This is a genomic window from Gelidibacter mesophilus DSM 14095 (assembly GCF_000423005.1).
Lineage (GTDB): Bacteria > Bacteroidota > Bacteroidia > Flavobacteriales > Flavobacteriaceae > Gelidibacter > Gelidibacter mesophilus.
Window position 1 is genome coordinate 346,029 of the sequence record NZ_AUHD01000005.1, and the last position, 91,494, is coordinate 437,522.

At 37.2% G+C, this 91,494-nt stretch carries 77 protein-coding genes and 1 riboswitch (1 of these 78 cut by a window edge); of the genes, 30 read left to right on the forward strand and 47 right to left on the reverse strand.

Going from position 1 to position 91,494, the window contains the following annotated elements; translation table 11 throughout:
• Positions 1-1,612, reverse strand: partial view of an alpha-2-macroglobulin family protein gene (locus G525_RS0106770; protein ID WP_027125480.1) — the beginning only. It extends 4,430 nt beyond the left edge of the window; only the first 1,612 of its 6,042 coding nucleotides appear in the window; its start codon is at positions 1,610-1,612; its stop codon lies off the left edge, out of view.
• Between the two features lie 357 nt (positions 1,613-1,969).
• Here G525_RS0106770 and G525_RS0106775 point away from each other — a divergent pair, with 357 nt between their 5' ends.
• A complete protein-coding gene (locus G525_RS0106775; RefSeq protein ID WP_035479241.1) occupies positions 1,970-2,923 on the forward strand; it encodes a tetratricopeptide repeat protein in 954 nt (317 codons plus the stop codon).
• A gap of 274 nt (positions 2,924-3,197) precedes the next feature.
• Positions 3,198-4,553: a UDP-N-acetylmuramate--L-alanine ligase gene (locus G525_RS0106780; protein WP_027125482.1), complete on the forward strand. Its 1,356-nt coding sequence runs from the start codon at positions 3,198-3,200 to the stop codon at positions 4,551-4,553.
• A 107-nt stretch (positions 4,554-4,660) separates the two neighbouring features.
• On the opposite strand, the gene G525_RS0106785 is transcribed toward G525_RS0106780, so the two are convergent.
• Positions 4,661-5,089: an FKBP-type peptidyl-prolyl cis-trans isomerase gene (locus tag G525_RS0106785; protein ID WP_027125483.1), complete on the reverse strand. Its 429-nt coding sequence runs from the start codon at positions 5,087-5,089 to the stop codon at positions 4,661-4,663.
• A gap of 243 nt (positions 5,090-5,332) precedes the next feature.
• On the opposite strand from G525_RS0106785, the gene G525_RS0106790 reads away from it, so the two are divergent.
• Positions 5,333-6,196 (forward strand): formate/nitrite transporter family protein, encoded by an 864-nt coding sequence (locus G525_RS0106790; RefSeq protein WP_027125484.1) that lies wholly within the window; start codon positions 5,333-5,335, stop codon positions 6,194-6,196.
• Between the two features lie 35 nt (positions 6,197-6,231).
• Here G525_RS0106790 and G525_RS0106795 read toward each other — a convergent pair whose 3' ends face one another.
• From G525_RS0106795 to G525_RS0106825, 7 genes are all read right to left on the reverse strand, one after another.
• Complete coding sequence (locus G525_RS0106795; RefSeq protein ID WP_027125485.1) at positions 6,232-6,747, reverse strand: DUF3124 domain-containing protein; 516 nt, start codon at positions 6,745-6,747, stop codon at positions 6,232-6,234.
• Between the two features lie 198 nt (positions 6,748-6,945).
• Positions 6,946-9,030: a S9 family peptidase gene (locus tag G525_RS20490; RefSeq protein ID WP_084647724.1), complete on the reverse strand. Its 2,085-nt coding sequence runs from the start codon at positions 9,028-9,030 to the stop codon at positions 6,946-6,948.
• Positions 9,031-9,084: 54 nt separating this feature from the next.
• On the reverse strand, positions 9,085-10,989 hold the full coding sequence (locus G525_RS0106805; RefSeq protein WP_027125486.1) for a S9 family peptidase: 1,905 nt from the start codon (positions 10,987-10,989) through the stop codon (positions 9,085-9,087).
• Positions 10,990-11,504: 515 nt separating this feature from the next.
• The gene (locus G525_RS0106810) at positions 11,505-11,927 is read right to left on the reverse strand and encodes a hypothetical protein (RefSeq protein WP_027125487.1); all 423 of its coding nucleotides are present in this window, start codon (positions 11,925-11,927) and stop codon (positions 11,505-11,507) included.
• A 32-nt stretch (positions 11,928-11,959) separates the two neighbouring features.
• Entirely contained in the window at positions 11,960-12,706 is a 747-nt protein-coding gene (locus tag G525_RS0106815; RefSeq protein ID WP_245577744.1) for a hypothetical protein, read from the reverse strand.
• An 87-nt stretch (positions 12,707-12,793) separates the two neighbouring features.
• Positions 12,794-13,117: a type II toxin-antitoxin system PemK/MazF family toxin gene (locus G525_RS0106820; protein WP_027125489.1), complete on the reverse strand. Its 324-nt coding sequence runs from the start codon at positions 13,115-13,117 to the stop codon at positions 12,794-12,796.
• Entirely contained in the window at positions 13,108-13,353 is a 246-nt protein-coding gene (locus G525_RS0106825; protein WP_027125490.1) for an AbrB/MazE/SpoVT family DNA-binding domain-containing protein, read from the reverse strand. The genes G525_RS0106820 and G525_RS0106825 overlap by 10 nt, the downstream gene beginning before the upstream one ends.
• A 288-nt stretch (positions 13,354-13,641) precedes the next feature.
• Between G525_RS0106825 and G525_RS0106830 the strand changes: the two genes are divergently transcribed.
• Positions 13,642-14,883: a class I SAM-dependent rRNA methyltransferase gene (locus G525_RS0106830; protein WP_342662740.1), complete on the forward strand. Its 1,242-nt coding sequence runs from the start codon at positions 13,642-13,644 to the stop codon at positions 14,881-14,883.
• 84 nt (positions 14,884-14,967) lie between these two features.
• On the opposite strand, the gene G525_RS0106835 is transcribed toward G525_RS0106830, so the two are convergent.
• A complete protein-coding gene (locus tag G525_RS0106835; RefSeq protein WP_027125492.1) occupies positions 14,968-15,561 on the reverse strand; it encodes a hypothetical protein in 594 nt (197 codons plus the stop codon).
• 133 nt (positions 15,562-15,694) lie between these two features.
• Between G525_RS0106835 and G525_RS0106840 the strand changes: the two genes are divergently transcribed.
• Positions 15,695-17,980: a beta-N-acetylhexosaminidase gene (locus tag G525_RS0106840; RefSeq protein ID WP_084647721.1), complete on the forward strand. Its 2,286-nt coding sequence runs from the start codon at positions 15,695-15,697 to the stop codon at positions 17,978-17,980.
• 106 nt (positions 17,981-18,086) lie between these two features.
• Here the strand turns inward: G525_RS0106840 and G525_RS0106845 are convergent, their stop codons facing one another.
• The 6 genes from G525_RS0106845 to G525_RS0106875 all read right to left on the reverse strand — a co-directional run bounded on the left by G525_RS0106845 (position 18,087) and on the right by G525_RS0106875 (position 25,705).
• Positions 18,087-18,710, reverse strand: coding sequence for a hypothetical protein (locus G525_RS0106845; RefSeq protein ID WP_051209839.1), 624 nt, complete (start codon positions 18,708-18,710; stop codon positions 18,087-18,089).
• Positions 18,711-18,910: 200 nt separating this feature from the next.
• Positions 18,911-19,402, reverse strand: coding sequence for a YdcF family protein (locus tag G525_RS0106850; protein ID WP_035479182.1), 492 nt, complete (start codon positions 19,400-19,402; stop codon positions 18,911-18,913).
• 144 nt (positions 19,403-19,546) lie between these two features.
• Positions 19,547-21,649 (reverse strand): beta-N-acetylhexosaminidase, encoded by a 2,103-nt coding sequence (locus G525_RS20495; protein ID WP_051209840.1) that lies wholly within the window; start codon positions 21,647-21,649, stop codon positions 19,547-19,549.
• A gap of 424 nt (positions 21,650-22,073) precedes the next feature.
• Positions 22,074-23,189, reverse strand: coding sequence for a glycosyltransferase family 4 protein (locus tag G525_RS0106865; protein WP_027125496.1), 1,116 nt, complete (start codon positions 23,187-23,189; stop codon positions 22,074-22,076).
• Between the two features lie 328 nt (positions 23,190-23,517).
• Positions 23,518-24,750 (reverse strand): M48 family metallopeptidase, encoded by a 1,233-nt coding sequence (locus G525_RS0106870; protein WP_027125497.1) that lies wholly within the window; start codon positions 24,748-24,750, stop codon positions 23,518-23,520.
• 157 nt (positions 24,751-24,907) lie between these two features.
• Positions 24,908-25,705: a TrmH family RNA methyltransferase gene (locus tag G525_RS0106875; RefSeq protein ID WP_027125498.1), complete on the reverse strand. Its 798-nt coding sequence runs from the start codon at positions 25,703-25,705 to the stop codon at positions 24,908-24,910.
• 348 nt (positions 25,706-26,053) lie between these two features.
• On the opposite strand from G525_RS0106875, the gene G525_RS0106880 reads away from it, so the two are divergent.
• Positions 26,054-26,854, forward strand: a complete 801-nt coding sequence (locus G525_RS0106880) for a DUF6503 family protein (RefSeq protein WP_027125499.1) — start codon at positions 26,054-26,056, stop codon at positions 26,852-26,854.
• A 186-nt stretch (positions 26,855-27,040) separates the two neighbouring features.
• On the opposite strand, the gene G525_RS0106885 is transcribed toward G525_RS0106880, so the two are convergent.
• The 3 genes from G525_RS0106885 to G525_RS0106895 all read right to left on the reverse strand — a co-directional run bounded on the left by G525_RS0106885 (position 27,041) and on the right by G525_RS0106895 (position 32,559).
• Complete coding sequence (locus G525_RS0106885) at positions 27,041-28,342, reverse strand: amidohydrolase family protein (RefSeq protein WP_027125500.1); 1,302 nt, start codon at positions 28,340-28,342, stop codon at positions 27,041-27,043.
• A 101-nt stretch (positions 28,343-28,443) separates the two neighbouring features.
• Positions 28,444-31,410 carry an amidohydrolase family protein gene (locus tag G525_RS0106890; protein ID WP_027125501.1) on the reverse strand — a complete coding sequence of 989 codons (2,967 nt, stop codon included), beginning with the start codon at positions 31,408-31,410 and terminating at the stop codon, positions 28,444-28,446.
• Positions 31,411-31,491: 81 nt separating this feature from the next.
• Positions 31,492-32,559 (reverse strand): DUF3810 domain-containing protein, encoded by a 1,068-nt coding sequence (locus G525_RS0106895; protein WP_027125502.1) that lies wholly within the window; start codon positions 32,557-32,559, stop codon positions 31,492-31,494.
• A gap of 164 nt (positions 32,560-32,723) precedes the next feature.
• Between G525_RS0106895 and G525_RS0106900 the strand changes: the two genes are divergently transcribed.
• Entirely contained in the window at positions 32,724-34,184 is a 1,461-nt protein-coding gene (locus G525_RS0106900; protein ID WP_027125503.1) for an aminoacyl-histidine dipeptidase, read from the forward strand.
• Positions 34,185-34,339: 155 nt separating this feature from the next.
• Here the strand turns inward: G525_RS0106900 and G525_RS0106905 are convergent, their stop codons facing one another.
• The 3 genes from G525_RS0106905 to G525_RS0106915 are packed head-to-tail and all read right to left on the reverse strand — an operon-like array spanning position 34,340 to position 37,069.
• The gene (locus tag G525_RS0106905; RefSeq protein WP_027125504.1) at positions 34,340-35,503 is read right to left on the reverse strand and encodes a peptidylprolyl isomerase; all 1,164 of its coding nucleotides are present in this window, start codon (positions 35,501-35,503) and stop codon (positions 34,340-34,342) included.
• A 4-nt stretch (positions 35,504-35,507) separates the two neighbouring features.
• Complete coding sequence (gldI, locus tag G525_RS0106910) at positions 35,508-36,056, reverse strand: gliding motility-associated peptidyl-prolyl isomerase GldI (protein WP_027125505.1); 549 nt, start codon at positions 36,054-36,056, stop codon at positions 35,508-35,510.
• On the reverse strand, positions 36,053-37,069 hold the full coding sequence (locus tag G525_RS0106915; RefSeq protein WP_027125506.1) for a DHH family phosphoesterase: 1,017 nt from the start codon (positions 37,067-37,069) through the stop codon (positions 36,053-36,055). Before G525_RS0106915 ends, gldI begins: the two co-directional genes overlap by 4 nt.
• Positions 37,070-37,241: 172 nt before the next feature.
• Here G525_RS0106915 and G525_RS0106920 point away from each other — a divergent pair, with 172 nt between their 5' ends.
• The gene (locus G525_RS0106920) at positions 37,242-37,661 is read left to right on the forward strand and encodes a nucleoside-diphosphate kinase (protein WP_027125507.1); all 420 of its coding nucleotides are present in this window, start codon (positions 37,242-37,244) and stop codon (positions 37,659-37,661) included.
• A gap of 133 nt (positions 37,662-37,794) precedes the next feature.
• Here G525_RS0106920 and G525_RS0106925 read toward each other — a convergent pair whose 3' ends face one another.
• The 6 genes from G525_RS0106925 to recF form a co-directional block, all read right to left on the reverse strand.
• On the reverse strand, positions 37,795-37,986 hold the full coding sequence (locus G525_RS0106925; protein WP_027125508.1) for a cold-shock protein: 192 nt from the start codon (positions 37,984-37,986) through the stop codon (positions 37,795-37,797).
• Between the two features lie 472 nt (positions 37,987-38,458).
• A complete protein-coding gene (locus G525_RS0106930) occupies positions 38,459-38,812 on the reverse strand; it encodes a hypothetical protein (protein WP_027125509.1) in 354 nt (117 codons plus the stop codon).
• Positions 38,813-38,814: 2 nt separating this feature from the next.
• Positions 38,815-41,229 (reverse strand): penicillin acylase family protein, encoded by a 2,415-nt coding sequence (locus G525_RS0106935; protein WP_027125510.1) that lies wholly within the window; start codon positions 41,227-41,229, stop codon positions 38,815-38,817.
• 102 nt (positions 41,230-41,331) lie between these two features.
• Positions 41,332-41,628, reverse strand: coding sequence for a DciA family protein (locus tag G525_RS0106940; RefSeq protein WP_027125511.1), 297 nt, complete (start codon positions 41,626-41,628; stop codon positions 41,332-41,334).
• Between the two features lie 85 nt (positions 41,629-41,713).
• Positions 41,714-42,133, reverse strand: coding sequence for a lipocalin family protein (locus G525_RS0106945; protein WP_027125512.1), 420 nt, complete (start codon positions 42,131-42,133; stop codon positions 41,714-41,716).
• Between the two features lie 122 nt (positions 42,134-42,255).
• The gene (gene recF, locus G525_RS0106955) at positions 42,256-43,335 is read right to left on the reverse strand and encodes a DNA replication/repair protein RecF (protein WP_027125513.1); all 1,080 of its coding nucleotides are present in this window, start codon (positions 43,333-43,335) and stop codon (positions 42,256-42,258) included.
• A 133-nt stretch (positions 43,336-43,468) separates the two neighbouring features.
• Here recF and G525_RS0106960 point away from each other — a divergent pair, with 133 nt between their 5' ends.
• The 7 genes from G525_RS0106960 (at position 43,469) to G525_RS0106995 (ending at position 50,038) form a co-directional block, all read left to right on the forward strand.
• The gene (locus G525_RS0106960; RefSeq protein ID WP_027125514.1) at positions 43,469-44,236 is read left to right on the forward strand and encodes a tetratricopeptide repeat protein; all 768 of its coding nucleotides are present in this window, start codon (positions 43,469-43,471) and stop codon (positions 44,234-44,236) included.
• 6 nt (positions 44,237-44,242) lie between these two features.
• Positions 44,243-44,725, forward strand: coding sequence for a 6,7-dimethyl-8-ribityllumazine synthase (gene ribH, locus G525_RS0106965; RefSeq protein WP_027125515.1), 483 nt, complete (start codon positions 44,243-44,245; stop codon positions 44,723-44,725).
• Between the two features lie 507 nt (positions 44,726-45,232).
• Entirely contained in the window at positions 45,233-45,514 is a 282-nt protein-coding gene (locus tag G525_RS0106975; RefSeq protein ID WP_027125517.1) for a hypothetical protein, read from the forward strand.
• A complete protein-coding gene (mutL, locus tag G525_RS0106980; protein WP_027125518.1) occupies positions 45,514-47,364 on the forward strand; it encodes a DNA mismatch repair endonuclease MutL in 1,851 nt (616 codons plus the stop codon). The genes G525_RS0106975 and mutL overlap by 1 nt, the downstream gene beginning before the upstream one ends.
• A 28-nt stretch (positions 47,365-47,392) precedes the next feature.
• Positions 47,393-48,142: a rhomboid family intramembrane serine protease gene (locus G525_RS0106985; protein WP_027125519.1), complete on the forward strand. Its 750-nt coding sequence runs from the start codon at positions 47,393-47,395 to the stop codon at positions 48,140-48,142.
• Positions 48,139-49,011: a rhomboid family intramembrane serine protease gene (locus G525_RS0106990; RefSeq protein ID WP_027125520.1), complete on the forward strand. Its 873-nt coding sequence runs from the start codon at positions 48,139-48,141 to the stop codon at positions 49,009-49,011. Before G525_RS0106985 ends, G525_RS0106990 begins: the two co-directional genes overlap by 4 nt.
• Positions 49,012-49,015: 4 nt before the next feature.
• On the forward strand, positions 49,016-50,038 hold the full coding sequence (locus tag G525_RS0106995) for an endonuclease/exonuclease/phosphatase family protein (protein ID WP_027125521.1): 1,023 nt from the start codon (positions 49,016-49,018) through the stop codon (positions 50,036-50,038).
• Positions 50,039-50,174: 136 nt separating this feature from the next.
• Here G525_RS0106995 and G525_RS0107000 read toward each other — a convergent pair whose 3' ends face one another.
• The 8 genes from G525_RS0107000 to G525_RS0107040 form a co-directional block, all read right to left on the reverse strand.
• Positions 50,175-50,489 carry a DUF6122 family protein gene (locus tag G525_RS0107000; RefSeq protein WP_027125522.1) on the reverse strand — a complete coding sequence of 105 codons (315 nt, stop codon included), beginning with the start codon at positions 50,487-50,489 and terminating at the stop codon, positions 50,175-50,177.
• Complete coding sequence (locus G525_RS0107005; RefSeq protein WP_027125523.1) at positions 50,489-51,109, reverse strand: WbqC family protein; 621 nt, start codon at positions 51,107-51,109, stop codon at positions 50,489-50,491. Before G525_RS0107005 ends, G525_RS0107000 begins: the two co-directional genes overlap by 1 nt.
• Positions 51,110-51,118: 9 nt before the next feature.
• Positions 51,119-52,666, reverse strand: coding sequence for a signal peptidase I (gene lepB, locus G525_RS0107010; protein WP_027125524.1), 1,548 nt, complete (start codon positions 52,664-52,666; stop codon positions 51,119-51,121).
• 110 nt (positions 52,667-52,776) lie between these two features.
• On the reverse strand, positions 52,777-53,478 hold the full coding sequence (gene dapB / locus G525_RS0107015; protein WP_027125525.1) for a 4-hydroxy-tetrahydrodipicolinate reductase: 702 nt from the start codon (positions 53,476-53,478) through the stop codon (positions 52,777-52,779).
• A 137-nt stretch (positions 53,479-53,615) separates the two neighbouring features.
• The gene (locus G525_RS0107020) at positions 53,616-54,227 is read right to left on the reverse strand and encodes a DUF5683 domain-containing protein (RefSeq protein ID WP_027125526.1); all 612 of its coding nucleotides are present in this window, start codon (positions 54,225-54,227) and stop codon (positions 53,616-53,618) included.
• Positions 54,217-55,116, reverse strand: coding sequence for a ParB/RepB/Spo0J family partition protein (locus G525_RS0107025; RefSeq protein WP_027125527.1), 900 nt, complete (start codon positions 55,114-55,116; stop codon positions 54,217-54,219). The genes G525_RS0107020 and G525_RS0107025 overlap by 11 nt, the downstream gene beginning before the upstream one ends.
• Positions 55,116-55,880, reverse strand: a complete 765-nt coding sequence (locus G525_RS0107030) for a ParA family protein (protein WP_027125528.1) — start codon at positions 55,878-55,880, stop codon at positions 55,116-55,118. The genes G525_RS0107025 and G525_RS0107030 overlap by 1 nt, the downstream gene beginning before the upstream one ends.
• Positions 55,881-56,102: 222 nt before the next feature.
• Positions 56,103-56,984 carry an SDR family oxidoreductase gene (locus G525_RS0107040; RefSeq protein ID WP_027125529.1) on the reverse strand — a complete coding sequence of 294 codons (882 nt, stop codon included), beginning with the start codon at positions 56,982-56,984 and terminating at the stop codon, positions 56,103-56,105.
• 219 nt (positions 56,985-57,203) lie between these two features.
• Between G525_RS0107040 and G525_RS0107045 the strand changes: the two genes are divergently transcribed.
• The 3 genes from G525_RS0107045 (at position 57,204) to yidC (ending at position 63,853) form a co-directional block, all read left to right on the forward strand.
• The gene (locus tag G525_RS0107045) at positions 57,204-59,972 is read left to right on the forward strand and encodes a M16 family metallopeptidase (RefSeq protein ID WP_027125530.1); all 2,769 of its coding nucleotides are present in this window, start codon (positions 57,204-57,206) and stop codon (positions 59,970-59,972) included.
• A 238-nt stretch (positions 59,973-60,210) separates the two neighbouring features.
• Positions 60,211-61,851, forward strand: a complete 1,641-nt coding sequence (locus tag G525_RS0107050) for a CTP synthase (protein WP_027125531.1) — start codon at positions 60,211-60,213, stop codon at positions 61,849-61,851.
• Positions 61,852-61,957: 106 nt separating this feature from the next.
• Entirely contained in the window at positions 61,958-63,853 is a 1,896-nt protein-coding gene (gene yidC / locus G525_RS0107055) for a membrane protein insertase YidC (RefSeq protein WP_027125532.1), read from the forward strand.
• A gap of 96 nt (positions 63,854-63,949) precedes the next feature.
• On the opposite strand, the gene G525_RS0107060 is transcribed toward yidC, so the two are convergent.
• A complete protein-coding gene (locus tag G525_RS0107060) occupies positions 63,950-64,933 on the reverse strand; it encodes a fasciclin domain-containing protein (RefSeq protein WP_027125533.1) in 984 nt (327 codons plus the stop codon).
• A gap of 67 nt (positions 64,934-65,000) precedes the next feature.
• Between G525_RS0107060 and G525_RS0107065 the strand changes: the two genes are divergently transcribed.
• The 7 genes from G525_RS0107065 (at position 65,001) to G525_RS20500 (ending at position 72,577) form a co-directional block, all read left to right on the forward strand.
• Entirely contained in the window at positions 65,001-65,711 is a 711-nt protein-coding gene (locus tag G525_RS0107065) for a toxin-antitoxin system YwqK family antitoxin (RefSeq protein ID WP_027125534.1), read from the forward strand.
• A gap of 157 nt (positions 65,712-65,868) precedes the next feature.
• Complete coding sequence (gene mnmA / locus G525_RS0107070; protein WP_027125535.1) at positions 65,869-67,056, forward strand: tRNA 2-thiouridine(34) synthase MnmA; 1,188 nt, start codon at positions 65,869-65,871, stop codon at positions 67,054-67,056.
• 32 nt (positions 67,057-67,088) lie between these two features.
• Complete coding sequence (locus tag G525_RS0107075) at positions 67,089-68,702, forward strand: S8 family serine peptidase (protein WP_027125536.1); 1,614 nt, start codon at positions 67,089-67,091, stop codon at positions 68,700-68,702.
• Positions 68,703-69,647 (forward strand): NAD(P)H-dependent flavin oxidoreductase, encoded by a 945-nt coding sequence (locus G525_RS0107080; RefSeq protein WP_027125537.1) that lies wholly within the window; start codon positions 68,703-68,705, stop codon positions 69,645-69,647.
• Between the two features lie 428 nt (positions 69,648-70,075).
• Entirely contained in the window at positions 70,076-71,470 is a 1,395-nt protein-coding gene (locus G525_RS0107090) for an MATE family efflux transporter (RefSeq protein ID WP_027125538.1), read from the forward strand.
• Between the two features lie 274 nt (positions 71,471-71,744).
• On the forward strand, positions 71,745-71,972 hold the full coding sequence (locus G525_RS0107095) for a hypothetical protein (protein WP_027125539.1): 228 nt from the start codon (positions 71,745-71,747) through the stop codon (positions 71,970-71,972).
• Positions 71,972-72,577, forward strand: a complete 606-nt coding sequence (locus tag G525_RS20500; RefSeq protein WP_051209841.1) for a phosphatase PAP2 family protein — start codon at positions 71,972-71,974, stop codon at positions 72,575-72,577. The genes G525_RS0107095 and G525_RS20500 overlap by 1 nt, the downstream gene beginning before the upstream one ends.
• On the opposite strand, the gene G525_RS0107105 is transcribed toward G525_RS20500, so the two are convergent.
• The 6 genes from G525_RS0107105 to G525_RS0107130 form a co-directional block, all read right to left on the reverse strand.
• Positions 72,557-73,438 carry a diacylglycerol/lipid kinase family protein gene (locus G525_RS0107105; RefSeq protein WP_027125540.1) on the reverse strand — a complete coding sequence of 294 codons (882 nt, stop codon included), beginning with the start codon at positions 73,436-73,438 and terminating at the stop codon, positions 72,557-72,559. The two genes, G525_RS20500 and G525_RS0107105, sit on opposite strands and share 21 nt — an antisense overlap.
• 288 nt (positions 73,439-73,726) lie before the next feature.
• Complete coding sequence (locus G525_RS0107110; protein ID WP_027125541.1) at positions 73,727-75,088, reverse strand: acyl-CoA dehydrogenase family protein; 1,362 nt, start codon at positions 75,086-75,088, stop codon at positions 73,727-73,729.
• A 471-nt stretch (positions 75,089-75,559) separates the two neighbouring features.
• On the reverse strand, positions 75,560-76,612 hold the full coding sequence (locus G525_RS0107115; protein WP_027125542.1) for a YncE family protein: 1,053 nt from the start codon (positions 76,610-76,612) through the stop codon (positions 75,560-75,562).
• A gap of 5 nt (positions 76,613-76,617) precedes the next feature.
• On the reverse strand, positions 76,618-78,444 hold the full coding sequence (locus G525_RS0107120) for a TonB-dependent receptor plug domain-containing protein (RefSeq protein ID WP_027125543.1): 1,827 nt from the start codon (positions 78,442-78,444) through the stop codon (positions 76,618-76,620).
• A 33-nt stretch (positions 78,445-78,477) separates the two neighbouring features.
• Positions 78,478-78,702: riboswitch (cobalamin riboswitch) on the reverse strand.
• 236 nt (positions 78,703-78,938) lie between these two features.
• The gene (gene meaB, locus G525_RS0107125) at positions 78,939-80,015 is read right to left on the reverse strand and encodes a methylmalonyl Co-A mutase-associated GTPase MeaB (RefSeq protein ID WP_027125544.1); all 1,077 of its coding nucleotides are present in this window, start codon (positions 80,013-80,015) and stop codon (positions 78,939-78,941) included.
• A gap of 17 nt (positions 80,016-80,032) precedes the next feature.
• Positions 80,033-80,608, reverse strand: a complete 576-nt coding sequence (locus G525_RS0107130) for a DUF2911 domain-containing protein (RefSeq protein ID WP_027125545.1) — start codon at positions 80,606-80,608, stop codon at positions 80,033-80,035.
• A gap of 310 nt (positions 80,609-80,918) precedes the next feature.
• On the opposite strand from G525_RS0107130, the gene G525_RS0107135 reads away from it, so the two are divergent.
• Positions 80,919-81,842 (forward strand): mechanosensitive ion channel family protein, encoded by a 924-nt coding sequence (locus G525_RS0107135; RefSeq protein WP_027125546.1) that lies wholly within the window; start codon positions 80,919-80,921, stop codon positions 81,840-81,842.
• Between the two features lie 23 nt (positions 81,843-81,865).
• On the opposite strand, the gene G525_RS0107140 is transcribed toward G525_RS0107135, so the two are convergent.
• Complete coding sequence (locus G525_RS0107140; protein ID WP_084647722.1) at positions 81,866-82,738, reverse strand: carboxypeptidase-like regulatory domain-containing protein; 873 nt, start codon at positions 82,736-82,738, stop codon at positions 81,866-81,868.
• Between the two features lie 342 nt (positions 82,739-83,080).
• On the reverse strand, positions 83,081-83,872 hold the full coding sequence (locus tag G525_RS20505) for a bile acid:sodium symporter family protein (RefSeq protein WP_245577745.1): 792 nt from the start codon (positions 83,870-83,872) through the stop codon (positions 83,081-83,083).
• A 467-nt stretch (positions 83,873-84,339) separates the two neighbouring features.
• Between G525_RS20505 and G525_RS0107150 the strand changes: the two genes are divergently transcribed.
• The 4 genes from G525_RS0107150 to G525_RS0107165 all read left to right on the forward strand — a co-directional run bounded on the left by G525_RS0107150 (position 84,340) and on the right by G525_RS0107165 (position 88,347).
• The gene (locus tag G525_RS0107150; RefSeq protein WP_027125548.1) at positions 84,340-85,485 is read left to right on the forward strand and encodes a BamA/TamA family outer membrane protein; all 1,146 of its coding nucleotides are present in this window, start codon (positions 84,340-84,342) and stop codon (positions 85,483-85,485) included.
• Between the two features lie 179 nt (positions 85,486-85,664).
• Positions 85,665-86,402, forward strand: coding sequence for a DUF2490 domain-containing protein (locus tag G525_RS0107155; protein ID WP_169514432.1), 738 nt, complete (start codon positions 85,665-85,667; stop codon positions 86,400-86,402).
• Positions 86,403-86,495: 93 nt separating this feature from the next.
• Positions 86,496-87,704 (forward strand): OprO/OprP family phosphate-selective porin, encoded by a 1,209-nt coding sequence (locus G525_RS0107160; protein WP_027125550.1) that lies wholly within the window; start codon positions 86,496-86,498, stop codon positions 87,702-87,704.
• Positions 87,705-87,771: 67 nt separating this feature from the next.
• Positions 87,772-88,347 (forward strand): hypothetical protein, encoded by a 576-nt coding sequence (locus G525_RS0107165; protein ID WP_027125551.1) that lies wholly within the window; start codon positions 87,772-87,774, stop codon positions 88,345-88,347.
• A 329-nt stretch (positions 88,348-88,676) separates the two neighbouring features.
• Here G525_RS0107165 and G525_RS0107175 read toward each other — a convergent pair whose 3' ends face one another.
• On the reverse strand, positions 88,677-90,251 hold the full coding sequence (locus tag G525_RS0107175) for a serine hydrolase (RefSeq protein ID WP_027125552.1): 1,575 nt from the start codon (positions 90,249-90,251) through the stop codon (positions 88,677-88,679).
• A gap of 798 nt (positions 90,252-91,049) precedes the next feature.
• Positions 91,050-91,494: integrase core domain-containing protein (locus tag G525_RS20510; RefSeq protein WP_035479184.1), on the reverse strand; the 445-nt coding region annotated here is incomplete at its 5' end.

The window sequence follows — 91,494 nt, forward strand, 5'->3', positions numbered from 1 at the left end:
CTTGTTTATCGGTTTGAAAATTCACGGTTTTATAGCTGTTATTATAATTCTCTTGGTATCTCACATTCACTTTAGCTCCAACTATCGGGGCACCATTCGTCCTATCAATCAATTGAAAGAGTTCTCTATTGGTGTCGGATTTAGTCACCAAAGCCATATTGGTCACTTGAACGGATTTAAAACTGAAAAACTCACTGTTTGAGAAATCTGTCGAAGCTACAATAAGATATTGTCCGTTATTTAGTTTTGGAGCAACAATTTCGGTGCTGTGGATTTGATAATCCTTTTCGTCCTTAAGTTGACTTTGCCATTCTTCTGAGACTTTTAAATTTTTTATAAACGCGAATCGCTCTTCTCGTCTGTAAATTTTATCAAAATTCTCCATCTCGAAAAGGGACAGTTTATAGGCTCTAAATTTTAAGGCGTTCAAGTTAGAATAGCGCACTAATAATAAGCTGTTGGTTTGAATTGGGATACTATTTTCTGCAGTCAATTGAACTGTAGGTGATAGAATGCTCTTCTTTAATATGATACATTTTTCTGCGCCTTTACTATTAGGGAAGCGTTTTGTGACGACATCACAAATGGCAATGGCATCTTTGAGCTTCCAGCGGACATCAGGATTAGTTTTGGTATCAAAAGTTTGACCTTGTTGATGGAATAGCGATCCGATTTCGAAATCGTATAATGCCGAAACTTCATGGTTTTTATGGGCTTCAGAAGCTTGCTTGAGACTTTTCAAATAAACCGATTCCTTATCGTTAAAAGTTGCATTGTTTTTAACAAAATGCAGACGCTGAATATCAACATCCGCTAATGCGTAAGGCTCTTTGTCCTTAAGATGGAAAGCGATGAGGTTCTTGTAAATCTTTAAAGCTTTTAATTGTAAAGACGTTGAATCTTGATGGCTAATGTCCAATCTTGAATAGGTCTTGGCATCCATCAGGAATTCAGGGTTATCAATCAAAAATTTATAAGAAGGTTGGGTAATGCTATTTTCATTTGTTTGATAGAACTCTAAGGCATTCTGGTTTAGAAAATCAAAAAGAGTGGGTCTGTATAGTTTTGAATCCTTGGTTTTTGTTAACAATTCGTCATAATTTAACAATGCTGTTTCTTGAAGGATGACATCGTTTTTTAGCGAGTTTTGATAATGATGATCAATTTCTTCAAACAAGGTCTGAAGGTCCCAAGTTCTCAAATCTTCTGCATCGACCTTGCTTTCGGTATGTGATCTATTATAGAATATGTACCTGTTTTGTTGAAAATATTGCCAATATAAATTGGCGAGTATATTTTCTAAAACATTCTTTGTTGGAGCTTCGCTGTTTGCTATCTGGGATTTAAAATCCTTGATGACTTTTAATTGTGCATCTTCCTCTAAAATAAGTGCATATTTACTTTTGTAAAGTAAGCTTTTGATATGTTGTGAGGTGTTTTTATCAGTCACTGCCATTTTGGAAATCTGCTCAACAATTTCCAATGCCGATTTTGGCAAAGCATCAGCTTCAAGTTTTTCAACCTGTTTCCACAGTTTTTCGTAATTATTGGATTGACCTTGCGTAAAATTCGCAAAAAATAAGATCATAGAGACTATTATAAAGTGTTTCATCATTTTGAATAAATTTAAATCCTTAAATAGAATTTTCACGAAAGCTACTGTGTTAGCGTCTTATATAAAAGACGAAATGTGTCAGACCTACGTTTGATTGAGTGAAGTTAACGAATTATGAAGTTAACTTTATTACTTTTTATTCTTTTACAAAAACAATACCATACCACTTTATTAATGTACAAGAAAAGAATCAAGACCGCTTCGCTTTGAAAATCAAGAATTAAGACAAGGAGTCTGACGGGTGGAGAATTTTGATTTTTACTAATGTCGATTAGGGTTTATAATTTAAATGCGTTAAATAAGATGAGATAACAATGCATGAGATTGTTTATTTTTGAATTCAGAAACTTCATTATGAGATTTTTTATCTATTTTTTCTTTTTCTATATAGTTGCCATAGGGCAGACTGATTTTCAAAAAACCGAACAGCTTTTCGCTAATAATCAGTTTTCGAAAGCACAGGGACTTATGGAAATCTATGTCAAAAACTATCCAAACGACGCCAAAGGGATTGAGCTTTTGGGAGATGCCTATGGACATCAGAAAAAATGGGATGATGCTATTGAAAATTATAAGAAACTAGTGGATCTCAGTCCCAAAACTGCCAACTATCATTATAAATATGGTGGCGCTTTGGGGATGAAGGCCTTGTCGGTTAATAAAATGAAAGCACTTGGGATAATTGGTGATGTAAAGCAGGCATTTATAACTGCAGCTGAGCTTGACCCTAAACATATTGACACCCGATGGGCATTGGTGGAATTGTATATGCAATTGCCTGGAATAATTGGTGGTAGCATGAGTAAATCACTGAAATATGCCGATGAGTTGCAGAACCTATCAAAAGTGGATGGCTATTTGGCGAAAGGATATATTTATGAATATGATAAGTCGCCAGAGATAGCAGAAAAGTACTATAAGCTTGCCGTTATTGAAGGCGGATCGTTAACTTGTTATGAGAAGCTGACCAATTTATATGTCGCTCAAAAGCAACCTGATAAAGCGATAGCCAATATGGAAGCTGCTCAGATCATGCACGGTAATAATGACTTAAATTATCAAATAGGGAAGTTGACCGCGGACTATAATACGCAATTGGACAAAGGCGAAAAATCTCTCCGAATATATATCACTAATTATTCAGCGGAAGATGATGTGCCAAAAGCATGGGCAAACTACCGATTGGCGCAGATTTACAAACAGCAACAAAATAAGAATGATGCTTTAAAGCACATTGATCTCGCTCTTGCTGAATTGCCAAAAAATGAAGATTTCAAGACCGAGAAATCGGCTATTTTAAAACTTTAGTTGAGCCACGAATACACGAATAATATTCTAGAGTTCCTGAAAAAGTTTTAAAACAGATGCCCTAGAGCCGACTAAAGCCATCGTGAAAGGGGATGGACAAACATTCGTGAATTCGTGGCAACGTAAATTTCTCAAAAGAAACCTCTGCGCAACTCCATGGTCCTCCGCGCAACTCTGCGAAACAATGTGAAGCACCTATCCACCTTCAAAACCCACATAAATCATTCGCAATTCGCATCAAAAAAACTATCTTTGAATTCTTCAAAATTAAACTATGAACGTACATTTTATAGCTATTGGTGGCAGTGCTATGCACAATCTTGCCATAGCTTTACACAATAAAGGTTATCAGGTAACAGGAAGTGATGATGAAATTTATGAGCCATCAAGGACAAGATTAAAGCAGAAAGGTTTACTCCCGGAAAGTGTTGGCTGGTTTCCTGAAAAAATTAATGCAACAATTGATGCCATCGTTTTGGGAATGCATGCCAAGGCCGATAATCCTGAACTTTTAAGAGCGCAGGAATTGGGTTTGAAAATTTATAGCTACCCAGAATTTCTATATGAACAATCCAAACACAAAACCCGTGTAGTTATTGGTGGGAGTCACGGAAAAACGACCATCACCTCCATGATTTTACATGTGATGCAATATCATGACAGAGATGTGGATTATATGGTAGGCGCCCAGTTGGAAGGTTTTGATGTGATGGTTAAATTGACGGATGATAATGATTTTATTGTTTTGGAAGGAGATGAATATCTAAGTTCGCCAATTGACAGACGACCAAAATTCCATTTGTATCAATCTAATATAGCATTGTTGAGCGGGATTGCTTGGGATCATATTAATGTGTTTCCGACATTTGAAGGCTATGTGGAGCAATTCAAGATTTTTGTGGATAGTATTGTCAAAGGCGGAAGTATCACTTATAATGAAGAAGATTTAGAAGTGAAACGGGTTGTGGAAGCTTCAGAAAATACCATCCGAAAACTACCTTACCATACGCCAGAATATTCTGTGGTAAATGGCGAAACACTTTTGGAAACTCCCGAAGGACCCTTGCCAATTGAAGTTTTTGGAAAGCATAATTTAAATAATCTTGCAGGTGCCAAATGGATTTGTCAACACATGGGTGTGGATGAAGACGATTTCTATGAGGCCATCGCCAGTTTTAAAGGCGCCAGTAAGCGTTTGGAGAAAATAGGAGAGGGAATGAACAGCATTGCCTATAAGGACTTTGCGCATTCGCCAAGTAAAGTTGAAGCCACTACCAATGCGGTTAAAGAGCAGTTTCCTGATAGAACTGTTGTTGCTTGTTTGGAGCTGCACACTTACAGCAGTCTAAATGCCGATTTCTTAAAGGAATATAAAGGTACTTTAGATGCTGCAGATGTTGCTGTTGTATTTTATTCGCCACATGCGGTAGAAATTAAAAAACTGAAAGAAGTAAGCCAAGAACAAATTGCCACTGCCTTTGAACGTGACGATTTGATTATTTATACAAATCCTGACGATCTTAAGAACTTTCTGTTTTCGCAAAATTTTGATAATAAAGTGCTGCTCTTGATGAGTTCTGGTACTTATGGCGGATTGGATTTTGAGGAAGTGAAGAATTTAATGGTTTAATTTTATAGTCTTACAGATAAAAAAACTAGTATTCAAATTTGTAATAATGCATAAAAAAAAAGCCATTCACGCTGCGTAAATGGCTTTTTAATACTGTGTGCTTTGTTTTATTTGATCTCAACCAATTCTAGTTCAAAAACTAAATCTTGACCAGCTAATGGATGGTTGCCATCCACTATAATATGATCATCTTTTACTTCAACAACTCTAAACTGGTGCTCTGTTCCATCAGGACCTTTAGATGCTAATCCCATCCCAACTTCTGGTTGGATTTCTTGTGGCAATTGGTCTTTTGTTACTTGATGAAATAGTTCTTTTTGAATATCGCCATAAGCTTCTTCCTTGGCAATTTCAACTGTTTTTTTATCGTTCACTTGCATATCAAGAAGGGCGTTTTCAAAACCCGGAATCAATTTTCCTTCACCAATAGTCACTTCTAATGGCTCACGTTCCAATGAACTGTCAAAGACCTGTCCGTTGGTTAATTTTCCTGTGTAATGTACTTTTACCGTATTATTCTTCTTTACTTGACTCATAAATTCTATTTAATGTTATTATCAAATACAAAATTATGATTTATATAGTGAATGCCAAGGTTTTGACGTTTTAATAGGTGTTTATTAAGAAAAGCTTAACGTAAAGTACTATTTTGTAAGATTTGGACATAATCTTGGAGTGTAAAAAATTGACTTTCAAGACCATTGTATACCTAAGTTTACGACCTCAAGAATTCAAATTAATTGTAATTTTGCTGTCTTAAGCGCAAACTGCGACTTGCTATGAAAGAAGAAAATAAAGATCAACAAGAACATCAAAAGGATTTAGAAGAGATTTCAAATAACCTGGAACAATCTAAGGGATATACTGAAATACTAAGCAGGGTTATTCATGAAGGGGAGGCGATTTTTAAAATCAAGAAAAAGGCCATCTTTTTCAGTGCCAGTATTGCGGGACTTGAAATAGGCTTCAGTTACGTTATGATTTGCGCATTGTTTTTTCTTTTGCAGGGGTCCGTTGATGATATTGTCATCTTTAGAATGTTCGGTTTGGTGTATCCATTAGGATTTATACTTGTTGTTTTAGGTAAATCCGCCCTATTTACTGAGCAAACTTCTGTCTTAGCGTTACCCGTACTTAACGGACAACGTTCCATTTGGGAAATGTTACAAATTTGGGGCATCGTTATTTTAGGAAACGTGGTAGGAGGTATCGTATTTGTTTTGAGCATTAACACTTTAGCATCAGAACTCGGTATTTTCAATCCAGAGGTCATGATCGCCATCGGTAGTCACGTCCTTGGACATGACTACTGGCTGATTCTATTAAGTGCAATTTTGGCGGGTTGGCTGATGGGACTGTTAACTTGGCTCATGAATAGTACCACGGAAATATTAACACGGATTGTTATAATTACCATGATTACCGGCACCATTGGATTTCTTGGATTCCACCATAGTATCGTGGGAAGTATAGAAGTATTTGGTGCGTTTTTGCACTCTAGTGACATAGCATTGACCGATTATCTTCTTTTTTTATTGATAGCCTTAATCGGTAATGGCATTGGGGGTGCCATTGTTGTAGGACTCTTTAAATATCGCGTTTTTGAATACAACTATAGCGCAGAACCAGAGGTTGATAGGTAATCAAATCGGATATAGAAGATTCACTGAGAAGCTACTTAAAAAATGGCAACGCCTTCCGTAGTAAATGAAAACGATTTGTTGCCCAAACCACCAATCATGACTGCTTGAAAAAGCGGATTGAGTTTTTCATTGCCATACCATTCAATTACGAAATTAGCGCCCGAACCACCCGTTTTATCTTCTTCATCCACAACATATTCTAAAGTTTCAAAAGTGTTGAGAAAAATGGGGGATTCTATATATTTTCTGACCAATTTTCCTTCAGTATTATAATAATCAATCCGGCTTATATATAGGGTATCGGTTTCGCTGGTATTATGAATGCTCAAAGTTGAGGTGAGCAAGGTCCTTTCGTTGCGTGTCCGTTGGTAAATATCAGAATAAACGGGCACGTACACTTTCTTTCTAGTATAGTTGCTATCCGTTTTTGTCGTTGGTCGTTCTATGGTATGATCTGTAGATATCAAATCCCTTTGTTCTTTTTGAGTTTTTTGATCGCATGCCATAATTAGGCTTAAAAATAGAAGAATAAGAGGTGTTGAATATTTCATGAGCAATATAGATTAAACAGATTTACGAAACTGTAGCATAGCAAATATAATGAAGAAATGTGTTTTTTAAGTCATCACTCATGAGTTATCCGTCCGCATTTCTTGGGTATCAGTCTTCAGCTTTCAGACCACGCGCTTCAATTATTGCCCTTCCAACTTCCCACTTCATGCAGCAACCTTCCCACTTCAAACTTCTCTCTATTCCAAAACTAAATGTTGAATAAAAAACTCCATCATTCTGCTCGTGTTCACAGCAGTATGCCCTTGATCAGGACCTACTTGTACCTCAAAACTTTTTTCTGCTTTTTGTAAAGCTTGAATCAACTGCAATGAATTTGCCGGGTGCACGTTATTGTCGTTTGTACCATAAAAGATCATTAATTCGCCTTTTAAATCGTTGGCATAGTTCATTAAACTTGAGGCTTCGTAACCTTCCAGATTGTTTTCCAATAGGTTCATATAACGCTCCGTATAGATATTGTCATAGTTTCTCCAGTCGGTTACGGCTGAATTTGCTACCGCAGCATGATAAACCTCAGGGAATCTCAATAAACTCATAGCCGCTGTTGTTCCTCCGTAAGAAGTGCCATAAACACCAACTTTGGTTTTATCAAAATAAGGACGGTCGTACAATGATTTTATGCCTTCGGCAAAATCGTCCATTTCTACAATTCCCAAATTCCCATATAATTTATCAAGCATTCTTTTTCCGCGTCCACCAACATTTCTACCATCCACACTAACCACTAAGAACCCGTATTCAGTCAAACGATTTGGAAGCTGAAAATTTTCGGAAAAAGCGTTGACTCCTGGGCCACCATAATTGTTCAATAATAATGGATATTTTTTTGAGGGATCAAACTGCGATGGAAAATGAATCACGCCGTGCAATTTGGTGACGCCATCAGCCGAAGTGAATTCAAAAGCTTCAACAGTTTTATAGCCCAGCTCATTGAATTTAGACAAATCGGTTTTTAAAAGTTCTGCAACCACTTTTCCTTTGTCGTCGACAAGATTCATGAAAGGAGGTATGTTATGAGTTTGTGCAATATCTATAAAATGTTTACCGGTAGGCGATAAATTGACAGCATGGTTGTAAGCTGGATCTGTTAATCGGACATCGTTTGAACCGTCAAATTTAACCCGATGCAATTGCATTTTCATATGATTGTCACCACTGGCCGCCATATAGTAGACAAGTTTTTTGGCTTCATCAACTTCAACAATGCGTTGGACTTCAAAATCATGATTGGTTAGTGTATTGACTAATTTTCCGCTGAAATTATATAAGTAATAGTTTTTAAAACCACTCCGCTCAGAAGCCCAAATAAAATGCTGTTTGTCTTTTAGCTTATAGAATTCTGGTGAATTTTCAGTAAAACTATGGAGCCATTCCTCTCTAACGACAACTCTGGTTTCTCCCGTCAAAGGATTGGCTGCTTTTAACTCCATGATATCCTGCTTCCGATTGGTGCTATGAAAAAGCAATTCTTTCCCGTCAGGGGTCCATTCTATATCATATAAATACGTGCCGATGGCGCCATCATTAAAAGGTTTGCCATCACGTGTGTCAAGAGTGACCGTTTTTTTTGTTTCTAAATCATACACCATTAAATCGACTGGTAAGTTTTTAGCGCCCACTTTAGGATAGGCTTCTATTTCAACCGAGTCTTGTATTTTTGTTTGATGATAAAGCACATAATACTTTTTGGCATCTTTTTCTTCAAAGCGATAAAAAGCAACTTTCTTACTGTCAGGAGACCACCACATGGCGGTGTTTTGACCCAGCTCTTCGCCGTAAACCCATGTTGCGATGCCGTATTTTACCTGATTTTCCTCATTGCCGTCATTGGTAATTGCTATCACGTTAGAATCATCAGGATTGCTGATGTACATGTTTCTATCTTTTGTAAAGGCTTTTAAACTGTTGTCAGGAGACATCGCCGATGCGTATTGTCTTCCACGCGCAGGTCTGTTTCCTCTGTTATAAGGAATTCTTGGCGCCGGTTTATAATCTTCAGATTTGATGACCTTTTTTTGTTTGACATCAAAAGTATGCGCAGTGTCATTGTCCACATAAGTGACTGTTTTTCCGTCGGCGCTCCATTCAATATGTGACGATAGTCGCGGCACAGCGCTAAAATATTGCGATGCCATTTTTTGATACTGATCGTATCCTGGCATATTTTTTATTTTATCTTGAGCGCTGCTCGAAATTACGCTCATTAAAAATAATGCTGCGAAAAATAATGGCGTGCTTGTCTTTGAAGATCTAAAATTCATTCGAATCATGTTAATTTGAATATATAGTAATACTATTTAAAATGGATAAAAGGCTTAAAGCGTTTCTTTGAGCCACTTAAAAAACTCACTTTGCCATACCAAAGCATTTTGAGGTTTTAAGACCCAGTGATTTTCTTCAGGGAAATAAACCAATTTGCTTTTAATACCTCTCAACTGTGCCGCTTGAAAAGCACTCAACCCTTGCTCAATAGGGACACGGTAATCCTTTCCGCCTTGGATGATTAAAATCGGCGTATCCCATTGTGAAACTTTGTAGATAGGATTAAACTCGTTATAGGCTTTCAGTGTGGTGTTGTTTTTTTCCCAATAGGCGCCACCAAAATCATGGTTGACGAAAAATAATTCCTCGGTAGTACCGTACATGCTTCGGGTATCAAAAACGCCATCGTGGGAAATAAAGGTTTTAAAGCGTTTTTCGTGAATCCCTGCTAAATAAAATACAGAATAGCCGCCATAACTAGCGCCAATGGCACCCAAGCGATCATTATCTACATACGGTTCTTTGGCAAGGTCGTCAATGGCTGATAGGTAATCGTCCATCACTTGTCCACCCCAATCTTTACTGATGGCTTCGTTCCATTCCACCCCGTGACCTGGCATGCCGCGACGGTTTGGTGCGACCACGATATAACCTTGCGAAGCCATTAGTTGGAAATTCCAACGGTAGGAATAAAATTGGGAGAGTGCCGATTGCGGCCCTCCTTGTGCGTATAATAAAGTTGGATATTTTTTGGAAGCATCAAAATTAGGGGGTAAAATAACCCAGACCAACATTTGTTTGCCGTCGGTGGTAGTGACATAGCGTTTTTCAACTTTTGGCAAATCGATACTGCTATATAAGTCCTTGTTGATATTGGTCAGTTGCTTTAAGCTTTTGTCCTTTATATTAAAACTGAAAATTTCGGCAGCATGGTTCATATCGGTTCGGGTCACCAAGAGCGTGTTATCTTTTTGGGCAATGATGCTGGTAATATCAAACTGGCCTTCTGACAATTGTTCCACAACTGGTGCGATACTTTTTCTGCCCGGATAATTTACTTTAAACAGCTGAATGGTTCCGTCAACCGGCGCTGTAAAATAAATCTCGTTGCCGTCCTTACTCCATAAAAAACTATTGACTGTACCATCCCATCTTTCGGTTAAATTCTGTTTAACGCCATTGTTCAATACTACAATATCATTTTTATCGGCTTCATAACCATCGGTTTTCATTTGTAACCAAGCTAAAGCGCCTTCAGAAGAAAAAGCAGGATTGGTATCATAGCCTTTGTTTTCTTTGGTGATGTTTTCGGTGGATTTAGAATCGAGATTGTATTTATAAATATCTGTATTTGTACTGGTAGCGTAGGCTTTGCCTTTTAGTTTTTTGCTAACGTAATAGATGTTTTTACTGTCTGGCGACCAGATATAATCTTCATCACCTCCAAATGGTCGTTGTGGTGTGTGAAAAGGTTCGTTGGGCATAATGTCCGTACCGTCAGCATCGTCGGTTTCCGCTTTTTTAAAGAATAAGTGGTTGTAACTGCCATCTTGCCACGTGTCCCAATGGCGGATGTCTAAATCAGAAAAAATATAGACATCAGATTTATCAAGATCTTTATAGAGGTCTGTTCCTTTTATAGCTTCAATAGGAACTTCCTTATGAAACAATTTGTAGTTTCCATCAGGTGACAAGTTTTTGTCTTTAGCCGTGGCATCTTCCTTTTTAATCTCCACTAAATCTCCGCCTGTAATCGGCATTTTATAGTATTTGGAGTCATAATTGTTCTCTTTGATATTGGGCGTTTTGACTTCAATAAAAATGGTGGAAACATCTTTGTCCAGCCCCATAACACTTAGGCGTTCTACTTTCCATAAGAGTTCAGGAGGCATTTTTTGTTGTGCGATCATTAAACTACTACTCAACATTAAACATATAATTAGGAGTGCATTTTTCATAAGGGTTCTTATTTATAATTGGAATCTTTTTATTGGATTTAAGTTCTGATTTTTTCATGACTAATTTGTAAGAAAAAATGTTATGTAATGACGCTGTTTTCCATTTTCTATTAAAGACTATAAATCTATTAAATTACTTTTGGTTAGGCACAGAAATTGCCCTAATTAAAAGCATTTAACAGTCTCGTGAAATGAATTAAAGTCGATTGTATTGGCTTTTCAAATAGGATTAGAAATTATATAAAGATAAAGTTTCTATACTGATCAGCTCACAACGTATTTAACAAAGACTAATGTGGGACACTCAATTTCCATCAGAAGATGTTATTTATTTTATCGGATGCTGGTCAAAAGCGTACTTAAATATGGAAACCACTAAACAGGCCAGCTTTAAAATGGTCCCAGTCCGAGAATATCGTATGAGCAATTAAAAAGACTACGATACATATAAAAAGTCGCAAATAAAATTTTTTCGATCGGATACTATTCGTGTTGTAGGTCATGTATTTTCGTTGTTAATAGTCATAACTAATTTTATCGTCAGTGTTGGTGATGTTCAAAATAACCTTATTCCCTTTGATTTTTAAGTTAGAAATGTCGAAGGAGGATTCTTTGGAAATAATGGCGAAACATTCTTCATTATTTTTCAGAGACAGTCTTAAATTTCTTTGAGGTGGATTGGATTCCATTAGTTCTCCGGAATCGATTAATTTAACTTCCCAGCTTTTCCCATCACATCCACTAGAGCTATAGTTAATGATGAGACAATCATTTACAATTTCTAAACTATTAATGGATAAAGCCGCTGAAGGAGCGTTTATGTACTCCTCTGGACTTATTATGGTTTTAAAGTCACAATTAATCGGATGGTCATCATTGTCATAGGAGCATCCCAAAGTTATAATCGCTATAAAAATTATGCTGAAGATACTTTTCATATTATAGTGTTTTAGTAAACATCCCTATTTTGTTATACTTTTTTTGCAATAGAACTTTCTAATTTTTGGTTCAATTGAGCTATATATACTTTATGTTCAATTAAAGTTTTTAAATCTGTCTCAAATGTTTTGGTCTTGTTCAAATTTGGAAACGCAATTTTATTTTTAGCAATTGAATTAGAAATAAAAATATTGAAATAATTATAAAGCAGAATCATTTTTTGGAAATAATCGGTTTTCACGATTTTTAAACCAATCCTTTCCGCTGTCCTTTGGTTGATAATGTAGCTTGTTCCACAAATTCTTAAATCACTATTTTTCGTATCCTCGTATGTTTCTATCATGCTCAATAATCCTTCCAAATATTGCTGTATGATGAAATCAGTACTTTGTTTTCCAGTCATTTTTTTATTAATTACGAAAACATAATCGAACAGAGTTCCACCGTGTATAGTTATAATGTCATTTTTTGGCTTTTCGGTTATAAAAAGAGGCGAATAATAAATTAGTCTTCCGCTTTTTTTCATCGAAGGTGTGTCGATAAATGATGCGATTAAGGAAAGAACGATTGGAAAAGTGAAAATTGCAATTAGATAAATTCCAGTTTTCCAAGACAGAAAAATTGATAAAAGTTTAATTGCCAATGCAGAAAGAACGATGACACTTTGGATTTTATTTTGCTCACTTTTTGACTTATTATAAAATCGATGTTTCAAGATGTTATTTTGTGTTGTTTTTGCAATTAATGTGCTAAATAGTATAAGATTAAATTGTTCCAACGTTGAACTGCTTGTTGAAGATCTGCATTGTTTTTTCAGTTAAAATGTTGCCATAAGGAGTTTTCGCTATTGACAAAAAAATTCCATTTAATCTACATAGGTTTCTCTTATTATATCTTTACATTTTTGTATGTCAGATGTCGACAGTTGGTCAAACGTTTTTAATACTCGAGATTTGTCAATTGTACGAATTTGGTCAATTGCAATCATTCCCTTTTTTCCGTTGTGCTTTACCTTAATTCTGGTCGGATAATGATTCATGTTCTTTGTCATTGGTGCAACTACAATGGTCCTTAAAAATTTGTTAATCTCGTTGGGTGAAATAATAACACAAGGCCTTGTTTTTTTAATTTCGCTTCCAATAGTTGGGTCAAGATTTACAAGTACAATTGAATACTGTTCTAATTCCATTCCTCAAAATTTTCTTCCTCGAAAACATCATTGAATAATAAACGGTCATCATTATTATCTCGCATTTCTTCAAATTCTTTTTCCCAATTTTTTCTCGGAGTACTAATTGGCTTGAGGATTATATGTCCTTTTTCTAAAATCATTTCGACTTTGTCATGTATGTTATACTTTTCTAAAACAGTTTTACTTAAACGTAAACCTTTTGAATTTCCGATTTTTATAATAGCTATTTCCATAATTTTACTTTTGTAATTACAAAGTTATCACAAATAGTGTAATCCGCAAATTTTTCAGTATTAAACGCCATTAGTATATAAAACCATCAATATAACGCTTGTTTTCATTATTTCTATAATGCCTTTGGTTATAGGTCACAATAAAGATGCATGAATATACTCGTGTTTTATTAGCTGTTTAAAGAATCTCAAAGGTGGCAGTAAAACATTGTTTTTATATTAATCATTTTTTGTCTTTAAAAAATAATAACAGAGGTCTCCGATGAAATCCTGCTTAAAAGGCTAAATTTGTATACTTTTTCCATGCCTATGTTCCACTACGACCTTCCCGATATCAAAGTCCAACGCTTAGCCGTTAAATTAAATCCAGCAGCTGAAAAGTTGGTGATGCAAATTGCGCATCCGTGGGTGTTCTCCAAAAATATTGAGAAAATAAATAAACCCGGAAATGCGGGTGATATTGCCATTTTATTCCGTCAAAAATCAAATGACGTTTATGGCGTTGGCCTGTATGATCCGGACTCGCCAATCCAAATTAAAATGCTTCATTATTACAGTGGGAAAAACATTGATAGCGCATTTTTCTCAGAAAAAATAAACGAGGCCTACGCATCACGAGAACCGCTTTTAAAAACGAATACCAATAGTTATCGGTTGTTGTTTGGTGAAAATGACGGCTTCCCAGGATTTATTGCCGATGTTTACGCAAATGTGTTGGTGGTTAAATTATATTCCGCCATTTGGTTCCCTTATCTAAAAGATATTTTGGAATTATTGATTGCCGTTTCAGGATGTGAAACAGTAGTTTTACGCCTCAGCCGAAACCTTCAGGCAAATAATCATTTTGATTTGCAGGACGGCATGGTGTTATATGGAGAATTGGAAAATGAAGAAGTGGAATTTGTAGAACACGGCGTTCTGTTTACCGCCAATGTTATCAAAGGCCATAAAACCGGTTATTTTTTAGACCATCGCGAAAACCGAAAACGCGTAGGCGTTTTAGCTAAGGGTAAAACAGTTTTGGATGTGTTTTCCTATGCAGGCGGATTTTCAGTACACGCCTTAGCCGGTGGTGCGAACGAAGTGACCAGCGTTGACATTAGCAAACAAGCATTAGAACTGGCCACATCAAATGCTGCTTTAAATGGATATGTAGACAACCATGTGACCCTTGCTGGCGATGCGTTCTTGATTCTTGAACAATTGGTGGAAGAAGGAAAAACCTATGATGTGGTAGTCATCGATCCGCCATCTTTTGCGAAAAGTCAAAAGGAGGTGGCCACCGCAAAACATAAATACGGGCAATTGGCACGGTTAGGTGCGCAATTGGTCTCCGCTAAAGGGATCTTAGTTTTGGCATCCTGCTCATCACGTGTGGTGGCTGACGATTTCTTCGAGATCAATGAAGCGGCCCTTCGATCTTCTGGACGGAAATTTACAACCCAAGATAAAACCTACCACGACAGTGATCATCCTATTTCTTTTAAGGAAGGTGCCTATTTAAAATGTGGCTATTATAAATTCAAGTGATGATCGGAAACTAGGGTTTCAGCTTATTATAGAAAATGCTTTTGCTTAATTATCTCGCGTTTAAAAAGAATATTCTTTAGTAAGTTATTGCTTCTCCGCTGGTGGTGTGATCATAATATGCGAACGATGGGTATCAGCCTCCATCAACCATGGCATTCCTGGCAAGGCCGGTTGAGTAGGCAATCCGGTTTCGGCAGCACTCATGTAAGGCTTGTATAATACATATCTGATTTTACTATTTTTTAATTCACCAGTTTCAAAATCGAGATCTTCCTGTGTTGCAGTCACCACATAAACCGCAGCCGGCTCTTTTGGCATTACCAATGTTCCTGCGTCGATTTCAATTTTGCGCGCCTCTCGTTTCTCCATTTCAGTTTTTCCTTCAGCAAGCAACTCACGACCTCTCGCCATATAGACTTCCAATTTATCGCTATAGCAAGAAACACTTATTCTATCTTTATCCGGATTATCCGCTAAGCAGACCATGCCGTTGTTACCCTCACGTAAGGTGATGAGTTCTCCTTTTTGGTTGTAGCCTAAAATTTTTGCACCGTCTTGAAATGTTTCAGGGCAGGCATAAAGTGCGGTCTTAATTTGACTTTCTGCTGATGGTACCTTGGATTGACCTATGGCAGACGAAAAACAAACTAGAACTGAAAGAAGAAATAAATTTTTCATAATTGATTTTTTTATATGGACTGCATAAGTTACGAAACTTATGGCAAACAGTACAGTGAAATTCCAGTTCTCTTGAGAAATTTAATTATCTTGACCCTATTAAATAACCTCTGCCACTTTTAGTTTTAAAACCATGAGATTTTTCAAATCCCTATTTTTTTGTATGTTTTTTATTGTGTTTTCCTGTAAAAAGGAAACTGTTGAAAAAACCGGTATTATTCCACAGCCAAATTTTATAAACTATCAAGAAGGCACGTTTTCAATTACAGAAAACACCACTATCGTTGTAAAGGACTCAAAAGAAGGTCAGCTGATTGCTGCTGGACTGAACTCGTTTTTAGATACGAATTTTAATTTGAACCTAAAAGTGTCATCAGAATCTCAAGCAAATGCCATCCAATTAATGGTGAACGACGACAAAACTGATAAAGAAGCCTATCAACTGGAAGTTTCTAAAACCGGTATTTTAATCCAAGGAAACTCCTACCAAGGTGTCTTTTATGGTATACAAACCTTGAAACAATTACTGACTCCAAAAACGATCATAAAAAAGCCTGTCCTTAATTTTGTCAACATTAAAGATGGGCCTGAGTTTGGTTATAGAGGCATGATGCTGGATGTGTCGCGTCATTTTATGGAAAAGGATTCGGTTAAAAAAGTCATTGATATTTTGGCTATGCACAAAATGAACAAGCTCCATTGGCATTTGGTGGATGGTATTGGATGGCGAATTCAAATTGACAAATATCCAGAATTGACCAAAAAAGGGGCTTGGAGAAAGGTCAAGGAATATAAAAAACCATGGGAAGACTTTGAAGCTACTTATAAAGATAGTGAAGGTGACGTGTACGGCGGTTTTTACACCAAAGACGATATTAAAGAAATTGTGGCCTATGCTGCCGAGCGCTATATTGATGTGATTCCAGAGATTGAAATGCCAGGACATTCAGAAGCCGCTTTACAGTGTTATCCTGAATTCATTTGTGAGGATACCGAAAACACAGGGGTTTACTGCGCAGGTAATGATGGCTCCTTTGAGTTTTTACAGAATATTATTGATGAAGTGGTAGAATTATTTCCGTACGAATATCTGCATATTGGTGGTGATGAAGTAGGGAAGGAGGCCTGGTTGAATTGTAAAAGATGTCAAAAAAGGATGCGCGATGAAAATTTAAAAAGTGGCGAAGAACTGCAAAGCTATTTTGTAAAGCGGATGGAGGAATTTGTGGATTCTAAAGACAGAAAGCTCATTGGTTGGGATGAAATATTGGAAGGCGGCATCCCGGAAAGAGCGGCCGTAATGTCCTGGAGAGGCTTTGAAGGTGGTATTGAAGCGGCCAACGCAGGTCATGATGTGGTTATGTCGCCAGGTTCACCCTTGTATTTTGACTATAATCAAGGGACAAGTGAATTTGAGCCACCATCGTGGGGTGGTTATAATAACTTGCTTAAGGTGTATAATTTCAATCCGATTCCTGAAGATATTGCAGCGGATAAGAGGCATCATATTTTAGGTGGACAGGCCAATCTATGGACGGAACAAATTAAATCATTATCCCATGTTCAATGTATGATGCTGCCAAGGCTCTCTGCGCTTTCTGAAGCACTTTGGACGGGTCCAGACCAGAAGAATGAACAAGACTTTATTAAAAAGATGGATCTTCATTTTGATAGATTAAACGCATTGGGTTATAATTTTGCATGGAGTGCGCTTGCTCCCGATTATAAAGCCACTTATGATAATGCCAACAAAGAATTTGTGCTTGAGTTAAATAATGAACTGGGCATCTATGATATCAGATACACATTAGATGGTTCTGTACCATCAATGACTTCGGAAAACTATTCAAAACCCATCCGTTTTACCGATCCAATTGATTTACATGCACAAACATTTAGAAAGGGTGAAGCTATTGGGTTTCCGTTAAAAAAGTTGTTCTCTACAAGTTTTACAGAGAACACTAAGGTGACCTACACTAATTCTTATGATGCCAGTTATAGCGGCGGTGGGGATCGGGCTTTATTGGACAATAAGTATGCAACACCACGTGGTGATGATCCCAATTGGCAGGGACTTCCTCAAAAGGATTTTGAGGTTATTATTGATTTGGGAAAACCTAATGCCTTGTCATATATTGGGTTAAACTTTTTTCAGCATCTGGCTTCTACGTCCGTGATGTTACCGACTGAAGTCACTATTGCCATTTCAAAAGATGGCAAGGAGTATCAAACGGTTTACAGCCAAGCCTTGGAAACCATTCAGAAGAGGGATCCAATTATTAAAAGGATAGAAACTGATTTTGAGAAACAGAATATCTCATATATTAAAATCACGGCGAAAAATAGAGGCACACTACCAGAATGGCATATCCGAAGTGGAGATGCTTGGCTGTTTGTTGATGAGGTTTCGGTAAAATAGAAGTCCGTTAGTATTCGTATAGTATCACACGGTTATGAAGGAGAGTTTTTTCTCTAAAAAATATTTAGTTATGGTTGGTTTTAAAACAGCGACTATGATGAGGATTTTATTCCTTCAATTTTATTTTCTCTTTATTCTCAAACCTAAATTCGTCCAATTCTTTTAATTGACTGGTTATTTTTTCTTTCCATTCCGCTAATTTTTCTTCATTTCTTCCAGAATCTGTTTCTGTTATTAAGGCCATTCGCGTTTCCGTAAGTTCTGCCATGATTTCATTATTGATTTTATTAACGATATCAAAGCCTTTTGTGAGTTGGCCTATATCTTTTAGGACTCTTTTTCTGAACTTTCGAGCTTGAATTTCGGCGAGGTCAAATTGCATTTGTTGAAAGTCAATTTGGTTTTGGATATCCTCAACTTTTGTCGTGTCCATATATGAGGCATTTCCCAAAAAGATATTCCCAACTTTTTGATTCATATTCTTCTTCATAAAGTCCAATCCGCCAATGGCGTGGGTAATCATAAACTGACTATAGGCAACTTCATTATTGGCATCGCTCACTTTAATCTTGAAATCGTCTAAAGTAAGTTTGTTGTCTGAACTCCATCGCTTTTGCCCGTCCTGTAACTCTTGTCCAAAACTGAGATGGATACAAATAACGCCTAAGATAATTCCTGAAAATACGCTTCTAAAAGAAGACCCACGGACGTTTGGGGAATGTGCGCGCATAAAAAAGTGATTGTGGATTTGAGTGACTAATTTAGAGATTAAAATTAGATGGACAACATGTCCTATAAAACTTTAATTTGGCCATACTCAGCACTGTGATAACAATGAGGATGGTATGATTTGTGGCGTTGTGAATGTTCACTGCGAATTTTGAAGAGACATCTAAAGTGGCGAAAATTTCATCTATTTACCCATCGGCATCAATAATAAAGCCCATTTTGAAGAATAGCGTTAATTGCTTTTTCTTCGTGTTGTACAAGAGCATTATAGGCTACTTTATCCAAATTGCTTTCCACTCCAATAAAATCCATCGTATAATTTTCCAATATTTCGTTGAAAATTAGCTTCACTCTATTGAGATGGTAATCGGAAGTGATTATTGTTAGCTTAATATTTTCTAATTTAGATAGGATCGCTTTAGCTTTTACAGCGTCTTCAACGGTGTTTGATGACAAAGCAAAATCTAGAAAATTTTCTTCTATAATTCCTTTTCCAGTGAGATAATGTTTTGCAAAAGAGGCGTGCGCATGTTCTGAGGTGTTAAAATGTGATCCCCATCCACCCGTGCAGAGTATGAGGTTTCCCTCCTCATAACGATTAATACAAGAATCCAATCTGCTTATTGAGATCTCACTTAATTCTCCTGAAGGTGAATTAGGACTACCCAAAACTATCAAAATGTGTTTTTTCATGATTATGGAATTGGTTAGCTCAAAGTTAAATACGGTTTGTCATACTTGATAGAGACAAAAGGTTAACTAACTACAAAATTAAAACCCCTAAAAAGTTCATGAAAAATTTCAGGTCCTTAAATTCTAAGGTGTTGGCAAGTGACCTTATTCTTTTTTATTTAATAGTTCTCTTACTTCTTGAGGATTCATAAAGGATAATTTTAAATTTCTAATTTCCCCTGAAAATCCATTTTTAGAATCTCCTATTTTCTCTAGTGGGAATGTCAATGTTTGTTGATAATTGAATCCGTTTGGCAAACCTTCTGTTTTTTTGTACGCCGTTAAATGTTCTTTTTCTTCACCATCAACATAAAGCGTCACACTTTTATAATCGCCTACTAAACGAAGGGTTTGCCAGCTGTCGTTTTGAGGTATAAAATTAAATATATAGGTATAGCCGTCACGTGAAAATCCTAGTTTTCCGGAGCCTTTTGTATTTAAGGTCATAGTTCCATAGTTGCTTTGGAAAAGAATCGCATCCTTTTTATTGTCACTTTTGGGCTTAATATCAAAGGACACATCATAATTGTAGCCTAAGTTTGTTCCCCCTAAAATCAGCTCTTTCTTACCATTAAATCGAATGGCTGTTGTGCCTACTTTTGAGGCTATTTTGTTTAATTCATCGTCAGTATAACTTCCACTTAAGTTTATTTTAGGCCCGTCAGAAGAAGTATCGGCCAATAGCTGGTAGGCTTCGAATGTTTTACTAGGAGCTACTTTCCAGTTTTTGGTGCCTAGTGCTTTTACAGCAGGCATGGTGCGATAGTGAACATCCAATTGAGAAATTCCATTTCCAGAGACATCATTCCAGACTGCAAAAGTGGAGCCTAAAAGTCCTTGTTGAAAGTCAGGCAATGTGAGGACAGTATTCACTTTTTCTGGTCTGTAATTGGAGTAAATCCACTGAATATCTAAGAAATCTCTATAGTATCCTGCCGTAGGAACAATATACAACCACGTGTCTGGTGTAGAAATTATTTCGAAACCATCATCAAGCATTTTCTCGGCATTGACCCAATCCTTGCTCCATGCGTTCATTATCGCATTCCCAACTGGTTTTACTTCAGTTAATGGATCGTCTTTCAGCCACTCTAACCCACCCCAAAGACGAGGGGTCTTACCTGAATCGGCAATGTAATTTAGGTAGTGATTGGTGAACTCACGAAATCGCTTTGCTTGGTGATTATCCACATCTCTACCTTTGCCTTCTTTAATATACTCATCGGTGCCAATGTGTACATCCGGTCCGATAAAAACGGGATTATCCCCTTTAATGTATTCATCAAAAAGTCTATCAAAGAAATCATATATAACAGGAAGCTTTTCATCATTAAGTATATCTAAATGATCATCAGCATATGGTGCCGAGGCTTTCAACTCTGGATTATAGCGTGTAAACGCCAACGCGTGTGCAGGAATATCTATTTCAGGGATCACATTGACTCCGTATTGCATGCCTAAACGTTGCAAGTTGCGAAATTGTTCTTTTGTATAATGCCCATCTTCTGCGGCCAAACCAGGGTAGATGTCACTTTCCAATCGAAAGGCAGCATAGGTTTTTGACCAGTCATTGTCAGAATATGATTTAAAGGCATTGTCATTGAGATGCACGTGAAATTCATTCATTTTATAGTAGGAGAGAATCTTTACATAATCTCTTAAATAATCGATAGTAAAAAATTTTCTTCCAACATCTAACATAAATCCACGATTTGGATAATCAGGATAATCTGTTATTAATCCAGAAGGGATTGCGTTTTTATGGTTTTCAGTAAGTTGTAAAAGCGTACGCGTGGCCCAAAACACACCGTTTCTAGAAGCGCCTTCAATAGTGACTCCTGTGCTGGGATTTAAATCTAGGGTATAAGCCTCCTCGTTTTTAAGAGTCGTAGTGCTGTAAGTTAAGAGAATTTCATTATTTGAAGCTGCTTTTATTGCTGAGGTGGATGCTATGTTTGCCTTGATTTGAAACATGCTGTTCAATTCCTCTTTTAGCTGATTGGCAATTTGCATCAGGCTGTCATTTTTGCTGGTATTTACCTTTATTTCTATTGATGTAGGTAAAGCATAGTTTCTGTTGCTAGCGACAAAGGACTGTACTTCTGGGATGACTTTTAGTGTGGTTACCTGTGAAAACAGTTGAAGTGTAGAAGCAAATAAAATGAGTACACATATGTTGATTTTCAGAATGTCATTAAGTCTTTTCATGTTAAGGAATGGTGATTGTAAAATAAGTAATTCGTTTTCAGGTTTATAAACACTGTCATAAGCAAAAAAATCAAATGTTAGACAAGGTGCTTATTGAGTTTATAGATTATCTCCTAGAGATAATTTTGAATTTTGCATAAATCTATGGAAAAAAATCTTCTGGAGAAAAGAAATGGCTTAGACAATAGTATTCTGAATGTGTTTCTAATGCGTGATGATAAAAAATGATTGCATTTGTCATAAAATGATGTTGATAACTCATCCAGTTCTGTAGATGTTAATAGCTTTGGAATAGGAAGTGAATAACTGGAAATCGGAAAAATTCTCTTTTAGCTAAGTATTAAAAGTCTCCAACAGAGCTGTACGGGAATTTCGTAGAGTGCTCAGACAAAAAAAGAAGTTAATATTTAAGGTCCTTAGCCTATTATTGCGTTTTTTGATAGAGCGCCATCATTTTATCAATCATTGCATCTTCAGTAAAATTGTGCATTGCATGTTGATAGGCATTTTCACCTAAGCGCTCCAATGATTGAGGAGTGTTTGAAATTTTTTCTATTATTTTAGCTAATTCTAAATGGTTTTCAGATTCAAAAACGTAACCATTGTTCCCGTCAATAATTTGATCGTGAGCACCTTCAGTATTTGATCGAATGACTGGTTTTTTCATCATCATCGCTTCTAAAGGAACTAAAGGAAAACCTTCTCTTCTAGACGGAAGAATTAATGTATCAATCATCCTGTAGATGTCTTTTGGATCTCTAAACGGAATTAAGGAAACAATGTCATTTAGTTGATATTCATTGATCATTTCTTTCACCCAATCAATTTCGCCATCGCCAAGTATTATTAAATGAACATTAAATTGTGTACAGGTACTGAAGGCTTTAAGCAAGACATCAACACCTTTTCTATAACTTAGAGATCCCACAAAGCCAAAAATTATTTTATCGCTTGGGATGGAAAACTCTTTTTTTAAACTTATAATCTTTGTTTGGTTAATTTCATTCTCGCGCTTTTCAACCCCATTAAAAATGAGCTCGACTTGACTTTCTTCATAGTTATAGGAAGAGATTAAGAACGTTTTCAATTCTCTACTGATTGCAATGGCATAATCCGCTTTTCTGTTTAGAAAATGCTTGGGGATTCCCATAATATGATGGGTTATGATAAATTTTTTCCCCGTGAAGAATCGATGAATGGCGGCTAAATATGTTGTGACTGCATAATGTGAATGAATTACATCAGGCTTAAGTTTATAAAATTGATATAAAGCAAAAGGGGTCGCATAAATATATGAGCACAGTTGTTTGATCTTAGATATGAAATTTACTTTTGTGTACAAAGGAAATGGTAGTTCCACAAATCGGATGCCGTCTAACCTAGCTTTTTCAAACAAATTGATTGCACTCGGATCATCGGCATGGCCTCTAGATAGAATATAGACTTCCTCACCGCGTTCAATGAGGTTTTTAGCTACTGAATACATGTGAGTTGTAGAACCTTCTGCTGGTAGATATCGCGCTAAGAAAATAATTTTCATGACCCCTAATTTAAATTTAATAACAACCTTTATTTAAACGAATTTAAGTGAGACTGAACCCAAATAATACACGATTTTATGACTTTCATAAACCTATTAAGAATGTTATTAAACGGTATATGTTGTCAAATAAAAACTTATAACATGTTAATTTTTGATTATTAACATGTTCCAAAAATACTAGGGGATTATTTTTTGAAAAGAATTGATATTGTAAATTCTATCAAATAGAGCCGCTAATTTACGCAGTATTTGTGACATATTAATATTAAAATTGAATATCTTCTTCGATTTGTCATTTATGGAATGCTGCTCAAATCAATGTAACTTACATTCTCAAATTCCTAACCCGTTCTAAAAGTGTCGGGTGTGAATAATGAACCCATACATATGCAGGATGTGGTGTTAAGTTACTCAAGCTGTTTTTGGAGAGTTTTTTTAGAGAACTGACTAAAGGTTCGCTCTTGTAAGTCTTTTTGGCATAATTATCTGCCTGATATTCAAACTTGCGCGAAAAGTGGTTCATCACAAATCCGGTCACTTCAGAAATAGGCGAGTAGAGCAGTCCAAAAGCAATCAATCCGACATGGAAACTTGGGATTTGTACGCCAAGCGCATTGGACAATAACGGATTTGAGATAAAAATGGAGAGGATAAATAAAGTTACTCCCGTCAGTAATAATGAGGTGATGAGATTGAAAATAATGTGCTTCTTCTTATAATGTCCAACCTCGTGTGCCAGAACGGCTACAATTTCTTCGTCATCCAAATCGTTGACCAAAGTGTCATAAAGCGTGACGCGTTTTTCACTTCCAAATCCTGAGAAATAAGCGTTGGCTTTGGTACTTCGTTTGGAGCCGTCAATCACGAAAATCTTATCGAGATTAAACCCTACTGAAGTGGCATAGGCGGAGATTTTATTCCGTAGCTCACCAGTTTCCAAAGGGGTCTGCTTGTTAAAGATTGGGACGATAAGTCGCGCATAAAACATATTGGTAAAAATACTGAATGCCGCAACGAGTGCCCAAGCATATAACCAAAAGTGAGTTCCGGTCACGTCGTAAAACCAAATAATCAAAGCTAAAAGTCCGCCGCCAATAATTGCCATCATAAGCAGACCCTTTAACTTGTCCAAAATAAAAGTGGCTTTTGTAGTCTTATTGAATCCAAACTTTTCCTCAATGACGAAGGTTTGATAATAGGTAAAAGGCGTATTGATAATATCACTCCCCAACATAATAATTCCAAAGAAGATTAAAGCAATGATGATGTTATTATTACTATAACTTCGCGCGATATTATCAACAAACTCAAAACCATCCAAGCCTAAAAATGCCAAGGTCAATACCAACGAAAAAGTTGAGGTAATCAATCCAAATTTATAGTTTGTGGTTTTATAGTCCTGCGATTTGTGATACTCCGCCTGATCATAAACATCGGTCAATTCCTCAGGAATGGGGTCGCTATAGAGTTTAGCATTTAGGGCATCCAAAATTTTATCGACTATAAAATCGATGATAATGATGGCGATGATGATGTAGAATAGGGTGGTAGCGTTCATGGGTTAAATTCCAATATTTAAAATTCCCTGTCTGCCGACAGGTAGGTAAATTCCAAGGTGATCTTTAATTGGGATTTGTATTTTGTTTTTTTTGTCTAATTGTAATATTGCTTATTATCATGAGATTGCCACGTTCGTGCCTTACTCGCAATGACATTCAGGAAAAGTTTCGTTGTCTCTTGGCCTCAAAAATAAGGATTCCTGCGGCAACGGATACATTCATACTGTCAATTTCACCTTGCATGGGGATGATGATGTTTTGGGTGGATTGTTGCAACCATTCGGCACTCAAACCGGTTGCTTCAGTACCCATCACAATGGCAGTTGCTTTTGTGAAATCTTGTGTGGTATAGAGTTCAGAAGATTGTAAGGCAGCACAATAAATAGAGATTTTCTTTTCTTTTAAAAACGAAATGATTTCAGATGTTGAACCCGTAGCAATCTGATTGGTGAAAATACAGCCCACACTACTGCGGATGATATTTGGATTGTACAAATCGGTTTTTGGGTTGGCAATAATTACAGCATCTACATTCGCAGCATCTGCCGTTCTCAAAATCGCGCCTATATTTCCTGGTTTTTCTGGAGCCTCTGCGACGAGAATTAATGGGTTTTCTGACTTAAAAGCGATGTTGCTTAAGTCATGTGCTTTTGTTTTGGCCACGGCTATCACACCTTCCGTAGTGTCTCTGTGTGCCAGTTTTTGATAGACTTCTTTGGAAATCTGTATGGTAGTTGTCTGTTGTGAGATTAGGTTGTTGAGCTGTGCTTCAGAAAATAACTCAGGATAATACAAAATGGTTTCAATACGATACTTGCCTTTGATGGACAAACCAATTTCGCGTGCGCCTTCAATTAAAAATAATCCCGATTTATTGCGATCTCTAGACTTTTCCTTGAGCTGATAAAGCGCTTTGATATAGGGGTTCTGAACGCTTGTTATTTCCTTATTCACAGATGTGTAGTGTTTTGCTGGCGCAAATTTACTGAATATGAGAGAACAATTGCAGGATTCGAAGGAAATTGAATGTAGAATTTATTGGCACAAGGATTTTGGTTTTTAGAGATTAATTTCATGAATACACACTAATTCTGAATTCTCCGTTCATGATTAATTTGTACGATTGCGAAAAGCAATTTAATCATAAATTGTGCTATCTATTTTTACCTAATATTATATTCCTTAATTTGTGGACGATTTAAAATGAGCAAATTTTTTTAAAGACAAATTATATATCTAAATATTAAGATTTCTTGCTTCCTGTTCACAGACTGGAATGTAAAGGAAAAAATCACAATTCTTATGAAAAAAATAGTTTACCTGTGCGTACTCACTTCACTCATGATTTCATGTAAAGACAAAACTTCGGAAACTAAAGTTGATACAGAACCTTCTACAGAGAAGGTAATAGATGTGACCACTAGTGCTTATCCTGAAAATATCACCAAGGTTTTTGCTGCCCATGGCGGACTTGATGCCTGGAATGAAATGGCTACTTTAGAGTTTTCGGTTGAAAAGCCTGGCGGTTATGAAATTACAACCACCGATTTAAAAGACCGTTATGCTTTGATAGAAATGCCAAAACATACGATTGGATTTGATGGCGAAGTTTTGTGGATGAAAAATAGGGACAAAAGTAACTATGACGGCAATCCTAAGTTTTACTATAACTTGATGTTTTATTTTTATGCCATGCCGTTTGTATTGGCCGATGATGGAATTATGTATGCTGAAGCAGAGCCTTTGGTTTTCGAAGGTAAAACCTATCCAGGAATCCAAATTTCATATAAAAACGGTGTGGGTGCCTCTTCAGATGATGAATATGTGTTATATTATGATGCAGATTCTTATAAGATGGCTTGGCTAGCCTATACGGTCACTTTTGGTAATGAGAAAAGCACGAAATTTAGTTATATCAACTATAACAATTGGCAAGAGGTGGAAGGAATCACATTGCCGGAAACTATGGTTTGGTATAATGTTGAAAACAACCAGCCTACGACAGTGAAAAGTGAAATCAAATTTGTTAGCCCAATGATGACCACGGTAAAAATGGACTCAAGAGTCTATGGCAGACCTGAAGGTGGGGAGATCATTCAATAAATTTTTAGAACAAAGACTTGATTGTCTATGTTTTAGACATTTCCATAAAATTTACTGTATACTGCTGTTCTTCATTTTTGAATTATAAAAAATCTGTCACGCTCTTTACGTCGAGAATGACAGATTTTTTAAAATATAGAAATATATTTTTCAATCGAAAGCGCTAACTTCAAGCTTCCAACTCCCTTATTTCTTCTCAGCCTTATATTTGTCGTCATAACGATGGTATAATTCCGTCTGATGTGTTTCTAAACTGATCAAACGACCATCAATAAAAGCATGGGTCAATTGATTGGTTCGCATATCCAAAGCATCCCCATTACTAATAAATAAAGTGGCGCTTTTTCCTTCTTCCAGAGTACCATAATCATTATCAATGCCTAAAATTTTAGCCGTGTTAGAAGTGATCAACTTTAAGGCTTCTTCTTTATCTAAGCCGTGAGCAACAGCTGTTCCTGCGTAAAAAGGAAGATTTCTGGAACTCATACGTTCCATGGATCCATTGGCATTTAACGCTACCATCACCCCTTTGTTGACCAATAATGTTGCTAGTTTATAGGGTAAATCATAATCATCATCTTCTTGCGATGGAAGTGAATGAATCCGTTGGACAATAACAGGAATATTGTTTTGCTTTAATAAATCGGCTACTTTATAAGATTCACTGCCACCAACAATAACCAAATGCTGCACCTTATTATTTTTAGCAAAATGAATGGCATCTGTGATGCCCTTTTCATCATCAACATTGACGTATAATTTGTTAGAGCCATCAAATAAACCTTGGGTGGCCGCATAAGGTAAGTTTATAGTAGGTTGATCTCCGGCAGCGTAGGATTTTGACTCATTAAAAAAGGAAACGATTTCATCCACTTGTTCACTGTACTTATCATTGCTCTTTAAGCCTCTATCTTCACCAAGCCACCATCGACCGCGTGTGAAGCTGCTTGGCCAATTCAGGTAAATGCCGTCATTTACTTTAACAGTAGCATCTTCCCAGTTCCAAGCATCAAATTGCACAACTGATGACGTTCCTGAAATACGACCGCCTTGTGGTGCAATCTGACCCAGCAATACGCCATTTGGACGCATCGATTCCACTACTTTAGATTCGGCATTATAAGCAATAATACTTCTGATATGTGGATTCATCTCTCCAATTTCACTTTCGTCAACAGTAGCTTTTACCGCATCAATTTCTGTCAGACCTAAAGTTGATGAAGGCACAATAAAACCAGGATACACATGCTTGCCATTGGCTTTTATGACTTCCATGCCTGAAAGATCTGTTTGACCTGACGTTGATACGGTTGTCAATTTGCCATCTTTAAAAATGATAAGGCTGTTTTCAATGACCTGGCCATTGCCCAAATGTGCAGTAGCACCCGTAATGGCAATTGGTTGCGACTGCTTGGCTGCCGGTGTTTGCTGTGCAAAACATAAGGAAGTGCACAGTGTGATAATTAATATATATGTGATGTTTTTCATGTTATTATGATTTTGTGCCACGAATGCACGAATTTTTTATTTTTTACCTTTAACCTCTGCCTGCCCGTCCGAAACATTAGCGAAGGCGGGAAGTCTGAACCCTACTCAGAGTCACAATGCAGCATCTCCTTTTCCTTTTTCTTTATTGGCTGAGTCTTCAAGCCTTTATTTTTGGCTTGCAACATGTCATTGATTAGGGCGCTTCTTTCCTGTTTAATTTGTGTTCTGATCATCTCATCACGCTTTAAATCGAAATAGGTTGCGCCTTCAATAATGGTTTTTTCAGCTTTTGCGTAAATGGAAAGCGGATGGTCTGACCAAAGAACCACATCGGCATCCTTACCAACTTTAATACTGCCAACACGGTCATCAATATGTAAAAGTTTCGCAGGGTTTAAAGTGACAAACTTCCAAGCTTCCTCTTCGCTAACGCCTCCATATTTCACGGTTTTTGCCGCTTCTTGGTTCAAGCGACGGCTCATTTCGGCATCATCACTATTGATGGCCACGGTAATGCCTACATCGTGCATAATGGCTGCGTTATAAGGGATGGCATCATTTACCTCGTATTTGTACGACCACCAATCAGCAAATGTAGAGCCACCTACACCGTGCTCTAACATTTTATCGGCAACTTTATAACCTTCTAAAATATGGGTAAACGTATTGATCCTGAAGTCGAATTGATCTGCAACCTTTATCAACATATTGATTTCACTCTGTACATAAGAATGGCAACTGATAAAACGTTCGCCGTTGAGGATTTCGACAAGGGTTTCCATTTCTACATCCTGTCGGTAAGGTTTGCCGGATTTTTTTAAGGCTTCATATTCTTTTGCACGGGTGAAATAATCGATAAATACTTGTTCAACACCCATTCTGGTTTGTGGAAATCTGCCACCGCTCCAGTTGGATTGTTTTACGTTTTCACCTAAAGCGAATTTTATATACTTCGGACTGTTGGTAATAATCAAATCTTTAGCGGCATGTCCCCATTTTGGTTTGATGATGGCTGAACGCCCACCAATTGGATTTGCCGACCCGTGCAGAATTTGAATGGACGTGACACCACCAGCTAAATTTCTGTATAAATTGATATCCGTATCATCAACCACATCTTCAATAGTGACTTCAGCAGAAGAATTCTGACCGCCTTCATTGACTGAGGCCGCAGCAATATGCGAATGCTCATCAATCACGCCAGACGTTAAATGCTTACCAGTGGCATCAATAACTTGAGCGCTACCATCAGATAAATTCTTTCCAATTTTAGCAATCTTCCCATTTTTGATAAGGACATCAGTGTTCTCTAAATTGCCATCTTTCTCGTTGGTCCAAACTGTAGCATTGGTGAACAATAAGGTTTCAGCTTTTGGTAAAGTTTTAAAACCATAGCCGTTGTTTGGGAAAGTGATGGGAGATACTGAAGCAACAGTGTCTTTTTTATCATCATCAGCATCGTCTTTTTTGGAATCCGTGTCTTTTTTGGCTTCCGTTTGTTTCGCGAAAAAACCCAGCTCTGTACCAGTTGGCATGATGGCTTTGCCAGTAAGGTTTTTATTGGCATCTACATTGGCTATAACTCTTATAAACTCTTGTTTTGTGCTATCTTGAGTAGTAAAGGCAATGTTTATCCAATCGTCAGCGTAGGCTACTTTTGAGCCACGTTTTTTATTGTTGGCAGTGATTTCAGATTTCAGCTTGCTCAATTCCCCGGAAAGGGTCATGTCATAAGACTCACCAGCTAGAGAAAATTCGTATGTACCAGTAATATCGATAATACTTCTGTTTTCAATGGTGTTTTTATAACCTTGAACCCAATTCTCATAAAGTGTGGTCTTCTTATCGAAAATATCTCCAGAAGTGATCAAGAAGTTAGCGTAAGTACCATTTCTCAAAGAGCCTATTTTATCTGATTTTCCTAAGAGTTGGGCAGGAATAGTGGTCAAGGCTTCTAAGGCCTTTTCTTTTGAGAGCCCAGCTTCAATAGCCTTCATTACGTTTGATTTGAAATCTTTGGCCGATTTTAAATCGTGCGTTGTGAATGCAAACGTGATGTTGTTTTCCGCCAATAGTTTTGGATTGGTCGGTTTTTGATTCCATGCGCGCATATCGTGGATGGATAGGGTAGATGCTAAAAATGCATTTTCAACGTCATAAGCATCAGGGAAATTGATCGGAATGATCATTGACGCATTCATAGCTTTAATTTCTTCAATGCGCTCATACTCATCGCCACCACCTAAAATAATATATTGGATATTGAAAAGATCACCAACTTTATCAGCTCGCAAGTCATTAGCTCGGCTGCCTGCTTCAAAGATTTGAACCATGGATTTGTTAGCGTTCAAAGCTTCAATGGAGAGGTCTTTGGTTTTCGAATTTCCTTTTGCATACCAATTGGCATCATAATACAATTGTCGCAATAAGGCCATGCTTCCCATAATTGAAGAAGGGTAAGACTGATTGGATTTTACACTTTTACTAAAAGAAAGATATTGTGCCGATTTAGCATCAATAATTCGCATGGCATTATCATCGTTGGAGTTTAAAGCAACTAAGGTTCCAGTTCCCCTAACGATACCGTCTTGAATATGGGTATTGACCACACCAAAACCAGCTTTGATTAGATCTTCAGCTTTTTTGGAGTCGTAATTAAACTGGTCAATGGCGTTATTTTCTGGCATAACGTGGTCATTCCAATAAAATCCGGAGCGTGACGCATCATATTGCGAACTTCTGCCACCAGACGGACGTTTTGGTTTTTCAATCCCAAAATCAGAATACATGTCAATAAAAGAAGGGTAGATGCTTTTTCCTGAAGCGTCTATTTGGGTCGCGTTTTTCGGAATATTTACTGAAGTTCCTGATGCCACCACTTTACCATCTTTAATGAGCAAAGTCCCTTTCTCAATAATTTGAGTGGGCGTCACATAAATTTTGGCATTTGTAATGGCAGTGTAATTGGTGTTTTTGGTTGCAACACCATCATTTTTTGGAAAATAGTCCTGTGCAAGTATCGAAAAACTGCACATAAACGTCATGATGGTTAAAACTGTTTTAATCATACGGTTGAGATTAGTTAAGAAATGTTTTTAAAGATAAAGATTATAGAGAATTCAGAACTTTATTAAGATTACTTTAACATTTTACAAGGGTCGGTCTTCAAAATAGTTGACCAGAAGCGCTACGACATAGCTGTAACTGTCAATACCACTTTTTTGGTTGTTGGCCACTAAAAATCCACTATAGGTCTTTTTAAAAATGGTTTCTGAAATGTTTTCGTACGATTGCCAGAACAACCGCATTTCCTCATAATTTTTCAAAACCCCAATATTGACTTTTACTATAAGCTTCTCATACTTTAAAGGATCTCTCAAATAGACATCATTTAAGCAATTTCTCAAGGCGAAAGAATACCCGGAGTAGTTAAAGTAGATATTCTCATGTTTCATGGCAGCCATGGCGCCGATAAAATTAGCTTCGTTTTCGGCAGCATAGCCCAACTGATGTGCTATTTCATGGCTTGTGGTCGTGGGGTATTTATAGGAAGGAATGAGTCCGTCAATTTGTGCCTCGTTGGTAAACGGATTCAGATAGCCACTAAATCCCATATAAGTCAGTGGTAAACTATATATCGAACGTTTTAAACTACTCGGCCAATAGGCAAGATTTGGATATTCTCTGGCAAGTTGTTCATAACCCTTTGGTGCCAATTTAATAAGTTCACGTTTGGTATACGGCATGACCACCATTGTGGTGTCATTATTTTCTATCATACCATGAATAACATTCGTTTTTAGGATGAGAGCTTCGGTAAACTCGACCAGTTCTTCGGTGGAATAATCGTTTTCGATTTCTAATGATTGATGCAACGGCAACCTATAGTAATTGAAGGCCCAAAGGATGTGAAAAGCAAAATATCCCAAGGAAACCGCCGAGAGAACATCCAGAACATAATTTTTGGTGTCTCGTCTCAGGCGTTTTCTATTTTTGAAAAGCCATCGGATGATATAGAGACCTGCTAGGGTATAGAGCACATCGCCTACTGAGAACGGAACCCAACCAAATGCAAAATGCATGGCTTTGGAGGTCCATTTATAAATGCCGTTGCTGTAATAGTTTTCGACAAATTCAGGAAAATTTGCCAATAGCTTTATGAGCAAAATTTGTAAGATCAAAGAAAGGGCAATAATAAGTTTGGTATGTTTGCGCATGCCTCAAAAATAGAAAATAGTTTTATATAACATACATGAATCCGTACCTTTGTAAAACAACATAAATATGTCTTATGACATACGCATAATCAAAATTTGGCCACAAATTCGAATGAAAATTTGCCGATGGCATAGGAGCATTAAAAAATGATAAACATCTATATATGAATTCAGAAATAAGACAATTAGAGCCTAAAGTGCTTTGGAATAAATTTGCCGATTTAAATGCCGTCCCACGACCTTCAAAAAAGGAAGAACGTGTGATTGCCTTTATGAAAGATTTCGGAAAGAATCTAGGCTTGGAAACCATTGAAGACAAGGTAGGCAACGTAATTATTAAAAAACCGGCAACGGCGGGAATGGAAGACCGTCAAATGGTGGTGATGCAATCGCATTTAGATATGGTTCACCAAAAGAATAACGCTACCAATTTTGATTTTGATACCCAGGGCATCGAGATGTACGTCGACGGCGATTGGGTTAAAGCAAAAGGCACAACGCTTGGCGCCGATAATGGGTTGGGGGTTGCTACAATTATGGCCATTTTAGAAAGTTCTGACATTCCGCATCCTGCTATTGAAGCGTTGTTTACAATTGATGAGGAAACCGGAATGACGGGCGCCAAAGGCTTGGAAGGTGGATTGTTGCAAGGCGATATTCTTTTGAACCTCGATACCGAAGAAGATGATGAAATTGGCGTTGGCTGTGCAGGAGGTATTGATGTAACCGCAACAAGAACCTATAAGGAAGAAGAAACACCTGAGTTTAAAACGGGTTATAAAATCACCATAAAAGGTTTACAAGGCGGGCATTCAGGGATGGATATCCATAAAGGATTTGGGAATGCCAATAAGTTGATGAACCGTTTGCTTTTTGATGGTTTTGAAAACTTCGGACTCCGAATTTCTGAAATTGATGGTGGAAGTCTGCGCAATGCCATTCCTAGAGAGAGCAATGCGATTGTAGCAGTTGACACGATGAATGAAGCTGCCTTTAATACCGAAATCGAAGAAATTATCAACGATATCAAAACGGAATATAAAACTTTAGAGCCTAATTTGACGGTGGAGATCACCAAAATAGAAACTCCGAAAATGATCATGGATTTGGGTGTGCAGGAAGGTTTGACGAGAGCTCTTTATGCCGCTTGTAATGGGGTTTATAGAATGAGTCCTGACATTCCTGATTTGGTTGAAACCTCAAATAATATTGCAAGAGTTGTAGTTAAGGAAGGTGAAATTAAAATTTCTTGTTTGACGCGTTCCTCTGTAGAAACTTCAAAATGGGATTTGGCCAATATGTTGCGTGCAACTTTTGAGCTTACAGGCTGTGAAGTAGAATTTGATGGTGATTACCCTGGATGGAAACCGAATATGGATTCCAAGATTTTAAAGGTGTTATCAAAACTATATACTGAAATGAATGGTAAAGAGGCGCATGTAGCGGCCTGTCATGCAGGATTGGAATGTGGTATTTTAGGACAAAATTATCCAGAAATGGACATGATCAGTTTTGGACCAAATATTAAAGGCGCCCATTCTCCTGACGAACGTGCCCAAATATCATCGGCACAGAAATACTGGAAATTTGTATTGGAGATTTTGAAGAATATTCCTAAAAAATAGAATTTTAAAATACTAAATACCAAATCTAGATCGAATGTTTTAGGACATATAATAAAATTGAGGTTAAAAAAAAGCAGCTATGAAAATTATCAAAGCTGCTTTTAGTTTTCCAAATGGATTGGATTTTTAAATGTTTAGTATGGAATTTTTAAATTTTATTCTTCAATCCCCACCATTTCAATAATAAAAATCAAATCTGTACTTGGTGGAATCACACGGTTACCGCGTTCTCCGTACGCCAAGTGAAATGGTAAATAGAAGAATGATTTGTCGCCTACTTGCATTTGATTGACCGCCTCTTTAAAACCAGGAATCATTTGTGCATCAGGACTGATTGGCATTGGCATTGGGTTGTACATCTGTCTTTGGTCCTTTTGCTCATTATACATGCCATAATGCTCTTCAACGGTTTTTACATTACTATCAAATAAACGTCCATCAGTAAAATAACCTTCATAGTATAATTTTACAGTTTGTCCTGTTTTAGGTTTGACCCCAGAACCTTTAGTAATGTTATACATTTTTAAACCAGAAGCCAATGTTTTTGATTTGCCTTCGTAGGTTTCAAGAGCTGGTTTCATATCTGCAGCAGCGGCCGCACTTTTCTCAGCTCTAATTTTTTGTGCTTCTTCCTCTTTTGCCAAACGCTCTTTTTCTTCCTGTTCCGCTTTTGCGAAATGATCCTTGAATATTTTTGGAGCATCAAAATTTTTGGCATCTTTACCTTTTCTGATGATGTTTACTTCTTGCATGATTACATCCTCAACCGGTTTGTCACCAGGCTTTGTGGTTTCGACACCTGCTAAAGTGTGCAGCACATCTTCTCCCATCACCAAATAACCAAAAACGTTATACCCACCATCTAGGTTAGGTGTAGGTCCTTCAGTAATGAAAAACTGGCTACCATTGGTATTTGGACCAGAATTGGCCATAGATAGAGTCCCTACTTTATCATGTAACAGATCTTCAGAAATTTCATTGTTAAATTTATATCCAGGGCTACCGCTTCCTGTTCCTGTAGGATCACCACCTTGAATCATGAACTCATCAATAATTCTGTGAAATATCAATCCGTTGTAATATTTTTTACCAATATATGCACTGTCCACAAGCGTGTTTGTGCCTTCAGCAAGTGATATGAAATTTGCCACTGTTATAGGTGCTTTTTGGTATTCCAAGCGGATAACCATAGTTCCTTTATTAGTGATGATTTCTGTGTACAACCCATCCTCTAAGTCTGGGTATTTGTCTTTACAGGCCGTAGCCGTAATAAGTGACATTAATAATAAGAGGCCAAAAGCCTTTTTAATCAATCGCATAGTTTTAATCGTTTTGGTTTTGAATTATTGAATTTACGGTCACTTTACAGATGACTGGCGTATTGGTGCCAATTTTATTTTTGTCACCATAGTAACCATAAGCTTTTTGGGATGGAAATAAAAAGGTGACCGTTTCACCTGGTTTCATAAGTTTTAGACCTTCCCGGAGCCCTGTAAATATTTCTTCTTGATCCATGGCATAATCGCGTGGATGGATGTCGTCATCTGAATAAATATCATTGCCATTAAAGTCTTTCACATCGTAATCAAAGTTGACAATATCTCCAAAAGAAGGTTTAATGGTATCCTTTTCTACTTTAATGTTATAATAGTACCAAAAACCACTTTCTGAAGCGATATAGGTTTTTGAGGTGTCTTTTTTAATGATGTTTTTTATCTGATTGGACTCCTCGGTATTCAGTTTTTTATTGCGTTCTGCTGATATTTTTATGAAGGAACCCGATTTTTGGGAAATTGGTCTTCTCGCTTCAGGAGATTTGCAGCTGCTGAGGCCAATAGTTAGGAGTAGGATGATAAGAGTGGCTCTTGTCATGAATTTAGGGTGTTTTTATAGCGTGGCAATATACTAATAAATTTTTCAACTGTATCAATTAAATTGAGGTCGCTTTTACCACCTGCTGCGTTGGTATGCCCACCACCGCCAAAGTTTTCTCGTGAGAATTCGTTGACGGAAAACGCGCCTTTACTGCGTAAAGAAATCTTAATAATACCCTCTTGCTTGTGCTCAATGAAGATGGCTGCAAAAATAATGTTTTTGATAGAAAGTCCGTAATTCACGAAACCTTCGGTATCTCCTTTTCTAAAGTTGGCGGCATTTAGTTCCTCTTGGGTGAGCGTAATATAGGCTGTTTTATATTCTGGAAGAATTCTGAGATTTTTAAGTGCGACGCCTAGTAATTGCAAACGTTCGTAACTATTAGTATCGTATATCGCATTGTAAATTTCGGAATGATCTGCCCCTTTATTAATCAATTCAGCGGCTACTAAATGCGTTTTGCTTGTAGATGATGGAAAGCGAAAAGAGCCTGTATCTGTTAAAATTCCAGCATAGAGACATGTGGCCATATCCCCATCAATATTTTCAGTATCTCCTAACATGTCTATAAAATGATAGACCATTTCACAGGTAGAGCTCATAAATACATCACTAAACATGTATTTAGCATAGGCATCCGGTTGCTGATGATGGTCAATCATGATTTTGAGCGCTTTTGAATTGGCTAAAGAAGTTGCCATATCACCCGCACGGTGGAACGCATTAAAATCTAAAGTAAAAATAATATGACTCTGTTCTATAAGACTTTCAGCATTGCTCATGTCCGATTCATAAATAATGACCTTGTCATTACCTGGCAACCATTTCAAAAAATCAGGATAGTCATTTGGCGCGATTACGGTGGCCTTATGGTGGTTCTTTATAAGATAGTGGCAAAGTCCTAAGGTAGAACCCATAGCATCGCCATCAGGATTTTTGTGGGGAATGATGACGACGTTTTTTGGCGCGATTAATAGCGCCTTAATTTCTTGAATATCTTGTTCAGTCATAGCTGGCGAAGATACAATTTTTTAAGATTCATGTTATGGTTTTTAGTGATAAATGCCGTACTTTTGCACGAAATTTAGAAGGGCTTTAGGAAAAAAGGATCACAATTAGAGTGTAGATTTGAGAGTCCAAAAAGATAAAACAATAAAAATCAGAATTAATTAAATTACAAATATGGCAACGAATAGAACGTTTACAATGCTTAAGCCAGATGCAGTCGAAAAAGGACACATTGGTGCAATCTTAGAAAAAATCAGTGCTTCCGGCTTTAGAATCGTAGCATTAAAATTAACGCATATGACTACTGCAGATGCAAAGGAGTTTTATGCTGTACACAGCGAAAGACCTTTTTATGGCGAGTTGGTAGAATATATGACCCGTGGACCAATTGTGGCTGCGGTTTTAGAAAAGGAAAATGCGGTTGAAGATTTCAGAACCCTTATAGGTGCTACAAATCCTGCGGATGCTGCTGAAGGTACTATTCGTAAATTATACGCGGCTTCTATTGGTGAAAATGCAGTTCACGGAAGTGACAGTGATGAGAATGCTGCCATTGAAAGCGCCTTTCATTTTGCTGGAAGAGAGATGTTTTAAAGGTTTTAAACCTATTTTAGTATAAAAGGCTTGGAACAAAATGTGTTCCAAGCCTTTTTTTTAGGAACTACTTAAGAACAAAAAGCCCCACAACAGGTGTTGCAGGGCTTTATCATTTAAAAAAGCTTATATATTAGATAACTTTTACGTTAACTGCGTTTAATCCTTTTTTTCCTTCTGTAAGATCGAATTCAACTTCATCGCCTTCACGAATTTCGTCGATTAATCCTGAAATGTGAACAAAATGTTCTTTGTTGTTTCCTTCTTCTACGATAAAACCGAAGCCTTTAGCATCGTTGAAAAATTTTACTGTTCCTTTACTCATTGTAATAAAATATTAAATTAATTATATAATTATTCAAAGATAGCGCCAAAATGAATACAAAATACGTTTTAGGGCATATTTTTTTTTGAATGATGTAATTGACGTATTCATTTAGTGAAATCTAGTCCTGAAAAACATCTAAACCTCATGTGTTTAGTGTTTTGTGAAATCAATATGACCGATTTTTCCACAATTATAATTTCACTCAATTTGGTAAGCTAATTTTGTAAATGACCTTTAATCAATTGCTTAAAATCTTAAGTTTTACTGTATAAACAAGTCATTATTCTTAGGTAAACTGCCTTTTCGTTTACGATTATAGTATCAAAATCGCCTTTATACTCTCCTTTTTGCCTTCTTGCTCTCGAAAAGTGATTAAGATTTTGACTATTAACTGCTAACTATGGAGTTAGAAGCAGGATTAAAAAACATTGTTCATATCCAGGAGTTTTTGCAAACGCTTAAAAATACACTAATGCTTAACCAGTACACTGCACTGTTTTCCTAATAACGCACCAACCCCAGCGGCAATGCCTCCAATGAATCCCGTGACAATCAATAACAAAATTGAACTGCCTCCCAAGGGCAATAATATTGCTATTTTTTTCGCAAGAATAAAATCGTTGGTATTGCTCAGCACGAATGAATAACTTATCCAAAATAAAAAAACAGCTATAAATGGAATAAAAAATACAGCAGTACGATTTAAACTAAAAAATAAGGCCGACAAAAACCCAGCTACCATAACATGCCACCAAGGTAAAAGCTGTGATAGGATAATGGCGAGCACTAGGGTGGTTATAAAATTGATGAGATTCTTTTTCATTGTTATGGCGTTAAAGTTTGGCTTGCTATAATCTCTTTTTTATCCTGTTGATCTTGCATAAATAGTAAATTCATATATTTTCCTGCAGCCCAATCATCAATAAAATTGTCATAATATTTGCTGCCTGGATTCCCTGATTGTCCACCTGGATATATACCATAGCCGGTTGGCGGGGTTGTCATTTCTACAACCATCCGCCATGATGGTCCGTGGTTTTTTGATGCGGCATTAACAGTATTGTAATCGCCACCGATGGGCACGTCAAATCTTGAAAATGCAGGCAAGGCTTGGAGTAAATGGCCAATAAAAGTGGCTTTGTATGCGCTCCAATTATAATCGCCATGTTTTGCCTTCCATTCTGTCAATTCTTTCGCCGTTTCTTTAAAGGTCATCAAGAACAAATCCTTGGCGGTTTCTTTTTTAGGCGTGTCTATAATATCCATGAGTTCATCTTTTGGGTTGTTTTTGAACATATAAATGGTCTGATAGACAAATGGTTTTTCCATGGCCACACTTTCGGCGTCATACTCATCCCAAACTATGGTATATAGTTTTGTCCACCAACTTTCCCAAATGCTTGGTGCAATTTGATCGATTTCGCTATAGAAATCCCACATCTTAATAGTTTTGAGGATCTCTTTTTCTTCGTTGGATAATGAGGAAGTATCCATATTTGCGAATATATAAGGAAGCAATTCCGACGCTTTTAAATTATAGTTGTTGTTCTGCAGGTTCTTGAAATCCTGAATGTCAAATTTGTCCTTCGCTCTAAAAAAATCGTTGATCACGCGGTTCCTATAGGTTTCATAACCATCATTAAAAACATAAAACGGGTAGGAGGTATCAACAGGATGCTGATTTGCGGAACTTACAAACCCGCGCTCAGGGTTTTTGCTATGGGCGTTAAATTCTTGTGGAATAAAACTTTGCCAATCGTGTTTGGGATTGCTGCCATCCAATAAAAACTTGCCCTGTCCTTTCCATTTGTTTGGAAATTGACCTTGAATCCATAGGGCAATATCACCTTCAGTAGAAGCAAATACGAAGTTTTGGGCTGGTGCTGTATAACTTTTCAGAGCATCTAAATAATCCTCATAATTTTTTCCTTCGTTAAACTTTAAAAACGTCCGCTGGTTATTACCGCCAATATGTCCAACCCACTGCATGGCGAAGCCAGCTTTCGCATTATTGCCTTTAAAATTATGATCATAAGTTACGGGGCCATGGTGTGTGTAAATGATGGTGTCATACAGCGTTGCCCCATTCCTGATCTTGATCTCCTCAATGCGCTGTGTGGTTTTTTTCCATTGGCCATCATGTTTGTATTCTTTTCTTGAATTGTCCTTAAACTCAATTTTATACCAATCAATAACATCGCGGGTGGCATTGGTTTCACCCCAAGAGATATGATTGTTATAGCCAGAAATGATGCCTAAGGCGCCAGGAAGTGTTGCGCCATAACTATTGTGTTCCGGAGTTGCCAATTGCATGACAAACCAAATGGAAGGAAGATTTAAGCTCAAATGCGGGTCATTGGCCAAAATAGGATGACCAGAATATGATTTTTCACCTGAAACGGCCCAGTTGTTACTTCCATTTTGAGGATGGGGTTTGTTTATGGTCTCTGAAATGGAAAAGGAATCTATAGGAATTTTCTGCTCAGGAGCTTCAGGCATGGTTATATCTATGAAACTCCAGTCGGTTTCCTTGGAAATTACAGGGTCATTGACATCAAAAAAATCTGGGTATAACAAGTCAAAGCGGTCTTTTCCATACTTAGCCAGGGCATTGGTGCGTTCCATATCTGATTCTCTTCCTGCAAGCATTTTAGTCATATACATCAGCAAAAGGGCTGTTTTTTTTGTGGTCCATGCTTCAGGTGCGTAATCCAATAATTTATATTCTACTGGATACTCTTTGGGCTGCAATTGATGGATATAGCTATTCACACCGTCTCGGTAGGCTTCAATATAGCTTAAGGTTTCTGGGTCCTCTTGCATTTTTAGGAGGGCATTTTCTGCACCAAATAACATCCCGCGTCGACGTTCCTGACGGTCATAATCCAAGGCTTGCTCTCCGAGAATTTCTGATAAACGGCCACCAGCTGCAAAGGTTTGAAACTCCAATTGCCACAAACGATGTTTGGCCGTTAAATAGCCTTGTGCGCGATAAAGATCGGTGTTGTTTTTGGCGAATACATGAGGGATTAAAGCATTGTCATAATGTACGCTCACCTTATTTTTTAGACCATTAATTTGCATCGTCGTGCTGAGGTTCTCATCGTTTTCATTTTGCCAAAATCCTTGATTGGGACTTAAAAACTTGCCGATTGGTGGAATGCTGCCAAATTTACTGTTGAGCCCAAAAAATACGACTAATGTCAGCAAAAGAGTTAATAGGAGCTTGAAATATTTCATAGAAACAACTGTGTTAAGAACTTGAAAATAAGAAATAATGCAGAAAGATAATTATAATGAAGAGAAAGCACTGGTTTTTATAAAATGTGCGATATAGTTTTTTTAACGAAGCACTAATTTTTTAATAACCTCCTTACCAAGAGATTCATTCAGCATTGTTATAATTTTCTCCTTGCCGTAACTGAGTTCTTCTCTTAATACGCTCGAACTTAACTGTACATAAAGGGTATCACGTTCCAATTGAATGGCGGTGGTATAATTATTCACGCCGTTACCCATCATTTGAGCCCAAGCATCCCTCACATTTACTTTGTCCAAACCTGGTTGGAGTCTGTTGTTATCCACAAATTCTTTTAAGAGGTCACTAATAGAAAGATTGTCTTTGTTGCGTTTGGCCATTTTGTTGTAATCGTTATTCGCTTGCTAAATTGGAGAAAAAGAGTGCGTTATTTTTGAATTTGAATTGCGTTGAGACAATAAAGAATTATTTTTCCACAACGATGGGTTCAAAACGCTTATAAAGATACTTTATCTTTTGGTCATTAATAATTAAAAGTTGGTCTTCAGTCGCATTTAAAACCGTTTCTTTCCAATTAGCAAAAGGGGTGTCGTAATAAATATGGAGACTATCGTTTTCAATTTTTAATATTAGACTTTCAACATCCTTAGATGTGGTATATGTACCGTCAAATCTTGGTTTCATCTTTTTTCTGAAGCCCGTCAAGCTATCCGTAATACTGAAATAATCAACAGTATCGTTATAATTGTAATCGCGTTTAGTGACATCAGGAAGGGTGACTTCATCAATTTCCCAGTAGCCATTTAAATGTGGGATAAATAAATTGGGGTCGTTGGAACAACTAAAAAGTAGTAAGGTCAAAACTAAGATTGTATATTTTTTCATAGAGATGTCGATTATTTAAATTACAAAATTAATGTACCAAATTCTAAAATTACCGGATGCAATTGGAATTTGCGTGTCTGTCGGTAGACAGGGAATTTTAAATGTTCAAATTTTTGATTTCATTACAGCTTAAATATCTTATAGGATTGATGTACCTGTTTAATAATGTTTTCGGTACGATCAGCATGAGTGTCACTGATAAAAAGTTGTCCAAAATTTTCATTGTTGACCAATTCAATAATTTGCGCCACACGATGTTCATCTAATTTATCGAAAATGTCGTCCAAAAGCAAAATAGGCGAGACGCCACTTCGCTGTTTTATAAAATCAAATTGTGCCAATTTTAAGGCAATCAAAAATGATTTCTGTTGGCCTTGACTTCCAAATTTTTTAATGGGAAACTCGTCTATTTCAAAATTCAAATCGTCTTTGTGAATTCCCACAGAGGTATATTGTAGCGCCTTGTCTTTATTGATATTATTTTTTAAAAGCGAATTCAGGTCGTCATCAAATAAATCACTCTTATAACTTAAATTAACAGGTTCCTGGTTATTGCTTATCGCATTATAACGCGTTTTGAAAATTGGAACAAAAGTTTCTAAAAATGCTTTTCTAATGGTGAAAATTTCCGATCCATAGGTGTGCAATTGTGCGTTGTAAACTTCCAGAGTTTGTGCGTTAAACGTATTGTTCAGTGCAAAATATTTTAATAAAGCATTGCGCTGCTGCAATACTTTGTTGTAATTAATAAGTAGATTGAGATAGTTTTTATCGCTTTGCGAGATGACACTGTCAATAAATTTTCGTCTGGTGTCACTGCCTTCAATAATCAAATCCCTATCCGCCGGAGAAATAATAACCAAGGGAATAAAACCAATATGGTCACTAAATTTCTCGTAAGCTTTAGAGTTTCGCTTGATCATCTTTTTTTGCGATTTTTTCAACGAAACCACAATCTTTTCTTCACGCTGCTCTTTTTCAAAAACACCTTCCACTACAAAAAACTCCTCACCATGTCTAATGTTCTGGGAGGCTATAGGATTGAAATAGCTTTTACCAAAAGAAAGATGATAAATAGCATCCAGGACATTGGTTTTTCCGATGCCATTGGCGCCTACAAAACAATTGATCTTTTGATCAAATATAAAGTCTTGACTTTCAAAATTCTTATAATTTAATAAGGAAAGGGTGTTTAAAATCATGTAAAAAATCCGCTTTTAAATATGATTGTATTACTACAATGCGAAAGGAAGTGCAAATTATTGAAAAATAACAACTATTACCTTTTAAATACCAATAAAAATTATAATTTTGCGGCGCATAAATTATGACGATATGGCAACTTATAAAAAAAGAGGATACAAACCAAAAACGAAAGCTGAGCAGGAAGAGGTTTTAGAAGAAAACTCCACAACGGCTGAAGTATTTAATACCTTAGATGAGTCGGCTTCTAAAACTGAAGAATGGGCAGTAAAAAACCAAAATGTTATTATTGGTGCTATTGCGGTTGTTGCAGTTGTAGTTTTAGGATATTTGGGATACAATAAGTTTGTTGCAGAGCCCAAAGCTAGTGAAGCGATGAATGAGATGTTTAAGGCACAGCAATATTTTGAACAAGCGCTTAATGGAGCGACGGCTAAAGATTCTTTATATACTTTGTCTCTTAATGGAGGTGAAGGTAAGTACGGAATGTTAGACATTATTGAAGAATATAGTGGTACACCAGCGGCTAATTTGGCCAATTATTATGCTGGAATGGCCTATTATAATTTGAATGATTACCAAAATACTGTTAAGTATTTGGGTGATTTTTCAAGTAAGGATGAAATTTTGGGTCCCATTTCTAAAGGAAGAATAGGGGATGCTTTTGTGCAGTTGAATCAACCGGAAGATGCTTTGAGCTATTATGAAAAAGCTGCGAGTATGAATGAAAATGATTATACAACACCAATGTATTTATTCAAAGCGGGCAATGTTGCTTTAAATTTAGGTAAAACTAAAACAGCTCTTGACCATTTTAATACTATAAAAGAAACCTATCCAAGTTCTAGTGAAGCTTCAAATATTGATGTGTTCATTGGAAAAGCGCAAGCAAGTTTATAAGGAAAAATGGCGACAAAAAATCAGAATTTATCAGAATATGATAAGCACACAATCCCAAATGCGAAAGACTTTCGATTTGGGATTGTCGTTTCAGAATGGAACAGCAATATTACAGACAACCTTTACAAAGGCGCTCTTGACACCTTGATTGAACACGGTGCATTGCCGGATAATATTATTAGCTGGCATGTGCCAGGTAGCTACGAATTGATCTATGGCAGCAAAAAAATGCAAGATCATCAAGTGGATGCCGTTATTGCTATTGGTTGTGTGATTCAAGGTGAAACTAAACATTTTGATTTCGTTTGCGAAGCGGTTTCCCAAGGAATTAAAGATTTAAATGTCGTCAATGATACGCCTGTTATTTTCTGTGTATTGACTGATAATGTAATGCAACAATCTATTGATAGATCCGGTGGCAAACACGGAAATAAAGGTGTTGAAGCTGCTGTAGCTGCTATTAAGATGGCAGTTTTGCGTCAGGCTTAATTGATTGATAGTCTTCAATTGGTAGTTTTCTGTCTTCAGTTTGTGGGCTAATAAAAATATCGTTTAGTCGTAAGTTTTTGGATGTTTTTCGTTCTATGAAAATCTCCAACTATAGGCGCCATCAGTTTTTTTACATTTATCTTAGGCGTCATCATCTGTCATCCGTCATCCTCGCTTCAGGCGTTCCGCTCCCATTTCCCCACGTCTTTTGTTAACAATTTTTAGCAGTTAAACCATCGTTTTTCCTCGTATTTTGAGTACATTTGAAGTTCACAAAGGCAAACGTTCAACAGTGAATTTATTTAAACAGCGTCAACCTAAACGTTTCAGTTACACGCCAAGACACCTCAAAGAGCATCAGAAAGATAGCTCGAATGACTTTGATCCTAAATGGCGTCAAAAAGCACCTCGAAAGAGAACATTGCGGACATTACCTATCCTATTGATTATTTTGGGTATGGTAATTGTTATTTGGTATGTTTTAAGTAACTACGAAATTTAGAAATTATGGGCATCTTTAAAACACGTCAAAACAAAAAATTTAGCTATTCGCCTCGTTATTATAAAGGGGAGGAAAATCCTTATGAAATCAAGCATAAATTTGATAAGCACAGAAAAACGGTTGGAAAAGTTGGTTTAAAAGGTAAATTCGAAAATGCTTGGGACGATTATAAGAACAGTCCAGATGCAGCTGTAAACAAACGAACGTTGATTATTATCGGAATTTTAGTGTTTATTTTTCTGTTGATCATAGGCTTCGATTTGTCAATATTCTTTTCAAAAGGCTAATGTCAGATATCATTCAACTTTTACCAGATCATGTTGCGAACCAAATTGCGGCAGGAGAGGTCGTGCAACGTCCTGCTTCTGTGGTCAAGGAATTGACGGAAAATGCCATTGATGCTGATGCTACCTCAATCAAGTTGATTATAAAAGATGCGGGCAAGACCCTTGTTCAAGTTATTGATAATGGGAAAGGAATGAGTGCTACCGATGCGCGGTTGAGTTTTGAGCGCCACGCCACTTCAAAAATCCGCTCTGCCGATGATTTGTTCAGTTTGAATACCAAAGGCTTTAGAGGTGAGGCTTTGGCAAGTATTGCTGCGATAGCCCATGTAGAATTGAAATCTAAAGAGGCCAATGAGGAGCTTGGAACGCTGATAGCTATTGAAGGCAGTGAAATTAAAACCCAAGAAGTAACCGTCACCCCAACAGGTACTTCTATTGCCGTAAAACATTTGTTTTTCAATATTCCTGCCCGTCGTAATTTTTTAAAATCGAATACGGTCGAATTGCGTCATATAATTGATGAGTTTCATCGTATTGCTTTGGCGCATCCTAAAGTTGCTTTTGCCATGTATCATAATGGCAGCGAGATTTTCAATTTGTACGAGAGCAATTACCGCCAACGTGTAGTTAATATTTTCGGATCAAAAACCAATGAAAAACTGGTTCCAGTTGAAGAGACAACTGAGGTTTTAACAATTTCTGGCTTTGTCGGGAAACCGCAATTTGCAAAGAAATCAAGATCAGAACAGTTTTTTTTCGTCAATAATCGCTTTATAAAAAGTCCCTATCTCAATCATGCCGTCAATGCAGCTTTTGAAGGTTTGATCAAAGACAGCAACCATCCCATTTATTTTTTAAACTTAACGGTCGATCCAAAATCAATAGATATCAATATTCATCCTACAAAAACTGAAATAAAGTTTGATGATGAACATACGCTTTATGCTATTTTGAGGTCTTCGGTAAAGCATAGTTTAGGACAATTCAATATTGCACCGGTATTGGATTTTGATTATGATACCAATCTTGATACGCCGTACAACTATAAGGATAAAGGCGCTGCAACACCCACCGTTGAGGTGGATCGAAATTATAATCCGTTTCGGGAAGAACGCCCATCAGGGAAGCAGGTAACAGCGTTTAGAAAACAAACGGCTAATAATTGGGACAGTTTATATGTTGGATTGGAATCAAAAGGAACTCGTGACCAACAGGATTTTAGTCATGTTGAATTTGAGAGTGATCCTGAGAAAACTTCTCTTTTTGAAGATAATGCGCAAATAGAAAAAACGCAGAGTACTTATCAGTTTCAAAATAAGTACATTATTAGCACTGTTAAATCTGGCATGCTGATGATTGATCAGCATCGCGCTCACCAACGGGTTTTATACGAGGGATTATTACGAAGTATGACCGTTAAGGAGGCTGTTAGCCAGCAATTGTTATTTCCTTTGCAATTGCACTTTACTGGCGCCGAACTTACGATTTTGAAACAATTGAAAGACGATTTGGAAGCAACAGGTTTTGTGTTTTCAACCATTGATGAAGAGCAAGTTGAAATTACTGGACTTCCCATTAATGTGCCAGATAGTGAAGTTTCTATGATTTTGGAGCAACTTATTAGCGACGTGGAGCAGGAAGTGCCTGACAGCCATTTTAGTGCAACCGATCTGTTGGCAAAATCTATGGCCAAGAGCTTGGCTATAAAAGCGGGGCAATCCTTATCAAATCTAGAACAAGAACATTTGGTAAACAGTCTTTTTGCTTGTAAAGAGCCTTCAGTATCTCCCACAAATAGAGCGACATTTATTACCATGTCAAGTGATGAGGTTGATAGAAAATTTATGTAATTTTAATTAAAGAAAAGATCAAAAAAGAATGAGAGGAATTACAGATACCGTTAAACATTTGCTCATCATCAATGTATTGCTGTTTGTTGCCAAAATGAGCATGCGAGACGGTCTATTAGACGAATGGCTTGCATTACATTTCCCTAAGAACCAAGCGTTTGAGCTATGGCAAATATTTACCCATATGTTCATGCATGGAAACTTTATGCATATTGCGTTTAATATGTTTGCGCTGTGGATGTTTGGTACGGCTGTAGAACAGGTTTTTGGCGCTAGAAAATTTATTTTCTTTTATATCTCAGCAGGTTTAGGCGCTGCTTTAGTTATGTTGGGTACTTATTATTTACAATATTTACCGCTAGAATCGGATATTCTTACAGCCGGCTTCAGTCCTTCGCAAATTCATGAAACGATGACTACTGGTCGCGTCATGCAAGGCGTTAATGCGGTGCAGCAAGATCAGCTTCAAAGTATGTTTTATATTTTCAATTCTTCAATGCTTGGAGCTTCTGGGGCGATTATGGGCGTTTTAGTAGCTTTTGGAATGTTATTTCCTGAATCGAAATTAATGCTCATATTTTTACCAGTTCCTATAAAGGCTAAATACTTTATTCCAGGAATCATCGCATTGGATTTAATTTCAGCAGTAACCGGACAATCATTTTTCAGTCCGAGCAACACGGCTTACGCTGCCCATCTTGGTGGCGCATTGACTGGATTTTTGATGATGTGGTATTGGAAAAAAACACAATTCAATAAAAACCGTTGGGACAGATGACCTCATTAAATCAAGATCTTCAAGAAAAGTTGAGAAACCTCAATGTGCTTGAAAAGATAATTGCCGTCAATGTGGTTATTTTTTTGATTGGCTTGCTGCTTTCCCTTGTCGTAAAATCTGGGGGTAGTTTATACTGGTTGGAATTGCCTAAAGATTTGGGTGAATTTATTTTTAAACCTTGGAGTATTATCACTTACGGATTCACGCACTACGGCTTGTTTCATTTGCTGTTCAATATGATGGTGCTTTATTTTGCAGCCCAAATGATGCTCAACTTATTTAGTCCAAAACTAGCGCTGAACATCTATTTCTTGGGAATTATTGTTGGCGGACTTTTTTATATTTCTGCCTATAATGTATTGCCACAGAATTTTTTAAAACCCGCAGGCGCCTTGGTTGGTGCGTCCGCAGGCGTAAGAGCACTGCTAATTTTCTTATGTGCTTATATGCCCAACACCCAGGTAAAGGTCATTGTATTTAATGTGAAATTATGGCATCTTGGAGTTGCCTTGGTGGCTTTTGATGCCATTGGTCTTTTCGGATCTAACCAAGGCGGACATATTGCTCATTTGGGTGGTGTTGCTTTAGGGTATTATTATGCCAAACAATTGGTTAAGGGCAAGGACATAGGCAAGGGGTTTGAGAAGTTTATGGATAGCATTAGTAATTATTTTAAGCCTTCCAAAAAATCGCCATTAAAGACGGTTCATAAACGTAAATCCAATTCAGTAGCTGGCCATACTAAAACCGAGTTTAAAGAGTTTAGTAAACAAAAGCAAATCGACCTTATTTTGGATAAAATTAGTAAAAGTGGTTATGAAAGCCTGACGGAAGAAGAAAAAGCTTTTTTGTTTAAAGCTAAAGATTAGGATCATGAAAAAGCTCAATCTCCTTGATAAGTTTGTGTTTTTCTTTAATTCCATTGCAGCAACCACACTTTTGCTAGCCTACATCTTGCCTTATCTGGAGCCTAAGCGCTTTGCTTTTTTATCTATTTTGAGCCTAACGGTTCCTTTTTTGATCATCCTCAATATACTTTTCGTCATCTATTGGCTTTTAAAAGTCAAGAAACAGTTGCTATTAAGCATAATTATTCTACTGATAGGTTTTCAATATGTGGCCTCATTGTACAAGGTGTCTGCTTCAAAGCAAGTTAATGATGCAGAGAATATTGCCGTTATGAACTACAACGTGCGTCTTTTCAATGTTTTTAAGTGGATCCCTGAAATAGACGCAGCCCAAGAAATAAGTTTATTGATCAAAGAGCAAGATCCTGACATTATCAGTATGCAGGATTATAGACCTGATGACGGACTGGCCCTAAAAAAATATTATAAGTTTGAGGAAGTTAGGGGTGATAAAATTAAAAATGGACAGGCGATCTTCTCCAAATTCCCAATAATTAATCAAGGCTCTATTGACTTTCCAAATACCTTCAACAACGCTATTTTTGCTGATGTGGTTAAGGGAAAGGATACGATCAGAGTTTACAATGTGCATTTGCAATCATTTAAAATTGATGCGAGTAAAGATCCTTTAAAAAGTGAAGCTGCTGAAAATTTATTTAAACGTGTGGGCAATACCTTCACATTGCAACAGTCTCAGGCAGATTTGTTTTTGGAACATAAGGCAAAATGTACTTATAAAACGATTGTTTGTGGTGATTTTAATAATACCGCTTATTCGTTTGTATATAAAACTATAAAAGGAACCGATTTAAGAGATGCTTTTGTTGAAGCAGGAAACGGTTTTGGACGTTCTTTTGATTTTAAATTTTTCCCAGTTAGAATCGATTTTATAATGGTAGATGACAATTTTGAAATCAACAGTTTTAAAACCTTTGATGTGAAGTTTTCAGATCACTACCCCATTATGAGTAGGGTGAAGGTGAGGTAGTTGGCAGTTTTCAGTCTTCTATTCTCATCTATAAGATTGAATTTCTCCCGCAGATATCGCAGATTATAGCAAAAAATTTAGAAAAAAATAGCGCCGCCGCTCATATATCTTTATTACCCTTAAAGAATCCTGAACCTCAAAACGACATCATCCAGCAATCCGTTGCATCTGCAATCATATGAATCACCAATCCAATCCCTAGAATTCGTGTTTTTTTAAAGAATAGGAATCCCACATAGACCACCATGGCATAATAAGTGTGAAGTGGATGGAAGTTGATGCTGCAGCGTCCAGGATCAAATAGCGGTGTTGCCAATAAATGATCTAAATCAATGAGCATGGTTGCAATCATGATTAAAAAAGTGATTTTCCAGTTAGCTCTAAAAAAGAAATAGGACACAAGTAAGGGCACACCAAAATGAATTCCATAATGTATAAAGGATTGTAACATTATACCGGTAAGGTTTGTTTTTCAAGATAGAGTAAGGCATTGGGGCCTTCGTTGAAAATTAAATCCAGAATGCTTAGATTTGGAATAAACCCGTGTTTGTCATCAAACACCTGAACATAAGGATTGAGCGGCTGTTCAATTTCTTTTCGATGATCAACTAGATATCGATAATCGGTTTTGTTGATTGGATTTAATTCAAATTCATTGGACGTTTCAAACTTCAATTCGTGTTGCAAACATTCTAAAACAGTATTCAAACATCTGAAGTTAAAATCCATCAATTGAGTTGCTTCTTCATTAAAAATCGGCGCCAAATCATGTTCGTAAAATTCAAAAAAGGGTGAACTGCTATATGCCGATTGAATGGACTTCCAATGTATGTCCTGCCATTTCTCGTCGTTTGAAATAGAAATATCCTCATAAAGTTGCCTGTTCTTTTGCGAATATACCACAGGAACAGTCAGGGGCAATCTGCCTTGTGCCCCGTAGAGATTCATTCGGTTTCTGTAGGTTTGTTTCTGATAATTATCACAAACTTCAAAAATCACTTTTTTTGCCTGAACCATTGCAACACATTGCGCTATGCTCGGAAAATAAGTGGGATGAAGTAAAATAGTCATGGTATAAAGCTACTGTTTAGACGCTCTTTTTTTACGCCAAGCATTAAATCCAAACCAAACACCTAGGAGTACGAGAAAAGGAATGAAATATGAGACTAGTTTTCCATTGCCGCCAACCGTTGTGAAGAACCGTTCCCAGCGCGGATTTTTAATACCGTCCCAGCTCATCCAGACCAATACAGGTTTTCCCACAACATGATCAAAAGGCACAAAACCCCAAACTCTTGAATCTTGCGAATTGTGACGGTTGTCTCCCATCATCCAATAATAGTCCTGACCAAAAGTATATTGATTGGTAACTTGCCCATCAATACTGATTTGATTGCCATTTACAGAGAGTTCCCGACCTTCATAAGCCGTAATGACACGTTTGTAAAGCGGAAGATTTTCGGCTGTTAAAGTGATAGTTTTTCCTTTTTCAGGGATATATAAAGGTCCGAAATAATCATTGTTCCAATCATAGGCAGCGTTCATAGGGAAAATACCAGCATCACGATTGCCCAAGGCGTCTTTTCTGATTTCTATACTTGCAATGTTGGGATGGTTTTTTGCTCGCGCTACAGCTTCTTCAGTGGCTGCAGGAATAATCCAGGTTTCAGTTTCCTGATCGTAACCTAAGCCATCGGTCATGTCAAAACGCTTTAAGATATCATAGACCTGAGCATTTGAGGTTATCTGTCCTTTAAAGGTTACGTTGTATGAGAATTGGATTCTAGCACGGTCATTGAGGACATTTTGTTTTCCGTTGATATAAACATAGCCATCTCTTATGGATAGTGTGTCGCCAGGTATCCCAACGCTACGTTTAACATAATTGGTTTTCTTGTCAATAGGTTTATAATAAAACCTATCGGTATGGCGCATATCCAACATGGTATCTACTGGCCAGTTGAATACCACAATGTCATTTCGTTTAATCTTTTGAAATCCTGGAAGTCTCATATAAGGCAGCTCAGGTTTTGAAAGATAAGATTTGATATTCAATATCGGAAGCGTATCATGTACCATAGGCGCTGCTACTGTGGTCATTGGAAGTCGCGCACCATAGTGAAATTTACTTACAAATAAAAAGTCGCCTACCAGCAATGTTTTCTCCAAAGAGGAGGTAGGAATGGTAAAAGGTTGTATGAAATAAGTGTGAACAATGGTGGCCGCTACAATGGCGAATAGAATAGAGCTTACCCAATCACCAGCTGCCGACTTAGGGTGCAGACTTCTGTCTTTAATATGCGCAACATTTGCAAAATAATTCAGATAGTAGTTATAGAAACCTAAGGTAATCAATGCTAAAACCGTATCTGTAGTCGTGTTTTTTCCAAAACTTCTCGCAGTTTCAACCCAAATCACCGGGAACATAATAAGATTGACAATAGGCACAAATAATAAAATAGTCCACCACCAAGGCCGATTGATGATTTTCATTAAAACTACTGCATTATAAACGGGAACAAAAGCTTCCCATGCTGATCTGCCTGCCTTTATGTATAATTTCCATGTGCCAAGGCCGTGTATGACCTGTATCACGAAAAAGAATATAAACCACTCTGTAAATGTCATCTGATTGTTGGTATTAAAAGTAAAAATTCAGGATTTAATAGTTAGATTTTAAAACCTGTGTCACAAATATATTGTAAATGATAAATCGTAATTCTAAAATGGTCAATAAGTTAACCAATGTTTAACACATCTTTCATTGAGAAAACACCCTTTTTTCCTGCAATCCATTCTGCAGCAATAACGGCACCCAACGCAAATCCTTCTCTGCTATGTGCGGTATGTTTAATGTCAATTGTATCTACTTTGGACGTATAGCTCACTTCATGTGTACCCGGAACATTGTCAATGCGCTTGGCTTCGATATGCAAGTCCTTTGATTTTGAAGCATCAAGTGTCCATGCGCCATATTTTGAGTTTTTAATTATATCCTCTGCTAACGTAATGGCGGTGCCACTTGGTGCATCCAACTTTTGGGTATGATGGATTTCTTCCATGCTGATGCTGTATTCGGGAAGTTTCGCCATTAATTTGGATAGCGTTTTGTTCAATTCAAAAAAAATATTGACACCTAAACTAAAATTGGAGGCGTAAAGAAAGGTACCATTGTTTTCTTTACATAAGGCCACAACGTCGCTGTAATGCTCCAGCCAACCCGTAGTTCCTGAAATCACTGGAATATTGTGTTTAAAACAATTTGTAATGTTAGCTACCGCGGCATCAGTAGTACTAAAGTCGATGGCAACGTCAACATTCTCAAGAACGTAGGTTTCAGTATCCTTATCCACTTTTAGGGTGATATCATGTTTGCGATTGAGGGCTATCTGCTCAATGGCTTTTCCCATTTTGCCATAGCCTAAAAGACCAATTTTCATGTGTTTATATTTATTTCTTTATAACGGATCTACTTCGACTAGGTTCAGCAAAGCCGTACTGTGCGCTACCTCCCTGTCCGGCAGGCAGGTTAATCATTTTCAGGGATATTAAAATCTTTAGCATCCTCGTTTCATAATTAAAATTTAAAATTCAAGGTCATCCCCAAATTGGTGGATTGTTCCTGTTCATTATATTGAAAATGAGGTTTTAAGGCCAAATTTTCATCTAAATTATACTGTAGTAAGTGTGCGTCAACATTGGCATCAATAATTTGGAGGGCATAGATTCCGATGGTAATTAACAACGATAGCTCTTTATTGCGCCTCAATGTGTTTTGTGCACGAATCAGTCCGTCAGTTGAAACTCTAGGTGCTGCGCCGTCACCATAAAACTCATCATTGGTAAATCCAGCCAACCTGCTTTTATAGGCGTCCCGATAGCGATCATAGGTTTTGTCATTGTCTAAATAAAAATAAATACCCGTTCCGAGTGCAACATAAACAATGGGAATTTTCCAATATTTTTTATTGTAAGCTTGTCCCAGTCCTGGAAGAACGGCCGAGTAGAAAGCAGCTTTTGAGGGGGCTAAAATATTCATTGGTTTTCTAACGATGCTATCCAAACTAACGTCGTTGGAAATTTCTTCTGGAATGTCGTTAGAAATACTATCTGTAGGGATTTGCGAAAATCCGAAGAAAGAGGCAAATAATAAAATAAAAAGAGATGTATAAAGACGACTATTTAGCACTTTGAACCAATTTTTTGATACGGTTAAAATCTTCTTCAGAATGGAAAGGAATGCTTATGGAACCTTTTCCGTTCTTGCTCACTTTAACGCTAATTTTATGTCCAAAGTATTCAGAAAATTCTTTTACGCTGTTTTTGACATAGCTTGGGAGCTCCGATTTTTTGTCAACTTTGTGGTCACTTTTATTATGGTAGTTTTTGACTAATGCTTCCGTATCCCTAACGGATAATTTATTGGTAAGTATTTTTTCGTAAATATCAAGTTGGTTCGATTGGTCTTCAATATTAATAATGGCACGTCCATGACCCATAGAAATAAAACCGTCTCGCATCCCTGTTTGGATGATAGGATCCAATTTTAAAAGACGAAGGTAATTTGCAATTGTAGATCGCTTTTTACCTACACGATCACTCATTTGTTCTTGTGTCAACTGAATTTCATCAATCAACCGCTGGTAAGACAATGCAATTTCAATAGGGTCTAAATCTTGACGTTGAATGTTTTCAACCAAAGCCATTTCCAAAGATTCCTGGTCATTTGCAATTCTGATATACGCAGGGATGGTTGACAATCCAATAAGTTTAGAAGCTCTAAAACGACGCTCTCCAGAAACCAATTGGTACTTATTAAAATCAAGCTTTCTGACGGTAATAGGTTGGATAACACCTAGTTCTTTAATTGATGATGCTAATTCTTTAAGTGTTTCCTCATTAAAATTGGTTCGCGGTTGGAATGGGTTGATTTCAATAGCTTCCAATTCCAACTCCACAATATTACCGATGACTTTATCGGCATTTTTATCCTGTACTGATTTGATATCGTTTGATGGATCTTTTAAAAGTGCGGATAGTCCTCTTCCTAAAGCTTGTTTCTGTGTTGCCTTCGCCATTAATCGTTCTTTTTAATAATTTCCTTCGCTAAACTTAAATAATTGGCAGCGCCTTTGCTGCTCACATCATAATTGATGATGCTTTCTCCATAACTAGGTGCCTCTCCTAAACGCACGTTTCGCTGAATAATGGTATCAAAAACCATATCGCTAAAATGTTTCTGTACTTCTTCAACAACTTGGTTTGATAGGCGTAAGCGTGCATCATACATAGTCAATAACATGCCTTCAATATCTAAATCCTGATTATGGATACGTTGCACACTTTTAATGGTATTCAAAAGTTTGCCCAAGCCTTCCAACGCAAAATACTCACATTGGATAGGAATAATGACCGAGTCGGAAGCAGTAAGTGCGTTCAAAGTCAAGAGTCCTAAAGAAGGTGCGCAATCAATTAAGATATAATCATAATGATCTTTCAGGTGGTGAATTGCTTTTTTGAGCATGTATTCACGTTCCTCCTTGTCAACCAATTCAATTTCAATGGCCACCAAATCGATGTGTGCCGGAATGATGTCAACGTGTGGTGCACTTGTAGATATGATGCAATCTTCTGCCTTGGCGGAATGTTCAATAAGTTGATAGGAACCAACTTCTACACCTTCCACATCAATACCCAAGCCCGATGATGCATTGGCTTGTGGATCTGCATCTATCAATAATACTTTTTTCTCTAAAGCGCCCAAGGAAGCGGCTAGATTTACAGATGTTGTTGTTTTACCAACACCTCCTTTTTGATTGGCTATTGCAATGATTTTACCCATTAAATGATCTGGTTTTTAGTGGCCGTAAAAATACAATTATTTGTGGGTTTAAAAAATGTTACTTGTTAACAAAACGGCATCGATTTTAAAACACAAACTCTTGAGAAATGTCCCGATTTTGCGATTAGTTTTCAGTCAATTAGCTGAGATGGAATATGAATTTCTAATTCTTATTGAATGTTTCAAAACTATTCAAAATAGGGTTGAGATTGCATGATTGCCTCAATTCTTAGTTTTTTTGGAACGTATCATTGCTTCCAACTGATCCCACATTTCTTCAGGGATCGCTTCTAGTAAATTAAACTGTCCGGCACCTTTTAACCATTCACCGCCATCAATCGTTATTACTTCACCGTTAACATATGCGGAAAAATCAGAAACTAAATAGGCGGCCAAATTCGCCAATTCCTGATGTTCACCGACGCGTTTTACGGGTACTTTTTTGGCCATGTCAAATTTATCTTTTAAATCGCCCGGCAAAAGGCGGTCCCAGGCACCTTTGGTTGGGAAAGGTCCAGGAGCAATAGCGTTAAATCGCATCCCGTATTTTGCCCACTCCACGGCAAGACTTCGGGTCATGGCCAATACACCAGCTTTGGCTGTAGCACTTGGCACCACGTAGGCGGAACCTGTCCAAGCATAAGTGGTCACAATATTAAGTACAGAAGTGTTTTTTTGCTTGGTGTCAATCCAATGTTTTCCAAAGGCCAAGGTGCAGTTTTTGGTGCCTTTTAAAACTATGTCTATAATTGTATCAAACGCATTTGCCGATAAACGCTCCGTTGGAGAGATGAAGTTTCCCGCCGCATTATTAAGTAAAACATCTACTTTTTCAAATTTATTGACGGCGTCTTTCAACATGGCTTCTACTTCGTCGTAATTGCGAACATCACATTGTAATGGCAAACAAATACCGTTGGTTTCTTTTTCAAGTTCTTCAGCGGTTGTTTTTAATTTGTCAAGGTTGCGTGAGGTAATGGCAACATTGGCGCCCAATTCTAAAAAATATTTGGACATGGCTTTTCCCAATCCGCTGCCACCACCAGTAACCACTATTGTTTTTCCTTTTAAAGCATCATCTCTGAGCATTTTTTGTGTATACATTTTGCTTTCTTTTTATATTTTGAATTTTAAAAATACGGATAATATGTTACCGATGTGCTTCTGAAAAGTCAAATTGTTCTTAAAATATATAGCTATAGACTGAGGCTTTGAGTGTTTCAAGGAATATGTATTTCATAAATCCTAGTGTTTTTATTTGCGATAAAACCGATGGTTTTGTTTTTTGTTATACCTTTAAGCTGAATCACTTATCAATAAACTATGAAATCAGATACGCGTTATTTTAGAATTACTTTGGCCTTAGTATTGTTTCTGTTTCTGTCTTTTTCTGCACAAGCACAAATCAAAAAAGTAGCCAGTGTTGAGGGCATTACAGAATATAGCCTAGACAATGGCTTAAAAGTACTATTGTTTCCAGACCACTCTGCACAAACCATTACCGTTAATATTACCTACATGGTAGGTTCACGTCATGAAGGGTATGGCGAAAAAGGGATGGCCCATTTACTGGAGCATATGGTCTTTAAAGGCACACCAAAGCACCCTAATATTCCGGAAGAACTTTCTTCACATGGGGCAAGACCAAACGGAACCACTTGGTATGACCGCACCAATTACTTTGAGACATTTAATGCTACTGATGAAAATTTGGAATGGGCCTTAGATTTGGAATCTGACAGAATGGTCAATTCCTATATCGCGAAAAAAGATTTGGAGTCTGAATTTTCCGTAGTCCGTAATGAGTTTGAAAGTGGAGAAAATTCACCTACCGGTGTGTTAATGGAAAAGGTAATCAGTGCCGCTTATTTATGGCATAACTACGGAAAGTCTACCATTGGTAACAAATCTGATATTGAGCGTGTGCCCATTGAGAGCCTACAGGCTTTTTATAAGAAATATTACCGACCTGATAACGCCATCTTAATGGTGACAGGAAAGTTTGACACCGAAAAAACGTTGGCATTGATTGAGGAAAAATTCGGGCCTATTAAAAATCCAGAGGGTAAGTTGAGGGATAACCCAACTATTGAGCCAGCACAAGATGGCGAGAAACGCGTGACATTAAATCGGGTAGGTGATTTGCAAATTGTGTCTGCACTTTATCACGTGCCCGCAGGATCTCATGAAGATGCAGCGGCATTGACCATTGCTGAACTCGTCTTGACTGATGAGCCTTCCGGCAGATTGTATAAAGCTTTGGTTGATACCCAAAAAGCATCTGGCATTTGGTCTTTTACGCCATTCACAAAGGAGCCATCCTTTTTATATATCAATGTAGATGTGCCATCTGAGAAGTCTTTGGAAGAAGCAGAAACCACTCTCCTGACCACTTTAGATAATTTAGCTGATCACTTGATTACGGAAGCAGAATTGAATCGCGCAAAAGCCAATATGTTAAAACAGATGGATCAAGTTTTTAGAAATTCCTCTTATTTGGGAACTTTTATGAGCGAATTCATAGGAGCAGGAGATTGGCGCTTGGCATTCATCTATAGAGATCGTATTGAAGAAATGACCGTTGATAGAGTGAATGAAGCCATTAAAAAATATCTTATTCCTACCAACAGAACCGTTGGAAATTTTATCCCTACCAAAAACCCAGTACGTATTGGTATTCCTCATACAGAAAATGTTGATGAATTAGTTGCAAATTACAAAGGAAAAGAAGCCATGGATGCCGGTGAAGCTTTTGATGTGTCCTATGAAAATATTCAAAACACCTTGCAGTCAGGAACTTTATCAAATAGCAACATTGAATATGGATTGATCAAAAAAGACAATCGTGGTAAAACGGTTAATCTCACGTTCACCATGCGTTCAGGAAATGTAGAGCAGTTGATGAACAAGGGACTTGCGGCAAAATATACTGCCCAAATGCTGAATAAAGGAACTAAAACGAAATCCAGACAGGATATTGAGGATAAGTTGAGTGCTTTAAAATCTTCAGTTTATTTTAGTGGATCTAACGGGCGTGTTACGTCATCAGTGAATAGTACAGAAGAAAACCTCATGGAAACCTTGGCGTTGATGACCGATATGTTGAAGAATCCTACCTTTGATCCCACCGAATTGGAAAAATTGAAAACCCAAGATTTGGCCAGTCTTGAAGAGAGCAAATCCGAACCGCAATCTGTGGTTTCAAGACAAATAGGGCTGCTGAACAACCGTTTCGAAAAGGGCCATCCTTTATACCGCATGACTTTGGACGAGGAAATTGCTGCCATAAAAGCTGTGAATGTGGCAGATTTGCAACAGTATTATAAAGACTTTTATGGGGTTAATAAAAGCTCATCTGTAGTCGCAATTGGTAATATGGATGTAGCTGCAGTGGAAACTTACTTTGATAACACTTATGCCGATTTCAAATCAGATAAATCGTATACGGAAATCAGTAACAAGTTTCAGAAGAACCAACCAGCAAATGAAAAAATTCTAACTCCAGACAAGAAAAACGCATTCACCTTGGGTGTTATATCCTTTGAAGGTAGCGAATATGACGATGATTATGCCGCGCTACAAGTGGCCGGAGAAATATTTGGCGGTGGGTTTTTGAACTCTCGTATTGCAGGTCGATTGCGACAAAAGGATGGGGTGAGCTACGGTGCAGGAGGCAATGTTAGTTTGGATAATAATAAGGATGATAAGAATTCATCCATGTACATTTATGCCATTTATGCACCGGAAAATGCAGAAAAGGTACAACAGGGTTTCAAAGAGGAAATATCACGATATATTGCTGAAGGAATTACTGAAGAGGAGCTAAAAGGTGCTGTGAGTGGCTGGGTTCAGGAACAAAATGTGTCTCGAGCTAAAGATAATGAATTGGCAAGAGTTATCAGTACTAATTTATACTTGGACAGAGACATGATGTTCCAAAAAAATGTTGAAAAACAAGTCGAAAAGCTAACTGTTGAAGATGTCAATAAGGTGATTAAAAAATATTTTAAGAATTATGAAAATTGGACGGTGGTGAATGGTGGCGATTTTGATAATTTTGAAATCAAGAAAGACGACAAAAAGATAGACTAGTATAAAATCAGTAAAAAATACGGACCTACTTCAAGAGTTTTAACCTTGAAGTAGGTTTTTTTGTTTATTGAAATTCAAATTGCATAAATTTATTATAAACATGAAGTGTTACTAATACTATGATTATAAGTGTTTTGTGGCTGGTTTGTAGCTGTTGTCTGCCTTCTTAAATAACTAAAATTAGATGCTATAATAACTATTTAAATTTTGTAAATTTGCCTGCGTTTAACAGCGCAACATGACAACGACTACAAAATACATATTCGTCACAGGAGGAGTAACGTCTTCCTTAGGGAAAGGCATTATTGCCGCTTCCTTGGCAAAATTACTTCAGGCTCAAGGTTACAGAACCACCATCCAAAAATTAGACCCTTATATTAATGTTGATCCGGGTACAATGAATCCGTATGAACATGGGGAATGCTACGTCACTGATGATGGCGCAGAAACCGATTTGGATTTGGGCCATTATGAGCGTTTTTTAAATGTGACTACAAGTCAATCCAATAACGTTACCACAGGCCGTATCTATCAAAGTGTTATTGAAAAGGAACGTCGCGGTGAGTTTTTGGGTAAAACCGTTCAGGTTATTCCACACATTACTGATGAAATCAAAAACAGAGTCCAGATTCTTGGAAAATCTGGCGATTTTGATATTGTCATTACTGAAATAGGAGGAACGGTAGGTGACATAGAGTCCTTACCTTATATTGAAGCAGTACGTCAGTTAAAATGGGATCTTGGAGAGCATAATGCCATCGTCATACATTTAACCTTAGTACCATATTTGTCGGCCGCAGGAGAATTGAAAACAAAACCTACCCAACATAGTGTCAAAACCTTAATGGAAAGTGGGGTGATGGCAGATATTTTAGTATGCCGAACAGAACATGAGTTGCCGGCAGATCTACGTCGTAAATTGGCGTTGTTTTGCAATGTGCGTGAAGAAGCGGTCATTCAATCTATTGATGCCTCTACAATATATGACGTGCCTAATTTAATGTTGGAGCAGGGCTTGGATAAAGTGGTGCTTAAAAAATTAAATCTTCAAAGTGATGCCCCCGATTTAACGCAGTGGAATCAATTCTTAAAGCGATTGAAAAACCCAAAGAGTGAAGTGACCATTGGTCTGATTGGTAAATATGTAGAATTACAGGATTCTTACAAATCTATTTTAGAAGCGTTTATCCATGCAGGTGCTGAAAACGAAGTAAAAGTAAAAGTTGAACCAATCCACTCTGAAAACTTAACAGTAGAAAGCGCAGCAAAAGAACTCGCTCATTTAGACGGCGTTTTAGTAGCTCCAGGATTTGGGGAACGTGGTGTGGACGGGAAAATTGAGGCCGTGAAGTTTGTCAGAGAAAACAATATTCCATTTTTGGGTATTTGTTTGGGAATGCAAATGGCAGTAATAGAATATGCAAGAAATGTTTTGGGTTTAAAAAACGCCAATTCTACTGAAATGAATCCGCATACGTCTGATCCGGTTATTGATTTAATGGAATCTCAAAAAGACATCACAGATAAAGGAGGAACGATGCGTCTTGGCGCGTGGGCCTGCCGTATTGAGGAAGGTAGCATTGCTAAAGACGTTTACCAGACTACAGATATCTTAGAGCGTCATCGCCATCGCTATGAATTTAACAATGCCTATAAAAAGCAAATTGAAGACGCTGGCATGAAAGCTACCGGATTGAATCCAGAAACTGGATTGGTGGAAATAGTTGAAATTCCTTCACATAACTGGTTTGTTGGCGTACAATATCACCCTGAATATAAAAGTACCGTTGCTAATCCACACCCTTTGTTTGTGGCATTTGTAAAGGCAGCAGTTAATTATAAAAACGATGAAAACCGTGTCACTATGGCACAAAACTAAGTTTGGTTACATTTTTGTACTCACACAGCATATTTAATAAAAACTAATTACCAATTTAATAAGAACTTACAGGTAGTAACAACAGGTAGGTTTTGAACATAAATAAATGGAAGAAAAAAAATTTGATCTCAATTCCATAATAGGATTCGTTCTTATTTTCGGAATATTGTTGTTCATGCTTTGGCAGAACCAACCAACCCCAGAGGAGCTTGCAGCTGAAGAACAAGCGAAACAAGCACAAGTAGAAGCAGAGAAAAAAGCCACTGTTGAAAAGGATACTTTTGTCACAAATGCTGACGATTATTCCAATACAACAGCTATGGATTCCATAAAGCTAGAAGAGTTAAAGAATAAACTGGGTGCTTTTGCTTATGCATCAACCCTCCCATCAGCTACAGATAAAGAGACGTTGGTTGAGACTGATTTATTAGAATTAAAATTCAGCAATAAAGGTGGATACTTATCAGAAGTAAGACTTAAAAAGTTCGTATCTCATGACTCCATGCCTATCTATCTCATTAAAGATAAGAATGCACTTTTTAATATTTCTTTTTCTACTACGGATAACAGAAATCTAAACACTAAAGATCTTTATTTTGAACCAACAGTAACCAAAAGTGGAGAGAGTACGGTGGTCTCAATGAAACTTAAGGTTTCTGAAAACAAGTTTTTGGAGTACCGTTATGAATTGAAGCCAAACGATTATATGTTTGCTTTCAATGTAAGATCTCAAGGTTTAAATGATGTCATCAATAGTTCACAGGAAGTGAATCTCGATTGGAACATCAAAACCTATCGCTATGCCAAAAGTGTCTCCTATGAAAACCGGTATACTGAGCTTATTTTTGAATATGAAGGTGGTAAGGATGATTATTTAGGTCAGCAGGATTCTACTGATGATACGGCTAAGGATGTGACTTGGATAGCAGGAAAACAACATTTTTTCACCTCAATTCTTTTAGCTGATCAGCCCTTTAAAAATGGATTTTTTACCTCAAAAAACCTAGTTCAGGATGAAGATATAGATACGATTTTCACGAAAGCTTTTACCAGTAAACTGCCATTGCAGCTTGAAGGAGGTGAAATTAATAAGAGCATGGATCTTTATTACGGTCCTAGTGATTATAAAATTTTGAATTCTTATAATAGAAATTTAGATGAAGTTCTGCCACTGGGCTGGGGTATCTTTGGATGGATCAACCGTTACTTGTTTATTCCTTTATTCGGATTTTTAGGATCTTATATGTCATATGGAATTGCCATTGTAGTAATGACCATTTTGATCAAAATATGTTTGTCATTTGTGCAGTATAAACAATTCCTTTCTCAAGCGAAGCTTAAAATCATTAAGCCGGAATTGGATGCGATTCGTGAAAAATATAAAGACAACAAGCTTAAGATTCAGCAAGAAACTATGGCATTGCAGTCCAAAGCTGGCGCAAGTCCGCTAAGTGGATGTTTGCCAGCCTTGATTCAGTTGCCAGTGTTCTATGCGCTCTTCCAATTTTTCCCATCGGCTTTTGATATCCGTCAGAAAAGTTTCCTTTGGGCAGATGATTTATCGTCGTATGATACCATTGCCAACCTGCCGTTTAAAATTCCATTTTATGGCGATCACGTCAGTTTGTTTCCGATATTGGCGTCCATTGCTATTTTCTTTTATATGAGAATGACTACTGGGCAACAAATGGCATCACAACCAACGCAAGAAGGAATGCCAGATATGGCAAAAATGATGAAGTATATGATTTACTTCTCACCAATCATGATGTTATTTTTCTTTAATAACTATGCTTCTGGATTGAGTTTGTATTATTTCATTTCTAACTTAATCAGTATTGGCATTATGTTGGTAATCAAGAATTTTATTTTGGATGAAGAGAAGATCCATGCGCAGATTCAGGTGAATAAAGCCAAGCCAAAGAAGGAAAGTAAGTTCCAGAAGAAGATGAAAGAAATGATGGAGCAGGCTGAAGAACAAAAAAGACAAGGAAAACGTTAAACGCTTTCTATTATAAATAAAAAATGCCTCTGATAATTTCAGAGGCATTTTTGCTGTTAATCAATATATTTAGAAACTAGATTCTAAATGGCTTTATTACTGTAATGGTAAGATGACTTTATCAATAGCGTGAACCACACCGTTGATAGCTTGGATATCTACTAAGGTAGGAATGATATTGCTTACTCTTTTATTAGGGTCCGTAATCGTCAAATTTGAGGCATTGATTGTCACGTCACCTCCCAATGTTGGCACTACACCCGTTGGAATAGCATCAGAAGTTACATTGCCGCTTACGACGTGATAGGTTAGAATTGCTTGTACTGTTGCTGGTGATACATCGCCTAAGGTGGTGTTGCCTGTTGGATCAAGCTCATTTAACAGTGAGGTGAAGGCATCATTTGTTGGTGCAAATATTGTAAAAGGACCGTTTCCTGATAATGTGGGAATTAAGTTTGGTGAGGGCGTTTGAGAATCTGCAGATTGTAAGGCGGCTACCAAGTTTGATAAGGCAGGATTTGCCAATGCAAAATCAACTACCGTTGGTAATCCAATAACAGCGTCCACAATGTGAATCGTACCGTTAGATGCGGTAATGTCTGCTGTTGTGACGGCAGAAATCCCGTTAAATTTTACACCATTGGTGGCATCAAAATATAAGCTGAGGTTTTTGTCCATAGGCCCTTTAGCGCTTGTATTGGCATAACCTTGTTCGACATCCACTAGCGCATTAGACGAAACTTCTCCCGCAATAACGTGGTTCAATAAAATGTTAGATAGCACATCTGTAGGAACATCACTTAAATTTGCGAAACCATTATCCGTTAAGAAAGTTTGAAATGCAGCATTGGTTGGCGCTAAAACTGTAAACGGGCCATCGCCGCTTAAAACGCCTACTAAATTTCCGTCGGCTGCTTGTAATGCTGCCACCAGGCTGCTGAGGTTGGGAGATGATATTGCTGTTTCAACAATATCCATCTCTTGAGGCATATTGTTGTCATCGTCACTACTACAAGATTGAAAGCCAATCGCCAGTAGCAATAAGGGTAAAATCTTTAAGGTTTTTGAAATAATTTTCATTTTTTTGAGTTTATTTGTTCGACATTAAACTAATATCTATTATTAGTTTGTTTAACTAAATTAAAAAATGATTAAACAAAATATATTGTTTTCACTAGTTTTAACAGTATTTTTAACGACTTTGAGTGCTCAAAATGCTGTCAATCAATTTGATGATAAGGGTGAAAGGCATGGCGAATGGCGGAAAACCTTTGATAATACGGATCAACCTCGGTACGAAGGCCATTTTGAGCACGGCAAGGAAATTGGCCTCTTCAAATTCTATAAATTGGATGGCAAAAAGAGTGTTTTAAGTGCTACAAGAGAATTTGACGCTAAGAGCGATGATATTCTCGTAAAATTCTATTCTTCTAAAGGGAAGTTAATTAGCGAAGGGCATATGATCAACCAATTGTTTGTTGGAAAATGGCTGTATTACCATAATAAAACTAAGGAAATTATGACGGTTGAATATTACAACGACCAAGGAAAACTCGAAGGGGAAAGACAGGTTTTTTATCCAAATGGGCAGGTGGCAGAACAATCGCATTACAGCAATGGAAAGTTGGAAGGTGTTTCTAAAGTGTTTTCTGAGAAAGGTGTAATGATCAAAGAATTTTTGTATAAAAATGATGCCCTTAATGGGATGTCAAAATATTTTAATGCTTCAGGACAAATGTTAGCGGAAGGAGCCTACAGAAATGACCAAAAACACGGAGTTTGGAAGTATTATGAAAACGGTGTTTTAACTGAAGAAAAAGATTTTACAGTGTATAGTAAGAACCCGATGAAACAGTAATTAAGTCATCAGTCACCGATCATCCGCCATGAGTATCTCCGTAAAGTAAACCTAGAAACCAGTCTCCCGTCGTTTGTCATCCGTCACATTTTTTAACTTCAATTTCAAATTCTCCGTCGCATTACCTTATCTGCAATAAACTTCGTAATTTTGCAAAATGAAAAGAGTAATAGTAGGACTTTCGGGAGGTGTTGATTCAAGTGTTGCAGCCTATTTGTTAAAGGCGCAAGGCTATGAGGTTATTGGCTTGTTTATGAAAAACTGGCACGATGACTCAGTAACTATTTCAGATGAATGTCCTTGGTTGGATGACAGCAATGACGCCATGTTGGTGGCCGATAAATTAGGAATTCCTTTCCAAACGGTCGATTTGAGTGAGCAATATAAAGAACGTATCGTCGATTATATGTTTGATGAATACCAAAAAGGAAGAACACCAAACCCTGATGTGCTTTGCAATCGAGAAATCAAGTTTGATGTCTTTATGAAAATTGCACTCGATTTGGGTGCAGATTACGTAGCTACTGGCCATTATTGCCGAAAAGGAACTCTTCAAAAAGATGGGAAAGAAATTTACCAGCTGTTGTCTGGTGTGGACACCAATAAAGACCAATCTTATTTCTTGTGTCAATTGTCGCAAGAGCAATTATCAAAAGCATTATTCCCCATTGGTGAGCTAACAAAGCCAGAAGTCAGAAGAATTGCAGCAGAACAGGATTTGATTACCGCTGATAAAAAAGATTCACAAGGTCTTTGTTTTATTGGTAAAGTGCGACTTCCCGAATTTCTGCAACAAAAATTGCAACCAAAGGAAGGCGTCATTGTTGAAATTCCTTCAGAACAACCCTTGTACCATCAAACTGAACCGCATTTCGATTCTGAAGCCGAGGAGTTTGCTTATTTGACGCGTAAAATTGACTATAAAATTTCCGATGGAAAAGTGGTAGGAAAGCATCAAGGCGCGCATTATTTTACCAAAGGCCAGCGCAAAGGACTTTCTGTTGGTGGCACCGTCGATCCGCTATTTGTGATAGATACGGATGTTGAAGAGAATGTAATCTATACCGGTCAGGGAAAAGAGCATCCGGGTTTGCTAAAAAAAGCGTTATTTGTTGCCAACACTGAAGTCCATTGGATTCGCGAGGATTTGAAACTGGACATGGATCAAACTATGGATGTTGAAGCACGGATCCGATACCGTCAACCGCTTCAAAAAGCAACCTTGCACCAACTTGAGAATGGCCTTTACGTCGTTTTTCAAGACTTACAGTCAGCCATTACCGAAGGTCAGTTTGTGGCGTGGTACCTTAAAGACGAATTAGTTGGTTCGGGAGTTATTTCTTAAATTGCAGTAATAGTTTTGCCAAATTATTACTGATGAATTTAAAGATATTTCTGTTTCTTCTAATTTGCGTTTCTCCTGCCATGTTTGCCCAACAAGATGCGTGGGTTTATTTTTCTGATAAAGAAAATGTAGAAGTCTCCATTCAAAATCCTAGTGCAATACTTTCCCAACAGGCTATTGCAAGAAAAAAGGCACATCAAATAGCCATCGATTCTAGAGATGTGCCTGTGAACGAGTCGTATATTGCCCTCTTAAAAGCTACCCGTGGCATTACTGTTTTGGCGAAATCAAAATGGATGAATGCTGTGCACGTAAGAGGGGAAGCCTCTGACATTGCAATCCTGTTAGATTTGGACTTTGTTGCTTCAATTGACTTTGCCAATAAAGATTTGGCCGTTCTATCAAGAGCCAGAGTTCAACAAGATAAGTTTGCGATAGAAGCGGGTTTGGAGGATTTTACTTACGGCAGTACCCAAAACCAGGTAAACATGATCAATGTTGATGCGCTTCACCTTGAAAACTATACTGGAGAAGGGATTATTATTGCTGTTTTCGATGGGGGCTTTCCTAATGTCAATACCATGGCAGCATTCAGCAGATTAAGAAATAATAATAGGCTTTTGGGTGGCTATGATTTTGTAAACAAAACTCCAGCCATATACGAGTCTACTAGAAGTTCGCACGGAACGAAGGTTCTGAGTACCATGGCTGGCTATGTTGAAAATAAATTTGTAGGTACTGCACCGGACGCTTCTTATTATTTGTTTCGTACGGAAGAAGTTGCCAGTGAAAACCCTGTTGAAGAAAGTTATTGGGTAGAAGCAGCGGAACGCGCCGATAGTCTGGGTGTCCATATTATCAATTCATCTTTGGGCTATAATACCTTTGACAATGCTAGTTATAATTATGTGCCCTCAGAAATGAATGGGACGACGACCTTTATCAGTAGAGGTGCGACTATTGCCTCTCAGAAGGGATTATTGGTGGTTAATTCTGCCGGGAATTCTGGAAATGAGCCCTGGGGAATTGTCACGGCACCCGCGGATGCTTCTGGCGTTTTTACTGTTGGGGCTGTCAATGCCAACGGTCTTTACGCGGCGTTCAGCTCGCGAGGTAATATATTTCAACCCAGTCAAAAGCCGGATGTGGTGGCGCAAGGCTCTGGACCTAATGTGATTTCAGAAACAGGCGATATTATTATTAATAGTGGTACTTCTTTTAGTGCACCTATTATAGCAGGAGGCTTGGCATGTTTGTGGCAGGCGTTACCCAATGCTAATGCTGAAGAAATTAAGCAATTCGTGAGATTATCAGCTTCCCAATACCGCGCTCCTGACTATTTTTTGGGGTTTGGAATTCCCGATTTTCAGTTGGCGTTATCTTCAGGACTTTCAATTACAGAAATCGATCTCCCAAAGTTTAAAGTGTACCCCAATCCTGTTGTAAATAGGCTTTATTTTCGCGTACCGGATCGTTCTGAAGTTCGTATATTGAAAGTTTATGATGCGGTTGGCAAAATAATAATCGAACAATCCTATTCTAAAACCCAGTCTGGTCTGGATGTATCACATTTAGCTTCTGGTCTATACACGCTCAGTGTCATTTCAAATAACTCAGCTTTTAATTTTAAATTTATCAAATCTTAAATGTCAAATAAAATCACCGAACTTTTTAAAATTCAATACCCAATTATCCAGGCAGGAATGATCTGGAACAGTGGATGGAAATTGGCTTCTGCTTCAAGTAATTCAGGAGTTCTTGGTCTCATTGGTGCGGGCTCCATGTATCCTGAGGTGCTGCGGGAACATATTCAAAAATGTAAAAAGGCTACAGATAGACCTTTTGGCGTCAATGTACCTATGCTTTATCCAAATATTGAAGAAATCATGGATATCATCGTTCAAGAAGGGGTTAAAATTGTCTTTACTTCTGCAGGAAATCCTAAAACTTGGACCTCTTGGCTTAAAGCACGTGGGATTACTGTTGTTCATGTGGTGAGCAGTGTGAAGTTCGCATTAAAAGCCCAAGAAGCTGGTGTTGATGCTGTTGTTGCCGAAGGTTTTGAAGCGGGTGGGCATAATGGAAGGGAAGAGAGTACTACCTTGACATTGATTCCAATGGTTAGAGAAGCATTAGATATTCCATTAATTGCAGCTGGAGGTATTGCCACCGGTCAAGGGATGTTGGCAGTTATGGTATTAGGAGCAGATGGTGTTCAGGTGGGCAGTAGATTTGTTGCGAGCGAGGAAAGTTCTGCACACCAAGCCTTCAAAGAGGTGGTTGTAGATGCTAAGGAAGGCGCTACGCATTTGACTTTAAAAGAATTGGCACCAGTTCGATTGATCAAGAATAAATTCTATGATGATATTGTCGAATTGTATAAAATGTCTCCAACTTCTGATGATCTTAAAGTTCTATTGGGAAGAGCCAGAGCAAAACGTGGCATGTTTGAAGGCGATTTGGAAGAAGGTGAATTGGAAATAGGCCAGATTGCAGGGTTGATACACGATATTAAACCGGTAGCCAAAATTGTTGAAGATCTGGTCTCAGAATATGAAACTGCAAAACAACAGGTGACGTCGTTATTTTAAATTCATAGAACCAATACTGTAGCGCGATTTTTTTTTGACGTCAGCTTCTAATATTCCCTAAAACCTTAGGAGATTTTCTAAAGGAATTAGTTCGTTTTAAGATAAACGAAAAGGGGAAAATTTCCCCTTTTTTCATTTTGGAATGTTTTAAGAATAAAATTTTTAATCCCTCTAAAATAATATCTAAAACTTTCATAATTAGATGATGAGCATTCTGTAGAAGTTATATATCAATAGCAGCATCATGTATTTTATGTAAAAATAGCAGATATCAGCGCTCTTTCGTAATATATAAGCCTCAATTTATTAACAAAATTCCTGTGTAAGTTAATAACTCTTAGGTTGTTGCTCCGTTTCATCGAAATAAATTCAGAAAGTGATTCATAAAGAATAGCAATCCATTACCTTTGCAGCTTCAAAATTAAAAAGTGATTTTAACGCAATATACAAAGGAATTTAAGTACAACTTAAACTTGGCTGCACCGGTCATGTTGGGCATGTTGGGCCATACTTTTGTCAGTCTTGTAGATAATATCATGGTTGGCCAGATGGGGGCAGCTGAGCTCGCTGCAGTGTCTTTAGGCAATAGTTTTATTTTTATTGCCATGTCGTTGGGAATTGGTTTCTCAACCGCAATCACGCCTTTGGTAGCGGAAGCAGATACGGAAAGGAATTTCGCCAAGGGAAAATCGGCATTTAAGCATGGCCTATTTTTATGTACGACGTTGGGAATTGTGTTGTTCTTGCTTCTTCTGTTGGCAAAACCATTAATGTATGTCATGGACCAGCCTGAAGAGGTGGTCGTGCTTGCAATTCCATATTTGGATTTGGTGGCGTTTTCATTGATTCCACTAATTATATTTCAGGCCATCAAGCAATTCAGTGATGGACTTTCACTTACCAAATATCCAATGTATGCCACTATTGTAGCCAACGTCATCAATGTGGTATTGAACTATCTGTTGATCTTCGGAAAGTTTGGATTTCCGGAATTGGGTATTGTTGGAGCGGCTCTGGGCACCTTGATTTCCCGTGTCGTCATGGTCTTTTTCTTATGGTGGTTATTAAGAGCTCGCGAAAAATCGAAAGCCTATGTCACCAATATCAAAATCTTTGTGCTAGAATCTGCCATGCTAAAACGGATTATCAGTATTGGATTGCCAAGTGCAATGCAAATGTTCTTTGAAGTTGCCATTTTTACTTCGGCGATATGGCTCAGTGGTACCTTGGGACAGAATCCACAAGCGGCCAACCAAATAGCTTTAAACCTGTCGTCAATGACCTTTATGGTGGCTACTGGGTTGAGTGTAGCCGCAATGATTCGGGTAGGGAATCAGAAAGGACTTAAAAGGTTTACGGAATTACGTCGCATTGCCATCTCCATTTTCCTATTGGGCGTAATTTTGGCCTTTGTATTTGCCATAGCCTTCGTGCTTTTGCATAAGATCCTTCCAACCATCTACGTGGACTTGGAAGATCCGTTAAATGCCATTGATACGCGGGAAGTTGTGAGCATAGCTTCTACTTTACTTTTGGTATCAGCTGTCTTTCAGATCAGCGATAGTTTGCAAGTGGTGGCGCTGGGGGCGCTTAGAGGTTTGCAGGATGTAAAAATTCCGACCATCATTACTTTTATATCCTATTGGGCCATCGGGTTTCCAATTAGCTTTTATTTTGGGAAAGAAGAGGCTTTGGGAAGTGTTGGGATTTGGCTCGGATTGATTGCAGGACTTACTAGTGCGGCTATTTTATTATTCATTAGATTCAATTATTTGACCAAGAAACTGATCAAATTGGAGACGGCTAACGTTCAACGCGCCTAAATTGAAGTTCTTAAGTTTCTAAAGTTCGATATTTTGACTTTATTCGAGAAACCATGACCAATAAGAATTCGTCTTTGCTTTAGAAAAATAATTTTCATTAAATAAGATATTTATAGACTTTTGTCTCTTTCTAAATTATAGTATCTAACCTCAAAAAAATGTGATATTTTTGCATTTAAATTATATGGTGTTTAATTATCATTTGGATGTTCAAATTTTAGAATCAACTTTACTTTAGACATTTTAAATTCTCATAACTCTTATACCTCAAACAATGGAACTACCAAAATTTATACTCGGCGATAACACCGATTTTCCAGAAGCGATTTATATCATTCATACTGAATTTCCTAGATTTATATTAAACCTTGAAGATGATGAGGTGGAATGGATGGAAGAGTTTGACGAACATGATGAAAAGGAAATCGCATCTGAAACTGAGAACCTAATTCAGTTGGCTACAGATTTCTATGATCGTGAAATTGAAAGATACAATGCCTAATGTTTGAGCAAATATTACAGTTAGATACAGATGTGTTCATTTATTTGAACAGTATGGGAACGCCAAAATGGGATTCATTCTGGATGGCATATACCTCTAAATTTAACTGGATTCCGTTTTACGCGCTCTTGTTATATTTGATTTTTAAACAATTGCATTTAAAGGGCTTTTTGATTACCATTGTAGCCGTAGCTTTGATGATTTTGGTTACGGATCAGGTAACCAACCTTTTTAAAAATGGATTTCACAGGTTGAGACCTTGCCATTTGGCGGAATTGATTGATAGTATGCGGTTGGTGAAATCTGGTTGTGGTGGAAAATATGGATTCTTTTCTGGGCACGCCAGTAACACTATGGCAGCGGCAATTTTTATTGGCTTGACTTTAAAAAAACGATTCAAATACTTGATATATATTCTAATTTTTTGGGCAATCTTAATGGGATATAGTCGCATCTATATTGGGGTGCACTATCCGTTGGATGTATTGTTGGGGATGTTATTTGGTATGTTGACGGGCATCTTATTCTACAAGCTTAACCTTTATATGATCAATAAATTTCAGACGAAAAGGAAGAACCAAGACTTAGGCAATGACCTGAAGTGATTTTTCCAAAACTGAAATGTTAAGAACTTCACTTTCAATATTGAAAAACTCACCATCAATTTGACTTTCGTAAGCTTTTTGACTGGCTTTGCGAATTTTGATGGTTTTGGATTGATAACTCTGCGCTTCATTTAACAAATGATGCTTCTTGAATAAAATCAATGCTCCAAAGACTAATGACTTTAATCTTGACATTTTGGAGACAATTAAGACATCCAATAAACCATCCTGTAAGGAGGCCATTGGTGTTAAACTTAATTTATAGCCCATTTCATTGGAGTTGGATATAAATACTAAGAAAGGATCCGTTTCGATGGTTTTCCCATTGATTTCAACCGTTATTCTATTTCGATAACTTAAGCCACGTAACGCTTTTAATGACGATTTGATATAACTTATCAATTTTCGCTCGTTGGAATTTTCATAGTGCATGATCACTTGGGCATCAATGCCAATACCGGTATTGCTAAAGAAATACTGCTCATTTACGCGTCCAACGTCAATTTTCCTTACGGTTTCGGATTTTATAAGAGACATGGCACGCCCAATATTTTTTGGTATTTTTAAATTGGATGCCAATCCGTTACCTGATCCTAGAGGGATAATCCCCAAAACGACATTGGTATTTACCAGACAGGACGCGACTTCGTTTATGGTTCCATCACCGCCGCAGGCTACAATAATAGCGGCGCCTTCCGCGATGGAGGCATTCGTCAAAGTTTTTGCGTGTTTTTTATAATCAGAAGTTTTTATGGTGACCGCATAACGTTCCTTATCAAAAAAATTTTCCAAAAAAAATTGATTGATAGGGTGGTTGCCAGAACCAGCGGTAGGGTTCACTATAAAATGTATCTGTTTCAAATAATTCTTCTTTTATTTTAAGATCTGTTTACACTATTTATGGCTCAATTTGTAGAAATCTGAGGTTTTGCGCAAAAGTCTGAAAAGCGTTTGAAAGATATTAATTTACATAGATAATTTATCAAAAATTTAAGGAATTAAGCCATTCAAAAGTTTAGTAGATTCTATCGTAACTTTAGGCTATGCCAGACCATTAGAATTTGGAAAATTTGGTGCTTACAATACTGGACATTATACCAGTCTGAGTTTTTTAAACCAGTAAATTGTATGATCCTATTATTTCATCTGTTAAACAAACGCACTATAACCTGTAATGGCGCGTCCAACAATGAGGGTGTTGATTTCTTTGGTGCCTTCATAAGAATAAATAGCCTCGGCATCGGCCACAAACCGTGCAACGTTGTATTCTAACAAAATACCGTTGCCTCCCATAACTTCGCGCGCCTGACTCACCACATCTCTGGTTCTTAAAGAGCAAAATACTTTAGCTAGTGAGGCGTGTTCGTCGGTCAGCAAGCCTTGATCTTGCAATTCAGAAAGTCGGTAGACCATGGTTTTCATCGCGGTCAAATTAGATAACATTTCTACCAAATGGTTTTGCACCAATTGAAAGGAAGCAATGGGTTTTCCAAACTGTTCCCGTTTTTTGGTATATTTCAAGGCATTCTCATAAGCGCCCCTTGCGCAACCTACCGCTTGCCATGCTACACCCGCTCTGGTCATCCTTAGAACTTTAGCGGTGTCTCGGAAGGAATTAGCATTTTGAAGTCGGTCCTTTTCTGGAACTCTGCAATCTTTTAGACTGATGATGGCATTTTGGACCGTTCTCAAGGCCATCTTATCTTCCATTTTTTCGGTAGTAAATCCTGGGGTGTCTTTTCTGACCAAAAAGCCTTTTACTTTGTTGGATGTCTCATCTCTTGCCCAGATTATGGTTACGTCAGCAAACGTAGCATTTCCGATCCATTTTTTTTGGCCGTTTAACACCCACTCGTCACCTTCAATCCTACAGGTGGTTTCCATCCCGCCGGCCACGGCACTTCCCACATTAGGCTCGGTCAAGCCAAAAGCACCAATCAATTCCATTTTTTGCATTTTAGGGAGCCATTCCTCTTTTTGTTCATCGCTTCCGCAGAGGTAAATCGAGCCCATGGCCAGTCCGCTGTGAACACCAAAAAACGTAGAAATGGAGACATCCACACGCGCTAATTCTTCTGCAATGATCCCTTCCATAATAAAGGGGAGGTCAGGGCAGCCGTAACCTTTATAAGCGACACCACAAATATTGAGTGCTGCCAGTTTTGGAATGAGGTCCATCGGGAATTTTGCTTTATTCCAGCAATCATTGGCAATGGGCTCTACTTCATCTTGCATAAAGTTGCGAACCTTCATTTGGATGGCCCGTTGCTCTTGAGTGAGTTTTAAATCAAGATCATAAAAATCACCATCAATAGGAGGAAGCTGGTGTTGGCCTTTTTTGCTTTTTTCACTGAGCATTTTCATGAGTCCGTTGAGCTGATTGTCATCAAGTTCTCCTACTGTTTTCATGATTTTTGGTAAATCGATCTTCTCTGAGATTTTACTGAGATCATCAAAATCAACTTCTTTCATCAGGTTAATGATGGACTTAATTTTAGTGAATAATGCCATAGCACGCTTGTATTTTAAATTAGTTGTTGAAAAGTTAGGCATTTACAACTAATTATGAACGTAGGTTGAAAATATTTACAAAGAATTTAACGAGGAAAGTTAATCGTATATGGTAGCAAATTCGACAGGAAGACTAAGTGAAAAGTTTAGATTAGAAGATAAACTGGACTGGAATAGCCTGATTGATGCCTTAGGATTTGTTAACATAGAAATCTTTAGGTGCTTTTATTATTCGCGTTAAAAAGTTGTTCTTAGAGCGCAATTCTTTCGACTTTGCGCCATGCCAAGTGCTCCTTATATCAATTAAAAACACATTGGCAGCTTAAAACAATTCCTGCCATTTTTAATAAAAAAAGTTTATGAGCTGATTTGTTTAGGGATTTAGAGAATGTTTTTTAAAAAAGACAGCCCTGAACCTATAAACTCCTGAACTCATAAACTTTCAAAAGGAAATTAATTTCTTAGCATTTATTAATCATTACCATAAACCCCATTGGCTCCAATGCCCGCTTTAAAGGACTTTAAGAATTTTCCGTCAAGATCATAAACGTTTACTTCAGAACTTTCAGTAAATCCTTTAACGTCGGTATAAAATAACTTATCATCAACTACGTTGAAACCATAACCTACATCCCAAGGAGATCCTGTGGATTTTGTATCTACAAATTCAGTATTTGAAAATGAAGTTAGATCTGTTCTAAATTTATAAATTTTGGATCCTGAAACAAAATATATGTAGTTATCTTCTAACTCCAATTTACTTGCATTTGAGAGTCCTTCTTCAAACGTAATCTCTCCAATTACGGCATTGTTGCTTGTGGTAATTTTAGTAATGCCTGTGTCGTGCATGGCATACAAGATTCCGTCTTCAATCTCCATAGAGTTGAAACCTACGCCAACAGTAAGATCTTTAACAATGGTATGGTTTTTTGAGTCGATGACCGTAATGTTCTTGCTAATATTACTGTAGTCAGAGTCAGTGTCATAGGAAGGATTCATTATATATATAAAATTATTGTCTTCTCTTATTTCCTCCACAGATTTATTGATTTGGATAGATGTTATATGTGCGAAACTATTAGCGTCAAAAATCTCTACGGATTTTGTTGCCTCATTAGTCACATACAGTTTGCCATCTTCCACCAAGGCATATCTTGGTTGGTTAATTTTCTCCGTAATTGTAGCCACACTTTGAAAGGTATACCGATTGACAACCTCAATCTTATTACTATTGTTTACTACCAAATAGGCGTAATCATTTTCAAATACAATTGATTGTACCACACTGCCCAAGGTTTTTCCGTTAGCATTTTTATATATTTCCTTAGAAACTGTGTTCAAATCCTTGCTAATAAAAGTTACAGACGCGTTGGGGTCAGGAAACTTTCCTTCATTGCTCACGAAATAGCCATTCTCAAAGTCGCCTTTGATTAGAGGTGCAGAATCGTCAGAATCACTACAAGATGTGAATATTAATAGGACAAGTAAGCTAAGGGTGCTGAATTTAAATAAATGTTTGATCATGTTTATTATAGTTTTAGAGTTAAATTAATATGATAATTAATGCCGGGCATAGGGCGATAAGCCATGGTTTTGTAATCAGTATTGCATAGGTTGTTAATTCTAGTACCTAAGATCCAATGAGTGTTTTTTCCAAAAGCATAATTGACCGATAGATTGGTCAAAACAAAGTCATCAAGAATGGTGTCAAGGTTATTATCACTGTGCGTAAAGACTTCCCCTGTATAAATGGTGTTAAGTCGCGTTGAAAAACCTTTATGTTCATAGGTCAGGCCCAAGGTTGCTTTATGATAAGGCACATAAATTAATTGATAGTCTGTTTCATTATTTTTAGAAACGGTATAACTATAGAGCGCCTTAATTTTTAATTGATGTGCATTGATATTAAACTCGTAATGCATGGTACTTTCCAGTCCATAAGAACACACGCTGTTGGTGTTGACTGGCCGCCATAAATTGCCGGAATAAGGTAACCAACGGATCATATCGTCAATATTATTGTAATACCCAGTGAGGATAAGCCTTAAATTATCAAAATTAAATTCGTTTGAAAGTTCATACTGGATAGACGATTCTGCTCTTAAATCAGGGTTTTCGGCGCCTGGCCAATACAGATCATTAAAAGTAGGCGTTCTATAGTTTTTGGAGATGGAGATGTTCACAGCGTATTCAGGAAGAGGTTGCCATTTGAAACCAAAAGAAAAGAGAAGTGGGCTTTTAAAACCTTCATTAAGTTCACCACGTAATGTGGCTTGATAGTTAAAGTCTTTTGTCAATTGATGTTTGAGGTAGAGATTGGCGCTTCCGGTATGTCGTTTGACATTATCGTAATTGGTGCCTGTTGCGGTCGCCAAATTGTATTCCCCGCCAACATTTACCAAGAGTTTTTTAAACTGCATTTGGTAATTATAGTTGGCAATATACGTCCAACCATTGCCATTACTTGAGCCATCATTCGTGTCTAATTCTGGATAAAATCGGTACTTTTCGTTGATTAATCCGATTTTTGCCGTGGATTGATTTTTGCCTGATTTGTATTGATATTCACCCAACAAACGTAAATGGTCATCGGTATATTTATTCCGAGTTTGTGACGTTTCAACAATTGACAAATGACGATCACTTGTAAACAAATTGGAATACAGCTTAATGCTGTTTTTGCTATCTAGTTGATACATGCCGTTTACTGAAGCGTTAAGGTTATAAAACTGACCGTTTTCGTTATAATCTTCCGTGTTTGGGTGCCTATAATCATTATCAGAATCTAGATAACTTAAACCAATTTGTAAATTGGATTTCTCACCTGAAATACTGTGATCGGTACTTAGGTTCTTAGTATTGAAACTGCCGTAAGCTGCCTTAAACTCATGGGTGTTCTCTGTACCAACTTCTAAATTATTATTTAAATAGACCACCCCACCAATGGCGCCCGTACCAAATTGGGTGCTTCCGCCGCCAGGACGTACCAGCACTTCAGATAGGTTTTGGGTAGTGACAAGACTAAAATCCGTTTGCCCTAAAAAGATGGAATTGATGTTGATACCATTCCAAACCACCGCGGTTTGTTGGGCAGAAGTGCCTCTAAAGGATGCTGAAGTGGCCATTCCAAAACCGTTTTCCTTAAAATATATAGGAGTTTCAAATTGTAATACTTCGGTAAGTTGTGGGCGGTAATTGGAGAGGCTTGTTTTGTTGATTGTAATAATAGGCTGACCAATGGATCTGTCTTTCAACCTTTCAGCTTTTAAGAAAATAGTATCCAAAACCGTATCCTTCTCTTGCGAATGGACAAGGAAAGTGCATAAAAATATAATATACGCGAATACATGTCTCATAAATTCTGTTTATCCCGAACAGGTCATTTTTTTGTAATGTTAGTGGACTTGGCAGGTCTCCTGGCTTGCGTCTTATTGTGAACCTTCCCATCCCGCGTGTAACGTGACAGTGGTAAGTAGTAACTACAATAAGCATCCCGATATCTAGGGACTAAGCGTACAGTTGCGGGAACAGCTTCTGATTTTAACAGAATTCCCATTTAATTACACCCTTTACTTCTTAGATAAGTGTGTAAAACCAATTCGCGACAAAGATAGCTTATTATGAAAGATCTACAATGAAATGGATTTTTAGATTTTAGGTAAGAATTAAAGTTTAATTGGTTGTTTCAAATAAGGTCAAAGTATTTAGGTGAAATTGAAGAGATCTTTTGCGCTCTATCTGTTTAACCACTATAGTGATTTATATGCATTAGAATAAAATGCCTATTTTAAATTGAAACTTGAAACCCGAGACCCAAAATTAAGTTAAGATTCCTGCCTTCGCAAGTGTGCTATTTCATGGCAAGCAAGATTTCTGCGGCGGCAAAGGGAGAGGTCTCTCCATTTTCGATACGTTTCAACTGAATTTTTAATTCAGTTTTAATGGTGGTATTGGCGTAGAAATCAGACTTGAGTCGGTCTTCAATAGTTTGAAGCAGCCAAAACTTGTTTTGTTCACGTCGTTGGTGCTCGAAAAAATGAGTTTGCTTTGCTAGAGCGATATACTCTTCAATCAATTGCCAAACTTCTGGAATTCCTGTGTTGTGTAGTGCGCTAGCCAGCAACACTTTGGGCTGCCATCCGGAATCTTTTGGTGGGTAGAGATGGAGTGCTCTGTTAAATTCCACTTTGGCGGATTTAGCATTTTTAAGATTGTCGCCATCAGCCTTGTTGATTACAATGGCATCGGCCATTTCCATAATGCCCCGTTTAATGCCTTGCAACTCATCACCAGCACCGGTGATTTTCAGCAATAAAAAGAAATCGACCATACTATGTACAGCAGTTTCACTTTGTCCAACACCTACGGTTTCAATCAAAATAGTGTCAAATCCGGCCGCTTCACATAAGATAATCGTTTCTCTGCTTTTACGGGCTACACCGCCAAGAGAGCTTCCTGAAGGTGAGGGACGGATAAAGGCTTTATCGTTCTTAACTAATTCTTCCATTCGGGTTTTATCGCCCAAAATGGAGCCTCTGCTCAACGTGCTGCTTGGGTCTACCGCTAAAACAGCAACATGTTTTCCTTGTGAGGTTAAAAATGTCCCGAAAGTTTCAATAAACGTACTTTTTCCAACGCCTGGAACTCCAGTAATGCCTATTCTAATTGATTTATTGGCATAGGGCAAACATTTTTGAATGATCTCGTTGGCCTTTTTTAAATGCTGTGGGTTGGTGCTTTCCACCAAGGTTATGGCCCTGCTAAGTGCTGTGGGGTTTTTGGCGAGAATACCTTTTACTAAATCTCCGGCTGAAGGTTGCGTTTGCCGTTTGTTTCTAATGGCAGCAATGGCTTTTTTGTTAGTGCTTTCTGGTTCAGAAACACCTTTACTTTCTTGAAGTGCTGAAGATTTACGCTTGTTGGTCAAACTGTTTTTAATTTTGCCTATTGAGGTTGCACCTTACTAATGGACAAAGGGACTTCAATTTTGGTATGGTCCCAGGCCATGGTCATTTTTAAAATATCAACGGTATTATCAAAAGCAATGGTAAATTGCTCTACGGTGCTATCAATTGGAATTACAGGAACATCAACCTCCAAAAGGTCATATTTTGGTTCGCGCATTGGTCGCATTTGCTCGTCCACGCCCCACGGATATTGTTTGGTGTTAAAATAAACTTTCCAAATGCTGTCTTTAGGAATGGTCCAAAGCGTATAGGTGCCCTTAGGGACGGAAATTCCATCTACAATCAGGGTTTTATTAGTGTTAAAGGTAGTAGCTTCATTGGCTCCTGTTCGCCATACCTTGTCATACGGCACTAAAGCACCAAAAATTTCACGTCCTTTTTTAGAAGGTCTATTGTACAGCACTTCCAACTTCGTATCGTTCAATTCAAATTTGACGACATCTTTTGGACTTTCTCGTTTTGAGAAAATATCTTCGACAAAATACGAGTATAAAAACAAGCCTACAGCCACAAAAGCAAGGATGATCAAAAGGCGTTTTAAAAACTTATTCATAAATATAAAGGGTGATATATGTGAAACATGGGTTAAATATAAATCAAAAAGCTTGGCCTTTAAAGTACTTAACGCTGTTTTATGGAAAGATGTTATTATTTTTTATGAAAATTGGGTAAATTCTTCATGACGCCATCAGTCAAACCAGACTTTATGCTGTAACATCTTAAACCTTAACCATGATTTCTATCGCTTTTATTTTTATGATATAATGAGGTTTTGGATCCATCCAAATAGATTTTCATTTTAGAATGCACTCTTATTTAAATAAGAAGTATTAATTTCACATGCCAAAGAAGCGTAAAACGATATGAAAGTTCAGAAAGATAAGCATTGGATTACTATGTATTCGGTCACGGCGGTCTTATTGATTGCCGTACATTATATATTGGAGTTAGAGTTTTTTGATCGGTGGGATGCGTATGTTCCCTTTTTAAAAAAACTAAGTCTAAGCTTGTTTTTAATTTCCTTGATCTTCCTAATTAGTAAAATAATTGAAAGAGTCGTCAATACGCAAACTCGTCTAGAGGGCGACCGTTATAATCTTTTAAGGATTATCAGGTTTCTTGCCATCGTTTTTAGTCTTATAGTGGTCATTTCGTTCTTATTTAAGAGTCTTTATGCGGCGGCATTAAGTGTTGGTTTATTTTCATTGGTAGTGGGCTTTGCTTTGCAAGCCCCAATTACGTCTTTTATTGCCTGGATTTATTTGATTTTTAGGCGTTCTTATTTAGTTGGAGATCGTATTCAAATAAACGGACTTCGTGGTGATGTGGTAGAAATAAGTTATTTAGACACGTCTATTTTGGAGTGTAGTGGGGATTATTTAGGTAATGATAGAAGGAGCGGACGCATTATCAGGTTTCCTAATAGTTTGATATTGAGAGAGGAGGTTATCAATTATTCTGGTCCACAAATACCATTTATATGGAATGAAACAGCGCTACAAATTGCTTATACAAGTGATTTGCAGTTTGTGGAAGACTGCTTATTGAAAGCGGCGCTTAATGATTTTAAGCAACACTATCCAGAACGTGCCTCTGATAATTTAGGAATATGGGAACCAGCCGTTTACTTTAGGATAAATACCTTTGCCTGGATGGAAGCGGTAATTTCTTATCCTGTGGAACCATTTGACACTACTGGGCGTAGAAATCGTGTTTTAAAGGAAGCTTTGCCAATGTTGAATGCAGCACCAGACAAGGTGAAATTTCCTGAAGGAGCACTGCGTTGATAGAATAATTGACGATTCATTTTTTATTCGCATCTGGCATTTAAATAAAAACTCAGATTTTGACTTGCTGCCGTCCATGTATCCATTGTTTTTTCGCGGAAATAGGCGGTGCTCAAAGGTGAAGCAGCCGTAGAGATTGAAAAATATTTACTCGTTTCATCGTTTTTTACGCTTTCTAACCATTGTAAGGTTACGGCAATCTCTTGGATGTCTTCTTTTATATAAACGTTATATGGTTCTAAATCGACTTTAAACCATCCCAGAAAAGTGTTATTTATTTCAAAAATTATGTTTTCAAATAGCAACAATTCTGTTGGAAGTCCGTCTTCGATTTTGTAAAAATTCACCCTAAATTTTAGAGAAGAAAAATCGTTGGAAGTGATATTGAAATTCAAGTTCTTGACATGGCAGTTCTTCCTAATTTTAAATTTCATACCTCTTTCCTTGCTCAATCTATCGTCAACGTCTTTTTCATGAACGGTATAAAAATTCATGTGGTTGAGCCCTAATCCTTTTGATGACCGGCCTATTTTCTTGGATTTTAGTTTGATTTTTTTTGAGCTGATAACAACTTCATCCAATTGGGTGTTCTCAGGGTGCAGATGAATGCTATTGTTTTCTTGCTTTAGCTCTGAAATCAAATACTTTTCAGTTTTAAAACCCACAAATGAAAATGTAACTGTATCGTTTTTGGTCGCTTTATCGTTTAATAAAAGCTTAAACATACCATCTTTATTAGAAACTGTTCCAATTGTTTTATTTGCGATTCCGATATTGACAAAAGCCAAGGGTTCATTATTTTCAAAATTCTGTACCTTTCCATTAATCATAGTGTCTTGGCTGAGGCAGATGGTAGGTGTCGATAAAACCAATAGCATTATTATTCTAAATATCATTGAAGTTTGAAGTTTTTGAAATCAATCAGTAAAGCTACATGAATAAGCTTAAAAAAAGTTTGTCTTGGTTAATGGATTTATGATAAGATGAGCAGCCTCATAAATAATGGGCTTATCAAATTATAAATTTATCAATGTCTAGTTTAAAATAAAATCTGAATGGCTTGACTTTCTACCTTATTTTTATTGGGAATCATAGATAAAGAACTATCTTTAGTACAAAAGTTCCGGCTATTTATTTTGAATGTGCTTCAGACCGCTTTCCAAGAAGCCACATGAGAATTCCCCCCAGTTGTAAACATCCATATGGTATATGCTATAGTGGGAATGCTCATTTCTAAATTATTTAAAATAGTCGTTGCAATTTAAAATAGTCGTTGCAATTACAATGGCCAGGGTTCCGTTTTGTATACCACTTTCTACGGTGATGGAGATGGTGCTTTTTAACTTCAGTTTAAATACTCTAGCGGTTACATAGCTCAATCCCATGGTGATTATATTTAATAGTAAGGTCACGAGTCCTACTTCTTGCATTGCAGTACCTAACATATTAAATTTCGCGGCTACTACGACTATAAATACGATTATAAATATAACAGTGGAAGCCATTCGCATTGGTTTTTCCATACGTTGAGCAAAGCTGGGTTTGAATCTACGGATCAGCATTCCTATGGAAATTGGAATAATTGTAATTCCCATTATTTGAATAATGGTATCTAATATGGGCAATTTGATGGCAACATTGGTGTCAGAACCAAAATACGCTAAGGCATAGGACAAGATAAAAGGTATTGTAAACACACAAATAATACTTGCAATAGCAGTTAATGTGACCGATAGTGCAATCTTTCCTTTACACACTTGCGTTATCAAATTACTTGTTGCTCCGCCAGGGCAAGTGGCCAGAATCATTAGTCCTACAGCCATTGTTGGGTCTAAATTAAAAGCTATGGCTAATGCAAAACCAATAATTGGTATAAATATAAGCTGATTGGTGAGGCCAATTAATATGGTTTTTGGCTTTTTTAAAATTCTTGTAAAATCGGAAACTCTTAGCGTCATGCCCATTCCAAGCATTATTATTGCCAGGGATAAGGGTAAAAATACATTACTTATAATATCAACTGCAGTCATGGTTTGGAAAATTGATTCATTTAATTTGTTGGCCTAAGGGCGTGCAGGGTTCATTTATTAGGCTTATTATACTGTTTAATTGACCAATTTAGCAAATACAAACCGAACCAGTCGTTCGAGCAGCTAGAAAGTCCGAAACACCTGGTGTTTTTGAATAACAATAGATTTTTTTGATACAAATAGAATCTGTGATAAATCAGAACAGTTTTGCTTATAATATGAGGCATATATGATCTTTATCCCATATGGTTGGTGATATTTTAGATACCAGGACCAAGGATAAATTAAATATTATTTTTTTATTCGAGCGTTTAGATCTGTGTACTCAAAAAAAATTGACTTAATTTTGGTTAGAGCCTAAAATTGCAAGTCATATTGAAAATCAGTTAGCATTTTGATGTAATAGTGAAACGGATGAAGAAAATAAGATCACCATATGTAAAGGTCTATTTTAAAGATTCTGTGATATGTTAAGATCGAAAGTATGTATTTTACTGGGACTATTCTTTTCAGTTTGTTTATTCTTTGAAAGCTACGCCCAAGAGTCTAAAACCCATTCCATTTTAAAGGATACTTTAGATGGAAAATTAGATTTGAGTCGTTTTGCAAACCAAGCGAGTGGATTTATTCCCGTATTTTTTATTATTACTGAACCTGCTTTAGGTGGGGTAGGTATTGGCGCAGCGCCTCTTTTTATAGACGCAAAACCAGAAAATGATTCTGGTGAGTATCTTCCACCAGATGTAACTTCTTTATATGGTATTTATACGGGTAACAATACCTGGGGTGTTGGTGCCGCTAGAATAGGCTCTTTTACGAAACAGAAAATAAAGTATAGAGTCTCAGGGGGCTATACAAGTATCAACCTTTCACTTTATAGAAATATCCCGCTTTTGGGAGAACGGGAATTTGAGTTTAATTTTAAGACCGCCTATTTTTATACTGCGATTTCTAAAGAACTTGGTAAAACTGGACTTTATGCAGGTCTCGATTATTTATTTTTAAATACCAAAGTCAGCCCAAATTTTGAAAGAGAAATGCCGGAATTTGTCTCTGAAAAAGAAATAAACAGCAAGACCTCATCATTGGGCGTCTTTTTAGAAATTGACAAACGTAATTCTGTGTTCACACCTGATTATGGGTTTTATGCGAAGCTCGATTTTGGAATCAATGCTGATTGGACAGGAAGTGATTATAAGTATGAGCGCCTCGATGCAAAAGGCTCATGGTTTTATGCTATCAAACCAAATTGGATTAGCGGATTAAGATTGGAAGTTCAACAAATTTTTGATACACCTCCTTTTTATTTACTACCTGGAATCGATTTACGCGGGGTCCCATCCGCACGTTATCAAGGGCATACAACGATGCTATTAGCTACTGAGCAACGTTATGATTTTACGAGGCGATGGAGTGGGGTTGCTTTTGGAGGTGTAGGAAAAGCGATACAACGCAACCAATCATTTAAAGATGCCGATTTGGCTTATGGCGTAGGTGGCGGATTTAGATATCTTTTGGCCCGAACATTGAATTTTAGAAGCGGGATTGATGTAGCTTATGGTCCTGAAGGTTGGGCTTATTACTTTGTTTTTGGACATGCCTGGAATAGATGATAATAGCATCTTTGTGCAATAAAGACAAATAGGGTCATCATAAGTTATTAAAAATTGGAGATGTGATCCAAATTATGACATTAAAAGCGTCTTCTGCTTATATATGGTCCAATGCTGACATTAATTTGATAATAGAAGGCTCCAGCTTTTCCTTTTAATTGTTACAATTTTAAATGCATATGAATGCCCAAGATAGTATTAGTGATCAGGATGTTAAAGTAAATCAGCAGTTGTGGTTAGATTATAATTTTAAAAACTTAATTGGTGAGTCAAAATTATTAAGCACTCAAGTTGGCTACAGGAAAATAGCACCTGAAATCTATGATCGCTTTCTTGCGGTCTCTACTTTAGAGTTTAATAACAAAGGCCTCGATTTCTTAAATTTAAAAACCCCGTTGGTTAGTACTTTTCAAGTGGGCGCTGGACTTATTTACACTAATAATTATGACAATAACGACAACCTAGAATTTCGTTTGTTTCAGGGGTTTAAATTTAATATTCCTACAGTAAAAGGAGTTAATCTATTGAATTACGTACGTCTTGAAGAGCGTTTTCAGAACTCATTTGATAATTCTGGATGGGATTCAGGTTTCCGTATTCGCTATAGAATTTCGACCAATCTCCGTTGGAAGAAACATCTTTTTGAGTTTACACATGGGTTGTACATTCCCTTAAGTTTTGAAATGTTTTTTAATGTTAAAAAATCAGATCGTTTTAACGATGTGTTTAGGATTGCTCCCGGATTAGGGTATAAATTAAAGAGTGATTGGCGGTTTGAAATGTTTTTGATCTTTAACGAATCCAAAAACAATACGGCGACGATTAATAATTCAAGCGATTTCATTTTAAGGATCCGGATTTTTAATGATAATGTCAAAAGCAAGTCGAAAGCTTCTACCCCCGAGCTGAAGAATTGAAAATTTGAAATCAAGTTAGAAAATCCAACGTATAATAAATAAAAGAATTTTAATAATTAATAAGGTGCATAATAAAGCCATAAGAAACTATTGATGATTGTAAAAAATAGCAAAATCGTCGTTCTGATAGTAGTTGGATTCTTTGCCACTCATTTAGGAAGTGCTCAAGAAATAAAGAAAGATTCAGTTGGACCTGTAAGTGTTAAATACGGACCCAAAGGATTTGAGTTTCGAACAAATGATGGAAAACATTTACTACATATACAAACCCGATTGCAATTTAGAGTAGCCACACCAAATGATCAAGATCCTATAACCTTAGATGATTTTTCGGATGATAGGTCAACGGTGTTTAAAATAAACAGGGCCCGACTAAAAGTTGGTGGCCATGCTTTTGAGGAGTGGTTGAAATATTATTGGGAGTATGAATTGTCAGGCTCTAAAATTCTTGATTTCAGGGTAATGATTGAGAAATGGGAATGGTTAAATTTAAAAGTGGGCCAATGGAAAGTCGAATTTTCCAACGAAAGACGTATCAGTAGTGGGGAACAGGAAATGGTAGAGCGCTCTATTATTAATAGGCCATTTACATTAGATAGACAACAAGGAATGGAGTTGTATGGGCATCTTGACGGAAAAGGACCTTTAGATTTTAGCTATTGGGCGGCAATATTGACCGGTACAGGAAGAGGATCTACCGTAAATGATGATAAAAATCTGATGTATTTTGGCAGATTGCAATGGAATTTTTGGGGAGAGCCACTAAAATTTGAAGGTTCTGATTTGGAAATTCACGAAACGCCGTCAGCTTTTGTCGCATTTGCAGCCGTAACAAATAGAAGCCCATATACACGATTTTCGGCGGCAGGAGGAGGATCGTTGTATGGATATGAAGATGGGGAAGCAGGACAATATAGGGTTAATCAAACCAATTGGGAAACAGCATTTAAATACAGGGGTTTCAGTTGGCAAACAGAGTTTCATCATAAGCAAATCATTGATAAAGTAGATAATGACCAAAGCTCAAAAATCAGCGGTTACTATTTACAAGCCGGGTATTTGTTCCATCAGTCTTTTGAGTGGTGGCCAAAAAAGCTTGAAATGGCTTTTAGATATGCCAATTATGATCCTAATTTAATTATTGATGAGCATGAACATGAAAAGACCTTAGCCTTTAATTGGTTCTTTAAGGAGCATAAAAATAAATTAACATTTGAGGTCAGCCATTTTGATTATCTGCAGGTAGATACCGGACTAAATAGCGAATGGCGATTTAGAATCCAATGGGATATCTCATTATAAAAAAATAAGGTGGTCAGTTATTTGAACACTCTTTAATTATATTAACTATATCTAATACATCTCAACCATGAAACTTCTTACTCAAAAATCAGATTTTAAAAAACAAGCCATCCACTGGCTGATGTTTACGTTTTGTTATTTACCCATTACTGCTTTAAGCCAAACAGAACCAAGCGAAGGTGCTGAAGAAGCCATTAAGCACCATCGGGTAATGCTGGTATTGAGCCATACACACGTTCCGTCGGGCATTGACTCTGATGGATCAAAATCTTGGATTGCATCACCAAGTTGGGGTCTGGATTACGATTATCGTTTTAATGAAACCTGGAGCTTAGGGATCCATACAGATATGGTTCTTGAAAACTTTGAATTTGAAGATAGCGATGAAATTGTACAAAAAAGATCCTCGCCATTTGCTATTGCGCTTATCCCATCTTATAAATTTGGAGCGCATTTTTCAGTGATGGCCGGGGGAGGCGTTGAGTTTGCGGCTGAACAGAATTTGGCACTCGTTAGAATTGGCGCAGAATATGGCTGGGAACTCCCAAAAGATTGGGAACTTGGTATTTCATTAGTTAGTGATATTAAGATTGGCAGCCATAATTCATGGTGCCTAGGGTTTGGTATTGGAAAGTTGTTTTAAATTAGTGCGTCCTCATTTTTAAAAGTTTCGTTGCCATCTATTAAAAATTGATAGTTGGTCTGAACTCGATTTTCAAAGGGTCTTTCGGTTTTATCTCCGATGTCCTGATTCGTAGTAATAAAATTATTTCTAATTTCACAAAGCCTTCTCAAACCCAATTGAAACGGCTTTTATATATTTTTTTCTCAGACAATTGTCTTATAATAGTTCTGCTTTAATCAACACCTAGATTGGTTTTATGAGTGTTGGAATCAATTCAGTTTAATCTTTCAATATTATACCGCACTAACCATTTCTACAAATAATCTCTAGTTATTTTTGCATTGAGATTACTTTTCAATGCGTTTCAAGTCGAGATCATGAAAATCAAAACTAAAATCGATATTTGGCGATATGCCTTTCATTTTTATACCTTGTGCTTTGCCGTTCTCATCTAGATTGAACATTGCAAAAGCGTCACAAGGCATATCTGTATACTCCCATTTAATCGCAAATGTATTGGCTTGATAGAAGAACATTTCGCCATTAAGCTTTGGCGATCTTAACGACTTAAACCACAACTTTCCATTGTTTAATAAAATTTCGATAGTACCAAACCAATTGTCTTTATAGGTTCCGATATAATCAGAGGGATCAATGCTATTTTTAGGTGCTTTAGCTACAGTTTCCCAAACCGCTGTTGTGACGGAATCACTTTCATTTTGATTTTTTTTAAGTCTCTTTTCTGCAATTGAGACCCAATCATTTTTTTCAACTCCTAAATAAGCATCCATGATTTCCTGGGCTATGGTATGATAACTGTAGCCTCCCGGATCTGTATTGGTAAGAACAACTATTCCTAGATTCAGTTCGGGAATAAGAATCGTTCTCGATAACATCCCTGGTAAACCGCCAGTGTGCTCTACAACAACATGTCCGTTTTTATCACTCAAAAACCAGCCAAGTCCATAAGCTTCAAAGTGTGTTTTGTAAGGTGTTTCAGGTTCTACGGTAAAATCAATATTTGTATGTGGTTTCCACAGTTCAGCATGGTTTTCTTTCGTAATCAGTTGATTTTTTAAAGACGAGCCGTACTTTCCTTGGTTTAAGTTTAGAAAAAGCCACTGGCTTAAATCGTTAACACTTGAATAGATGCCTCCTGCTGCTGCTAATGAACCGTCATTTTTTGTATAGGTTTCCAATTGTTTAAGTTTTCCATTTTCAACGGCATGAGGAAGTGCCACATTGCTTTTGTCGGTTATCCTTTGGTATATTGCGGCGGATCGATTCATCCCTATCGGAGTCATTATCTTGGTTTTCACGAATTCCGCCCATCCCATGCCACTTACTCTCGCTATCACTTCGCCAGCAACTACGTATAACAAATTGTCATAATCGTATTTTGTTCTAAAAGCGGACACAGGTTTTTGGTATTGAAAACTGTTGAGTACATCCTTCATTGTAAAATCTGATCCATCAGGAAAAAATATTAAATCGCCGGCACCAAGACCCAGACCACTTCGATGCGTCAGTAGGTCTTGAATATTGAAGTTTTCCGTAAGGTATGGATCATACATCTTAAATTCAGGTATGTAATCGACTACTTTATCAGTCCAATTCAATTTGCCCTCATCCACCAGAATGGCCAATGCAGTTGTAGTAAACGCTTTAGAATTGGAGGCGATGGCAAATAACGTGTTTTCATCAACTGCTTTCTTGATCTTGGCAGAAGTAACACCATAACCTTTTAAATGGACTATTTTATTATCCTTGACCACAGCAATTGCAATTCCAGCATTTGGTGCAATTGACATGGATTTACGTACTAGTGAATCAATTTGGGCAGAACTATGCACTTGTCCTAATACGGTTTCATTTAGGAGTAAACAAAGAACAGTTAAGAACAGGAAAGTTGATTTTGTCATGATGAGGAATGTTTTAAATATCAAAATGAATTTATGGTTTAATGATTATTGCGGTGGCAAACACTAAATATACGAAGCCTTGATCGAGCTTTGGAAAATTCCCAGGATTTTCTAAGCAAGCTCGAATCAGCAATTAATTATACACGGCTTTCGTTTTTTTACTTTTCATATTTTCTCTGCAAATTTGCTGTCCACTATTCCAACTCCGTGTGAAATCAATCCGACTCCTCGATTTAGTTCCGAATATTTCTCTGGGCTTAATACTGTTCTATATCGTTTCAATTCTGGCTGAGAAATTTCTGAGACTGAAGGATATTGACCAATTTTAAAAATTTGTTTATTTGTTAAACATATAATCTGTTGCATTTAATGAAACCGATTTCGACTACAATATAAATCGATTGAATGAATTTTATTGAGAAAGTAATCTTTGCCTCCAACTTGAGACATATCTTTTAATGAGTTGACTTCACCCATTCCAAATGACGGAGGATTATTAGTGCCAATGAAAATGCTTTCCTTTTTACAAGAAGGACAGTATGAGTCTAATTTACCTTTGAAGAATACTAAATTGTATAATATATTTCCATCTGTTTCTTCAAATTCGAATTTTTCACAAAGAGGAGTTTCTAAAAAAAATATTCTATGTTTTCTATATTCATATTTGTCTCAAATTCTGACTAACGTTTTTGTAATGTAGGCTTCCCCAGTTTAGAACTGTTTGTTAATCCAAATATATAATTTTTTCCGTTTTAAAATGAATTGGCTTTCTCTTCATATTTCTGTTTAAAAGCCAATTTATTTTAAAATGAGCCCCGCGGCAGCGGCATGTTGCCTTTTCGCATATTCTATAGGTGCAATATTACCCAAGGAATCATGAGGTAAATGATGGTTATAATCATCCATCCATATCTGTGTCTGTTCCCTTACCTGGTCTATGTTCTCAAAAATGTATTTATTGAGGACACCTCTTCTATATGAACCATTGAACCGCTCTACAAAAGCATTTTGGGTAGGTTTTCCAGGCTGTATATATTTAAACTCTATCTCGTGCATCTCGCTCCAGACACTGGCAATGTGGGCGATGAACTCAGGGCCATTGTCCATCCTGATCTTTTTAGGTTTTCCTTTTTTATTTATCAGATGGTTGAGTACCCATATGACACGGTTACTGGTCAACGAAAAATCAATCTCGATATGCAGTGCCTCCCTGTTATAATCATCGATGATATTAAATGCCCTA

Bases quoted from the DNA above. Each gene is read 5' to 3' on its own strand.
- G525_RS0106775 (WP_035479241.1), top strand. From the start codon at position 1,970: ATGAGATTTTTTATCTATTTTTTCTTTTTCTATATAGTTGCCATAGGG.
- G525_RS0106780 (WP_027125482.1), top strand. From the start codon at position 3,198: ATGAACGTACATTTTATAGCTATTGGTGGCAGTGCTATGCACAATCTT.
- G525_RS0106785 (WP_027125483.1), bottom strand. From the start codon at position 5,089: ATGAGTCAAGTAAAGAAGAATAATACGGTAAAAGTACATTACACAGGA.
- G525_RS0106790 (WP_027125484.1), top strand. From the start codon at position 5,333: ATGAAAGAAGAAAATAAAGATCAACAAGAACATCAAAAGGATTTAGAA.
- G525_RS0106795 (WP_027125485.1), bottom strand. From the start codon at position 6,747: ATGAAATATTCAACACCTCTTATTCTTCTATTTTTAAGCCTAATTATG.
- G525_RS20490 (WP_084647724.1), bottom strand. From the start codon at position 9,030: ATGAATTTTAGATCTTCAAAGACAAGCACGCCATTATTTTTCGCAGCA.
- G525_RS0106805 (WP_027125486.1), bottom strand. From the start codon at position 10,989: ATGAAAAATGCACTCCTAATTATATGTTTAATGTTGAGTAGTAGTTTA.
- G525_RS0106810 (WP_027125487.1), bottom strand. From the start codon at position 11,927: ATGAAAAGTATCTTCAGCATAATTTTTATAGCGATTATAACTTTGGGA.
- G525_RS0106820 (WP_027125489.1), bottom strand. From the start codon at position 13,117: ATGGAATTAGAACAGTATTCAATTGTACTTGTAAATCTTGACCCAACT.
- G525_RS0106825 (WP_027125490.1), bottom strand. From the start codon at position 13,353: ATGGAAATAGCTATTATAAAAATCGGAAATTCAAAAGGTTTACGTTTA.
- G525_RS0106835 (WP_027125492.1), bottom strand. From the start codon at position 15,561: ATGAAAAATTTATTTCTTCTTTCAGTTCTAGTTTGTTTTTCGTCTGCC.
- G525_RS0106840 (WP_084647721.1), top strand. From the start codon at position 15,695: ATGAGATTTTTCAAATCCCTATTTTTTTGTATGTTTTTTATTGTGTTT.
- G525_RS0106845 (WP_051209839.1), bottom strand. From the start codon at position 18,710: ATGCGCGCACATTCCCCAAACGTCCGTGGGTCTTCTTTTAGAAGCGTA.
- G525_RS0106850 (WP_035479182.1), bottom strand. From the start codon at position 19,402: ATGAAAAAACACATTTTGATAGTTTTGGGTAGTCCTAATTCACCTTCA.
- G525_RS20495 (WP_051209840.1), bottom strand. From the start codon at position 21,649: ATGAAAAGACTTAATGACATTCTGAAAATCAACATATGTGTACTCATT.
- G525_RS0106865 (WP_027125496.1), bottom strand. From the start codon at position 23,189: ATGAAAATTATTTTCTTAGCGCGATATCTACCAGCAGAAGGTTCTACA.
- G525_RS0106870 (WP_027125497.1), bottom strand. From the start codon at position 24,750: ATGAACGCTACCACCCTATTCTACATCATCATCGCCATCATTATCATC.
- G525_RS0106880 (WP_027125499.1), top strand. From the start codon at position 26,054: ATGAAAAAAATAGTTTACCTGTGCGTACTCACTTCACTCATGATTTCA.
- G525_RS0106885 (WP_027125500.1), bottom strand. From the start codon at position 28,342: ATGAAAAACATCACATATATATTAATTATCACACTGTGCACTTCCTTA.
- G525_RS0106890 (WP_027125501.1), bottom strand. From the start codon at position 31,410: ATGATTAAAACAGTTTTAACCATCATGACGTTTATGTGCAGTTTTTCG.
- G525_RS0106895 (WP_027125502.1), bottom strand. From the start codon at position 32,559: ATGCGCAAACATACCAAACTTATTATTGCCCTTTCTTTGATCTTACAA.
- G525_RS0106900 (WP_027125503.1), top strand. From the start codon at position 32,724: ATGAATTCAGAAATAAGACAATTAGAGCCTAAAGTGCTTTGGAATAAA.
- G525_RS0106905 (WP_027125504.1), bottom strand. From the start codon at position 35,503: ATGCGATTGATTAAAAAGGCTTTTGGCCTCTTATTATTAATGTCACTT.
- gldI (WP_027125505.1), bottom strand. From the start codon at position 36,056: ATGACAAGAGCCACTCTTATCATCCTACTCCTAACTATTGGCCTCAGC.
- G525_RS0106915 (WP_027125506.1), bottom strand. From the start codon at position 37,069: ATGACTGAACAAGATATTCAAGAAATTAAGGCGCTATTAATCGCGCCA.
- G525_RS0106920 (WP_027125507.1), top strand. From the start codon at position 37,242: ATGGCAACGAATAGAACGTTTACAATGCTTAAGCCAGATGCAGTCGAA.
- G525_RS0106925 (WP_027125508.1), bottom strand. From the start codon at position 37,986: ATGAGTAAAGGAACAGTAAAATTTTTCAACGATGCTAAAGGCTTCGGT.
- G525_RS0106930 (WP_027125509.1), bottom strand. From the start codon at position 38,812: ATGAAAAAGAATCTCATCAATTTTATAACCACCCTAGTGCTCGCCATT.
- G525_RS0106935 (WP_027125510.1), bottom strand. From the start codon at position 41,229: ATGAAATATTTCAAGCTCCTATTAACTCTTTTGCTGACATTAGTCGTA.
- G525_RS0106940 (WP_027125511.1), bottom strand. From the start codon at position 41,628: ATGGCCAAACGCAACAAAGACAATCTTTCTATTAGTGACCTCTTAAAA.
- G525_RS0106945 (WP_027125512.1), bottom strand. From the start codon at position 42,133: ATGAAAAAATATACAATCTTAGTTTTGACCTTACTACTTTTTAGTTGT.
- recF (WP_027125513.1), bottom strand. From the start codon at position 43,335: ATGATTTTAAACACCCTTTCCTTATTAAATTATAAGAATTTTGAAAGT.
- G525_RS0106960 (WP_027125514.1), top strand. From the start codon at position 43,469: ATGGCAACTTATAAAAAAAGAGGATACAAACCAAAAACGAAAGCTGAG.
- ribH (WP_027125515.1), top strand. From the start codon at position 44,243: ATGGCGACAAAAAATCAGAATTTATCAGAATATGATAAGCACACAATC.
- G525_RS0106975 (WP_027125517.1), top strand. From the start codon at position 45,233: ATGGGCATCTTTAAAACACGTCAAAACAAAAAATTTAGCTATTCGCCT.
- mutL (WP_027125518.1), top strand. From the start codon at position 45,514: ATGTCAGATATCATTCAACTTTTACCAGATCATGTTGCGAACCAAATT.
- G525_RS0106985 (WP_027125519.1), top strand. From the start codon at position 47,393: ATGAGAGGAATTACAGATACCGTTAAACATTTGCTCATCATCAATGTA.
- G525_RS0106990 (WP_027125520.1), top strand. From the start codon at position 48,139: ATGACCTCATTAAATCAAGATCTTCAAGAAAAGTTGAGAAACCTCAAT.
- G525_RS0106995 (WP_027125521.1), top strand. From the start codon at position 49,016: ATGAAAAAGCTCAATCTCCTTGATAAGTTTGTGTTTTTCTTTAATTCC.
- G525_RS0107000 (WP_027125522.1), bottom strand. From the start codon at position 50,489: ATGTTACAATCCTTTATACATTATGGAATTCATTTTGGTGTGCCCTTA.
- G525_RS0107005 (WP_027125523.1), bottom strand. From the start codon at position 51,109: ATGACTATTTTACTTCATCCCACTTATTTTCCGAGCATAGCGCAATGT.
- lepB (WP_027125524.1), bottom strand. From the start codon at position 52,666: ATGACATTTACAGAGTGGTTTATATTCTTTTTCGTGATACAGGTCATA.
- dapB (WP_027125525.1), bottom strand. From the start codon at position 53,478: ATGAAAATTGGTCTTTTAGGCTATGGCAAAATGGGAAAAGCCATTGAG.
- G525_RS0107025 (WP_027125527.1), bottom strand. From the start codon at position 55,116: ATGGCGAAGGCAACACAGAAACAAGCTTTAGGAAGAGGACTATCCGCA.
- G525_RS0107030 (WP_027125528.1), bottom strand. From the start codon at position 55,880: ATGGGTAAAATCATTGCAATAGCCAATCAAAAAGGAGGTGTTGGTAAA.
- G525_RS0107040 (WP_027125529.1), bottom strand. From the start codon at position 56,984: ATGTATACACAAAAAATGCTCAGAGATGATGCTTTAAAAGGAAAAACA.
- G525_RS0107045 (WP_027125530.1), top strand. From the start codon at position 57,204: ATGAAATCAGATACGCGTTATTTTAGAATTACTTTGGCCTTAGTATTG.
- G525_RS0107050 (WP_027125531.1), top strand. From the start codon at position 60,211: ATGACAACGACTACAAAATACATATTCGTCACAGGAGGAGTAACGTCT.
- yidC (WP_027125532.1), top strand. From the start codon at position 61,958: ATGGAAGAAAAAAAATTTGATCTCAATTCCATAATAGGATTCGTTCTT.
- G525_RS0107060 (WP_027125533.1), bottom strand. From the start codon at position 64,933: ATGAAAATTATTTCAAAAACCTTAAAGATTTTACCCTTATTGCTACTG.
- G525_RS0107065 (WP_027125534.1), top strand. From the start codon at position 65,001: ATGATTAAACAAAATATATTGTTTTCACTAGTTTTAACAGTATTTTTA.
- mnmA (WP_027125535.1), top strand. From the start codon at position 65,869: ATGAAAAGAGTAATAGTAGGACTTTCGGGAGGTGTTGATTCAAGTGTT.
- G525_RS0107075 (WP_027125536.1), top strand. From the start codon at position 67,089: ATGAATTTAAAGATATTTCTGTTTCTTCTAATTTGCGTTTCTCCTGCC.
- G525_RS0107080 (WP_027125537.1), top strand. From the start codon at position 68,703: ATGTCAAATAAAATCACCGAACTTTTTAAAATTCAATACCCAATTATC.
- G525_RS0107095 (WP_027125539.1), top strand. From the start codon at position 71,745: ATGGAACTACCAAAATTTATACTCGGCGATAACACCGATTTTCCAGAA.
- G525_RS20500 (WP_051209841.1), top strand. From the start codon at position 71,972: ATGTTTGAGCAAATATTACAGTTAGATACAGATGTGTTCATTTATTTG.
- G525_RS0107110 (WP_027125541.1), bottom strand. From the start codon at position 75,088: ATGGCATTATTCACTAAAATTAAGTCCATCATTAACCTGATGAAAGAA.
- G525_RS0107115 (WP_027125542.1), bottom strand. From the start codon at position 76,612: ATGATCAAACATTTATTTAAATTCAGCACCCTTAGCTTACTTGTCCTA.
- G525_RS0107120 (WP_027125543.1), bottom strand. From the start codon at position 78,444: ATGAGACATGTATTCGCGTATATTATATTTTTATGCACTTTCCTTGTC.
- G525_RS0107130 (WP_027125545.1), bottom strand. From the start codon at position 80,608: ATGAATAAGTTTTTAAAACGCCTTTTGATCATCCTTGCTTTTGTGGCT.
- G525_RS0107135 (WP_027125546.1), top strand. From the start codon at position 80,919: ATGAAAGTTCAGAAAGATAAGCATTGGATTACTATGTATTCGGTCACG.
- G525_RS0107140 (WP_084647722.1), bottom strand. From the start codon at position 82,738: ATGATATTTAGAATAATAATGCTATTGGTTTTATCGACACCTACCATC.
- G525_RS20505 (WP_245577745.1), bottom strand. From the start codon at position 83,872: ATGACTGCAGTTGATATTATAAGTAATGTATTTTTACCCTTATCCCTG.
- G525_RS0107150 (WP_027125548.1), top strand. From the start codon at position 84,340: ATGTTAAGATCGAAAGTATGTATTTTACTGGGACTATTCTTTTCAGTT.
- G525_RS0107155 (WP_169514432.1), top strand. From the start codon at position 85,665: ATGAATGCCCAAGATAGTATTAGTGATCAGGATGTTAAAGTAAATCAG.
- G525_RS0107160 (WP_027125550.1), top strand. From the start codon at position 86,496: ATGATTGTAAAAAATAGCAAAATCGTCGTTCTGATAGTAGTTGGATTC.
- G525_RS0107165 (WP_027125551.1), top strand. From the start codon at position 87,772: ATGAAACTTCTTACTCAAAAATCAGATTTTAAAAAACAAGCCATCCAC.
- G525_RS0107175 (WP_027125552.1), bottom strand. From the start codon at position 90,251: ATGACAAAATCAACTTTCCTGTTCTTAACTGTTCTTTGTTTACTCCTA.